The 112,733-nt window shown below is 67.2% G+C and carries 103 protein-coding genes, 1 tRNA gene and 2 pseudogenes (2 of these 106 cut by a window edge); 39 read left to right on the top strand and 67 right to left on the bottom strand.

Annotation, left to right across the window (positions count from 1 at the left end; genetic code table 11):
* Positions 1 to 299, bottom strand: partial view of a glutathione binding-like protein gene (locus tag AC5QAH_RS16315; protein WP_010482229.1) — the 5' portion only. The gene continues 391 nt to the left of window position 1, outside the view; only the first 299 of its 690 coding nucleotides appear in the window; the start codon lies at positions 297 to 299; the stop codon falls past the left edge of the window.
* A gap of 112 nt (positions 300 to 411) precedes the next feature.
* Between AC5QAH_RS16315 and AC5QAH_RS16320 the strand changes: the two genes are divergently transcribed.
* Both AC5QAH_RS16320 and AC5QAH_RS16325 read left to right on the top strand, forming a co-directional pair.
* Positions 412 to 1,032 carry a TIGR00645 family protein gene (locus tag AC5QAH_RS16320; RefSeq protein WP_197578091.1) on the top strand — a complete coding sequence of 207 codons (621 nt, stop codon included), beginning with the start codon at positions 412 to 414 and terminating at the stop codon, positions 1,030 to 1,032.
* A 200-nt stretch (positions 1,033 to 1,232) separates the two neighbouring features.
* A complete protein-coding gene (locus AC5QAH_RS16325; protein WP_010482231.1) occupies positions 1,233 to 2,234 on the top strand; it encodes an energy transducer TonB in 1,002 nt (333 codons plus the stop codon).
* 84 nt (positions 2,235 to 2,318) lie between these two features.
* On the opposite strand, the gene AC5QAH_RS16330 is transcribed toward AC5QAH_RS16325, so the two are convergent.
* Positions 2,319 to 2,573, bottom strand: coding sequence for a hypothetical protein (locus AC5QAH_RS16330; RefSeq protein ID WP_010482232.1), 255 nt, complete (start codon positions 2,571 to 2,573; stop codon positions 2,319 to 2,321).
* 77 nt (positions 2,574 to 2,650) lie between these two features.
* Between AC5QAH_RS16330 and AC5QAH_RS16335 the strand changes: the two genes are divergently transcribed.
* Positions 2,651 to 3,436: an AraC family transcriptional regulator gene (locus AC5QAH_RS16335; protein WP_125438241.1), complete on the top strand. Its 786-nt coding sequence runs from the start codon at positions 2,651 to 2,653 to the stop codon at positions 3,434 to 3,436.
* Between the two features lie 67 nt (positions 3,437 to 3,503).
* The gene (locus AC5QAH_RS16340) at positions 3,504 to 3,932 is read left to right on the top strand and encodes a DUF7832 domain-containing protein (protein WP_019336743.1); all 429 of its coding nucleotides are present in this window, start codon (positions 3,504 to 3,506) and stop codon (positions 3,930 to 3,932) included.
* Positions 3,933 to 4,004: 72 nt separating this feature from the next.
* Here AC5QAH_RS16340 and AC5QAH_RS16345 read toward each other — a convergent pair whose 3' ends face one another.
* The 4 genes from AC5QAH_RS16345 to AC5QAH_RS16360 all read right to left on the bottom strand — a co-directional run bounded on the left by AC5QAH_RS16345 (position 4,005) and on the right by AC5QAH_RS16360 (position 8,726).
* Complete coding sequence (locus AC5QAH_RS16345) at positions 4,005 to 5,189, bottom strand: ABC transporter permease (RefSeq protein ID WP_125438238.1); 1,185 nt, start codon at positions 5,187 to 5,189, stop codon at positions 4,005 to 4,007.
* Entirely contained in the window at positions 5,186 to 5,932 is a 747-nt protein-coding gene (locus AC5QAH_RS16350) for an ABC transporter ATP-binding protein (protein ID WP_057504146.1), read from the bottom strand. The genes AC5QAH_RS16345 and AC5QAH_RS16350 overlap by 4 nt, the downstream gene beginning before the upstream one ends.
* A complete protein-coding gene (locus AC5QAH_RS16355; RefSeq protein WP_143993894.1) occupies positions 5,929 to 7,455 on the bottom strand; it encodes an alpha/beta hydrolase in 1,527 nt (508 codons plus the stop codon). Before AC5QAH_RS16355 ends, AC5QAH_RS16350 begins: the two co-directional genes overlap by 4 nt.
* A gap of 68 nt (positions 7,456 to 7,523) precedes the next feature.
* Positions 7,524 to 8,726: a GGDEF domain-containing protein gene (locus AC5QAH_RS16360; protein ID WP_049454128.1), complete on the bottom strand. Its 1,203-nt coding sequence runs from the start codon at positions 8,724 to 8,726 to the stop codon at positions 7,524 to 7,526.
* A 153-nt stretch (positions 8,727 to 8,879) separates the two neighbouring features.
* On the opposite strand from AC5QAH_RS16360, the gene AC5QAH_RS16365 reads away from it, so the two are divergent.
* The 3 genes from AC5QAH_RS16365 (at position 8,880) to AC5QAH_RS16375 (ending at position 12,110) form a co-directional block, all read left to right on the top strand.
* Complete coding sequence (locus tag AC5QAH_RS16365; protein ID WP_043399484.1) at positions 8,880 to 9,365, top strand: DUF1203 domain-containing protein; 486 nt, start codon at positions 8,880 to 8,882, stop codon at positions 9,363 to 9,365.
* A gap of 233 nt (positions 9,366 to 9,598) precedes the next feature.
* Positions 9,599 to 10,768 carry a lytic polysaccharide monooxygenase auxiliary activity family 9 protein gene (locus AC5QAH_RS16370; protein ID WP_049454130.1) on the top strand — a complete coding sequence of 390 codons (1,170 nt, stop codon included), beginning with the start codon at positions 9,599 to 9,601 and terminating at the stop codon, positions 10,766 to 10,768.
* 181 nt (positions 10,769 to 10,949) lie between these two features.
* Positions 10,950 to 12,110, top strand: coding sequence for a lytic polysaccharide monooxygenase (locus AC5QAH_RS16375; RefSeq protein WP_049454132.1), 1,161 nt, complete (start codon positions 10,950 to 10,952; stop codon positions 12,108 to 12,110).
* Positions 12,111 to 12,184: 74 nt separating this feature from the next.
* On the opposite strand, the gene AC5QAH_RS16380 is transcribed toward AC5QAH_RS16375, so the two are convergent.
* Positions 12,185 to 12,934, bottom strand: a complete 750-nt coding sequence (locus AC5QAH_RS16380) for a ferredoxin--NADP reductase (protein ID WP_099559826.1) — start codon at positions 12,932 to 12,934, stop codon at positions 12,185 to 12,187.
* A gap of 84 nt (positions 12,935 to 13,018) precedes the next feature.
* Here AC5QAH_RS16380 and AC5QAH_RS16385 point away from each other — a divergent pair, with 84 nt between their 5' ends.
* The 5 genes from AC5QAH_RS16385 to AC5QAH_RS16405 all read left to right on the top strand — a co-directional run bounded on the left by AC5QAH_RS16385 (position 13,019) and on the right by AC5QAH_RS16405 (position 17,895).
* Positions 13,019 to 13,987, top strand: a complete 969-nt coding sequence (locus AC5QAH_RS16385) for an ABC transporter ATP-binding protein (RefSeq protein ID WP_019336751.1) — start codon at positions 13,019 to 13,021, stop codon at positions 13,985 to 13,987.
* A complete protein-coding gene (locus AC5QAH_RS16390; protein WP_019336752.1) occupies positions 13,984 to 14,775 on the top strand; it encodes an ABC transporter permease in 792 nt (263 codons plus the stop codon). Before AC5QAH_RS16385 ends, AC5QAH_RS16390 begins: the two co-directional genes overlap by 4 nt.
* Positions 14,776 to 15,094: 319 nt before the next feature.
* Positions 15,095 to 15,862, top strand: a complete 768-nt coding sequence (locus AC5QAH_RS16395) for a hypothetical protein (protein ID WP_049480096.1) — start codon at positions 15,095 to 15,097, stop codon at positions 15,860 to 15,862.
* Positions 15,863 to 16,033: 171 nt separating this feature from the next.
* The gene (gene panE / locus AC5QAH_RS16400; protein WP_143994901.1) at positions 16,034 to 16,972 is read left to right on the top strand and encodes a 2-dehydropantoate 2-reductase; all 939 of its coding nucleotides are present in this window, start codon (positions 16,034 to 16,036) and stop codon (positions 16,970 to 16,972) included.
* Positions 16,969 to 17,895, top strand: coding sequence for an NAD-dependent epimerase/dehydratase family protein (locus AC5QAH_RS16405; RefSeq protein WP_241874116.1), 927 nt, complete (start codon positions 16,969 to 16,971; stop codon positions 17,893 to 17,895). Before panE ends, AC5QAH_RS16405 begins: the two co-directional genes overlap by 4 nt.
* Before the next feature lie 78 nt (positions 17,896 to 17,973).
* Here the strand turns inward: AC5QAH_RS16405 and AC5QAH_RS16410 are convergent, their stop codons facing one another.
* Positions 17,974 to 18,771, bottom strand: coding sequence for a TatD family hydrolase (locus AC5QAH_RS16410; RefSeq protein ID WP_143994903.1), 798 nt, complete (start codon positions 18,769 to 18,771; stop codon positions 17,974 to 17,976).
* 67 nt (positions 18,772 to 18,838) lie between these two features.
* On the opposite strand from AC5QAH_RS16410, the gene hrpB reads away from it, so the two are divergent.
* Positions 18,839 to 21,343 carry an ATP-dependent helicase HrpB gene (hrpB, locus tag AC5QAH_RS16415; protein WP_143994904.1) on the top strand — a complete coding sequence of 835 codons (2,505 nt, stop codon included), beginning with the start codon at positions 18,839 to 18,841 and terminating at the stop codon, positions 21,341 to 21,343.
* A 145-nt stretch (positions 21,344 to 21,488) separates the two neighbouring features.
* Positions 21,489 to 21,863 carry a hypothetical protein gene (locus tag AC5QAH_RS16420; RefSeq protein ID WP_019336760.1) on the top strand — a complete coding sequence of 125 codons (375 nt, stop codon included), beginning with the start codon at positions 21,489 to 21,491 and terminating at the stop codon, positions 21,861 to 21,863.
* A gap of 60 nt (positions 21,864 to 21,923) precedes the next feature.
* Here AC5QAH_RS16420 and AC5QAH_RS16425 read toward each other — a convergent pair whose 3' ends face one another.
* The 3 genes from AC5QAH_RS16425 to AC5QAH_RS16435 all read right to left on the bottom strand — a co-directional run bounded on the left by AC5QAH_RS16425 (position 21,924) and on the right by AC5QAH_RS16435 (position 23,824).
* A complete protein-coding gene (locus AC5QAH_RS16425; RefSeq protein ID WP_143994905.1) occupies positions 21,924 to 22,463 on the bottom strand; it encodes a pseudouridine synthase in 540 nt (179 codons plus the stop codon).
* 107 nt (positions 22,464 to 22,570) lie between these two features.
* A complete protein-coding gene (locus tag AC5QAH_RS16430; RefSeq protein WP_241874117.1) occupies positions 22,571 to 22,831 on the bottom strand; it encodes a hypothetical protein in 261 nt (86 codons plus the stop codon).
* Between the two features lie 135 nt (positions 22,832 to 22,966).
* Positions 22,967 to 23,824, bottom strand: a complete 858-nt coding sequence (locus tag AC5QAH_RS16435; RefSeq protein ID WP_010482267.1) for a class I SAM-dependent methyltransferase — start codon at positions 23,822 to 23,824, stop codon at positions 22,967 to 22,969.
* 169 nt (positions 23,825 to 23,993) lie between these two features.
* On the opposite strand from AC5QAH_RS16435, the gene AC5QAH_RS16440 reads away from it, so the two are divergent.
* From AC5QAH_RS16440 to AC5QAH_RS16455, 4 genes are all read left to right on the top strand, one after another.
* Positions 23,994 to 24,950: an aldo/keto reductase gene (locus tag AC5QAH_RS16440; protein WP_057504411.1), complete on the top strand. Its 957-nt coding sequence runs from the start codon at positions 23,994 to 23,996 to the stop codon at positions 24,948 to 24,950.
* 644 nt (positions 24,951 to 25,594) lie between these two features.
* Positions 25,595 to 25,667: transfer RNA gene (locus AC5QAH_RS16445), tRNA-Gln, on the top strand.
* A 358-nt stretch (positions 25,668 to 26,025) separates the two neighbouring features.
* Positions 26,026 to 27,150, top strand: a complete 1,125-nt coding sequence (locus AC5QAH_RS16450) for a slipin family protein (protein WP_143994907.1) — start codon at positions 26,026 to 26,028, stop codon at positions 27,148 to 27,150.
* 57 nt (positions 27,151 to 27,207) lie between these two features.
* Complete coding sequence (locus tag AC5QAH_RS16455; protein ID WP_197602019.1) at positions 27,208 to 28,428, top strand: RtcB family protein; 1,221 nt, start codon at positions 27,208 to 27,210, stop codon at positions 28,426 to 28,428.
* A gap of 41 nt (positions 28,429 to 28,469) precedes the next feature.
* On the opposite strand, the gene AC5QAH_RS16460 is transcribed toward AC5QAH_RS16455, so the two are convergent.
* Together AC5QAH_RS16460 and AC5QAH_RS16465 are read right to left on the bottom strand one after the other, a co-directional pair.
* The gene (locus tag AC5QAH_RS16460; RefSeq protein ID WP_143994909.1) at positions 28,470 to 29,375 is read right to left on the bottom strand and encodes an NAD(P)/FAD-dependent oxidoreductase; all 906 of its coding nucleotides are present in this window, start codon (positions 29,373 to 29,375) and stop codon (positions 28,470 to 28,472) included.
* Positions 29,365 to 29,820, bottom strand: coding sequence for an Rrf2 family transcriptional regulator (locus AC5QAH_RS16465; protein WP_134958883.1), 456 nt, complete (start codon positions 29,818 to 29,820; stop codon positions 29,365 to 29,367). The genes AC5QAH_RS16460 and AC5QAH_RS16465 overlap by 11 nt, the downstream gene beginning before the upstream one ends.
* A 183-nt stretch (positions 29,821 to 30,003) precedes the next feature.
* Between AC5QAH_RS16465 and AC5QAH_RS16470 the strand changes: the two genes are divergently transcribed.
* Complete coding sequence (locus AC5QAH_RS16470) at positions 30,004 to 32,124, top strand: methyl-accepting chemotaxis protein (protein ID WP_143994910.1); 2,121 nt, start codon at positions 30,004 to 30,006, stop codon at positions 32,122 to 32,124.
* Positions 32,125 to 32,226: 102 nt separating this feature from the next.
* On the opposite strand, the gene AC5QAH_RS16475 is transcribed toward AC5QAH_RS16470, so the two are convergent.
* A complete protein-coding gene (locus AC5QAH_RS16475; RefSeq protein WP_495232460.1) occupies positions 32,227 to 33,129 on the bottom strand; it encodes a LysR substrate-binding domain-containing protein in 903 nt (300 codons plus the stop codon).
* A gap of 105 nt (positions 33,130 to 33,234) precedes the next feature.
* On the opposite strand from AC5QAH_RS16475, the pseudogene AC5QAH_RS16480 reads away from it, so the two are divergent.
* Together AC5QAH_RS16480 and dkgB are read left to right on the top strand one after the other, a co-directional pair.
* Positions 33,235 to 34,463: pseudogene (locus tag AC5QAH_RS16480) on the top strand (MFS transporter).
* Between the two features lie 85 nt (positions 34,464 to 34,548).
* Positions 34,549 to 35,358, top strand: a complete 810-nt coding sequence (gene dkgB, locus AC5QAH_RS16485) for a 2,5-didehydrogluconate reductase DkgB (protein ID WP_053443707.1) — start codon at positions 34,549 to 34,551, stop codon at positions 35,356 to 35,358.
* Positions 35,359 to 35,426: 68 nt separating this feature from the next.
* Here the strand turns inward: dkgB and AC5QAH_RS16490 are convergent, their stop codons facing one another.
* Together AC5QAH_RS16490 and AC5QAH_RS16495 are read right to left on the bottom strand one after the other, a co-directional pair.
* Positions 35,427 to 37,172 carry an ATP-binding response regulator gene (locus AC5QAH_RS16490; protein WP_143994912.1) on the bottom strand — a complete coding sequence of 582 codons (1,746 nt, stop codon included), beginning with the start codon at positions 37,170 to 37,172 and terminating at the stop codon, positions 35,427 to 35,429.
* A gap of 12 nt (positions 37,173 to 37,184) precedes the next feature.
* Positions 37,185 to 37,577, bottom strand: a complete 393-nt coding sequence (locus AC5QAH_RS16495) for a hypothetical protein (protein ID WP_235650977.1) — start codon at positions 37,575 to 37,577, stop codon at positions 37,185 to 37,187.
* Positions 37,578 to 37,886: 309 nt separating this feature from the next.
* Here AC5QAH_RS16495 and AC5QAH_RS16500 point away from each other — a divergent pair, with 309 nt between their 5' ends.
* On the top strand, positions 37,887 to 38,663 hold the full coding sequence (locus AC5QAH_RS16500) for a YdcF family protein (protein WP_143994914.1): 777 nt from the start codon (positions 37,887 to 37,889) through the stop codon (positions 38,661 to 38,663).
* Here AC5QAH_RS16500 and AC5QAH_RS16505 read toward each other — a convergent pair.
* From AC5QAH_RS16505 to AC5QAH_RS16525, 5 genes are all read right to left on the bottom strand, one after another.
* On the bottom strand, positions 38,626 to 39,327 hold the full coding sequence (locus tag AC5QAH_RS16505; RefSeq protein WP_143994915.1) for an alpha/beta fold hydrolase: 702 nt from the start codon (positions 39,325 to 39,327) through the stop codon (positions 38,626 to 38,628). The genes AC5QAH_RS16500 and AC5QAH_RS16505 overlap by 38 nt on opposite strands.
* Before the next feature lie 128 nt (positions 39,328 to 39,455).
* Complete coding sequence (locus AC5QAH_RS16510) at positions 39,456 to 41,594, bottom strand: peptidase domain-containing ABC transporter (RefSeq protein ID WP_495232461.1); 2,139 nt, start codon at positions 41,592 to 41,594, stop codon at positions 39,456 to 39,458.
* Positions 41,595 to 41,996: 402 nt separating this feature from the next.
* A complete protein-coding gene (locus tag AC5QAH_RS16515) occupies positions 41,997 to 42,185 on the bottom strand; it encodes a Blp family class II bacteriocin (RefSeq protein WP_099473850.1) in 189 nt (62 codons plus the stop codon).
* A 51-nt stretch (positions 42,186 to 42,236) separates the two neighbouring features.
* Positions 42,237 to 42,413, bottom strand: a complete 177-nt coding sequence (locus AC5QAH_RS16520) for a hypothetical protein (RefSeq protein WP_165931253.1) — start codon at positions 42,411 to 42,413, stop codon at positions 42,237 to 42,239.
* An 82-nt stretch (positions 42,414 to 42,495) separates the two neighbouring features.
* Entirely contained in the window at positions 42,496 to 43,743 is a 1,248-nt protein-coding gene (locus AC5QAH_RS16525) for an HlyD family secretion protein (protein ID WP_108270096.1), read from the bottom strand.
* A gap of 218 nt (positions 43,744 to 43,961) precedes the next feature.
* Here AC5QAH_RS16525 and AC5QAH_RS16530 point away from each other — a divergent pair.
* Positions 43,962 to 44,078 (top strand): annotated as a pseudogene (locus AC5QAH_RS16530) (heavy metal-binding domain-containing protein); the annotation flags it as partial.
* 42 nt (positions 44,079 to 44,120) lie between these two features.
* On the opposite strand, the gene AC5QAH_RS16535 reads toward AC5QAH_RS16530, so the two are convergent.
* Together AC5QAH_RS16535 and mgtE are read right to left on the bottom strand one after the other, a co-directional pair.
* Entirely contained in the window at positions 44,121 to 46,847 is a 2,727-nt protein-coding gene (locus AC5QAH_RS16535; RefSeq protein ID WP_143994917.1) for a bifunctional acetate--CoA ligase family protein/GNAT family N-acetyltransferase, read from the bottom strand.
* A gap of 122 nt (positions 46,848 to 46,969) precedes the next feature.
* Positions 46,970 to 48,340: a magnesium transporter gene (mgtE, locus tag AC5QAH_RS16540; protein ID WP_241874121.1), complete on the bottom strand. Its 1,371-nt coding sequence runs from the start codon at positions 48,338 to 48,340 to the stop codon at positions 46,970 to 46,972.
* Positions 48,341 to 48,686: 346 nt separating this feature from the next.
* Between mgtE and AC5QAH_RS16545 the strand changes: the two genes are divergently transcribed.
* Positions 48,687 to 50,465 (top strand): monovalent cation:proton antiporter-2 (CPA2) family protein, encoded by a 1,779-nt coding sequence (locus tag AC5QAH_RS16545; RefSeq protein ID WP_019336775.1) that lies wholly within the window; start codon positions 48,687 to 48,689, stop codon positions 50,463 to 50,465.
* Positions 50,466 to 50,540: 75 nt separating this feature from the next.
* Here the strand turns inward: AC5QAH_RS16545 and AC5QAH_RS16550 are convergent, their stop codons facing one another.
* The 28 genes from AC5QAH_RS16550 to AC5QAH_RS16685 all read right to left on the bottom strand — a co-directional run bounded on the left by AC5QAH_RS16550 (position 50,541) and on the right by AC5QAH_RS16685 (position 78,145).
* Positions 50,541 to 53,879 (bottom strand): ankyrin repeat domain-containing protein, encoded by a 3,339-nt coding sequence (locus AC5QAH_RS16550; protein WP_159360736.1) that lies wholly within the window; start codon positions 53,877 to 53,879, stop codon positions 50,541 to 50,543.
* Entirely contained in the window at positions 53,872 to 54,132 is a 261-nt protein-coding gene (locus AC5QAH_RS16555) for a YcgL domain-containing protein (protein WP_010482302.1), read from the bottom strand. The genes AC5QAH_RS16550 and AC5QAH_RS16555 overlap by 8 nt, the downstream gene beginning before the upstream one ends.
* A gap of 160 nt (positions 54,133 to 54,292) precedes the next feature.
* Positions 54,293 to 54,733 carry a hypothetical protein gene (locus AC5QAH_RS16560; protein ID WP_010482305.1) on the bottom strand — a complete coding sequence of 147 codons (441 nt, stop codon included), beginning with the start codon at positions 54,731 to 54,733 and terminating at the stop codon, positions 54,293 to 54,295.
* Positions 54,734 to 54,795: 62 nt separating this feature from the next.
* Positions 54,796 to 56,034, bottom strand: coding sequence for a beta-ketoacyl-ACP synthase (locus AC5QAH_RS16565; protein WP_049413131.1), 1,239 nt, complete (start codon positions 56,032 to 56,034; stop codon positions 54,796 to 54,798).
* The gene (locus tag AC5QAH_RS16570) at positions 56,034 to 56,765 is read right to left on the bottom strand and encodes a 3-ketoacyl-ACP reductase FabG2 (RefSeq protein ID WP_006401885.1); all 732 of its coding nucleotides are present in this window, start codon (positions 56,763 to 56,765) and stop codon (positions 56,034 to 56,036) included. The genes AC5QAH_RS16565 and AC5QAH_RS16570 overlap by 1 nt, the downstream gene beginning before the upstream one ends.
* A complete protein-coding gene (locus AC5QAH_RS16575) occupies positions 56,762 to 57,217 on the bottom strand; it encodes a hotdog family protein (RefSeq protein ID WP_010482310.1) in 456 nt (151 codons plus the stop codon). The genes AC5QAH_RS16570 and AC5QAH_RS16575 overlap by 4 nt, the downstream gene beginning before the upstream one ends.
* On the bottom strand, positions 57,214 to 58,398 hold the full coding sequence (locus tag AC5QAH_RS16580; RefSeq protein WP_019336778.1) for a beta-ketoacyl-[acyl-carrier-protein] synthase family protein: 1,185 nt from the start codon (positions 58,396 to 58,398) through the stop codon (positions 57,214 to 57,216). The genes AC5QAH_RS16575 and AC5QAH_RS16580 overlap by 4 nt, the downstream gene beginning before the upstream one ends.
* Positions 58,395 to 58,952 (bottom strand): DUF3261 domain-containing protein, encoded by a 558-nt coding sequence (locus tag AC5QAH_RS16585; RefSeq protein WP_143994605.1) that lies wholly within the window; start codon positions 58,950 to 58,952, stop codon positions 58,395 to 58,397. The genes AC5QAH_RS16580 and AC5QAH_RS16585 overlap by 4 nt, the downstream gene beginning before the upstream one ends.
* Positions 58,940 to 60,190, bottom strand: coding sequence for an NAD(P)/FAD-dependent oxidoreductase (locus tag AC5QAH_RS16590; RefSeq protein ID WP_019336780.1), 1,251 nt, complete (start codon positions 60,188 to 60,190; stop codon positions 58,940 to 58,942). The genes AC5QAH_RS16585 and AC5QAH_RS16590 overlap by 13 nt, the downstream gene beginning before the upstream one ends.
* A gap of 53 nt (positions 60,191 to 60,243) precedes the next feature.
* Positions 60,244 to 62,598 (bottom strand): MMPL family transporter, encoded by a 2,355-nt coding sequence (locus AC5QAH_RS16595; protein ID WP_329764581.1) that lies wholly within the window; start codon positions 62,596 to 62,598, stop codon positions 60,244 to 60,246.
* A complete protein-coding gene (locus AC5QAH_RS16600; protein ID WP_171954952.1) occupies positions 62,591 to 63,214 on the bottom strand; it encodes a LolA family protein in 624 nt (207 codons plus the stop codon). The genes AC5QAH_RS16595 and AC5QAH_RS16600 overlap by 8 nt, the downstream gene beginning before the upstream one ends.
* 2 nt (positions 63,215 to 63,216) lie before the next feature.
* Positions 63,217 to 63,648, bottom strand: coding sequence for an acyl-CoA thioesterase (locus AC5QAH_RS16605; RefSeq protein WP_019336783.1), 432 nt, complete (start codon positions 63,646 to 63,648; stop codon positions 63,217 to 63,219).
* Positions 63,635 to 65,185 (bottom strand): HAL/PAL/TAL family ammonia-lyase, encoded by a 1,551-nt coding sequence (locus AC5QAH_RS16610; protein WP_164136897.1) that lies wholly within the window; start codon positions 65,183 to 65,185, stop codon positions 63,635 to 63,637. The genes AC5QAH_RS16605 and AC5QAH_RS16610 overlap by 14 nt, the downstream gene beginning before the upstream one ends.
* Positions 65,175 to 66,116: a lysophospholipid acyltransferase family protein gene (locus AC5QAH_RS16615; RefSeq protein WP_010482320.1), complete on the bottom strand. Its 942-nt coding sequence runs from the start codon at positions 66,114 to 66,116 to the stop codon at positions 65,175 to 65,177. The genes AC5QAH_RS16610 and AC5QAH_RS16615 overlap by 11 nt, the downstream gene beginning before the upstream one ends.
* 1 nt (position 66,117) lies before the next feature.
* Positions 66,118 to 66,888, bottom strand: coding sequence for a glycosyltransferase family 2 protein (locus AC5QAH_RS16620; protein ID WP_043399560.1), 771 nt, complete (start codon positions 66,886 to 66,888; stop codon positions 66,118 to 66,120).
* Positions 66,878 to 68,563, bottom strand: a complete 1,686-nt coding sequence (locus tag AC5QAH_RS16625; RefSeq protein WP_043399563.1) for an ApeI family dehydratase — start codon at positions 68,561 to 68,563, stop codon at positions 66,878 to 66,880. The genes AC5QAH_RS16620 and AC5QAH_RS16625 overlap by 11 nt, the downstream gene beginning before the upstream one ends.
* A complete protein-coding gene (locus AC5QAH_RS16630) occupies positions 68,556 to 69,107 on the bottom strand; it encodes a COG4648 family protein (RefSeq protein WP_010482325.1) in 552 nt (183 codons plus the stop codon). Before AC5QAH_RS16630 ends, AC5QAH_RS16625 begins: the two co-directional genes overlap by 8 nt.
* 22 nt (positions 69,108 to 69,129) lie before the next feature.
* Positions 69,130 to 69,387, bottom strand: a complete 258-nt coding sequence (locus AC5QAH_RS16635; protein ID WP_006402206.1) for an acyl carrier protein — start codon at positions 69,385 to 69,387, stop codon at positions 69,130 to 69,132.
* Positions 69,388 to 69,404: 17 nt separating this feature from the next.
* Entirely contained in the window at positions 69,405 to 69,662 is a 258-nt protein-coding gene (locus AC5QAH_RS16640; protein ID WP_005411610.1) for a phosphopantetheine-binding protein, read from the bottom strand.
* Positions 69,649 to 70,446, bottom strand: coding sequence for a lysophospholipid acyltransferase family protein (locus AC5QAH_RS16645; protein WP_010482327.1), 798 nt, complete (start codon positions 70,444 to 70,446; stop codon positions 69,649 to 69,651). The genes AC5QAH_RS16640 and AC5QAH_RS16645 overlap by 14 nt, the downstream gene beginning before the upstream one ends.
* A complete protein-coding gene (locus tag AC5QAH_RS16650; protein WP_043399566.1) occupies positions 70,439 to 71,182 on the bottom strand; it encodes a beta-ketoacyl synthase chain length factor in 744 nt (247 codons plus the stop codon). Before AC5QAH_RS16650 ends, AC5QAH_RS16645 begins: the two co-directional genes overlap by 8 nt.
* A 217-nt stretch (positions 71,183 to 71,399) precedes the next feature.
* Entirely contained in the window at positions 71,400 to 72,413 is a 1,014-nt protein-coding gene (cydB, locus tag AC5QAH_RS16655) for a cytochrome d ubiquinol oxidase subunit II (protein WP_049454168.1), read from the bottom strand.
* 1 nt (position 72,414) lies between these two features.
* Positions 72,415 to 73,812 (bottom strand): cytochrome ubiquinol oxidase subunit I, encoded by a 1,398-nt coding sequence (locus AC5QAH_RS16660; protein WP_049454170.1) that lies wholly within the window; start codon positions 73,810 to 73,812, stop codon positions 72,415 to 72,417.
* 129 nt (positions 73,813 to 73,941) lie between these two features.
* Positions 73,942 to 75,141, bottom strand: a complete 1,200-nt coding sequence (locus tag AC5QAH_RS16665) for an ABC transporter permease (RefSeq protein WP_049454173.1) — start codon at positions 75,139 to 75,141, stop codon at positions 73,942 to 73,944.
* Position 75,142: 1 nt separating this feature from the next.
* A complete protein-coding gene (locus tag AC5QAH_RS16670; protein WP_043399574.1) occupies positions 75,143 to 76,441 on the bottom strand; it encodes an FtsX-like permease family protein in 1,299 nt (432 codons plus the stop codon).
* 471 nt (positions 76,442 to 76,912) lie between these two features.
* Complete coding sequence (locus AC5QAH_RS16675; protein ID WP_049413155.1) at positions 76,913 to 77,128, bottom strand: hypothetical protein; 216 nt, start codon at positions 77,126 to 77,128, stop codon at positions 76,913 to 76,915.
* Positions 77,125 to 77,778, bottom strand: a complete 654-nt coding sequence (locus AC5QAH_RS16680) for an RNA polymerase sigma factor (RefSeq protein ID WP_159360740.1) — start codon at positions 77,776 to 77,778, stop codon at positions 77,125 to 77,127. Before AC5QAH_RS16680 ends, AC5QAH_RS16675 begins: the two co-directional genes overlap by 4 nt.
* A 37-nt stretch (positions 77,779 to 77,815) precedes the next feature.
* Positions 77,816 to 78,145: a hypothetical protein gene (locus AC5QAH_RS16685; RefSeq protein ID WP_010482336.1), complete on the bottom strand. Its 330-nt coding sequence runs from the start codon at positions 78,143 to 78,145 to the stop codon at positions 77,816 to 77,818.
* Between the two features lie 167 nt (positions 78,146 to 78,312).
* On the opposite strand from AC5QAH_RS16685, the gene AC5QAH_RS16690 reads away from it, so the two are divergent.
* The 7 genes from AC5QAH_RS16690 to AC5QAH_RS16720 all read left to right on the top strand — a co-directional run bounded on the left by AC5QAH_RS16690 (position 78,313) and on the right by AC5QAH_RS16720 (position 87,061).
* Positions 78,313 to 80,682: a S9 family peptidase gene (locus AC5QAH_RS16690; protein ID WP_049454179.1), complete on the top strand. Its 2,370-nt coding sequence runs from the start codon at positions 78,313 to 78,315 to the stop codon at positions 80,680 to 80,682.
* Positions 80,679 to 81,098 carry an NUDIX hydrolase gene (locus AC5QAH_RS16695; RefSeq protein ID WP_049454181.1) on the top strand — a complete coding sequence of 140 codons (420 nt, stop codon included), beginning with the start codon at positions 80,679 to 80,681 and terminating at the stop codon, positions 81,096 to 81,098. Before AC5QAH_RS16690 ends, AC5QAH_RS16695 begins: the two co-directional genes overlap by 4 nt.
* Positions 81,099 to 81,128: 30 nt before the next feature.
* Positions 81,129 to 81,689 carry a hypothetical protein gene (locus tag AC5QAH_RS16700; RefSeq protein ID WP_049454183.1) on the top strand — a complete coding sequence of 187 codons (561 nt, stop codon included), beginning with the start codon at positions 81,129 to 81,131 and terminating at the stop codon, positions 81,687 to 81,689.
* A 32-nt stretch (positions 81,690 to 81,721) separates the two neighbouring features.
* Positions 81,722 to 82,840 (top strand): hypothetical protein, encoded by a 1,119-nt coding sequence (locus AC5QAH_RS16705; RefSeq protein WP_049454185.1) that lies wholly within the window; start codon positions 81,722 to 81,724, stop codon positions 82,838 to 82,840.
* A gap of 37 nt (positions 82,841 to 82,877) precedes the next feature.
* Positions 82,878 to 84,494 carry a hypothetical protein gene (locus AC5QAH_RS16710; RefSeq protein ID WP_049454186.1) on the top strand — a complete coding sequence of 539 codons (1,617 nt, stop codon included), beginning with the start codon at positions 82,878 to 82,880 and terminating at the stop codon, positions 84,492 to 84,494.
* 54 nt (positions 84,495 to 84,548) lie between these two features.
* Positions 84,549 to 85,445: an oxygen-dependent coproporphyrinogen oxidase gene (gene hemF / locus AC5QAH_RS16715; RefSeq protein ID WP_010482345.1), complete on the top strand. Its 897-nt coding sequence runs from the start codon at positions 84,549 to 84,551 to the stop codon at positions 85,443 to 85,445.
* A 95-nt stretch (positions 85,446 to 85,540) separates the two neighbouring features.
* Positions 85,541 to 87,061, top strand: coding sequence for a hypothetical protein (locus AC5QAH_RS16720; RefSeq protein ID WP_010482346.1), 1,521 nt, complete (start codon positions 85,541 to 85,543; stop codon positions 87,059 to 87,061).
* A 78-nt stretch (positions 87,062 to 87,139) separates the two neighbouring features.
* On the opposite strand, the gene AC5QAH_RS16725 is transcribed toward AC5QAH_RS16720, so the two are convergent.
* Positions 87,140 to 87,619, bottom strand: a complete 480-nt coding sequence (locus AC5QAH_RS16725; RefSeq protein ID WP_049454188.1) for a DUF421 domain-containing protein — start codon at positions 87,617 to 87,619, stop codon at positions 87,140 to 87,142.
* Positions 87,620 to 87,947: 328 nt separating this feature from the next.
* Positions 87,948 to 90,722, bottom strand: a complete 2,775-nt coding sequence (polA, locus tag AC5QAH_RS16730) for a DNA polymerase I (RefSeq protein ID WP_019337919.1) — start codon at positions 90,720 to 90,722, stop codon at positions 87,948 to 87,950.
* Between the two features lie 98 nt (positions 90,723 to 90,820).
* Here polA and AC5QAH_RS16735 point away from each other — a divergent pair, with 98 nt between their 5' ends.
* On the top strand, positions 90,821 to 91,105 hold the full coding sequence (locus tag AC5QAH_RS16735; RefSeq protein ID WP_005411628.1) for a DUF2782 domain-containing protein: 285 nt from the start codon (positions 90,821 to 90,823) through the stop codon (positions 91,103 to 91,105).
* A 132-nt stretch (positions 91,106 to 91,237) separates the two neighbouring features.
* On the opposite strand, the gene AC5QAH_RS16740 is transcribed toward AC5QAH_RS16735, so the two are convergent.
* Positions 91,238 to 91,684 (bottom strand): universal stress protein, encoded by a 447-nt coding sequence (locus AC5QAH_RS16740; RefSeq protein ID WP_005420335.1) that lies wholly within the window; start codon positions 91,682 to 91,684, stop codon positions 91,238 to 91,240.
* Positions 91,685 to 91,867: 183 nt separating this feature from the next.
* Here AC5QAH_RS16740 and AC5QAH_RS16745 point away from each other — a divergent pair, with 183 nt between their 5' ends.
* Complete coding sequence (locus tag AC5QAH_RS16745; protein ID WP_021203516.1) at positions 91,868 to 92,014, top strand: hypothetical protein; 147 nt, start codon at positions 91,868 to 91,870, stop codon at positions 92,012 to 92,014.
* 81 nt (positions 92,015 to 92,095) lie between these two features.
* On the opposite strand, the gene AC5QAH_RS16750 is transcribed toward AC5QAH_RS16745, so the two are convergent.
* From AC5QAH_RS16750 to rpmB, 7 genes are all read right to left on the bottom strand, one after another.
* Positions 92,096 to 92,650 (bottom strand): hypothetical protein, encoded by a 555-nt coding sequence (locus AC5QAH_RS16750; protein ID WP_010482356.1) that lies wholly within the window; start codon positions 92,648 to 92,650, stop codon positions 92,096 to 92,098.
* A 106-nt stretch (positions 92,651 to 92,756) separates the two neighbouring features.
* Entirely contained in the window at positions 92,757 to 93,083 is a 327-nt protein-coding gene (locus AC5QAH_RS16755; RefSeq protein WP_049454192.1) for a low molecular weight protein tyrosine phosphatase family protein, read from the bottom strand.
* 106 nt (positions 93,084 to 93,189) lie between these two features.
* Positions 93,190 to 95,382: a DNA helicase II gene (gene uvrD, locus AC5QAH_RS16760; protein ID WP_049454194.1), complete on the bottom strand. Its 2,193-nt coding sequence runs from the start codon at positions 95,380 to 95,382 to the stop codon at positions 93,190 to 93,192.
* Positions 95,383 to 95,391: 9 nt separating this feature from the next.
* Complete coding sequence (locus AC5QAH_RS16765; protein WP_049454196.1) at positions 95,392 to 96,813, bottom strand: FAD/NAD(P)-binding protein; 1,422 nt, start codon at positions 96,811 to 96,813, stop codon at positions 95,392 to 95,394.
* A 45-nt stretch (positions 96,814 to 96,858) separates the two neighbouring features.
* On the bottom strand, positions 96,859 to 98,277 hold the full coding sequence (cls, locus tag AC5QAH_RS16770; protein ID WP_049454197.1) for a cardiolipin synthase: 1,419 nt from the start codon (positions 98,275 to 98,277) through the stop codon (positions 96,859 to 96,861).
* 274 nt (positions 98,278 to 98,551) lie between these two features.
* Entirely contained in the window at positions 98,552 to 98,719 is a 168-nt protein-coding gene (rpmG, locus tag AC5QAH_RS16775) for a 50S ribosomal protein L33 (protein ID WP_169411268.1), read from the bottom strand.
* Between the two features lie 10 nt (positions 98,720 to 98,729).
* Positions 98,730 to 98,966, bottom strand: a complete 237-nt coding sequence (gene rpmB / locus AC5QAH_RS16780; protein ID WP_005411638.1) for a 50S ribosomal protein L28 — start codon at positions 98,964 to 98,966, stop codon at positions 98,730 to 98,732.
* A 287-nt stretch (positions 98,967 to 99,253) separates the two neighbouring features.
* Here rpmB and AC5QAH_RS16785 point away from each other — a divergent pair, with 287 nt between their 5' ends.
* Entirely contained in the window at positions 99,254 to 100,468 is a 1,215-nt protein-coding gene (locus tag AC5QAH_RS16785; protein WP_010482363.1) for a glycosyltransferase, read from the top strand.
* Positions 100,469 to 100,481: 13 nt separating this feature from the next.
* Here the strand turns inward: AC5QAH_RS16785 and dnaQ are convergent, their stop codons facing one another.
* Positions 100,482 to 100,991 (bottom strand): DNA polymerase III subunit epsilon, encoded by a 510-nt coding sequence (dnaQ, locus tag AC5QAH_RS16790; RefSeq protein WP_010482365.1) that lies wholly within the window; start codon positions 100,989 to 100,991, stop codon positions 100,482 to 100,484.
* A 166-nt stretch (positions 100,992 to 101,157) separates the two neighbouring features.
* Complete coding sequence (locus tag AC5QAH_RS16795) at positions 101,158 to 102,051, bottom strand: LysR family transcriptional regulator (protein ID WP_049454199.1); 894 nt, start codon at positions 102,049 to 102,051, stop codon at positions 101,158 to 101,160.
* Between the two features lie 108 nt (positions 102,052 to 102,159).
* On the opposite strand from AC5QAH_RS16795, the gene AC5QAH_RS16800 reads away from it, so the two are divergent.
* The 5 genes from AC5QAH_RS16800 (at position 102,160) to AC5QAH_RS16820 (ending at position 108,848) form a co-directional block, all read left to right on the top strand.
* On the top strand, positions 102,160 to 102,549 hold the full coding sequence (locus AC5QAH_RS16800) for a RidA family protein (RefSeq protein ID WP_049454202.1): 390 nt from the start codon (positions 102,160 to 102,162) through the stop codon (positions 102,547 to 102,549).
* A 228-nt stretch (positions 102,550 to 102,777) separates the two neighbouring features.
* Entirely contained in the window at positions 102,778 to 103,110 is a 333-nt protein-coding gene (locus tag AC5QAH_RS16805) for a hypothetical protein (RefSeq protein WP_010482368.1), read from the top strand.
* Between the two features lie 56 nt (positions 103,111 to 103,166).
* Positions 103,167 to 104,420, top strand: coding sequence for a TolC family protein (locus AC5QAH_RS16810; protein ID WP_010482369.1), 1,254 nt, complete (start codon positions 103,167 to 103,169; stop codon positions 104,418 to 104,420).
* Positions 104,417 to 105,622 carry an efflux RND transporter periplasmic adaptor subunit gene (locus AC5QAH_RS16815; RefSeq protein ID WP_049454203.1) on the top strand — a complete coding sequence of 402 codons (1,206 nt, stop codon included), beginning with the start codon at positions 104,417 to 104,419 and terminating at the stop codon, positions 105,620 to 105,622. The genes AC5QAH_RS16810 and AC5QAH_RS16815 overlap by 4 nt, the downstream gene beginning before the upstream one ends.
* Before the next feature lie 10 nt (positions 105,623 to 105,632).
* Positions 105,633 to 108,848: an efflux RND transporter permease subunit gene (locus tag AC5QAH_RS16820; RefSeq protein ID WP_272773999.1), complete on the top strand. Its 3,216-nt coding sequence runs from the start codon at positions 105,633 to 105,635 to the stop codon at positions 108,846 to 108,848.
* A gap of 125 nt (positions 108,849 to 108,973) precedes the next feature.
* Here AC5QAH_RS16820 and AC5QAH_RS16825 read toward each other — a convergent pair whose 3' ends face one another.
* The 4 genes from AC5QAH_RS16825 to AC5QAH_RS16840 all read right to left on the bottom strand — a co-directional run.
* The gene (locus AC5QAH_RS16825; RefSeq protein WP_043399629.1) at positions 108,974 to 110,746 is read right to left on the bottom strand and encodes a DUF885 domain-containing protein; all 1,773 of its coding nucleotides are present in this window, start codon (positions 110,744 to 110,746) and stop codon (positions 108,974 to 108,976) included.
* Between the two features lie 161 nt (positions 110,747 to 110,907).
* Positions 110,908 to 111,255 carry a lipid-A-disaccharide synthase N-terminal domain-containing protein gene (locus tag AC5QAH_RS16830; RefSeq protein WP_008267433.1) on the bottom strand — a complete coding sequence of 116 codons (348 nt, stop codon included), beginning with the start codon at positions 111,253 to 111,255 and terminating at the stop codon, positions 110,908 to 110,910.
* Positions 111,255 to 111,977: a glycosyltransferase family 2 protein gene (locus tag AC5QAH_RS16835; protein WP_043399632.1), complete on the bottom strand. Its 723-nt coding sequence runs from the start codon at positions 111,975 to 111,977 to the stop codon at positions 111,255 to 111,257. Before AC5QAH_RS16835 ends, AC5QAH_RS16830 begins: the two co-directional genes overlap by 1 nt.
* 89 nt (positions 111,978 to 112,066) lie before the next feature.
* Positions 112,067 to 112,733, bottom strand: partial view of an NAD-dependent epimerase/dehydratase family protein gene (locus AC5QAH_RS16840; RefSeq protein WP_005411650.1) — the 3' portion only. It continues 299 nt past the right edge of the window; 667 of the gene's 966 nt are visible here — the last part of the coding sequence; its start codon lies off the right edge, out of view — the gene reads right to left on this strand; it ends in the stop codon at positions 112,067 to 112,069.

Genomic DNA, 112,733 nt, shown 5'->3' on the forward strand with positions numbered 1-112,733 from the left:
CATTCCAGGGTGGTGACGCGGCCGCGCGGGTCGCTGGGCAGGAACTGGCCGGTCTTTTCGGCCAGGTACAGCAGGATCGCGCCGGACTCGAACACGCTCAGCGGGGCGCCGCCATCGGCCGGGGCGTGGTCGACGATGGCCGGCATCTTGTTGTTGGGCGAGATGGCGAGGAATTCCGGCTTGAACTGGTCGCCCGAACCGATGTTGACCGGGTGGATGCGGTACTCCAGGCCGGCTTCTTCCAGCAGCAGGGTCACTTTGTGGCCGTTCGGGGTGGGCCAGTAATACAGGTCGATCATGGCGGCGGCTCGGGGTGCGGAAAGGAACCTGAAGTCTAGTGCGTGAGTTGGGTTGGCACCGTCATGGCGGGCCGGTAACCTCGCCTCTCCCCCGCAACGCAGCATCCTCCGCATGAGTGCAAACCGCCCGCCGCTCTCCCCGCTGTCCACGCTGATCTTCGCCTCACGCTGGCTGCAGCTGCCGCTGTACCTGGGCCTGATCGTGGCGCAGTGCGTCTATGTGTTCCTGTTCGGCAAGGAACTGTGGCACCTGATCTCGCATTCGGCCTCGATGGGTGAACAGCAGATCATGCTGATCGTGCTGGGCCTGATCGACGTGGTGATGATCTCCAACCTGCTGGTGATGGTGATCGTCGGCGGCTACGAGACCTTCGTCTCGCGCCTGCGCCTGGAAGGCCACCCGGACCAGCCGGAATGGCTGAGCCACGTCAACGCCAGCGTGCTGAAGGTGAAGCTGGCGATGGCGATCATCGGCATCTCCTCAATCCACCTGTTGAAGACGTTCATCGCCAGCGGTGCGCTGGGCGGCATCCCGCTGTGCACGCCGGAGCAGATGAGCGTGGCCGCTGCCAACATCGGTGTCGCCCGCTGCTCGATGCTGACCCAGGACGGCGTGCTGTGGCAGACCATCATCCACTGCGTGTTCATCCTGTCGGCGATCGGCATCGCCTGGACCGACAAGCTGATGTCCAACAGCCACAGCAAGTCCCACGACAAGTCGCACGACCACTGAGGTCGTTGCCAGCAGCGGCATGACGCCGTTGCCCGTCCCGGCCACCACCCCTTGTACGCGGCGGTGGCCGGGATGCTAGATTGCACCCTCGCCGTTGCCGGCGGTGGCGTCGGGAAACGTCACCCTGCCGCGCCCGGACCCCAGGTCCCGGCCATGCGTATCAATGATTTACGTCACGTCGTCTTCTAGAGGGGAGCAGGATGTCGCACGTCTCAACGATCACCGCCGCGCGCCGGTGGCTGCCGGTTGCCCTGGCAGTGGCACTGGCCGCCTGCTCGGGCAAGGAAGAATCCGCAGCGCCTGCTGCCGCCACGGCGCCTGCCGCTGCCGCACCCGCCGCACCGGTGGTCGCTGCCAAGGTGCAGTCGATGGGTACCGAGCAGCTGCGCGAGTCGGCCAGCCAGGCGCTGCGCGAGAACCGCATGTATGCACCGGCCGGCGACAACGCCATCGAGTACTACCTCGCCCTGCGTGACAAGACGCCGGACGACGCCTCGGTGAAGAGCGCACTGACCGATCTGCTGCCCTACACCCTGATCGCCGCCGAGCAGCACCTGGGCCGCGAGGACTACACCGAGGCGCAGCGCCTGGTGGCACTGATCGAGAAGGTGGATGCCTCCGCCCCCGCACTTCCGCGCCTGAAGGAAGGCCTGGCCAAGGGCGTGGAGAACGCCGCCAAGCGCACCGAGACCGAAGCCGAGAAGGCAAAGAAGGACGCCGAGGACCGCAGCAAGCAGCAGATCGAACAGCAGCGCCTGGCCGAACAGCGCACCAAGGAAGCCGACGCGGCCAAGCAGATCGCCGCGCAGCAGGATGCCGCACGCCGCGACAACGAGCGCCAGGAGGCCGAGCGCCAGGCCGCGGCCCGTCGCGATGCCGAACAGAAGCAGCAGCAGGCCGCCGCCCAGCAGGCCAGCGCCGCGCGCCAGGCAGCCGCCGCCGCAGCTCCCACCCTGCGCCCGGTCAGTACGCCAGCGCCGCGCTATCCGGCCGAAGCCCTGCGTTCGGGAACGTCGGGGGAAGTACTGGTGGAGATCACCGTGGGCACCGACGGCTCAGTGGTCAGCGCCCGCGTGCTGCGCGCAACGTCCGGACGGACCTTCGACCGCGAAGCCCTGAACGCGGTCAAGCGCTGGCGCTTCGAGCCGGTCAACGCGCCGGTCACCACCCGCCGCACCCTGGTGTTCGCGCCGGGCGGCTGACCGCAGAAAAGGGGACGGAGGGGATCAAGTCGTTTCTGCCGCCTCCATGACGCCAAGGCCCGGTCCGTCCGGGCCTTGTCCGTTTCAGGCCGCGCCATCAATCAGGTGCTGCAGGGCAGGATCGCGCGCGACCAGCACCTGGAACAGGCCCAGCGCATGCAGGCCCGGCAGCAACGCACGCAGGTCAGCTTCGGCAGTGGCGCGGAAGGCGGGATCGCTGGACGGATCCTGCCAGTCACGAACGCTGGCCAGGAAAGCACCTACGCTGCCCTTGCGCACGGTGACGCCGTTCACCTGCACGTCGTTCTGATGGTCGGGAAGAATGTCCTGTGGCTGCATGGGGAAGCGCTCCGTTGAAGTAGGCTCCAGTGTCGGGACGCGGACGCGACGTTTCTGCCGTATAACTGCCAATTGATATGGCAGATCAGACAACCACCGGATTACTCGACCCCACGTTGGCCGATACCGCCGACGGACCGGTGGTGCTGGCGGCCGGGCTGCGCCAACGCGGTATGCGTCGCACAGCGCGCCACCGGCATGCCCGTGGGCAGCTGCTGGGTGCACACCAGGGGCTGCTGCGGATCGCCGCCGACGACCTGCACTGGCTGCTGCCCGCAGGTCACGTCGCCTGGATACCGCCCTTGCTGCCCCACGCGCTGCTGAGCGCAGACGGGTTCGATGGCTGGAGCCTGTACTTCAACGCCGAGGCCTGCCTGGGCCTGCCCGCCACACCGCGCATTTTCCAGCCCAATGCACTGCTGCGGGCGGCGACAACACGTGCGCTGCGATGGCCCCACCAGCCACTGGATGCTGCGCAGGCACGACTGGTCGGTGTGATCGCCGATGAGATCGCCGCCAGCACGCCTCTGCCGCTTGCCCTGGCACAACCGCGTGACCGGCGACTGCAGAAGATCGCCGCCGCACTGGCGCGCGCACCCGAAGACGGCCGCAGCATCGAGGACTGGGCCGCCAGCAGCGGCCTGTCCGGCCGCAGCCTTGCCCGCCGTTGGCAGGCCGAAACAGGCATGACCTTGAGCCAGTGGCGGCAGCGCCTGCGCGTGCTGCTGTCGCTGCCACGCCTGCTGGCGGGCGAACCGGTGATCAGCGTCGCGCTGTCGATGGGCTACGACACGCCCAGTGCGTTCATCGCCGTGTTCAAGCGCGAGATGGGAGTGACGCCTGCGCGGTACGGGGAGGACTGACGTATCCAGCACTCCCTCTAGCCTTCCTTGCGACCTAAGCTGCTTGCTGATTTCAGGAGCGCAACAGATGAAGTACGACGACGCCAGCTGGCATTCCGGGGGTGACTTCCCTTCGGATCTTCCTGCAGAGGCCGGTGCCACTCACATCGGTATGTACCTGGCATGGCTGCTGCTACAGGGCATGGCAAGCGAAGAGCTCGCCGAGGACGCAGAAGAAGACCTGCAGGCGCTGCTGGAACGCAGAACGACGCCAGGCCTGTTCCTGCTGGAGTGCAGCGACGGCAAATTCGTCGACGATCTGATCAGTGATGAAGCCAACACGTTCACCGCTGCGTACTACGACCTCGAGAATGGCCAGTACCTGGACGACTATGAGGGACAGCTGGGCGCCAATGTCCCGGATTTGTACCACGTCGCCGATACCTGGGAGAACTTCGATCGACTGGCACCGGTGATTGCCCAGCGTTTCGCCATTTGGCAGGCAACGCAGTCCTGAAATCAACGAGGCCCGGAATGACCGGGCCTCGTTTCAGATCCGCCGGGCATGGCCCGGCGCTACCACCCGCACTTAGCCGGAGATCGCCAGACGCTCATTGTGGTAGCGCCGCACCGCGGCGAACCACAGCAGTGCGGCCAGGCCGAGGCTGGCGCCCAGGTAGATGGCCCAGACTGCCGGCGTGATCGGCTCGTGGCGGATCACCTTCAGCAGCATCTGGTTCTGCGACAGGAACGGCACGGCGTACTGCCACAGCTCGCTCTTCAACGGATAGGCCACCAGCGCGTAACCGGGCATCATCGGCAGCAGCATCAGCCAGGTCATGTGGCTCTGCGCTTCCTTCATGCTCTTGGCCGCAGCCGACAGGAAGGTCAGCAGCGAGGTGCCGATCAGCAGCATCGGCAACATCACCAGCAGCATCTGCAGCATCGAGCCGACGTTCATGTTGAACTGGCGGCCGATGTTGCCGGGGGCGATCTGCGCGCTCACCTTGAACGCGACCAGGGTCAGCAGCAGCGACACGAAACCGACCACGCAGGCGGCGGCGATCTTGCCGCTGACGATCGCACTGCGCGAGCCCGGCGTGGCCAGCAAGGGTTCCAGTGACTGCCGCTCGCGCTCGCCGGCCGTGGCGTCCATCACCAGGTAGGCGCCACCGATGAACGAGGTCAGCGTCAGCAGTACCGGCAGCAGCATCGACAGGATCATGCCGCGCTTGGCCTCGGCACTGGCCAGGTCCTGGCGCGCCACGTCCAGCGGGCGTGCCACCTGTGCGTCGATGCCGCGTGCCATCAGGCGCAAGGCACCGACCTGGCCGTTGTAGGTGGCCAGCGCCGCCTCCAGGCGTGCACTGGGTACTTCGGCCGCGCGACGCGTGCTGTCCTTGATCACCTCCACCAGCGCTGGCTTGCCCTCGGCCCAGTCCTTGCCGAACTCATCGCTGATGCGCAGCGCCACATCGATGTCCTGGGTGCGGATGGCCTCGGCCAGGTCCTTCGGTGCCGGTGCGGTGTTCAGCCCCTGCGCGGCGAGGAAGCGCACCAGGTTCGGCGCGTTGTCCGCACCGATGGTCGGAATCTGCAGCGGTTGTTCAATCTGGGTGCGCACCCGGCTCTCGGCCAGCTTGCCCATGCCCAGCAGCAGCACCGGGTACAGCAGCGGCCCGAACAGCAGGGTCAGCAGCAGCGTGCGGCGATCACGGGAAAGGTCGCGCAGTTCCTTGCGCATCACCGTCATCAGGGTCGACATCATGCTCATGCGTGCAGGCCCTCTTCGCTGCCGATCAGTTTCACGAACGCATCTTCCAGGTTGGATTCGCCGGCCTGCGCACGCAGTTCATCGGCGCTGCCGGCAGCCATCACCGTGCCCTTGGCAATGATCACGATGTGATCGCACAGCGCGGCCACCTCCTGCATGATGTGGCTGGACAGGATCACGCAGCGGCCCTCTTCGCGCAGACCCAGCAGGAAGCGGCGCAGTGCGCGCGTGGTCATCACGTCCAGGCCATTGGTCGGCTCATCGAGAATGACGTTGCGTGGGTCGTGCACCAGCGCGCGGGCAATCGCGGTCTTGGTGCGCTGGCCCTGCGAGAAGCCATCGGTCTGGCGGTCGAGGATATCGCCCATGTCGAGTGCATGTGACAGCACCTCGATGCGCTCGCGGATGCGCTCGGCCGAGAGACCATGCAGTTCGCCGAAGTAGGCGATGTTCTCGCGCGCGGTCAAGCGCTTGTAGACACCGCGCGCGTCGGGCAGCACGCCAAGGTGGCGGCGTACGTCCACCGGATTGCGCGCAGCATCGACACCATCGACGCTGATGCTGCCCTGGTCGGGGGTCATCAGCGTGTACAGCATGCGCATGGTGGTGGTCTTGCCGGCACCATTGGGGCCGAGCAGGCCGGTGATGCGGCCATCCTCGGCGCGGAAGCCGACGTTGGAGACCGCCTGGATGCGGCCCGTGCGGGTGTCGAAAGCCTTGTGCAGGTTGTCGGCGACGATCATGGTTCCCATCCGTTGAACGAGGTGAACGCCGGCACGTAGCTCAGCGTGTCCAGGCAGCCGGCATCCAGCGCCTTGGCATCGGTCTTGTCGATGAACTGGCCGAGCAGGCGCGGCATGCAGCCGGCGGTCAGCGTGCCGTGGCCCTGGCCGCGGGCGACCAGCGCGCGACCATTGGGCAGGCCCTTGAGCACCTGCTCGGCATAGCGCGGCGGCGTTACCGGGTCCAGCTCACCGGACAGCAGCAGCGCCGGTACGTCACTGCGCAGCGGCACGGCATTGCCTGCCGGTGCCGGCCGGTGCGGCCATACCGCGCAGGCGGCGAAGAAGGCACTGGCCACGTCGTTGCCGAACAGGCGCTCGGGATCTTCGGCCGGTGCGTGGTAGCGCGGCGCATCTTCGCTGCAGATCACCGACCACTGCATGCCACGATTGATCTGGAAATCCATGCTGCGGTTCGCACCACGTGCCAGCGACGCCAGCGGTGCATAGCGGCCATGCGCGGCTTCATCGAGAACCAGCGGCAGCAGCGAGGAATACTGCGGCACATAGGAGAAGGCGAACGCCAGGCCGATCACGCTGTCCGGACTCAGTACATCCTGCCGGGTCTGGTTGGTGCCGGGGTCGCGATACTCCACCGAGACCGGCGCACGGCGCAGGGTCTCGACCACGCTGCGCAGCTGCGCGCGGGTGTCGGTCGGGAAGCGCTTGCTGCAGGCGGCATCCTTGCGGCACTGCGCCGATTGCAGGGCGATCGCATCCTCGAACGTCGTGGCGAAATCACCGCCCACCACCAGCTCATTCGGCACCACGCCATCGATGACGATGCTGCGGGTGTGCTGTGGATAGGTACCCGCATAGCGCTGGGCCACGCGGGTACCGTAGGACGCACCGATCAGATTGACCTGGTCCACGCCCAAGGCCTGGCGGACCGCGTCCAGGTCGGCAATGGCTTCGGTGGTGGTGTAGAAACGTGCGTCCGCACGTCCCTGCAGGGAAGCCGCGCATCGCTTGGCATAGTCGCGCAGCAAGGCCTCGGAGGGCGCCGCGTCCTCGTCCATCGGCAGCTCCTTTCCGTCCGCGCCGAGGCAGCTGAGCGGGTTGGAGCCACCGGTGCCGCGCTGGTCGACCAGGAAGATGTCCCGCTGCTTGCGCACCTGGCGCAGCGCGGTGTCGACAATGACGGCCACTTCGCTGGCGGCCTGGCCGGGGCCACCGGCCAGGAAGAACACCGGGTCGGGCTGGCTGGAGCCGCTGCTGCCCGATTCCAGCCAGGCGATGCGCAGGCCGATGCGTCGGCCATCAGGCTGGGCCCGGTCCTCCGGCACCTGCAGGGTGGCGCACTGCGCTTCCACGTTGGCACTGGCGCCTACCGTGGACAGCGTGCAGGGCTGGAAATCGATGCTGCCGAAGCGGCGGCTGGGTGCATCGCTGGCGCCTTCGGCGCCGGGTGACGGTGACTGGCTGCAACCGGCAAGCATCAGGCTGGCCAACGCTGCGGCCAGCGCGAGGTGGTGTCTTTGCATCGTGCTCGTTTCCCCTGGAGGACGTTCCTGGCAACCACGACGGGCTGCCGCGGAAGATGTGACTCAACTTACACGGGCACGGCGTCGTCGGCGATGGGCAGACGCGAAATCTCCGCCGGCGTGGCGCAGGCCAGGCGATCGCGGCCGGCGGCCTTGGCCCGGTACAGCGCCGCGTCTGCCGCTGCCAGCAGCGTGGACAGGTCGCCGTGGCCGTCGTCCATGGCCAGGCCGATGCTGGCGGTGACCGTCACCGGCCCGGTGGTCAGCCGCGCCGGCTTCTGCTGCAGAGCGGTACGGATCGCCGCAGCCCCCGCCATCGCTTCACCCTGCGTGCTGCCGGCCAGCACCAGCACGAACTCCTCGCCACCGTAGCGGCCCAGCAGCGTGTCGTGGCTCTGCAAACCGTGCTGCAGCAGCGCAGCGAAATGGCGCAGTACCTGGTCTCCGGCCAGATGACCCCAGCGGTCGTTGATCTGCTTGAAGTGATCGACGTCGACCAGCAACAGGGCCAGTGGCCTGCCCTGCCGACGCATCCGCTGCAACTGTGCCTGTCCATCGGCCAGCACCGCACTGCGGTTGAGCAGGCCGGTCAGCCCATCGGTGCGCGCCGCACGCCGCAGATCGACCAGCATGCGCTCGACCAGCAGCAGCACCATCGCAAAGCACCGCGCCAGTTCCAGCATCACGCCGGCAAGGTAGGTGACGAACATCGGTGTACCGGTGCGCATGATGTCCTCGCCGGCATCGGGTGCCACCGGCAGGAACAGGCGCACCGCGTACAGGGCCGCCTCGGCCAGGAACACCGCCGCCGCCAGACGGCAGCTGGTGCGCTGCTGCACGGGGGCATGCCGCAGCAGCAGCCACGCGATCCAGCCATCGACCAGCAGCGTGAACACACTGAACACCTGCAGGCGCACGCCCAGGTCCGGCCACAGCACCAGGAAGGCGAAGATGCAGGCCATGAAGGCGGCCGCCATCAACAATGGACGCCACAGCGGCAGCGGCTGTTCCAGATGCAGCGCCACGCCGCGCAGCATCAGCACCGCGCAGCCGGCCATCGCCGCATTCCCGGCCAGTATGGCCGGCGCCAACGGCAGGTAGGGTCGCAGCGCCAGCAGGGTCACACCCAGGGTCAGCAGCCACAGGCTGGCGGTCCACAGGCGCAGCACCGGTTGCCCGCGCAGCACCACCAGCAGCAATGAGAACCCCACGGCAATGCCGATGCAGAGCAGGAAGCCAAGCACGGTAATGGTCGGGAAATCCAGGGACATGCGACGCTCATCGGCCGGGGCGGCGCGCGCATCTTAGCGCCTTGTGGTGCGATCCCTCCGGCGCTTCCCGCCCCGATGGCGATGCGGGGTCTGAAAACGGCGAGCATGGCGGCCGGCGCATCCGCAGAATCGCGGAAAACCAAGGAGACGCCCATGCATGCGTGGTACCTCGGTGGCATCGACCACCGCCCGTTCCTGCACCTGTTCGAGAAGAGCGACACCGCGCTGGCTGCGCTGGGCATCCAGCGTCGCTGGGCCGGCGAAACAGGAGGACACCCCTGCCGGATCAGCCTGAGCGATCCGCCCGGTGGCAGCGAGCTGCTGCTGTTGTCCCATGTGCACCTGCCCCTGCACTCGCCCTATCACGCCTCGGGCCCGATCTTCGTGCAGCGTGGCGTCACCCGCTGCGTGCTGCCGCCGGGTGAAGTACCGCCGTACGTACAGCGCCGGATGATCTCGTTGCGCGCTTATGACCAGGCTGCATGGATGCTGGCCGCAGAGATCAGCGCGGGCACGGACGTCTCCGCTCGGCTGGACGCGCTGTTTGCCGATCCTGCCGTGGCCTTCGTGCAGCTGCACAACGCGGCCCACGGCTGCTTCTCATGCCAGGCGGATCGCGTGGGTATGACGCCGACGTAGCACGATCTCCACGACGTGATCGTTGCCACGCCGAAGACGTGATCGCCAGCGCATCCGTTCAGTCCCGCGTGAAGCCTGCGGGAAGGGCTTCACACCCACAGTCACGGATCGGCATTTCCATGGTTCCGCCCCCTGCGCTGCGACTCGATACTCGCCGTGGTGCCGCCGAAAGTCCGCCGTGCAGCGCAGCTCCTGCGGCCACCGCTCTCTTTCGACGACCACAAGGAAGCGCCATGTCATTCCGATCCACACCGCTGTTGCTGGCCACTTCACTGGCCGCCGCTGGACTGCTGCTGGCCGGCGATACATTTGCCCATGGCACCATGACCACGCCGATCAGCCGCGTCTATGCCTGCTTCCAGGGCAATCCCGAGAACCCGACCAACCCGGCCTGTGCCGCGGCCAAGGCCATCGGCGGCTCACAGGCGTTCTACGACTGGAACGGCATCAACCAGGCCAACGCCAACGGCAACCACCAGGCCGTGGTGCCCGACGGCAAGCTGTGCAGCGGCAACAACCCGACCTTCCGTGGCCTGGACGTGAACCGCAGCGACTGGCAGACCACGCCCATCCACGCCGATGCCAATGGCAAGTTCACCTTCGTGTTCAAGGCGACCGCGCCACATGCCACGCGTGACTGGCGCTTCTTCGTCACCCGCGAAGGCTGGCAGCCGGGCAGCCCGCTGGGCTGGGCCGATCTGCAGGAGTTCTGCGCCCTGGGCAATACGCCGCTGTCGGCCGATGGCACCTACAAGCTGCAGTGCACGCTGCCGCAGCGCACCGGCCAGCATGTGATCTACAACACCTGGCAGCGCTCGGATTCGACCGAAGCGTTCTACACCTGCATGGACGTGCGCTTTGAAGGCGGTGGTGGTACGACACCGGCACCGCAATGGCAGGATGCTGGCCCGGTCACCGCACGCGGCGACCTGCCGGTGGGAACGACGCTCGCACTGCGTGTGTTCAACGCCAGCGGCAACGATGTCGAACGTGTGGAAACGACCTTGGCCAGCGGCCAGACGTCTGCAACGCAGTGGCCATTGGTTCTGGCGCGCAAGGTCAATGGCAGTGCACAGCATGCGCGCGTGGGCGTGCTCGCCAATGGCGTGATCACGCCGTCGGCGTCGGCCACCGACAATCGCGTGTACCTGAAGGACGGCAACCGCTTCCAGCTCGATACCAGGGTGCCGGACCCGGGTACGCCGTCGCCGGGCGGTGATTTCGACCACGTGTACCCGGCGGGCATCGGCAGCTATGTACCGGGCCAGACCGTGGTGAAGAGCAGCGACGGCAAGCTGTATGCCTGCCGTCCGTTCCCGGAGGGTGCGTGGTGCAACGTCAATGCCGAGGCCTACCGGCCGGGTGTGGGTGCGGCCTGGCGCGATGCCTGGATCGCATACTGAGACCGGGTGCAGGGAACGGTGGCAGAGCGCCGTTCCCTGCATAGCGTGAGACGCGCCAGCGCGTGAGTGTGAAGCCGTTCCCATACGGAACCACGCGATGCTTTTTTCAAAGTAATCCGATGGATGCGGGCGGGTGGGATGCCGAGACTTCGCGGGGTTTCACCACCCACAGGAGATCTCCATGCATCTGTCACATCGGACTGTCATCGCGCTGTCTGTGATCGCAGGCATTGCCACCTCTGGCAGCGCTTTCGCCCACGGCACCATGTCCAAACCCTCCAGCCGCGTCTATTCCTGTTACCAGGGCAATCCCGAAAATCCGACCAACCCGGCCTGTGCCGCCGCCAAGGCCATTGGTGGCGCCCAGCCGTTCTACGACTGGGCCGGTGTCAATCAGGCCAACGCCAATGGCAACCATCAAGCGGTGGTTCCAGATGGCGAGTTGTGCAGCGGCGGCAACAGCAAGTACCGCGGCCTCGATCTGAACCGCAGTGACTGGCCGACCTCACCGATCCATGCCGATTCGCGCGGGCGTTACACCTTCGAGTTCAAGGCACCGGCCCCGCATGCCACCCGCGAGTGGAAGTTCTACGTCACCCGCGACGGCTGGCAGCCGGGCAGCCCATTGCGCTGGGCCGACCTGCAGGAATTCTGCACGGCGGGTAACGTGCCGGTCTCCGGCGACGTCTACAAGCTGGATTGCCCACTGCCCAAGCGCAGCGGCCAGCACATCATCTACAACACCTGGCAGCGCTCGGATTCCGGTGAAGCGTTCTATACCTGCGCGGACGTGCGCTTTGAGGGGGGCGGTGGTGTGACCCCGCCGCCGCAGTGGCAGGATGCCGGCCCGGTCACCGCCCGCGGTGCGCTGGACGTGGGCACCACCGTGACCCTGCGCGTGTTCAACGCTCAGGGCAACGATCTGGAGCGCCCGGAGATCACCCTGGCCGCAGGTCAGACCGCTGCGAACCAGTGGCCGCTGGCGCTGGCCCGCAAGGTCAACGCCAGTGCGCAGCAGGCGCGCGTAGGCGTGATGAAGAACGGCGTGATCACACCGGTCGCCTCGGCCACCGAGAACCGCGTCTACCTGAAGCCGGGCAACCTGTTCCAGATCGATACCCGTGTGCCGGGCCCGATCGATCCGCCGCCGGGCGACGACTACGACTTCGTGTATCCGGCCGGTATCGGCAGCTACAAGCCGGGCGAAACCGTGGTCAAGGGTACCGACGGCAGGCTCTACGCCTGCCGCCCGTTCCCGGAGGGCGCGTGGTGCAACATCAATGCCGATGCCTATCGCCCGGGCACGGGCTTTGCCTGGCGTGATGCCTGGATCGCGTACTGAAGCAGGGCACCGGGGGCGGCGTGATGCCGCCTCCGGTTCAGGGAATGCCGGCCAGCGGCCGGCACTACCCGGACCTATTTGCTGCTGACGTACTTCTCGCGGCGGATCTGCGGGTTGCCCAGGCCGGCGGCCTTCAGCAGCTCGGCGCAGGCATCGACCATGTCCGGGTTGCCGCACAGGTAGGCGATGTCGGTGGCCGGGTCCGGCGTGAAACCGGCCAGCGCCTGCTGCACGTAGCCGTGCTGCACGTCCGGGTGAGGATCAGCCGGCAGTTCGCGCGACAGGCACGGAACATAACGGAAGTTCCGGTGCTTTTCGGCGAAGCTGTAGAAATCTTCGCTGTACAGCAGCTCACCCGGGCTGCGCGCGCCCTGCAGCAGCACGATCTGCACGCCCCGTTCGGCCATCGCCGTTTCCAGCAGCGGCAGCATCGAGCGGTACGGGGTGACGCCGGTGCCGGTGGCGATCAGCAGGTAACGGGCATTGTGGTCGCCGGGATTCAGGCAGAACCGGCCATAGGGGCCGGACGCACTGATCTGGCCGCCCGGCTCCAGCGCCTCGAACAGGGCCGTGGCGGCGCCACCGGGCACGAAACTGACCGCGATATCCACCGCCTCGCCCGGGCCCAGCGCATGGTCGTGGATGGTCGCCAGCGAGTAGCTGCGCTTGGTTTCAGTGCCGTCGGCGTAGCTGAAATGGACCTGGATGAACTGCCCGGGCTGGAAATCCAGCGGCTGCCCATCGTCACGCACGAACTGGTAGTGGCCGACGGTCGGGGCCAGCATGCGGCAGCCGACCAGCTTGAGGGGGAATTGAACAGGCACGACTTTTCGGGACAGTGTGTAGCCGGGGCAAGCCCTCGGGGTCTTCTATAATAGCCCCTCCCCGCCCCTCTCCAGCGCCAGCCCATGGGCGCGAAGGCTTCGAGCTTGGCATCCCAGAACGATATGGCGCCCGCCCTGCGCGTGCGCGACCTGCGCAAGACCTACGACAACGGCACCCAGGCCCTGAAGGGGGTTTCCCTGGAAGTGGCCCCGGGCGATTTCTTCGCCCTGCTCGGCCCCAACGGCGCCGGCAAGTCGACCCTGATCGGCATCATCAGCTCCCTGGTCAACCTCAGCGAGGGCCAGGTGGAAGTGTTCGGCAGCGACCTGGTGCGCAACCGCAGCGCCACCATGCGCCTGATCGGGCTGGTGCCGCAGGAAATCAACTTCAACCTGTTCGAGAAGCCCTTCGACATCCTGGTGAACTACGCCGGCTTCTATGGCGTGCCGCGCGAGGAAGCGGAACAGCGCGCCGAAGAGGAGCTGAAGCGCGCGCACCTGTGGGAAAAGGCCCAGGTGATGAGCCGCACGCTGTCCGGCGGCATGAAGCGCCGGCTGATGATCGCCCGCGCGATGATGACCCGCCCGCGCCTGCTGATCCTGGACGAGCCAACCGCCGGCGTGGACATCGAGATCCGTCGCGACATGTGGCGGGTGCTGAAGGAGATCAATGCGGCCGGCACCACGATCATCCTCACCACCCATTACCTGGAAGAAGCCGAGTACCTGTGCCGCCACCTGGCGATCATCAACCATGGGCAGATCGTCGAGCAGGGCCCGATGCGCGCCCTGCTGGCCAAGCTGGACGTGGAAGGCTTCCTGCTGGACATCGACGGTGAGCTGCCGGCGCAGCTGCCGGTGATCGAAGGCGCGACGCTGACCGCGCCGGACCCGCACACGCTGGACATCGACATGCCACGCGCAATGGACCTCAACCGCGTGTTCGCCACGCTCAACGAGGCCGGCATCCGCGTGCGTTCGATGCGTACCAAGAGCAACCGCCTGGAGGAGCTGTTCGTGCGCCTCACTGGCAACCTGGAGACTTCCGCATGAGCACCACCGAGCTGACCGACGGCCAGCGCAACCGCGTCGCGCTGCTGACCATCGTGCGCCGCGAAGTCGCACGCATCATGCGCATCTGGGGCCAGACCCTGGTGCCGCCGGCGATCACCATGACCCTGTACTTCCTGATCTTCGGCAACCTGATCGGGTCGCGCGTGGGTGACATGGGTGGCTACACCTACATGCAGTTCATCGTGCCGGGCCTGGTGATGATGAGCGTGATCCAGAACAGCTACGGCAACATCAGCTCCTCGTTCTTCGGCGCCAAGTTCGGTCGCCACGTGGAAGAACTGCTGGTCAGCCCGATGCCGAACTGGGTGATCCTGTGGGGCTACGTGGCCGGCGCCGTGCTGCGCGGCCTGATGGTGGGCGTGATCGTGCTGATCATCGCGATGTTCTTCACCCCGGTGCGCATCCCGCACCCGCTGGTGATGCTGACCACGGTGATCCTGGGCGCGACGATCTTCTCGCTGGCCGGTTTCATCAATGCGGTGTATGCAAAGAAGTTCGACGACGTGGCGATCGTGCCGACCTTCATCCTGACCCCGCTGACCTACCTGGGCGGCGTGTTCTATTCGGTGAAGCTGCTGCCGGGCTGGGCCGAAGCGGCCACGCATGCGAACCCGATCTTCTACATGGTCAATGCGTTCCGCTATGGCCTGCTGGGCAGCAGCGATGTGCCGCTGCCGGTGGCTTACGGCCTGATGATCGGTTTCGTGGTGGTGCTGACGGCGCTGGCGCTGTGGCTGCTGCGCCGCGGCGTGGGCATGCGCAGCTGAGTTTTGCGTGCAGGGCCTGCGGCCCTGCACCCGCCGAATCAACGTCAACTTCTACGGCAACATCAAAAGCTGGCATTCCGTGGGTTGGCGGGGTGGGTCCGGTTGCGGGGGACGCCGTAAACCCATCCCTGGGGGCTTGGCCGCGGCATCCATGCCGCGGACACCCCCGCAATCGGACCCACCCCGCCTTGGACAGATTGCCGCTGCTGTGGGTAGGTGTCGACCTTGGTCGACACGATGGATCCACGCCATGCGTGGATGAAGCGTTCCAAGCCGATGCTCGGCGCTTTTCGTCTGGGATTGCGGCTAGGCTGTGGCGATGAAGATCACTTCCATTCCGTTGGACAAGGCCGTGTCGGACGGCCCCATCGATGCCTTCAGCCATGTGGTGCTGGGCGATTCGCCCACCCTGGATGAGGTACTGGATTGCCTGGCGTCGCTGCACGTGGCCAATCCCCGCCATCGCTATCTGTGCACGCTCGACGATGTCGGTCAGTGCCGTTACACCAGCATGCACGCGTCCGACGACGCGCGCATCGCACTGTACGAGGACGAAGACCCGGCGACCCCCGAAGATGCGTTGGCGGCACGCGAGCGGTTGCTGGCGCATGTCATCGCGCAGCTGGAGCACTCCTTCCATCGGCTGGAATGGACCACCCTGCCGGGTACCTTGCTGTGCAATGACGCAGACATCGAGACGCTGGTCACGGCCAATGCCGCACCCGACCTCATCGTCGACGAAGCGGTCTGCGTACAGCAGGTGCCGGTGGACCGCGATGACCTGCTGATCGCCGCCCTGCCCAACGGCTACTTCAGCGCGGACTGGGACATCTTCCAGAACCACGCCCTGATACGGCACCTGCAGGAGCGGTACGACTACCGCCTGTTCGGACTCGGCGCATCGTGGCTTGGCTTCCAGCGTAACCGCGCGCCACCGCCAGCAGAGGCAAACGCGTTGGTCGCTGACCTGCAGCGTGTCTACGCTGCCGGAACGCACGACACCTGGTCACAACTGGCTGCAACGCTGGCCACCCGAACCACGCTTCTATTGGGATACACCGAAGACTTCAGCCAACAGCTGTCCTGAGCAGAGCCGCCGAGCGTGGGTCATGCGGGCCGTCCTGACCGGTATCCTTCGGACCGTCGGATGCGACGTTGGCAGAGGCGCGTACTTCTTCCACCACGAGGGGCACCGCCGTTGGCCGCAATCTCCGGCACAATCGGACTCATGATTCCCCCAGAGCACGGTGAACCTGCAATGCGCATCCTGATCCTTGGCGCCGGCGGTACCGGCGGTTACTTCGGTGGTCGCCTGGCCCAGGCCGGCGTGGACGTGACCTTCCTCGTACGCCCCGCGCGCGCCGCACAGCTGGACCGCGATGGCCTGGTCATCCGCAGCCCACTCGGCGATGCCCGCTTCCCGGTGCAGCACGTCACCGCCGATGCGCTGCCCGCATTGGCCGCGCGGAAGCCGTTCGATCTGGTCATCCTCAGCTGCAAGGCCTACGACCTGGACAGCTCGATCGACGCCATTGCTCCGGCCGTGGGCGCGAACACCACCGTGCTGCCGATCCTCAACGGCCTGCACCACTACAACGCGCTGGACCTGCGCTTCGGCCGCGAGGCGGTGCTGGGCGGCCTGTGCTTCATCAGCGCCACCAAGGCCGCCGACGGCGCCGTGCTGCACCTGGGCAAGCCGGCCAAGCTCACCTTCGGCGAGCGCGATGGCGGCGCGATCTCCGCGCGCGTGCGCGCCTTGGCTGCCGCCTGCGCACAGGCCAACCTCGACCACCTGGCCAGCGAGCGCATCGGCCAGGAGCAATGGATCAAGTACACCTTCCTGACCGCGCTGGCCGCGGCCACCTGCCTGCTGCGCGCGGACATCGGCACCATCGTCGCTACCCACGATGGCGAGGCGATCGTGCGCGGCCTGTACGACGAATGCCTGGCGGTGGCCGAAGCCGCCGGTGAGCCGATTCCCGATGCCGCGCAGGACACCGCACGCGGCACTTTGACCCAGGCCGGATCTGCGCTGAAGGCGTCGATGCTGCGCGATCTGGAAGCCGGTCAGCAAGTGGAAGCCGAACAGATCGTCGGCGACATGCTGGCGCGTGCACGTAAAGCCGACCAGGAAGGCCTGCTGCTGCAGGTGGCCTACAGCAGCCTGCAGGCCTACCAGGCACTGCGCGGCGCGTGAGCCTCCCGTTGCAGGCCAGTGCGCTGCCTACGCGGGTGCTGATCCTTGGCATGGGCTGGAGTGGGTGCGTGCTGGCTGCGCAGCTGCAGGCGCGGGGCGTGCAGGTTGCGGGGACGGTGCGCGACCCCTCGTCGGCACCGGACGATGGCCGGCTGCGGCATCAGCTGCGCGCCGACGCGCCACCGTCGTCAGCCCTGCTCGATGAGATTGCACAGGCGGAGGCCGTGCTGTGCAGCGTGCCGCCAGATGCCGAGGGCGACCCGACGCTGCGCCTGCTGCTGCCGGCACTGCAGGCCAGCCCGGCACTGCGCTGGGTGGGCTATCTGTCGTCCACGTCGGTGTATGCCGACCGGGCCGGCGGTTGGGTTGACGAGCGCAGCGCAGCCGATACCACTGAAGCAGCCGGCGTGCAGCGCCTGCGTGCCGAAGTGCAATGGCGTGCACTTGCAGAAGAACGTGGTATCGCCTCGGCGGTGTTCCGCCTGCCGGGGCTGTATGGTCCAGGCCGCAATGCCCTGCTGCAGTTGGCCGAAGGCCGTGCCCGCCATGTGATTCGGCCGGGCCTGGTGTTCAATCGCCTGCACGTAGAGGATCTTGCGGCAGTGATCATCGCGGCGATGCAGCGACCGACCCACCAAGGCCTGTACCTGCCCAGCGACGACGAGCCGGCACCTCCACAGGATGTGCTGGCCCTCGCCGCGCAGCTGGGCGGGTTTGCGATGCCGCCGGCCGTGGCCTGGGACGATCCAGCGCTGAGCCCGACGCTGCAGCGCTTCTACCAGAGCAACAAGCGCATCGACAGCCGTGGCACGCGTGCGGCGCTGGGGTGGGCACCACGGTTTCCGACGTATCGGGAAGGACTGCAGGCGCTGGCCGCTTCGCTCGCCGGGCATGGCCCGGCGCTACCGGACAGCGCTTTGTAGAGCCGAGCCCATGCTCGGCTGCTCTTTGCGTCTTTCGCGCTGCGCGCGATAAGCCGAGCATGGGCTCGGCTCTACGTATCAACCCGCGTCGGGCAGCCGGAAGAACGTGCGCGTGGCCGCCGTGGCATTGGCCGCCGTCACCGCCACGTCCTCGCCACGGTCGCGCGCCAGCTCTTCCACGATGTGCGAGAGGAACATCGGCTCGTTGCGGCGATCCTTCGGCATCGGCTTCAGCGTGCGCGGCAGCAGGTACGGTGCATCGGTCTCGATCATCAGGCGGTTGGCCGGGATGTTCTTCACCAGTTCGCGCAGGTGCGCGCCACGGCGCTCGTCACACAGCCAGCCGGTGATGCCGATGTACCAGTCCTGGTCGAGGTAGTCGAACAGCTCATCGCGTTCGCCGGTGAAGCAATGCACCACCGCCGGGCCGATGCGCCCTTCGAAGTTCTTCATCTGCGCCATGAAATCGGCGTGCGCGTCGCGCTGGTGCAGGAACAGGGGCTTGCCGTTGTCTGCCGCCAGCTGCAGCTGGCGCTCGAAGGCGCGGTGCTGGGCCGGGCGCGGCGAGAAATCACGGAAGTAGTCCAACCCACACTCCCCCACCGCCACTACTTCCGGGTGGGCATGCAGCGCGCGCATCTCGGCATCGCATTCCTCGGTGTATTCCACCGCGTGATGCGGGTGCACGCCGGCCGTTGCGTACAGGAAGCCCGGATGCTGCTGGGCCAGCTGCATCGCCAACGGCGAGTGCTCGCGGCTGGCGCCGGTGATGACCATCTGCACCACGCCGGCCTGGCGCGCGCGATCCAGCACGGCATCGCGGTCACGGTCGAAGGAATCGTGGGTCAGGTTGGCGCCGATATCGATCAGGTGCATGGTCATCGTGGGGGAAAAGTGCCCGCGCATTGTACCTGCGCCCGCCGTGGCCCCTTATCCTTTGCACATGAACGCCCCGCTCTTCCCGATTTCCCCGCTGCTGCCGCAGATCCAGCAGCACCTGGCCGCGCAGCCACGGCTGGTGCTGGAAGCCCCGCCCGGCGCCGGCAAGACCACCCAGGTGCCGCTGGCGCTGCTCGATGCACCGTGGTTGCAGGGGCGGAAGATCATCCTGCTGGAACCACGCCGGGTGGCCGCACGCAGCGCTGCACTGTTCATGGCGCGGCAGCTGGGCGAGGAGGTCGGTGGCACGATCGGCTACCGCATCCGCTTCGAGAACAAGGTCTCGGCGCGCACCCGCATTGAAGTCGTCACCGAAGGCATCCTGACCCGCATGCTGCAGGACGACCCGATGCTGGAAGAGGTCGGTGCGATCCTGTTCGACGAATTCCACGAGCGCCATCTCAGCGGTGATCTCGGCCTGGCACTGGCGCTCGACGTGCAGGCACAGCTGCGCGATGACCTGCGCCTGGTGGTGATGTCGGCCACGCTGGATGGCGAGCGCCTGGCACGCTTCCTCGATGCGCCGCGGCTGAGCAGCGAGGGCCGCAGCTACCCGGTGACGGTCAGCCATTTCCCGGCGCGCCGCGATGAGGCGCTGGAGCTGCAGGTGCGCCGCGCGGTGCAGCAGGCCCTGGCCGAACACCCCGGTGACCTGCTGGTGTTCCTGCCCGGCCAGCGCGAGATCGCGCGGGTGCAGACTGGCCTGCAGGAATCACTGGATGCCGGCGTCGAAGTGCTGGCGCTGCACGGTGAACTGCCGGTGGAACAACAGGCGCGCGTGCTGCAGGCCGCCAGCGATGGTCGCCGCCGCGTGGTGCTGGCCACCAACGTGGCCGAGTCCTCGGTGACCCTGCCCGGCGTGCGCGTGGTGATCGACAGCGGCCAGGCACGCGAGCCGCGCTACGACCCCAACAGCGGCTTCACCCGGCTGGACGTGGTGGCCATCGCCCAGGCGTCGGCCGACCAGCGCGCCGGCCGCGCCGGTCGCGTGGCCGAAGGCGTGGCCTGGCGGCTGTGGCCGCAGTCGCAGCGGTTGGAGCCACAGCGTCGCGCCGAGATCGACCAGGTGGAACTGGCAGGACTGGCACTGGAACTGGCGGCCTGGGGCAGCAGCGACCTGCGCTTCCTCGACCCGCCGCCGGCCGGTCCGATGGGCGCGGCACGCGAACTGCTGCAACGGCTCGGCGCCCTGTCCAGCAGCGGTGCGATCACCGCACTTGGCCGGCGCGTGCTGGCGTTGGGCACGCATCCGCGGATGGCGGCGATGCTGCTGGCGGCGCCCGATGCACGTGCGCAGGCGCTGGCCGCTGATCTGGCCGCCCTGCTGGAGGCGCGCGACCCATTGCGCCAGGGCGGTGACGCGCTGGCGGCACGCTGGCGCGCACTGGCCGCGTTCCGCAATGGCCGCGCACCGGGTGACGCCAACCGCAGCGGTCTGGCCGCCATCGATGCGGCCGCCAAGCAGTGGCGACGTCGCCTGCGCTGTGATGCCGCGCCGCCCGCCAGCATCGAGGCCCACGAACTGGGTGACCTGCTCGCACATGCCTTCCCCGACCGGATCGGTTTCCAGCATCCCAGCGATCCATTGCGCTACCTGCTGGCCAATGGTCGCAGCGCGCGCCTGCACGAACTGAGCGACCTGCGTGGCGAACCGTGGCTGGTGGCCAGCGAGCTTCGCTTCGAGGCACGCGATGCGCTGCTGCTGCGTGCCGCACCGGTGGACGAAGGCCAGCTGCGCAAGGCGTGGCCGGAGCGCTTCGTCACCGAAGATGTGGTCCGCTGGGACAGCGAGCGCCGCGCCCTGGTGGCCCTGCGCGAGACCCGTTTCGACCGCATCGTGCTGGACAGCCGCTCGGCCGGCCGGGTCGATCCGCAGCACGCCGCGCAGGCGCTGACTGACGCGGTGGCCGAGCTCGGCCTGCAGGCGCTGCCATGGACCGAAGGTCTGCGCCAGTGGCAGGCACGGGTGGAATCACTGCGGCGCTGGATGCCGGAGTTGGATCTGCCCGACTGCAGCGACGCGGCCCTGCTGGCCAACCGTACGCAGTGGCTGCAGCCCGCGTTCGCCGGCAAGAGCCGTCTGGATGCGCTGGACGAGTCCAGCTTCGGCGAGGCGCTGAAGTCGCCGCTGGAGTGGTCGCAGCGGCAGCTGGTCGAGCGCCATGCGCCGACCCGCATCACCGTACCTTCAGGCTTGGAACGGCCGATCACCTACGCGTTGGACAGCGAAAGTGGCGAGCCGTTGCCGCCGGTGCTGGCGGTGAAGCTGCAGGAACTGTTCGGCCTGGCTGATACGCCGCGCATCGCCGATGGGCGCGTGCCGCTGACCCTGCACCTGCTGTCGCCCGGTGGCCGGCCGCTGCAGGTCACCCAGGACCTGCGCAACTTCTGGGAAAACACCTACGCCGAAGTGAAAAAGGAGATGAAGGGCCGCTACCCGCGCCATCCGTGGCCGGATGACCCGTGGACGGCCACGGCCACGCACCGGGCCAAGCCACGCGGGACCTGACCGGCCCTGCCGGCACCACCGGTTGCGGACCCTGCCTGATCCTGAATGGCTGCGGTAAAGTCACGCCACGTGCGGCCTCGACTGACATACCGTTTACGGGCAACACGCGACACTGGACTTCGACCCGAGGCAAAGGACCCCCCGCATGAGCAAGCTGACCGTAATCACCGACCGCGCTCTGGAGCGCGCCCTGGAGCTGGCCCACACCGCCGGCGATGGCCTGAAGAGCGCCGGTGGCAGCCTGCGCAATGCGGATTGGATCAAGACCGGCGCCGCCATCGGCGCAGTGAAGACCGGCGGCAAGGCCGCGACCAAGTTCGTGCGCCGCAATCCGGCAGTGGCCGTGGCCGCAGCTGCGGTCGGTGTGGGCCTGCTCGGCTATGCGCTGTACCGCAAGCAGCAGAAGAAGAAGGCCGCCAATGGCCACGTGGTGAATGGGCAGGCTCAGCGCATCAATGCACGTGACCGCCGCAATGACACCGTGGTGGATGAGCACAGCGATATCGGCAGCGACGCCTGAGATCGTCGGCCGCTGCCAGGGCCGGGGTCCTTCCGCAGGAAGGGCTCCGGCCTTTTCATTTCAACCGATCTGCCGCCACTGGCCCGGCTGCAGGTCGTCCAGCCGGTAGGGTCCCATCGACACGCGGACCAGCCGCAGCGTCGGCAGGTTCACCGCCGCGGTCATCCGCCGCACCTGGCGGTTGCGGCCCTCGCGGATCGTGATCGCCAACCAGCTGTCAGGCACGGTCTTGCGGAAACGTACCGGCGGATCCCGTGTCCACAGCGACGGCGCCGGATCGAGGCGCTCGATCTTCGCCTGCAGGGTCGGCCCGTCGTTCAGCTCAACGCCGTCGCGCAGCCGCTGCAGCTGCTCGTCGCTGGGGGTGCCTTCCACCTGCACCCAGTACGTCTTGTCGGCCTTGTGCTTCGGGTCGGTCAGCTTGTGCGCCAGCGCACCGTTGTCGGTCAGCAGCAGCAGGCCCTCGCTGTCATGGTCCAGGCGGCCGGCGGCATACACGCGCGGCGGCAGGCCAAACCCGGCCAGGGTCGGCCGCGGCGGCACGCTGCGGTCGGTGAACTGGCAGAGCACGTTGAAGGGCTTGTTGAAGGCAATCAGCATTGCGGGCACGACGGGCGGCAGGTGCAGCATTGTCCCATGCCGCGCAACCTCGGCCGAGCGCGGCCCCGGTGCTGCCGGGCATCACGCCGGCCGAGGCTGCGGCGGGATCAGCCGAAGACCTTCCACTCCAGCAGGAACGAACCCAACACCAGTGCGATGCCGCACGCCGCGATGACATTGGCCCGGCGCCGCAGGCGGACCGGTGGCGGATTCATGGCACGCGCACGTTCCTCCAGCAGCGCACCGGCGAACAGCACGGCAAACCCCACCGTCGCCACCAGGTCGTGGGCATGGCCACCGTAGAACACGAAATCAATCAGCCGCGCCAGCACCAGCACGGCAACTGCGATGTAAAAAATCTTCTTCAACTATCCATGTCCTTGCATACGATCGAATTCCGGCGCATGGCCGGCCTTGGGACCAGCCATGCGCCGCGCTACGCGCGATGAGCCGAGCATGGGCTCGGCTCTACAGAGTCAGCATGCGCCAGCCCGGCACCCCTCTTACGGCTTGATGAAGCGCAGGGTCATGCGATCGCTCTCGCCGATCGCCTGGTACTTCGCGTCGTCGGCCTTGTCGTGCTGGTTGGTCGGCGGCAGCGTCCACACGCCGTTCGGGTGGTCCTTGGTGTCCCGCGGGTTGGCGTTGACCTCGCTGCGCGCATCCAGCTTGAAACCAGCCGCCTCGGCCATCGCGATCACCTGCTGCTGGCCGACATAGCCGGTGTCATCGTCGTCGGCCACATCGGCCTTGGCGCGATGCTCGACCACGCCCAGCACGCCGCCCGGCTTGAGCACGTTGAAGAAGCCCTGGAACATGCCCTGCGCCTGGCCGGCCTTGCGCCAGTTGTGCACGTTGCGGAAGGTCAGCACCACGTCGGCTGAATTGGCCGGGCCGAACACCGGCTTGGCCGGATCGTAGGCGACCACGGCAGTCTTGCCGAACTGCGCCGGTGCGCCGGCGTACTTCTTTTCCAGGCTGTCGCGGCTGCGCTGCTGGTAATCACGGCCGCGGCCTTCGGGTACGGCCATCGGGTCGACCACGGCGGCGACGTAATGACCCTTGTCATGCAGCAGCGGCGCCAGGATCTCCGAGTACCAGCCGTTGCCGGGGGTGATCTCGATGACGGTCTTTTCCGGAGCCACCCTGAAGAACGACAGCGTCTGCGCCGGATGACGGAAGCCATCGCGCTTGACGTTGTTGGCATCGCGGGTGGGCGCCTTCACCGCCGCGTCGATGGCCGGCGAGACCTCGATCTTCGCCGGCGCGACCGTGGCCGGTGCGGCGAACGCGGGAACAGCAGCAAGCAGGGCCGAAGCAAGCAGCAGTCGGCAACCACGCAGGGACGAAGCAGGCATCATCGGGACGACTCCAACGGAAGATGCGGCGAGACTAGCAGTCACAGCGTCCCAGGTGTTCACAAAACGTTAGCTGCGTGCGCGCCGCGGAACACTGTTTTGTGGTCGTCGCCGCAGCACGGTCACACATCGCGTTCTATTCTGGAGCACTTCCCCCAAGGAGTCCGTGCCCATGACGGCAACCCGCGAACTGGGCCGTTCCGGCCTGCATGTACGTCCGCTCGCCTTCGGTGGCAACGTGTTCGGCTGGAGCGCCGATGAGAAGGCCAGCTTCGCCCTGCTCGATGCCTTCGTCGACGCCGGTTTCAATCTGGTCGACACCGCCGATGTGTACTCGGCCTGGGTGCCGGGCAACGCCGGCGGCGAATCGGAAACACTGATCGGCAAGTGGTTCGCGCGCAGCGGCAAGCGCGACAAGGTGGTGCTGGCGACCAAGGTGGCCAAGTGGGCCGAACGCCCCGGCCTGACCCCGGACAACATTACTGCGGCGGTCGAGGATTCGCTGCGCCGCCTGCAGACCGACGTGATCGATCTGTACCAGGCCCACGAGGATGACGAGTCGACGCCGCTGGAAGCGACCCTGGCTGCGTTCGGCCGCCTGATCGAAGCCGGCAAGGTACGTGCGATCGGTGCCTCCAACTACAGCGCCACGCGCCTGGCCGATGCGCTGAAGGTGTCCACCGACTACAAGCTGCCGCGTTACGAAACCCTGCAGCCGGAGTACAACCTGTATGACCGCGCCGGCTACGAAAAGGAACTGGAACCGCTGGTGCAGCGCGAGCAGATCGGCGTGATCGGCTACTACGCGCTGGCCAGTGGCTTCCTCAGCGGCAAGTACCGCACGCCGGCCGATGCAGCCAAGAGCCCGGCGCGTGGCGAGAACGTAGTGAAGCGCTATCTGAACCCGCGCGGCCTGCGCATCCTGCAGGCGCTGGATGACGTGGCCAGCAAGCACGGCGCCAGCGCCGCACAGATCGCGCTGGCGTGGCAGATCGCGCGGCCGTCGATCACTGCGCCGATCGTCAGCGCCACCACCGTCGAACAGCTGCACGATCTGCTGGCAGCGGCCAACCTGTCGTTGAGCGTGCAGGACGTCGCGCAGCTGGATGCCGCCAGCGCGGAAGCCTGAGTTGTAGTGCCGGCCGCTGGCCGGCATTGCACAACAGCGAAGAAAATAATTGAATAAAATGGTTGCGCGCGACTAAATCGTGGTTTATCGTGCGCACCTCGTTTCAACGACCACTGGAAAACTCCCTTGAACGCGCACTCCGTCGCCACCGCCAAACTACTGCCATGCCTGCGCATGGACGTGCTGGCGCGCGCGTTCGGCAAGGAAGACCAGCTGACAACGGCCTGATACCCGCCCTGCGGAGATCGGCCACCCCGATCTCCGAGGCCTGACGACGCCCTCGGAACGCAAGTCCCGGGGGCGTTTTCGTTTGCGTCGGCACAAGGACCCGCGATGCCAGAACTGCACCCCGCGCGGCAACCCGCCGCTCACTGACCCAGGTTTCTTCGCCGCACCGGAGGATTTTCTCCGCGTGCATGGCAACGCCTGGACATTATCTGCATCGCACCCAAACATTATCGCTCGCCGATAATGTCGGTGGCCTGCACCTTCGATTCTCCAACGGTCCCGTTTCCACCACGGGCTGGTGCGCGCGGCGTTGCCGTGGCGTATGCCGGAGGTCGCGGACATGCCATCGCCTGGATCGCCTGCTGGAGGCAGGCGCCGGTTCGCCGGTACGCGGTTCGATTCCGCGCGGTTCACCACTGGATAGCTCAGTAGGGTAGAGCAACGGATCCTGATTCCGTCTGTCGTGGGTTCGATTCCCACTCCAAACCACATGACCTGTCACGTCATGACTTGAAGCAACACCCGGGGCGCAAGCCCCAGCGGCCATCGTCGCCATCCACGGACATCGCCTTCGGGCAGGAACGTGGAAGGCAACGGAGCGCACGCCGGGCTCCGGCCCGCCGCCACTGCCAGCCACGTTCCGCACCGGTGCTGCCTGCCGGGAACGACGATGGCAGCACTGCCGGTGCACCGAAGGCTCCGCGCGCGGACCGTCCGCCGATGGCCGCCCTCTTCCGCCGCCTGCACGTGGTGTGCAGGCGGCCGCGCCACGGACCTGATCGACCCGGGTCATGGCGATTCATACGCAACGGGTCGAACCACCAGAGCCATACAAGGAGAGACTCCCATGTTCTGGACCATCAAGGTCGTGATCGGCGACGGCGAGCGCGGCCTGGTGTATCGCAACCGTCGTTTCCAGCAGATCCTGCTGCCGGGCGTGCACCGCCTGTCGCCGTTCGGCGGCCGCCCACACGTGGACATCCACACCGCATCGAAGGGCGCGGCCTATACCGGCAGCGACCAGGACAGCCTGATCGAAGCGCTGGGCGCACAGCTGGACATCCACTTCGTGCTGGCCAATGTTGGCGCCAGCGAGGTCGGCCTGTTGCTGCGCAATGGCCGCATCGATGAAGTGCTGCCGCCGGGCAGCCGTCGCCTGTACTGGCGCGGTTCGGTCGACACCCAGGTGCGCGTGATGGCGCTGGGTGACGAGCCGCGCATTCCGGTGGACGTGCAGCAGCGCCTGGGCCAGCTGGGCGTGCTGCCGCGTGTGGCGGTGATCAGCACCGTGCCGAGCGAGTCGGTGGGCCTGCTGTTCATCGATGGCACGCTGCGGCAGACGCTGGACGCCGGCCTGCACGCGTTCTGGAACTTCAACGGCAACGTGTCGGTGGAGCGCGTGGAGCTGCGTGCACGTTCACTGGACGTGTCCGGCCAGGAGCTGCTCAGCCGCGACAAGGTCACCCTGCGGGTGAACCTGGCCGCGACCGTGCAGGTGGTCGACCCGGTGCGTGCACACCGCACGCTGAGCAATGCCGATGAGTTCATCTATCGGCAGCTGCAGTTCGGCCTGCGCCAGGCGATCGCCGCACGCAGCCTGGACGAGCTGCTGGGCGACAAGTCCGCGCTGGACGGCGAGATTGCCGCCCACGTGCAGGGCGCGATCGAGGGCCACGGTGTACGCCTGCTCGGCGTCGGCATCAAGGACGTGATCCTGCCGGGCGAGATGAAGGAGATCCTCAACGGCGTGGTGCTTGCCGAGAAGCAGGCCCAGGCCAGCGTGATCCGCCGCCGCGAGGAGGCCAACGCCACGCGTTCGCAGCTCAACACCGCAAAGCTGATCGAGGACAACCCGGTGCTGATGCGCTTGAAGGAGCTGGAGGCGCTGGAGAAGGTCACCGAGAAGATCGACAAGCTCACCGTGTTCGGCGGCCTGGATGGCGTGCTGAAGCAGCTGGTGACGATCAGGTAGGGGGTCGCGGCGGCGCAGGGACGCGCCGCCGGCCCATCAAGGACATTCAATAAGACAATGGACACGCAACAGAACTATCAATGGCTGCACGCCGATGGCACCACGCCGATCAAGGGCTGGATCAACGGTGTGCCGCTGGAGGCACAGGCCCACGAGCAGCTGCGCAACATCGCCGCGATCCCGTTCGTCGGGCCGTGGGTGGCGGTGATGCCGGACGTGCACCTGGGCAAGGGCGCGACCGTGGGCTCAGTGATTCCGACCCGTGGCGCGATCATTCCGGCCGCGGTCGGCGTCGACATCGGCTGCGGCATGGCGGCGGTGCGTACCACGCTGCGCGCCAACGACCTGCCCGATGACCTGCGGCAACTGCGCAACAGCATCGAGCGCAGCATCCCGGTCGGCAACGGGCGCGGCGGCGAGCATCGCCGCATGCCCGACAGCATCCACACCCGGTTGGTGCAGTCCGGGCTGGCCGACGGCCTGGAGAAGATCAAGGACAAGCACCGCAGGATCCGCACCGATAAGCTGGACCGCCAGCTGGGTACGCTGGGCGGCGGCAACCACTTCATCGAACTGTGCCTGGACGAGACGGATACGGTGTGGGTGATGCTGCACAGCGGCTCGCGCGGCACCGGCAACCTGATCGGCACCTACTTCATCGAGAAGGCGCGCGAGGAGCTGGCACGGCGCGTGCTCGGCTTCCACCTGCCGGACAAGGACCTGGCGTTCTTCATGGAAGGCGAGCCGCTGTTCGATGACTACGTTGAAGCGGTGTCGTGGGCGCAGGACTACGCGCGGCAGAACCGCGAGGCGATGATGTCGCGCGTGCTGGCCGAGATGCGCCACCGCTTGCCGAAGTTCCAGCTGGCGGCGATGGCGGTGAACTGCCACCACAACTACGTGCAGAAGGAAACGCATCACGGCCAGGAGCTGCTGGTGACACGCAAGGGCGCCGTCAGTGCCCGCGAGGGTGAGCTGGGCATCATTCCCGGCAGCATGGGCACGCGCAGCTACATCGTGCGTGGCAAGGGCAACGCGGACAGCTTCCACAGCTGCAGCCACGGTGCCGGCCGGGTGATGAGCCGTGGCGCCGCGCGCCAGCAGATCACGCTGGCCCAGCACCGCGACGCCACCGCGCACGTGGAATGCCGCAAGGACAGCGGCGTGCTGGATGAGTCACCGGCCGCGTACAAGTCGATCGACGATGTGATGGCCGCGCAGCTGGACCTGGTCGAGGTGGTGCACACCCTGCGCCAGGTGCTGTGCGTGAAGGGGTAACCGAGCGGTGCCGGCCTAGGCCGGCACCCACCGGAACACGTTCAGCGCGCCACGCTGTCTTCAGTCACCAGCGCGTGGTGCACGCCGATGCCCGCACGCACGCCCTCGGCAGCAGCCAGGGTGATGTTGCCAACTGTGGTTGCATCGCCGGCGGCGTACACGTTCGGCAGCGAGGTCTGCTTCATCGCATCGACCTCGATCAGCACGCCCAGCGGGCTTTCCACCAGGGTGCAGCCCAGCTGCTGCACCAGCGGCGTCGCCATCGTCTGCGTGGCCGGCACGAACAGCGCGCGTTGCGCGATGCGGCGGCCATCAGCCAACTCCACTTCCAGCCAGGTCGGCTGGTCGCCCTGCACGCCCACCACCGGCGCGGTCTCGATCTGCACGCCGCGCTGCTGCATGGCGGCCCGCTCCTCCTCGGTGATCGGCAGGCCCTGGCTGAAGAAGGTGACATTTCCCCAATCGGCGAACAGCGGCGCCTTGCTGGCGGACATCGGGTGCCCACCAAGCAGACCGATTGCGCCACCACCCACTTCATAGCCATGGCAGTACGGGCAATGCAGCACGGTGCTGCCCCAGCGCTCGGCCAGGCCCGGCAACGCCGGCAACTGGTCGGCAATACCGCTGGCCAGCAGCAGCTTGCGCGCGGCCAGGACCTGGCCATCGGCGGTACGCACTTCCACGCCTTCGGCGCGGGCGGTGGCCTGCACGGCTTCGGCATGCACCCAACGCACTGTGGGGTAGTCCAGCAGCTGCTGTCGCGCGGTCTTCAGCAGCTCGGCGCCACTGGTGCCATCCAGCCCCAGCACGCCATGCGAATGGCTGGCGAAGCGGTTGCGCGGCAATCCGGCGTCGATGACCGTGACCGGGCGGCGGGCGCGGGCGAGGATCAGGCCGGCGGCAATGCCGGCATAGCTGCCGCCAACGATGAGCACATCAGGATTCATGATGACCTTCCAGGGAACGGTGATGGGCGAGATGGCGGGCGAAGTCGGCGCCGAGCTGGTCCAGCGTGGTGGCCTGCAGCCGCTGTTCGAGAAGGCGCTGTGCTTCGCGCGCCCCTTCGAGCAGGGCGCTGTTGACCAGCTGCTGGATCGGGCAGCCGCCGCCGGAATCGCGGGCGCCGACCTGCACCAGCGGTGGTGCGCCCACGGCCAGATAGATGTCATGCAGGGTGATCGTTGCGGCATCGCGTGCCAGCAGGCTGCCGCCGCCGTGGCCGCGGGTGCTGCGCACCAGGCCGGCCTTGTGCAGCTGTGCCAGCAGGCGACGGATCACCACCGGATGCGTCGGCAGGCACGACGCCAGCTGCTCGGACGTACGCGGGGCAGCGTGGCCCACCAGATGCGCCATCACGTGCAGGGCGTCGGAAAGCGGGTTTGCTGATTTCATGTAACAACAATAGTTACATTTAAACCACCTGTCGAGAGTCCGTATTCGTTCCATATGGACACATTTGTCCTGTGAAACATCTCCTTCACATCTCTAAACAGAACGCGAATGTGATCGTTGTCGCACTTCAGGCGCGCAGGGCACGGGTCGATACCGCATTGCCCCTTCCCGAGAGTCCCTTCCATGAAAGCGTCTGTCCGTGCTCCGCGCCTGCAGTCCAAGCTGCTCGGCGCGGTTTCCGTTGGTCTGGCCGTGGTCCTGCTCTGCGCACTGGCGGGCCTGGCCTCCGCCTGGTTGAAGCTGTCCACCGAGGTTCCACCCGAAGTCGCGCACAGCCGCGATGCAGAACGCCTGCAACGCGAGTTCCGCGGCCAGGTGCAGGAATGGAAGAACGTATTGCTGCGCGGCCGCGACGATGCGCTGCGCCAGCGCCATCTGGATGCCTTCGACAGCGAGGGCAGCCTGGTCGAGCAGCTGGCCAAGGGCCTGCTGGCCAGCCCGGACGCGCGCACGCGTGATCTGGCACAGGCCTTCATCGGCCTGCATGCGCAGCTGCAGAAGGACTATCACGCTGCCCTGCAGGCATTTGCAGAGGCCGGCTACGACCCCGCCGCCGGCGACAACCTCGTGCGCGGCAAGGATCGCCCCGTGGCGAGCGCGCTGGATGCGTTGAGCGCGCACGCCACCCAGGTGGCCGAAGCAGCGGTGGCCGCGCGTTCTCAGCAGGCACGCCAGACCCTGCTGCTGTGTGCAGCGCTGACCGTGCTGGCTGCCGTGCTGCTGTTGATGGGCCTGGCCTGGTGGCTGCGGCGCGCGGTGGTGCAGCCGGTACTGGCGGTGGAAGCCGCTGCACGTGCAGTGGCTGCCGGCGACCTGCAACACGTGGTGCAGGTGCGCAGCCGCGACGAAATTGGCCGCCTCGCGCAGGCCATGCAGGCCGTGCAGTCCACGCTGCGCGGCGTACTGGACGCACAGGCAACGATGGCGCAGGCGCATGACGCCGGCAGCATCAGCCACCGCATGGATGCCAGTGCCTTCCCCGGCGCGTTCGGCACGATGGTGGCCGACAGCAACGCGCTGGTCGATGCGCACATCCAGGTGAAGCTGCGCGCGATCGCGATCATGGGCCGCTATGCCGTCGGCGACCTCAGCCAGGACATGGAACGCCTGCCCGGCGAGAAGGCCGTGATCACCAACGCATTGGATACGGCCAAGGCCAATCTCGGTGTGATCAACGGCGAGATCCGCCGCCTGGCCGAAGCGGCGGCCGCCGGTGACTTCAGCCAGCGCGGCGACAGCGCACGTTTCGAGCATGATTTCCGCGCGATGGTCGACGGTTTGAACCGCCTGATGCAGACCACTGAACTGAACCTGGGCGAGGTCTCCAGCATGTTGCGTGCGATTGCCGATGGCCGCCTCGGCGCGCGCATGCACGGTGATTTCCAGGGTGTATTCGCGCGCATCGCCGGTGACGCCAACACCACCGCCGCGCAGCTGGCGACCATCGTCACCGACATCAAGCACGCCTCCGGCAACATCCACACCGCCGCCGCGGAGATCGCCGCCGGCAACAATGACCTGTCGCGCCGCACCGAGCAGCAGGCCGCCAACCTGGAGGAGACGGCGGCATCGATGGAGGAGCTGACCTCCACCGTGCGCCAGAACGCCGAACATGCGCGCCAGGCCAACCAGCTCGCGATCGGCGCGCACGCGGTCGCCTCGCAGGGTGGCAGCGTGGTCGGCCAGGTGGTGACGACGATGGGCGCGATCGAAACCTCGTCACGGCAGATCGCCGAGATCATCAGCGTGATCGATGGCATCGCCTTCCAGACCAACATCCTGGCATTGAACGCTGCGGTGGAAGCCGCGCGTGCCGGCGAGCAGGGCCGTGGCTTCGCGGTGGTTGCCAGCGAGGTCCGCACGCTGGCGCAGCGTTCGGCGGCGGCGGCGAAGGAGATCAAGTCGCTGATCGAAGCCTCGGTGGAACAGGTGGGGCACGGTGCACAGCGCGTGCGTGAGGCCGGTGACACCATGGCCGAGATCGTGGCCTCGGTGCAGCGCGTGACCGACATCATGGCCGAGATTTCCGCCGCCTCGCAGGAACAGAGCGCGGGCATCGAGCAGGTCAGCCAGACCGTGATCCAGATGGACGGCACCACCCAGCAGAACGCTGCGCTGGTGGAGGAAGCCAGCGCAGCGGCACGCAGCCTGGAACAACAGGCGAACCGGTTGATCGAGGCGGTGGATGTGTTCGATCTGTCGACCACGGCGGATGCGAAGGGCGGGTTGGCGCGCGCGGCCTGATTGGTCCGGTTGCCGGCCAGCGTCAGATGGGTAGCGCCCGACCGTTGGTCGGGCGATGGCAGGTGCAGTGCGGACCAACGGTCCGCACCCACCCGAATCCGATCAGCGCAGGTAACCGCTCTGCGCCATCGCTTCACCCATGTAATCCAGGAACGAGCTGATCCGCGCCGACACCGCCGTGTTGCGGTAATACACCGCGTGGATCGGCTGGTACACATCCAGCGTCTGCGCCGCCAGCACCGGCACCAGCGTGCCAGCAGCGCGGTCGCGATCGGTGACGAAGTCGGACAGGCAGGTGATGCCGACACCTTCCACCGCCAGGCGGCGCAGTGTCTCGCCACTGGACACCGCGATATCCGGATGCACCCGCAGCAGGCCATCGGAATCGCCCGGCAACGGCCAGCGGTTGAGTGACTCCGGCTCGTTGAAGCTGAGCAGCGTGTGCTGGCCCAGCGCGGCGACGCTGGCCGGTTCGCCGTGTGCAGCCAGGTAGGCCGGGCTGGCCACCAGCCGCAGCTGGCACCGCCCCAGCGGCCGCGCATGCAACGTGGAGTCGGCCAGTGGCCCGATCCGGATCGCCAGATCGGTGCGCCGCTCCAGCAGGTCGATGTAGCGGTCGGAGCTGTTCAACTCCAGCTGCACTTCCGGGTAGCGCGCACGATAGCCGCTCACCAGCGGCGCGATCACGTGCAGCACGAACGGCATCGCCGCATCCACGCGCAGGCGCCCTGCCGGGCGCTCGCGGCGTGCCGCCATCTGTTCCTCGGCCGATTCCACCGCATCGATGATCGCCCGGGCATGGCGCAGGAACGCCTCGCCCTCGGCAGTCAGGTGCAGGCGGCGGGTGGTGCGGGTCAGCAGGGTGATCCCCAGCTTGTCCTCCAGCCGCCCCAGCGCACGGCTCACGCCCGAGGGCGTCTGCCCCAGCTGCTCGGCAGCGGCACTGATCGACCCGCTGTCGATCACCGCGAGGAAGGCCTGCATTTCATCGAGAGTGGTCTTCATCCCGCCATTATTGACTGAGCGGCAATAGTGATTGGCGTGAAGACTGGTTTTTCGGCAAAGGTGCACCGCGCACACTGCGCGCCTTCCTTCCCTCCGGAGCCGGCCATGATCCGTGGCATTCCCCTCGCCCTGCTGGCGTTGACCCTCGGTGCCTTCGCCATCGGCACCACCGAGTTCGTCATCGTCGGCCTGATTCCCACCATTGCCGCCGATCTGCAGGTCAGCCTGCCCTCCGCAGGCCTGCTGGTCTCGCTGTATGCCCTCGGGGTGGCCATCGGTGCGCCGGTGCTGACCGCGCTGACCGGCCGCGTGCCGCGCAAGACCCTGCTGGTGGCGCTGATGGTGCTGTTCACGCTTGGCAACGTCATCGCCTTCCTGGCGCCGGGCTACACGTCGCTGATCGCCGCGCGCATCCTCACCGGCCTGGCCCACGGCGTGTTCTTCTCGATCGGTTCGATCATCGCCACCGCGGTGGTGCCGAAGGAGAAGGCCGCCAGTGCCATCGCCATCATGTTCACCGGCCTGACCGTGGCACTGGTGACCGGCGTGCCGCTGGGCACCTTCATCGGCCAGCACCTGGGCTGGCGCGCCACCTTCCTGGCGGTGGCCGGGCTCGGCGTGATCGCACTGCTGGGCGCGCTGCTGTTCGTGCCGCGCAGCGTACCGCAGAGCGCCCCGTCCAGCTTCCGCCAGCAGATGGCGGTGCTGGCCCAGCCGCGCCTGCTGCTCGTCTATGCGATGACCACGCTGGGTTATGGCGGCACCTTCCTGGCCTTCACCTACCTGGCGCCGATCCTGCAGGACGTCACCGGTTTCTCGGCCAACGCGGTCAGCCTGGTGCTGCTGGTGTACGGCGTGTCGGTGGCGATCGGCAACCTGTGGGGCGGCCGCATGGCCGACCGCATGGGCCCGGTGCCCGCGCTGAAGCGCATCTTCGCCCTGCTGGCGGTCGTACTGTTCGTGCTCACCTTCACCGCCTACAACATCTGGCTGATGCTGCTGACGGTGCTGGCGCTGGGCGCGGTGGCATTCGGCAACGTACCGGGCCTGCAGGTGTACGTGGTGAAGCATACGTGGTGAAGCAGGCGCAGCGCTATGCGCCGCAGGCCACTGACGTGGCCTCGGGGCTGAACATCGCCGCCTTCAACATCGGCATCGCGCTGGGCGCCTCGCTCGGCGGCCTGGTGGTGGAGAACATCGGCCTGATGCACACGCCGTGGCTGGGCGCGCTGGTGGTGGTGGGCGCGTATGCGCTGACCGTGCTCAGCGGCCGCCTGGACCGTCGTGATGGCATCGATGATCGCGCCGATGGCATCGCCATGGCCGCGCATTGATTCATGCAATGCAGCGTTGCCGGCATGCATACGGCACCTGTCCTACCCTCTTTCCTTTGCGACTCCCTCCCCCTTGGAGCTTCCCATGACCGTTCCCGCTTTTGGCCTTGGTACCTTCCGCCTGAAGGACCAGACCGTGATCGACTCGGTGCGCAATGCACTGGACGTCGGCTACCGCGCCGTTGATACCGCGCAGATCTATGGCAACGAAGCCGAAGTCGGCCAGGCCATCGCCGAGTCCGGCGTGCCGCGTGATGACCTGTACCTCACCACCAAGGTGTGGATCTCCGAGTTCAAGCATGATGCGCTGCTGGCCAGCCTGCGTACCAGCCTGGAAAAGCTGCGCACCGACCGCGTCGATCTGGCGCTGATCCATTGGCCCTCGCCGAACGACAAGGTCGACGTGCCGATGGAGGAGTACCTGACCGCACTGGCCGAGGCCAAGGCACAGGGCCTGACGAAGGAGATCGGCATCTCCAACTTCACCATCGCACAGACCCGCAAGGCGATCGAGATCCTCGGCGCCGATGCGATCGCCACCAACCAGATCGAGATCCATCCGTACCTGCAGAACCGCCTGCTGGTGAAGTTCCTGCAGGACAACGGCATCCACATCACCGCCTACATGAGCCTGGCCTATGGCGAGGTGATCAAGGACCCGGTGATCCAGGCCATTGCCGGCCGTCACCAGGCCACGCCCGCGCAGATCGCACTGGCCTGGGCACTGCAGCAGGGTTACTCGGTCATTCCGTCTTCGACCAAGCGCGAGAACCTGTCGGGCAACCTGGAAGCGGCAGCAATCCGCCTCACCGACGAAGACATGGCGCAGATCGCCAAGCTGGATCGTGGGCACCGCCTGGCCAACCCGGAAGGCATTGCGCCGGCCTGGGATTGAGGCCCTGTTGTTGTAGAGCCGAGCCCACGCTCGGCTGCCGTCTCCCTGGAGCCGAGCATGGCTCGGCTCTACAGACTGGATCCCCGAGGCGCCACCTCGTGCAGCATCCGCAGCACCTCGTGCACATCCAACGGTTTGCACAGGAAGCCGGCGGCGCCCATTGAACGCGCCCTCTCGATGACCTGCAGACGCGTGTCCGCGCTCATCACCAGGATGGGCGGACCGTCCGTTCTGGAGCCGACCGCTTCAAGTACGTCCCAACCGCTGCAACCCGGCATATGAAGGTCCAGCAGCACCACGTCCGGCGCAAGCGACGCCACCGCAGCCTGCGCATCGCGCCCGTCGTGCCGGCAACTCAGTCGATGACCTGCACATTCCATCAGCCGCTCGACCACCTGCCGGTTGGTTTCCACATCCTCGAACAGCAGGCAATGCAGGGATCGTACCGACGCCGCATGTGCCTTGAACACCGCCTCAAGCGAAGGTGATGCTGCCTCGCCGATCACGGCAGGAGCGGTGAAGCACCACTGGAACGAGGCGCCACCCCACGTGCTGCGGCCCACCTCGATCGTCGCGCCCATGGCATCGGAAATCAGTCGCACGATGTAGAGCCCAAGCCCAACCCCCTGCTCGCAACGGGCATCACCCTCGCTCACCTGGACGAAGGGGGAGAAGATCGCCTCCTGGTCGCTCTCGTCGATACCGCACCCGGAGTCGGAAACGGTCACCCGCACCTGCCATTGCTCACCGATGCGGGAGGCGTCAATGGACACGCGGGTCTCGCCCCCCACCGGGCTGAACTTGATCCCGTTGCAGACAAGATTGCTGATCACCTGTTCGACCCGGCCTGCGTCAACCAGCATCCACACTGCGGGATCGCAGTCCTCCACCGTCAGCAGTACACCTTTCTCCGCAGCAGCCGGCGCGCAGCTTTCCTGCATCGCATCGAGAGCGGACGCCAGTGAACAGGGTTGAGGACGAAGCCGCAGCGTTCCACCCTCGATGCTGGCCACATCGAGGACATCATCAATGCGATGCCGCAGCGCTCTTGCCTGCCGGGCCACCATCGCAAACGAACTGCGCTGCGCCGACGTCGCGGCATCCATGTCCAGCAACTGGATGCCATTGATGATGGCGTTCAACGGCGTCCTCAGCTCATGGCTCATCGTTCCGATGAACCGCCCCTGGGCCTCGCGCGACGCGACGGCACGGAGCGCAATATCGCGCATGGCCGCAACCATGGAGGCAACCACGGCCGGCAGCAGGATCGTCAGCGCCAGGGCATAGGCCAGGTAGGCAGGTCGCGAGATCCAATAGCCCTCCGGCGCGGCCCACAGCAGCCCCAACGCCGTTGCAGCGATGGCTGGCGCGATCGCCCTCCGCCCGTAGGCAGCCGTCGCCGCGATCACCAGGAAAGGCAGCGTCGCATTGAGCGTCATCAGAAGAATGAAGGCTGCATCGACCTGCACCGTCACCATCACCAGGCTGAGGAGCAGGCCCACCGCGTCGCGCCATGCCACACCGCGATCCTTATGGAGGTTCACCCATGCGGCCCATGCCACGGACGCAACAAGCAGCGCAATCGACGCAGGCAGCACCTTCGCCGCCTCGTTGGCCAGCACGGGTTGTGGTCCATCCATCCAGAGCCAGCACCACAGCACGGTCAGTACCTGCAATACCACTCTGGACAGGCTGGCACGCGGCTCCTGCAGCGAGGACAGCAACAGCGCAAGTCGTTTCATTTCCAGTGAGCGGGCCGCCTGAAGCAGTGCGTCGGGGCCAGCATCGAGCAGACCAGAAGGTGCATGGGGCATGGCCGGACTCCTTCACCTGTGAGAAACGATGGAACGTTGCAGAAGGCGCTGCGCCGCTACCGCCACGGCTTGGGAGCGGCGGCGTACGTGGTCTGTCGCCGCGCCCGATCGAAGGCACTCACCCAGGTCGTCGCACGCGCTGGCGATCATCCTGCTGCCCAGCGCCGACGTGATGCTCTTGAGCGCGTGCAGGCGCGCCAGTTCTGCATCCAGATCGCTGCTGGGCGTACTCGCAGACTCCGCCCTCCACCGTGCTATCGCTTCGTCCAACGCAGCAACAAAGGACGGCAGCTCGCATGGTGACACCGCGGCAATCACCTTCAGCATTGAATGCTCGCCAAGCTCAGGGCGATCGGCGCCTGCCGCCTGCGTTCCCGCCATGCCACGTCGATCGATTGCGTGCATCTGTCTCCGCCATATGTCGCATGCGACCTGTTCGTGCATATCGCTCCCGGCCAAATACGATTTCGTGCAGGGCCATTCGCGACAACGCATCTTCCCGATTCGCTACTGCATCCGCTCATGAATGAGAGCGAACAAACCCGGAAACCGCTCGGAAAACACGTATCCCAGCCCTAATCCAAGCAATACGCCGCCGAGAATGACGCCCGCTCTTGCGGAGGGTGACAGTCGCTTCAGATCCATGGCATCCAGCATCCACACAACGAAGGCCCCGCGCCATCGGAATTCATTCAAACTTTCCTGAGGTGCACTGTGCTGGCGTTTACCCTTCTTCTTCTGCTGGCATGTGCCGCACTGATCGCCACACGCCGATTCCGCACCGCGGCACTCCTGTCGATGCTGCCCCTGATGGCCTTGTCCAGCGCAACGGGCCCGATAACGCAGTGGATGCTCGACCGGGCCCAGGCCAGCGCTGCATTCACGACACCTGCAGATCGGCCGAAGACAACGATCGTGCTGCTGGGCGGTGGCATCGAGCACCATGCCGAGGGCTCCAGCCCGGGTCTGGTGGGGTACAGCCGATTGCTGGTTACGGCGCAGCGCTATCTGCTCTGCCAGCAGAAGCACGAGACCTGCAGGTTGATCGTGAGCGGAGGTGCCCCACGAAACCGTAATACCAGCGAGGCCAACGTCTACGCGCGCGAGCTGGTCCGTCTGGGTGTGCCGATGGATCGCATCGAGCAGGAGGATGCCAGCGCCAACACCTGGGAGAACGCCCGGAACAGCAGTGCGATGCTCCACCACGACCCATCGCGCGTGGTAATCGTGACCTCGGGTCTTCACCTCAGGCGAAGCCTGCTCTATTTCCAGCATTTCGGCGTGATTGCCGAAGGCCTGCCCAGCGACCGGCTACGCGCCACACCCGGATGGCTCCCCTCGGCCTTCAACCTGCTGCTGGCTGAGGTGATGTTGCACGAACGTATCGGCGTGCTTCGTTACCACGCCTACAACAGACTGGGGTGGAACGAACCGCCGATGCCACCGATCCCCTTCAATCCACAGACAGCCACCCACGCATCGCCGCACTGACCTCGTCCGGCTTTTCCATCGGGGCCAGGTGACCGCAATCGGGCACCACCACCAGCTGCGAATGCGGCACCAACGCATGCATTTCCTCGCTCACTGCCAGCGGCGTGATGCGGTCGTTGGCCCCGCAGACGATCAACAGCGGATCGCGGTAACCCGCCAGCACGTCATGGCCATCGCGACGTTCCAGCGCACTCTGGCGCAGGAACACCTCCGCCCCGAGGCGCGCTGTCATGTCGCGCACACGCTGTACCAGCACGTAGTCGTCCAGCCGCGAGGCGTCGATGTAGCTGCGCATCAGCACATCGCCGAAGCCATGGAACTTGCCAGGCAGGCGCACGCTGGCGCGCTGGCTACGGCGCTGCTCGGCGCGCTCCGGCGAGTCGGCGTGGATCGAGGTGTCAACCAGCGCCAGCTGCAATACGCGTTCCGGCGCGATACGCAGGATCTGCTGGGCCACGAAGCCACCCAGCGAGAAACCGGCCAGGGCGAAGCGCTCCGGTGCCTGTGCCAGCACGTTCTCGGCCACCGCCTGCAGGGTCTCGCCGCGGGTCTGGTCGCCTACGGCGCAATCGGCAATGTCGGCCAGGTCGGCCAGCTGTGCGCGCCACAGTTCAGCATCGTTGAGCAGGCCGGGCAGCAGCAACAGGGGGATACGGTCGGTCATGGGGGTATTGTCGCGCTGGTGCGGTGACGGCGCCATGCCAGCGACCGCGCCAAGCGCGGGGACGTGCCCACGGAGGAGCCAGGCGCGCCGGACCCGCACCCGCTTCTGGATACCCTGTGAGACGCCAGTCAGACCGGTGCCGCGGCGCATTCCTCGGCGTCGGAAGCAGACGTCGTCCATGCCTCACGCTGGGGCCGCACCTCCTGGACAATCCGCCCCTGCTCCATCACCAGGACACGGTCGGCGCTGCTTATGGTCTCCGGCCTATGGGCCACGATCACCTTAGTCAGCTTCATACGCTGCACGGCTTCGTTGACCAAGCGCTCGCGCATGACATCAAGATGGCTGGTGGCCTCATCCAGAAACAGAATCTGAGGCCGGCGGTAGAGCGCACGGGCCAGAATCACGCGCTGTTTCTGACCGCCTGAAAGCGAGTTGCCCATGTCCCCGATAAGACCGTGATAACCCATCGGCAGCCCCGCGATATCGTCGTGCACGGCTGCCATCCGAGCAGCTTCCTCGATGCGCTGTTCATCGAAGCCGCTATCGAAGCCGCTATCGAAGCCGCTGATGTTGTCGGCAATGCTTCCGGCAAACAACTGGTCATCCTGCATCACCGCTCCGACCATGGAGCGGATGCCACGTGGACCGTACTTCCGGATATCCACCCCGCCGACGCTTACGCTTCCTTCGCTCGGCTTGAGCAATCCGAGCAGCAGTTTCATCAGGGTCGACTTGCCGCAACCTGATCCGCCCACGATGGCCACTGCTTCCCCCTGTTCCACGCGGAACGAACAGTTGCGGACGATCCAAGGTTCACCTTCGGCGTAACGGAAGGAGAGATTCTCGACCTCAATGGAGGACGAAGTCGGTACCATTGTCTCGATTTGATCGAAATCCTGATCAGGTTCACTCAGAACAACATCCGCCAACCGCTCGCCATGCAGCCGAAGCATCCTGAACTCGACGGCCTTGTCGATCAGACCAGCCATTCGTAGTGCGAACTGGTCCTTGTACGCAAGATAGGCTACCAGCATGCCGACCGAGAACACGTTGTTCATGGTCAGCACCGCGCCAATCCAGATGACAGTAATCCTCTCGACTCCGAAGATCAGCTGACTGGTAACGGTGAAGCCGAGCGTCAGCTTCGAAAGCCTGACTTCCTCATTGACCGTGCCAACCATCAGGTTCTCGTAGGTTGCCCTCCGCATCGGCTCCTGGCCGGCGATCTTGATGCTCTGCATGCCTCGGATCGACTCGAGCAGATGCGATTGCTGCTTTGCACTGGCAACGAGCTGGCGCTCGGTACGATTGCGAACTGGCGCGTACGCGGTGGCGCGGACCAAGGTGTACAGCACCACCGCCGCCAGCGTCACCAACGCTAGCTTCCAGCTGTAGAGAACCATGACTCCTAGCGTGACGATCGCCATCAGGCCATCGATGAGCGCTTCGACGAAACTGGTCGTCAACGTCTTCTGGATGGATTGCACCGACGAGACCCGAGAGGTGATATCGCCCAGGTGTCGCTTCTCGAAGAAGTCCAACGGCAATCGCAGCAGATGCCCGATAACATTCCCCATCCATCTCAAGCCCAGAGTAGAGGAGAGATAGATGACAGACCAACCGCGCAACAGCCCGATAGCCACCTGCAACAGCATGGCAAGCCCGAAGCTTATTCCCAGTACCGTAAGGAGATCCCGATCTGCCGAAACCAGTGCCTGATCCACCACCCACTGGGTATAGAACGGGGCAAGGACCACGAAGATCTGGAGCGCGACCGAGAGAAGCAGGACTAACGCCAACGAGGGCCACAGGCCATTGATCTGTCCCGTCAGCTGCCGCAGTGAGATCGAAGCCGGCCGGGCCTCCTTCTGGAACTCCAACGTGGGAGCCAGCTCAAGCGCCACACCGGTGAAATGCTCGGACACCTCCTCCAGCGCAAGCACCCGCTCACCGATGGCGGGATCAAGAATCCTGACGCCGCTGCGGCCCACCTTTGCCAGCACCACATAGTGGTTCAGATCCCAATGTAGAATACAAGGCAGTTTGAGTTCGGAAAGGTGCTCCATCTCAAGCCGCAAGGGCCGCGAAGACAGTCCCAACTGATGTGCAATGTGGATGAGCTGGGCCAGCTTGGCACCCTTGAGCGATAACGGATAGCGCCGGCGGATCTCGCTTAGACCGATCTTCTTCCCATGAAAGTCGGCGATCATCGCGATCGACGCCAGCCCACATTCCGTTGCCTCCGACTGCAGTATCGCTTTCATTCCGATGACAAGCCCAAGATCCCAGTCAATCTGAAACAGACGCCTCTGGTGCAAACCTCAGTACCAATGGCCACTACCGAACACGCCGCATGATCACCTTCGGCAGCGTGAATTTTTCCCGCACAAGGGTTCAATTCGACGTATGTTCTCTCTGAATTCGCTTGCGTCTTGCATCAACGAATCTGGCGATAGCGACCACAATCGCACCAACGCACAGAAGTGACCAGATCCGGCGGTCTGAAGATGCCGCGACCACGGCCAGGCAGCACACACAGATGGCGAACGTCTTTTCGTCGATACCCGGAAACTTCATGATCTGCTCTCCTCCTGCCAACTTTTCCGGAAGCCAGTGCTTCCAAACAGATTGCGCAGGGGTGCGCCAACACCCCTGCGCCATGCCCATCACATCAGGTAGTGACCCACGATTGCACCGTGGATGCCACCGCTGACCGCGCCAGCGAATGCGCCCACCGGCCCCCCCACCAGGAACCCGACTCCCGCACCGGCGATCACGCCACCGACGAAGCCGTTCGAAGCACCTTCGCCTGCGCCGTCGACATTGGCAACTTCCGCATTATTGAGTTCACGCATGATAATTCCTCCCATATTGATATGATTGATTGAGTTTCAGAGAAGAAGGACTTACATCAGGTAAAGCGCAACGGCGATTCCCCCACCGATGAGCGCACCGGCAGCGGACCCGGCCGGGCCACCAGCGAGCGCACCTGCAAAGCCACCCGCACCTGCACCATTGATGAAGGCACCCATCGCACCTTCACCCTCAACTTCGAAAACTTCATCCATGGTCAGTTCACGCACAATCGATCTCCTGAAATTGGCACACGTCCAGTGTGCATGGGCTGGCTCGACCAGCAACACGCTGTCTCATCCAATGCTGCAGTCATTGTCCGAACACAGTTCCCTTGATTGAGTAGATCGGCTCAAGGACCCACTCAAAGAATGATCTCGTCTCACCCAGAACATCCGCATCGACGAGCATTCCGGGTTTGAGTGCCTCGGGCTTCCCGTATGCGCTTACCGTTTGCGCTGCAAGCGCGACGGTGATTCGGTACATCGGCTCTGTCGCGCTGCCATTCTGCGGGACGCCCAGTGTGCTTCGACTGATCCGCGAAACCCGCCCTTCATGATGTCCAAACTTCTGGTAGGGATATGCCTGGTATCTGAGCAGGACCTTGTCATCGGGTTCGATGAAACCCACCGCTCGGCTCGGAACCAGTAATTCCGCTTCCAGACGGCCATCCCCAGGCAGCACGCTCACGATCGGCTGACCGCTCTGCACGGCCTGGCCAGCCTTGATCTGCTGGGTGGCCACAATTCCAGAGACCGGCGCGACAATGGCCAAGCGCCCACGTGCGGTATTCTCCACGCGTTCCTGCTCAAGCAATGCCAGATCCTGCTGGAATGCCGCTTCTGCGGCCTCATTCTCTCCAGGCAGTTCATTGAGCGCCTGCGTGATCTGCTCGATCATCCTGCGCGTGGCGATGGACTGTCGCTGCAATGCCTGCATTTCGCCCTTCTGCGTGAGCGCTGCAGATTCCTGCTGCTTGATCTGGAGAACACTGACGTAACGATCATCCTCAAGGAGCCGGAGGCGTTCCAAAGTTTCCTCTGCAATTCTGATCTGATCCCGCCTTGTCAGCACTTCCGTGTCAATCTGTGCAAGCTCCCGCTGTGCGTTGGAAAGTTGGCCACTCAATCCCTCACGCTGTGCGCTCAGGCGCATCCTTTTGGCAATCTGTGCGGCCTCAAGGCCGGACGTCCTGCGCTCGAAGCGGGATTCCATCGCGGCCAGCGTATCCCCATCGGTGGTAGTGGCCCGCGGGACAGTCAAGACCGCGATCACTTCACCTGCTTCGACGTGCTCACCCTCGGAAACGCTGACTTCCGACATGAACCCATCAGCGGGCGCCATGACCTGCGCGATGCCATTAACTGGAACAAGCTGGCCACCCACATGCGAACGACGGGTATAGGTGCCAATTGAAAGCAGCAGCGCTACAGCAAGTGCGGTGACAGAAGCGGCGATCGCAAGAACCCAGAGTCTGATTGGCTGCGCGATGGAAATCGATCCCAACCAACCGGCACGTTTTCCTTGTAGAACTTCCTTGCGAAACAGATCTGTAGACACTCTTCGATAATCATTTAGCCCGCGTTCACCGAATGATAGCGACGTCTGTTCGCAGAGTTAAAGAGCGAAATGCGTCAGCGCTTATCCCATATGGTGACCTCGATTCGATAACCATTTCTTGAGAGACGCGCCAACTACTTGGTGCACTGGCATGCTCGGGCTGATCGCGCGCCGTCATGCAGGGCATAAGCCGTCGTCATAGTCCACGCTCAATCATTAGAACAACCGGCGCCAACGCGATCATCGGCATGCGCTACGACGCCACCGATGTGATGACCGGGCTGACCGAGCTGCTGTGCTATGGCACGGCGGTGATGGTGGAACCGCTGCGTTGAGGTGATCGCCGGGCATGGCCCGGCGCTACCGATGGGCGGCGATCACGCCACCGGGGGGACATCGGGCACCTCGACCTGCTGCACCGGCAGCGTCACCATCATCACCGTCGGGTCGTCCGGATCGAGTTTGGTCTTGAAGCCCAGGCTCTGGCACATCGCCAGCATGGTGCTGTTCTCGCGCAGCACCTGGCCTTCCACCACGTCCAGGCCCAGCCACTTGGCGTACTCGATCATGATCGCCATCAGCCGCCAGCCGATGCCGTGGCCCTTCAGGTCCGAGCGGATCAGGATGCCGTATTCGCCACGGTGGTAATCGGCATCGGCGTGCAGGCGCACCGCGCCAAGCATTTCGCCGCTGCGTGGCTCGATCGCCACCAGTGCGATCGAGCGCGCATAGTCCAGCTGGGTCAGGCGCGCGATGAACTCGTGGCTGAAATGCTTCACCGACTGGAAGAAGCGCAGGCGCAGGTCCTCGTCGCTGACACGGGCGAAGAATGCGCGGAACAGCGCATCGTCTTCCGGACGCACCGGACGCACGAAGGCGCGGCCGCCATCGGACAGTTCGATGGTGCGCTCCCACTCCTTCGGGTACGGGAACACCGAGAAGCGCGGATGACCGCGGCCCTTGTGCAGAATGCGCGACGGCGCCACCGCCACGCGTGCGTCGAGGGCAAGAATGCCCTTGCTGTCGACCAACAACGGATTGATGTCCAGCGTACGCACTTCGGGAATGTCCGCGGCCAGCTGTGCCAGCTTGACCAGCGCCAGCGCCAGTGCGCGCTCGTCGGCGGCGGGCACATCGCCATAGGCCTTGAGGATGCGCGAAGCCCGGGTCTGGCCAATCAGCTCGTGGGCCAGGCGCAGGTCCAGCGGCGGCAACGCCAACGCCTTGTCATTGATCACTTCAACTGCGGTACCGCCACGACCGACTACGATCACCGGGCCGAACGTCGCGTCATCGGCGATGCCGACAATCAGTTCACGCGCCTTCGGGCGAACAATGGTCGGCTGCACCAGCAGGCCATCGATGCGGGCATCCGGCCGCAGCTGGCGTGCGCGCGACAGGATCGCGTTGGCCGCGCTCTGCACCGCCGGCAACGTGGACAGGTTCAGGCGCACGCCGTCCACTTCCGACTTGTGCGGGATGTCCGGTGACAGGATCTTCAGTGCGACCGTGGCACCGCGCTCGAGCAGCGGCTGCGCCAGGTCCATCGCCTCGTGCGCATCGCGCGCATGCATCACCGGTGCGGACGGAATGCCGTAGGCCTTGAGCAGTTCATGGGTGGCCAGCGGGTCCAGCCACTGCTGGCCGTTGGCCAGCGCGGCATCGACCAGCGCGCGTGCGGCCGCTGCATCGACACTGAAGTCCTGCGGCAGGCTGGGTGGCGTTTCCATCAGGGCGTTCTGCGCTTCACGGTAACGCACCAGGTGCTGGAAGCCGCGTACTGCCTCCGCCTCGGTCGGATAGGTCGGCACCCGCGCCGCGTTGAGCGTGGCGGTGGCCTGGTCATCGTTGCCCAGCCACACCGCGAACACCGGCTTGTCGCGATGATGGCGCGGACGCAGGCCGAGCGTGCGGGTGAGCGCCTGCGCAGCGTCTGCGGACGAGGTGAATGCGGTGGGCACGTTGACCACCATCACCGCGTCGTTCTCGTTGTCGGCCAGCAGCGCTTCGATGGCCGCGGCATAGCGGTCACCATCGGCGTCGACCACGATGTCGACCGGATTGCTGCGCGACCAGCCCTGCGGCAGCACGGCGTCCAGCTTTTCGACCGTGGTGTCGGACAGGTTGGCCAGGGTGCCACGCAATGCGATCAGCTGGTCCACGGCGAGGCGACCGACGCCGCCGCCGTTGCTGAGAATCGCCAGGCGACGGCCCGGGAAGGTGCCCAACCGCCCCAGCGATTCGGCAGCAGTGAACAGTTCGTCCAGCGCGCCCACGCGCAGCAGGCCGGCACGGTTGAACGCGGCGCCGTACACGTCGTCGGCGCGGGCCAGTGCCTGCACATGGGTATCGCGGCTGCCCGGCTGCACGCGCTCGGCGCGGCCGGATTTCACCACCACCACCGGCTTGGCGCGGGCGGCGGCACGCGCAGCCGACATGAACTTGCGCGCGTCCTTGATCTGCTCGACATAGAGCAGGATGGCGCGGGTGCGGTAGTCGGTGGCGAAGTAGTCGAGCAGGTCGCCGAAGTCGACGTCCATCGTGTCGCCCAGCGAGACCACCGCGGAGAAGCCGACCGAGCGCGCTACGCCCCACTCCACCAGCGCGGCGGCGATGGCCGAGGATTCGGAGATCAACGCAAGATCACCGGCCTGCGGGAAGTGCGCGGCGATGCTGGCGTTGAGTCGCGCGTGCGGCGCGATCACGCCCAGGCAGTGCGGCCCGAGGATGCGCAGGCCATGCTTGCGCGCCACCGCCTCTACCTGTGCGGACAACGAACCCGGGCCTTCGCCCAGGTGCGCAGTGAGGATGATCGCCGCCTGCACGCCACGCTCGGCAGCGGTACGCACCACCTGCGGCACGATCGCCGCCGGTGCGGTGATCACCACCAGGTCGGGCACCCAGTCCAGGTCCTTCAGCCGCTTGATCGTGCGGATGCCATCGATCTCGGCATGCCGCGGGTTGATCCACGCCACCTTGCCGGGGAAGCCGGTGCCGCGCAGATTGCGCATCACCGCGCGGCCGGCCGAACGCTCACGCGGGCTGCCGCCGATCACCGCGACCGACTGCGGACGGAACACAGACTGCAGGTGGTAGGTACTCATGCGCCTACGGTACCCAAAAAAGGGGACGGAGGGGATTAAGTCGTTTGTGCCACAAACGACTTAATCCCCTCCGTCCCCTTTTTGTTCTGCGTGCCGACCAAGGTCGGCACGGTGGCTCCGGCTTACAACAACGTGCCGTGCAGGATCATCGCGGCGATGCTGAAATAGATCACCAGGCCGGTGACATCCACCAGGGTGGCCACGAACGGCGCCGAGGCGCTGGCCGGGTCGAAGCCGAGCCGCTTGAGGATGAAGGGCAGCATCGAGCCGGACAGCGAGCCGAAGGTGACGATGCCGACCAGGGCGGCACCGATGGTGATCGCCAGCAGGATCCAGTGCTCGCCGTAGTCATGCAGGCCGCCCAGCTGCCAGATCACGATGCGCACGATGGCCAGGCAGCCGAGGATCGCGCCCAGCACCATGCCGGTGGGCACTTCGCGCAGGGCCACCTTCCACCAGTCGCGCAGGCGCAGCTCGCGCAGCGCCAGGCTGCGGATCAGCAGCGAGGTGGCCTGCGAACCGGAGTTGCCGCCCGAACTCATGATGAGCGGAATGAACAGGGTCAGCACCACCGCGCGCGCCAGTTCGTCCTCATAGTGCTGCATCGCGCTGGCGGTCAGCATCTCGCCCAGGAACAGCACGCTCAGCCAGCCGGCGCGCTTGCGCAGCATCTCCAGGAAGCCGATCTGCATGTAGGGCTTGTCCAGTGCCTCCATGCCGCCGAACTTGTGCGCGTCCTCGGTCGATTCCTCGATCAGCGCGTCGAGCACGTCGTCCACGGTGACGATGCCGAGCATCTGCTGCTGCGCATCGACCACCGGGATCGCCAGCAAGTCGTGGCGACGGATCAGCCGTGCCACTTCTTCCTGGTCCATCAGTGCGTCCACCGTCACCGGTGGATTGACCTGAGCCACGTCCAGGATCGACTCCTCCGGCAGGCCGGTGATCAGCCGGCGCATGGTCACCACCTGCTGCAGCTGCTGGCTGGACGGCTCCAGCACGTAGATCGCGTACACCGTTTCACGGGTGCGCTCGACCTGGCGGATGTGCTGCAGGGTCTGCGCCACGGTCCAGCTGGCGGGTACCGCCACGTACTCGGTGGTCATCAGCGCACCGGCGGTGTTCGGCGGGTAGCTGAGCAGCTTCTGGATGGCCTGGCGGGCGTCGGTGCCCAGCAGCGGGATCAACCGCGCGCGTTCTTCCTCATCCAGCTCATGGACGATGTCGGTGGCACGGTCATCGGCCATCAGCCCAAGCAGGGCGGCGGCGCGGGCCGGCGGCAGCGCGGCGACCAGTTCGCCGCTGCGGTGCAGTTCCGGTGCCTCCAGCATCTTCACCGCACGCGGCAACGGCAGCGCGGCCAGCGTTTCCGCAGCGCGCACGAGTTCCAGCGTGTTGAGGAATTCCACCGCATCGGCGGTGTTGTAGTTCGCCAATGGTGCGGCCAGTGCGGCGGCATCGGCCACCGGGCGCAGCAATTGCTTCTGGTTCATCGGGTTTGCCTTGTGGGGGTGCGACCTCGCGCAACGCCAACGCAGGCAAACCGTCCCGATGTCAGGCGGTGGCCATCGCTGGCGTCGAACGAGGTCGACTTCTACTGTCGCTGGACATGGGTTGGGGACTCCGGGATGCGTGTGCCGGCGGACGCGCCGCCAGCGGCGGGCAGTCTGGACCCGTGGGCCATGCAGGTCAACCCGGCCGCTGTGCGCAGGGCGCCTGCCCGGCAGGTTGTTCTCGTGCATACACAGGCCGGCGCGCATAATGACGCGGTGGTACTCGCCACCCCTTCCCCCACCCGAATGGACGCACAGCGGGCTCCGCCGATGACCAGGTATTCCCATGCATAGCGGTGGTCTGGAACTGGCCCTGGTGCTGCTGCTGGCGGCGGTCATCGCCGTGCCGGTGTTCAAGAAGTTCGGCTTCGGCGCGGTGCTGGGCTACCTGGCCGCCGGTGTGGTGCTGGGCCCGGACGGGCTGGGCTTCGTGCAGGACGCCGACCGCATCCTCGGTGCCGCCGAGATCGGCGTGGTGATGCTGCTGTTCGTGATCGGCCTGGAGCTGTCGCCGGCACGCCTGAAGGTGATGCGGCGCTCGGTGTTCGGCGCCGGCACGGCACAGGTGGCGTTGTCCGGGCTGGTGCTGGGCGGCCTGCTGCTGCTTGACCATTTCCAATGGAAAAGCGCGCTGGTGGTGGGCGTGGCGCTGGCGTTGTCATCCACCGCGGTGGGCCTGCAGCTGCTGTCCGAGCACAAGGCGATCAACAGCGACCATGGCCGGCTCGGGTTCGCCATCCTGCTGTTCCAGGACCTGATCGCGATTCCGCTGCTGGCGGCCATCCCGCTGCTGGGCGGGGTGAAGAACGAGACCCTGCGCTGGGAAGACGCCGCCGTGGCCCTCGGTGCGCTGGCCGTGGTGATCCTGTGCGGGCGACCGGTGCTGCGCAAGGTGTTCAGCATCATCGCGCGCACCCGCAGCCCGGAAGTATTCACCGCCACGGCACTGCTGGTGGTGCTGGGCACCGCCTGGTTCATGCAGGAAGCCGGCCTCAGCCCCAGCCTGGGCGCGTTCCTGGCCGGCGTGCTGCTGTCCGATTCGGAGTTCCGGCACGAGTTGGAAGCGCAGATCGAGCCGTTCAAGGGGCTGCTGCTGGGCCTGTTCTTCATCGCGGTGGGGATGGGCATCGATCTGGACCGCATCGCCGCCGAGCCGTGGCTGATCGCTGCCGGCGTGGCGATCCTGCTGGTGGTCAAGTTCAGCCTGCTCTACGTGATCGGGCGTATCGCCAAACTCAGTTCGCGACAGTCGCTGCTGCTGGGCAGCGTGCTGTGGCTGGGCGGCGAGTTCGCCTTCGTGGTGTTCAACGAAGCGCAGCGCGCGCACCTGCTGGGCAACGCCAACCATGACCGGCTGGTGGCCATCGTCGGCCTGTCGATGGCGATCACGCCACTGCTGATGATTGCGCTGCTTAAGCTGCTCGGCCAGGAGAAGGCCGCACCGCGTCAGGCCGCCGAGGCCGACAAGGTGGCGCCGGACAATCGGCCGAAGGTGCTGATCGCCGGCATGGGCCGTTTCGGCCAGGTGATCGCGCGCCTGCTGACCGCGCAGAAGGTGCCGTTCGTCGCTCTGGAAGCGAACCCGGACACCGTGGCCGACCTGCGCCGCTTCGGCAACCAGCTCTACTACGGCGACCCGACCCGGCCGGAGATGCTGCGTGCGGCGGGCGGTGAGCACATTGATGTGTTCGTGATCACTGTGGACGACCCGGAGACCAACCTGCGCGCGGTGCGCATGGTGCGTCGGCTGTACCCGGACGCGACGGTGCTGGCGCGTGCACGCAACCGCCAGCATGCGTGGCGCCTGATGGACATGTCGGCCGAGCCGTTCCGCGAAGTGTTCGGCACCAGCCTGGAGATGAGCGGCCGCGTGCTGACCGCGCTGGGCGTGGCACCGGACGTTGCCGAACGCCATGTGCAGCGCTTCCGCGAGCACGACGAACAGCTGCTGCGCGACCAGTATCTGGTGTACGACGACGAGGCGGCGGTGATCCAGACCTCGCGCGATGCACGCAACGACCTGATGCATCTGTTCGAGGCCGACGCGGAAAGCGACGGCAAGTAGGGGGCCGACCAACGGTCGGCACCCACCACAGATTGCGGTTGCCGGCCAGCGGCCGGCACGACCCTTTTCCAGGAATCAGCCGTTGTCGCGCAGGAACCGCGCCATCGACGAAACGCCCGGCACGCGCGGTTCGAACTCACCGGCCACGTCGATGAAGCCACGCATCACCGCGATCTCGCGCGGGCTGCGGTTGAGGCTGTCGCGCACTTCCGGATCGGCACCGGCACGCAGCAGGCGCTGCACCAGCAGCGGCAGGCCATGCAGCGCGGCCAGGTGCAGCGGGCCGAAACCGCGCGGATCGCGCACGTCCAGGCTGACGTCTTCATCCAGCAGGCGCTCCACCGCCGCCATCACCACCTGCTCGTCGCAGGCGGTACCCGGCTCGGCACGCGCACCCAGCAACAGCAGCAGCGGCGTCACCGAACCGGCAGCGGCCTGGTCCGGTTCGGCACCGGCCAGCAGCAGGGTGTCGAGCAGGGCCAGCAGGCGCGAGCGGTCGCGGGCACTGAAACCGTACAGTGCGGCGCAGTGCAGCGGGCCCAGCTGTTGCGCATCACCGGCATGCACGTCGGCACCGGCAGTGAGCAGGCGCGCGACGATGTCCGGCAGGCCCAGCGCCGAGGCCAGCATCAGCACGGTCACGCCGCCCGGCAGGCGGTGTTCCAGCTTGGCGCCGGCGTCGAGCAGGGCCGAGACGATATCCACCTGGCGCATGCTGACCGCCGCCGACAGCGGCGTAGCCCCACTGGCCGCAGCGTGCTGCGGATCGGCGCCACGCGCCAGCAGCAGGTCAGTCACCGCCAGATGGCCACCACCGGCGGCGCGCAGCAGCGCGGTGCAGCCCTGTGCGTCGACCGCATCAACGGCGAAGCCCAGGTCGATCAGGCGGCGCACGGCGTCCACATCACCGGCCATCGCGGCGGCCGGCAGATCGGCCTCGCGCAGGGTACGGCGCGGCAACGGCCACACCCGCCAGTCCAGCCAGTCAGCCAGATCGCGGCGACCAATCGACAGCGCCACGCCCAGCGGCGTCTGGCCGTCGGCGGCACGGGCTTCCGGCGAGGCACCGTGCTGCACCAGCAGCTTCAGCGCGCCTTCGCGGGCCAATGCGGTGGCCAGATGCAATGCGGTCATGCCATGGCTGTCGCGCGCTTCGCGATCGACACCGGCCTTGAGCAGGGCCTGCTGCAGGCGCAGCCAGCCCAGGCGCACCGCCAGCGACAGCGGCGGATCACCGGCCGGCGAGGCGGCGAACGGATCGGCGCCACGTTCCAGCAGTTCCAGTGCCAGCTGTTCCAGGCCACGGGCGGCCTGGTCGTGCTGCGCACACGCGGCGAGGAAGCGTGCCAGGCCACCGCGTCCGGCCGGCGACAGGCCACGCTGCAGCATGACCTGCAGCGCCGGCACCGCGTCGATGCCGCGCGACAACAGCGCGAACATCGGCGTGTCGGAACAGGCGTCACGCACGTAGGGATCGGCACCGTGGGCCAGCAGCCAATCGACCGCACGCGGCTCCAGCGCCAGTTCCGGATCGAGCAGCAGGCCACCCAGTTCTTCCGGCTGGCACAGCTTGGCCAGCGCGGCCATGCCTTCGGTGTTGCCGAAGCCCAGCGCTTCACGCAGCAGGGTCAACGGCGGACGGTCCGGCAGCAGGCCACTGGCACTGGCGGCTTCGCCGCGCTCGGCCAGGCCATCACTGACCGCGGCCGGCAACGGATAGGAGGGGTCCAGCAGAGCCACGATCGCCCAGCGGCCGGCTTCGGCAGCGTAGTCCACCGCACGGCGACCGACCGGATCGGCGGCATCGGCGGCGATGCCCAGTTCGACCAGGCGCTTGATCAGCAGCGGTGAGACATCCTCGGCCATCGCCGCCAGCTGCACCGCGTTGCGGCCTTCGCCGTCCACCGCGACCAGGTCCGGCTTGTGCGGCAGCAGATGCTCGACCACGGCGGCACGACCGGCACGGGCCGCTTCCAGCCATGGCGTACGGCCCAGCGCATCGCGCGCTTCCAGATTGGCACCGGCGCCGAGCAGCACGCCGATGATCTCCACGTGGCCGGCCAGCGCCGCCTCATGCAATGCACTGCGGCGCTGACGATCGCGGGCGTCGGCGCGCGCCTTGTGCTTGAGCAGCAGCTGCACCCCGGCCGGATCGTCATCTTCGGTGGCAGCGGCGGCCAGCAGCACCGGCGTGCCCTCGGCCGGTTCGCTGCGCGCACCGCGTTCGAGCAGGAAGCGGGCCAGGCGCCAGTTGCCGACCTGGCAGGCCACCGCCAGCGGCGACCAGCCCTCGTTGTTCAACGCATCGACTTCGGCGGCGGCATCGCGCAGCAGCGCGGCCACGCCCGGGTCGGAACTGCGCGCGGCATGGTGCAGCGGGGTGTTGCCATCGCTGTCGACGGCACGCGAGTCGGCGCCGTTGGCGAGCAGGGTCATCACCGCTTCGGGGCGGCCGTGCCAGCTGTCGCGGGTGGCGGCCAGCAGCGGGGTCATGCCCCGGTGCGGCGCATTCACATCGACGCCGCGGGCGATCAGTTCGCGCAGCAGGCGCAGGTCCGGCAGCACCGCCGCCAGCACCGCCAGGCTGCGCTGGTCGCGCCAGTTCGGGTCCGGCAGCGCATACGGATCGGCACCGGCCTGCAGCAGCTGCAGGCCCCGGTCGATGCGGCCATGGCGGGCGGCTTCATACAGTGCCGGGGTCAGTTCCTGCGGTGCCATCGCCTCCAGCGGCGCGGTTTCGGCCGCGGCGGCGAACATCGGTTCGTGCTCGTTGCCGGCGGTGGCCAACGGGCTCGCGCGCAGCGACACCAGCGGCGCGGGCGCGACCCGCTGCAGCAGCAGGTGCAGCACCGGCGACAGCAGCACGACCGCCAGCGCGGCGGGCCAGCGCGCGCTTTCCGGCAGCAGGCCCGGCCAGGCCGGCAGCACCACCAGCGCGGCCAGCGCGATCACCAGCGCGGCCACGCCGAGGCCACGCCAGGCGGTCAGGTCGCGCCCAGCCAGCGCCTGCCAGTGCTGGGCCAGGCTGCCATCGAGGCGTTCGACATCGTTCCACAGCGGCCAGGTGCGCCAGGCCGCCAGCAGGCCGGCACTGACCAGCACGCTCAGGCCCAGCACCGCCGCAAGGCTGCCGCTGTCACGCAGTGCGGCCAGCGGCCAGGCCAGCAGCAGCGCCAGCAACAACGGCGCTGCCGTCCACAACGCCAGCAGCGCCGGCAGGTCCTGGCGCGCGACCACCTTCAGCGGCAGCAGCGCGCGGCTGCGCCGCCACCACGACACACCCAGCGCGAACGCCGGCTGCGCCAGTGCAGCAAGGATGGCGCCTGGAACGCCGCCCACGGCGGCGCCCAGCGCCAGCACGGCGCCCACGGCGAAGGCGATCGACAGGGCGCGCGGACGGGACGTGTCAGTCATAGTGGCGCGGCATCAGGCTGGCCACCGACGGCGGCACCTGCAGGTAGAACCCGCGCTCGCTCATTTCGCTGCGGACCTTTTCCGGATCGGCCTGGGCCAGGCGGCGCTGGGCATCCAGGGCCACGTCCAGGACGAAGGCGAGCGTCCCCAGCGAGGTGAGCAGCGGCGCAGGCAGCGCGCTGAAATCATCGCGACGGGGAACGTAGACGTAGGTGTCCGGCTTGAGTTGGCTTTTATAGACGTAGGCGTGCATGTCCGCGGGACGATAACCCGGGAAGAGCCATGATTGTGTCGGAAAGCCGACACCGGGGAAAGCCGTCATCCGACGATGACGGCGTGATCGACGGCGTTTCCCCGGCGGGGTTCAGCAATGTGGCGGCGGCGTTCAGCCACGGCCGGCACCACGCAGGCGCTTACTTGACCTTGGCGTAGGTACCCTTCAGCGCGACGCCGGCGAGGATCGCACCGGCGTAGCATTCGTAGTTGGTGCTGCTCTTGAACTCGTTCTTCTTGTAGTAGCTGACGATGTCGACCACGGCGTTGGCGCCGCGCGACTTGGCGCCGTCCTGCAACGCGCGCAGCGCCGACAGTGCGACCCAGCGGCAGGCTTCGGCATCGCTCTTGTTGGCGGCGTTGGTCTTCTTGTTGGTCACGTCTTCGCCCAGGCGCTGCTGCACGCTGACCGGCTGGCCGGCCAGGTAGAAGCGGACGCTGCCGTCGATGCCGGCGTCCTTGGCAGCCTGCGAACTGACCAGTTCCTGCAGGGACTGCTCCACGCGGGTATCGCGGGCAGAAGCGGTGGAGGCCAGGGCCAGCAGTGCGGTGGCCGTGGCGATCATCAGGGTGCGGCGCATCGGAACATCTCCTTGTCGAGGGTGCGGGTAGGTTGCGGGAACAACGGCGGTGGGGCGGTGGATCACTCGCGCCAGCGGCGGAACACCAGAGAGGTGTTGATGCCGCCGAAGGCGAAGTTGTTGCTCATCACGTACTCGGCCTGCAGTTCGCGGCCTTGGCCGGTGATGAAGTCGAGCTGGCCACAGCGCGGGTCGACCTCGGCCAGGTTCAGGGTCGGCGCAAACCAGCCAGCACGCATCATCTCGATGCTCATCCAGGCCTCGAACGCACCACAGGCGCCGAGCATGTGGCCGACATAGCTCTTCAGCGAGCTGATCGGCATGCGGCTGCCGAACACCTGCGCGGTGGCCTGGGTCTCGGCGATGTCGCCGTGATCGGTGGCGGTGCCGTGGGCGTTGACGTAGTCGATCTGCGCCGGCTCCAGGCCCGCATCCTCCAGCGCCAGGCGCATGGCCTGGGCCATGGTGTCGGCGCTGGGCTGGGTGACGTGCTGGCCGTCGCTGTTGGTGCCGTAGCCGACCACCTCGGCAAGAATGGTGGCACCGCGCGCCTGCGCGTGCTCCAGGTCTTCCAGGATCAGCGTACAGGCACCCTCGCCCAGCACCAGGCCATCACGGCCAGCATCGAACGGGCGCGGCGTGGTCTGCGGCGCATCGTTGCGCACGCTGGTGGCGAACAGGGTGTCGAATACCGCCGCAGCGGTGGCATCGAGCTGCTCGGCACCGCCGGCCACCATCACCGTCTGCTTGCCGCTGCGGATCGCTTCATAGGCCGCGCCCACGCCCTGGCTGCCCGAGGTGCAGGCGCTGGAGGTGGTGTAGACGCGCCCGGACAAACCGAAGAACACGCCGATGTTGACCGGCGCGGTGTGGCTCATCATCTTCAGGTAGGTGGTGGCACTGATGCCTTCGGTGGTGAATTCGTTGAGCATGCGCCCGAATTCGCCGGTGGCCTCATGGCTGCCCGAGGACGAGCCGTAGGCTACGCCGGTACGGCCGCTGCGCAGTACCGGATGCTCGTGCAGGCCGGCTTCGCGCAGCGCCACCTCGGTGGCGCGCACCGACATGACCGCGACCTTGCCCATCGAGCGGGTGGTCTTGCGGTTGTAGTTCGGCGGCAGCTCGAAGTCCTGCGCCGGCGCGGCCAGCTTGGTGTTCAGGCCGGCATAGACATCCCATTCGGGCATCGTGCGCACGGCATTGCGGCAGCTGCGCAGGTGCGCTTCGATGGTAGGCCAGTCGTGGCCAAGCGGACTGATGGCCGCAGCACCGGTAACCACCACGCGACGATCGGCGCCCATCAGAGCATGCCCCCGTTCACCGAGATCACCTGGCGGGTGATGTAGCCGGCCGGCTCGGACAGCAGGAACGCCACCGTCGCCGCCACTTCGTCGGGGCGGCCGACACGGCCAGCGGGAATCAGCTTGAGCGCGTGTTCGATCACTTCATCGTTGAGCATTTCGGTCTCGATCAGGCCCGGAGCCACGCAGTTGACGGTGATCTGGCGGCTGGCCAGTTCGAGCGCCAGGGCCTTGGTGGCACCGATGATGCCGGCCTTGGCGGCACTGTAGTTGACCTGGCCGCGATTGCCGGCCAGTCCGGACACCGACGACAGGGTGACGATGCGGCCGGGCTTGCGCCGCCGCACCATCGGCATGATCAGCGGATGCAGCACGTTGTAGAAGCCATCCAGATTGGTGTGGATGACCTGGTCCCAATCCTCGGCCGACAGTGCCGGGAAAGCACCATCACGGGCGATGCCGGCGTTGCAGACCACGCCGTAGTACGCGCCATGCGCCTCGACATCGGCCTCCAGCGCGGCGCGTGCGGCCTCGCGGTCAGCCACGTCGAACGCCAGCACGCGGGCCTGCTGGCCCAGTGCATGGATCTCGGCCACCACGGCCTGTGCCTCTTCCAGGCGGCTGCGGCAATGCACCACCACGTCGAAGCCATCACGCGCGATGCGCAGCGCGATGGCCCGGCCGATGCCCCGGCTGGCGCCGGTCACCAGCACGCTTCGATTCCCTGTCATGCCTGTCCACTCTCCAGATAGGCCATCGCGTCGGCCGGTTCGAACACCGACACGTTGGCTGTCGCCCATTCGTCCTCACCTGCCAGGATGCGGCAGGCGAACATCCCCAATCCATTGTCACCCAACAGCTCGCAGCGCGCCTGTACGCGCAGCCGCGAACCGGCGGGGAAGCTGCTGCGCGCGCTGCTGTAGCGGCGGCTGCCGAGCAGGAAGCCCAGCTGCGGCGGCTTGCCGGCCGCACGCGCGCGGCAGCCGGCCCAGGCCGCGATGGCCTGCGCCATGTATTCGATGCCGACCCACGCCGGCACTTCGCCGTTCTCCACGAACAGGCCGGCCTCGGGCACCACCAGTTCGGCCTCGAGGGTGTCCTGGTCCCAATGCGTGATGCGCTGCAGCAGGCACATGTCCTGGCGGTGCGGCACCACCTCTTCGATTGCATACAGCGTGTTCATCGACGCTCCAGTGCCAGCACGGCGTTGCTGCCGCCGAAAGCGAACGAATTGCTCAGCACCCGTCGCGGCGGCTGCGCCAGGCGGGTGGCCGGTGCGACCAGCGGCAACACCGGCAGCGCTGGGTCGGCCACGCCGTCCCACCAGTGCGGCGGCAGCTGCTGCTGCGGGTTCTCGGCCAGCAGGATCCAGCACAGCGCGGCCTCGATCGCGCCCGAGGCACCCAGCGTGTGCCCGGTCAGCGGCTTGGTCGAACTGGCTGGCACGCTGTTGCCCAGCACCTGCGAGACCGCCAGGCTTTCCATCGCATCGTTGTGGCCGGTGGCGGTGCCATGCAGGTTCACGTAATCCACTTCGTCGGCGCCCCAGCCTGCGCGCAGCAGCGCCTGCTGCAGCGCGTCGATGGCACCCAGCCCCTGCGGGTCGGGAGCGGACATGTGGTGCGCGTCGGCCGATTCGCCCCACCCCGCCAGGCACACCGGGCCGGGCTCGCGGGTGAGCAGGAACAGCGCGGCGCCTTCGCCGATGTTGATGCCGGCGCGGTGCTGCGAGAACGGGTTGCAGCGTGCCGCCGACACCGATTCCAGCGCGCTGAAGCCAGCCACGGTGAAGCGGCACAGCGAATCGGCGCCACCGGCGATCACCGCATCGACGATGCCGGCGCGCAGCATGCGCGCGGCTGACATCAGTGCCTTGGCACTGGACGAACACGCCGTGGACAGGGTCCACGCCGGTCCCTGTGCGCCGCTGCGCTGGCGCACGAACTGCGCAGCGGTGCCCATCTCCTGCTGGGCGTAATCGAAGCCCTGCGGCCACTGGCCCTGTTCGGCGTGGCTGCGCAGGGCCTGCTCGGATTCACCGATGCCCGAGGTGCTGGTGCCCAGCACCACCGCCACGCGCTCGGCACCATGGCGGGCAATCGCCGCGGCCACCGCCGGTGCGATCTGCGCCAGCGCCACGTCCAGCAGGGCGTTGTTGCGCCCGCGCAGGGCCACCGGCAGGTCTTCCAGCGCCGGCAGCGGCGTGCGGACCTCTCCCAGCGCCAGGGTGCGCCCCGGCAGCAGGCTATCGTTGTCGCTGAGCCCGCCCGGCACATCGGCGAACATCGCCGACGCGACCGCAGTGCGGCCATCGCCGAGCGCGCAGACCACGCCCAGGTCGTTCAGGTAGATCGGTGCACTCATCGGTCCTGTCCGGCCATATCGATCGATTCGATGCGCAGCGCATAGCCTTCGGCACGGTTGTCCAGCTGCACGCTGCCATCGTCCAGGCGCTGCAGCAGCAGCCACACCGTGCCATCGCGCGACAGGCTGCGCTGCTGGCCGTCGTCGCTGACCTCCCAGCCGGCCGGCAGCGCGGCGGCGATGGCCGCGGTCGGCCACAGCGCGAACTGCAGGTCATCCAGCACACGCTCGGCACGTACCTGCGGCGGCAGCCACGGCGCACGCTGCTGGGTCAGCTGCTGGCCGTCCCACTGCAGGCGCACGCCGGTCTGGCCCATCGCCTGCACCGCCAGCTGCACCCGCTGCGCGTCGGCCTCCAGCAGCGCGTCGAGGTCGCGCTCATGGCTGCCGAAGCGGAAATGCAGCTGCTGCTGCAGCGCCAGCGGCGCCGGCAGGCTGGCCGGCGACAGGCGCAGCGGCGGCAGTTCCACCTGTGGCTTGGGCATGCGCCCGGCACAGGCGGCCAGCAGCAGGCACAGCAGCAGGGCCGCAGTACGGAAGATCAGGCGCTGCACAATTCCTCCAGCACGCGCATGCGACGGCCGCTTTCGTCGGCCACATACGGGTTGTTGGTGTCCCAGGCGTAGCCGGCCAGGATGGAGCTGATCATGTCGCGCACTTCGGGCTGCTGCTGCGGGTGGTAGATGATCTTCTGGAAGCCGCCTTCGTACCAGCTTTCGACGAAGCGGCGGAAGGTCTTCACGCCGGCGCGCAGCGGGATCGAGAATTCAGCTTCCCAGTCGACGGTTTCACCGGCATAGCGGCGCGCCAGGCATTCGCTGGCCAGCTGCGCGGACTTGAAGGCAATGGTCACACCGGACGAGAACACCGGGTCGAGGAACTCGCCGGCGTTGCCCAGCAGGGCATAGCCGGGCCCCCACAGCGAACTGACGTTGGCCGAGTAGCCGGTGATGCGGCGCACCGGCAGCACCGCCCATTCGGCGTTGGCCAGCAGGCGGGTCAGGTTGGGGTCCTCGCCGACGATGGCCTGCAGCTTCTGCAGGTCGTCACCCTCGTAGCGCTCGAAGAACGACGGCTCGGCGACCACGCCCAGCGAGCAGCAGCCGTTGGAGAACGGGATCGTCCAGTACCAGACGTCGACGTGCTCGGGGTGGGTGGTGATCAGGATCTTGTTGCGATCGAAGTCCGCTTCGGCCGGAATGTTGTCGCGCACGTGGCAGAAGATCGCGCCGCGCACCGGGAAGTTGGATGGCGATTCCAGCTGCAGCAGGCGCGGCAGCAGGCGTGCGAAGCCGGAGGCATCGAGGATGAAGTCGGCTTCGATGCGGTATTCGCTGCCATCCGGGCGGCGCACGTTCACCGTGGGCTGTTCACCGGGTTCGACCGACAGCACTTCATCACCGAAACGCAGCGTGGTGCCCATGCGCTCGGCACCGCGTGCCAGCACGTTGTCGAAGTCGGCGCGCTGCACCTGGTAGGTGGTGCCCCAGCCTGGCGAGAACTTCTTCCGGAAGTCGAAGGCGGTACGCGCTTCGCCGTGCACGAAAGCGGCGCCGTTCTTGTACTGGAAGCCGGCCTCGACCACATCCTGCAGCAGCCCGGCGGCTTCAATGTATTCCATGCTCTGGGGCAGCAGGCTTTCGCCGATGGAGAAGCGCGGGAACTGCTGACGCTCCAGCATCAGCACCTGGCGGCCCTGCTGGCGCAGCATCGCCGCAGCCACGGAGCCGGCCGGGCCGGCACCGATGATCAGGATCTCAGTACGTTCGACAGCATCCACAGCAGTATTCATCGGTGCGTCCTTGTTGCTCGATCAGGTGGAAAGAAGGAAGTCGGAAGACAGGTTCAGGCTGGCGGCAGCTCATGCGGCGGCGGCCGGAACAACGGCGAGATCAACCAGACCAGGCCGATGCCGAACAGCAGGGTCAGGCCGAACGCGCGCAGCGCCGGGGTCTGCGACAGGCCCAGCAGACCGAACGACAGCCAGGTACTGGCCGCACCCACGCACACCGCCAGCCAGGCGCTGGCATCGCCACGGTGCTCGATCAGGAAGATGCCGTAGTCGATGCCCATGCCCAGCAGCAGCATCAACGCCAGCACGTTGAACAGCTGCAGCGGCTGGCCGAACAGGCCCAGCAGGCCCAGGGTCAGCGCGCCGGCGATCAGGGTCGGGGCGAACACGCGCCAGGCCTGGCGGCGGTAGCGCAGCCACAGCGCACCGAACACCAGTGCAATGCCGACCAGCAGCAGCCCACCCATCAGCTTGCGATAGTGGCCGAGCAGCTGCGAGAAATCGGCGGTGCGGTCGACCCAGCGCACGCCCGGCAGGCCCTCGGCCGCGCCACGCAGGGTCGTCAGTGCATCGGCGCGTGACAGGTCATCGACCATCACCACGCTGATCATCTGCCCACCCACCGCACCCACCCAAAGATGGCGGAACGGCTGCGACGCCGGCGAAGCGAGGAAGGCCTCGGCGGTAAGCGGTGCAGCCGCGAACTGCGGTCGCTGCAGCGGTTCACCCACGGCCTCGGACACGGCCGACAGCACGCCGGGTTCCACCTTCGCGGTCAGCGCGGCATCGGCTTGCTGGCGCGCCGGCGACGGCAGCCAATCGCTGATCGCGCGATAGCCACCAATGCGCTTGTCGTTGGCCAGTACACGCAGGCGCTCGGTCAGTGCTTCCTCGCGCTGCAGCAGCTGCGCGGCATCCGCGCCCTGCACCAGGTAGAACTGCGCCGGGCTGGGCATGCCCAGCAGCTGGCTCAGGCGGATCTGCTGCGCCATCAACGCTGGCGGTGATGACTGCAGGCTGCGCAGGTCGTCGTTGCTCTGCAGGCGTGCGATGCCGATTGCAGACAGTGCCAGCGTGATCACCACGAACATCGTCACCGCGCGACGGCCATGCAGGCGCGGGAAGCGCTCCAGCGTGTTGCCCAGCCACTGCGAGAAGCGGGTCTGGCGGATCTCGCCGCCATCCAGCCACGGGAACCAGAAGATCACCGTGAGGAACGCAGCGGCCAGGCCCACCACCGAGAACAGCGCCATCTGGCGCAGGCCCGGGAACGGCGCCAGGCCCAACGCGAGGTAGGCCAGCGCACTGGTCAGCAGGGCCAGCCACAGGCCCGGCAGCAGATGCCGCAGCAGCTTCCAGCGGCGATCGGCCGGTTCGGCCTGGCGCGAGGCGAACCAGTGAATGCCGTAATCCTCGGCCACACCCACCAGCGACGCACCAAATACCAGGGTCAGCACGTGTACCTTGCCGAACACCAGCACGGTCACCGCCAGCGCCACGCCACAACCGATCAGCAGCGAGGCGGCGACCAGCAGGATCGGCCGCAGCGAGCGGAATGCCAGCCACACCAGCAGCAGCACCGCCGCCAGCGAACCCCACCCGATGGTGTTGATCTCCTGGTTGGCCTGCACTGCGGCGGCCTCGGCATGCAGCGGCACGCCGGCATGCAGGATTTCCAGCTCCGGCGCTGCGGTCTTGGCCGCCTTTCCGGCCCGCTCCAGCAGGCCATCAAGATGGCGCTCGCCATCGAGCTGGAACGCCGAACCCGGCGTATCGAACTGCAGCGCCGCCCAATGCTTGCCTTCTGCTTCCAGCAGGCCATCATCGCCCAACCGCAGGCCCGAACCCTGCGCCTGCTGCTGCCACCACTGCGGCCACAGCGACAGCGGGTCCTGTCGCCAGTCGGTCAGGCGCGGCGCGCCCATCGGGCCGTACAGTGCAGCCAGCGCCTGCTCGGCCAGTACCCCGGTTTCGCTGTTCTGCAGCTGGTTGCGCTGTCTGGGAGTCAGCAGGCGATCGCGGTACGGCGCGTAGAACGCGCGCGCCTCATCGAACCAGCCTTCGATCGAACCACTGGGCACCAACAAGGCGTGGTCGGCGTCCTTGGCCATGGCCGCCGCAAAGGCCGCCTGCGCGCGCTTGGCGGCCGCGCTGTCCTTGCTGCCGAGCAGCACCACCACCTGCCGCGAACTGCCATCGGCGATGCGCCGGGTGACGTCGCTCAACAGGCGGTCATGCGCATCCTGCGGCAGCAACGCGAGGATGTCGGTGTCGATCCGCGATTGCTGGCTCCACAAATGCCACTGCTGTGCGCCCAGCGCCAGCAGCAGCACCAGCCAGGCGATGCCCAGCCAGTGCCACCAGCGCCGCAGGCGGTCCGGTGCGTTGGATGCCACGGCCTCACTCAAAGCGGCGGGCCTCATCGGCGTTGAGCGTGGCCGGCGTCTCGCTCAACGCGCTGAACTGGATCTGCGTGCGGTCCTTGTTGGCCTCGACGATCTCGACCTGGCGCACGTAGCGGTCGCCCTGCAGGGTCAGCGATTCGAAAGCCTTGGACAGCATCACCGACTTCGGCGTCAGGCGCAGCCGCCAGCCCTGTCCTTCACGGCTGGCCGCCACGTTGAACTGGCTGGACAGCGCCTGCACGTCGCCACTCATCAGCGCGAACATGATGGCGTTGACCGAACGCATCGCTGGCTGCTGCCGCGCATCGAGCTCAACGCGGGTGCTGCCATCGCGCTGGCGGCTGAGGATGCGGTCCGCGGTGACCACCACCTCGGAGGGGAACGGCTTGAGCGTGGTCCAGATCACGCCGTGCTGGCGTGCGACCACGAACCGGCCCTGCGAACGCAGCGGGTTCTTGAAGCCGCTGACCTGCTTTTCCTGGCTGAACTGGCCACGCAGCACCTCCGGCCGCGCCACCGCCTGGGTAATCGCATCGACAGCGGGGTCGGCAGCCTGCACCCGCGGTGCGGCCACCAGCAGCAGCGTGCACAGCAGCACGCTCGAAAGACGGGCAAGCATGGTCACGGCGCAGGCACTCCCAGGCGTTCCCACAGTACCGGCGGGCACTGGTACAGCATTTCCTTGCTGGTCGCGTCCACCGCGACCTGGATGGTCATCGCGCGGGTCAGCACCTGGCCGCTTTCCGCATCGAGGATCTCGTACTCGATCTTCAGCCGGTTCTCCCATTCCACGATGCGCGCGATCACGCGCAGGGCCTGGTTGAACAGCAGCGGGCGCACATATTTCACCCGTGCATCGACCACCGGCCACAGGTAGCCCGATTCGAGCATCTGCGGGTAGTCGTAGTCGTAGCGCCCGAGCAACGCGCAGCGCGCGATCTCGAAGTACTTGAAGTAGTTGCCATGCCAGACCACGTTCATCGGGTCGCAGTCATGGAAGGCGGGGGTCAACGCAATCTCGCCAACCCGTTCAATGGCCTCATTCACCGGCATACAGCTCCCAACGTTGCGCGCGGATCTCCACCAGCAGTTCCCGCAGTTCGCGATCCAGCGCGCGGTCTTCTTCAACCAGGGCGATGCGCTGCCCCAGGTCGGCGTACATGTCGGCCAGACTGCCATGCAGCTGCGCGTTCAGGCCAACCCGTTCGCGCAGCGCCAGGCCCTGGCGGGCGGCGATCAGCATCGCCGCCACCACCTGTTCGGTCAGTTCGATCACCCGCAGGCAGTCGCGCGCGGCGATGGTGCCCATGCTGACCTTGTCCTGGTTGTGGCATTCGGTGGAACGCGAGAACACGCTGGCCGGCATGGTCTGCTTCAGCGCTTCGGCGGTCCACGCCGAAACGCTGATCTGCAGCGCCTTCAGGCCATGGTTGATGGCCGCGCGCGGGCCGGTGGCCGCCGACAGGTTGGCCGGCAGGCCATGGTTGTAGCGCGCATCCACCACCAGCGCCAGCTGCCGGTCGAGCAGATCGGCAACATTGGCCACGGTGTTCTTCAGGGTGTCCATCGCCAACGCGATGTGGCCGCCGTAGAAGTGGCCGCCGTGCAGGATGCGCTCGCCATCGGCATCGATCAGCGGATTGTCGTTGGCGCTGTTCAATTCGGTTTCGATCAGCTGGCGCAGGAACGGCAGGCTGTCCTCCAGCACGCCGATCACATGCGGCGCGCAGCGCAGCGAATAGCGGTCCTGCAGGCGCTGTTCATTGCGCGGCGGACGCTCGCTGTGCAGGTCGCTGCGCAGGCGCGCGGCGATGCGGCCCTGGCCCGGGTGCGGCTTGGCCGCGAACAGGGTCTCGTCGAAGTGGTGCGCGTTGCCGTCGCTGGCCAGCACGTTGAACGCGGTCAGGCGCGTGGCCATGCGGGCCAGGTAATCGGCGCGCTGCCAGGCCAGGCAGGCCAGGCCGGTCATCACCGCGGTGCCGTTCATGATCGCCAGGCCTTCCTTCGGCCGCAGCTTCAGCGGGGTCATGCCGATCTTGGCCAGCACCGGGCCGGCCGGCTGCACCTGGCCTTCGAACAACACCTCGCGCTCGCCACACAGCACTGCCGCCACGTACGACAGCGGGGTCAGGTCACCACTGGCACCGACCGAGCCTTCGGCCGGAATCATCGGCAGCACGTCGTGCTGCAGCAGCGTGGCCAGGCCTTCCAGCAGCGGCACGCTGACACCGGACATGCCGCGCACCAGCGACGCCAGGCGCGCAGCCAACACCGCACGGGTCTCGACCGGGTCCAGGTAACGACCCAGGCCACAACCATGGTAGGTGTAGAGGTGGTGCGGCAGCTCGGCCACCAGCGCCGGCGGGATGTTCACCGTGCACGAGTCGCCATAGCCGGTGGTCACACCGTAGATCACGCCGTCCTCGCGCAGCAGGCGGTCGAGGAAGTCGGCACCACGCTGGATGTGCGCACGGAATGCCGGCGCGTCGCTCAGTGCGGCCTCGCACTGGCGCTGGGCCAGGGCAACCACGTCTTCGATGGTCAACGGTGCATCGCCAAAGCGGCACACGGGTACGGCGTCAGTCGTCATGCGGAGCCTGATCCCAGAAGGGGAAGAAATTGAACCAGTCCAACGGGGACTGGATGAGCTGGAGTTCCAGCCAGCGCGCGAAGCGCTGTGCCTGTTCGGCCAGTGCCGCATCGCGTGAGCCACGCGGCAGCACGATGCGTTCGGCGAACTGTTCAAACGCCACGCGATAGCCTTCGCCCTGGTGCAGGCAGGCCATGGTGTAGACCGGGCAGCCCAGCGCGGCGGCGAGCACGTAGGCGCCGATCGGGAACGGCGCCCGGTGGCCGAGAAAATCGGCGGTGACGCTGCGACCGCCCTGCACCGGCGTGCGGTCGCCGACGATGGCGACAAAGCCACCGGCGGCCACGCGCTCGGCCAGCATCACCGCCGTGGCCGGGCCCATCTCGGTGACCTGCACCAGTTCCACCGCCGCCAGCGGGTCCAAGCGCTGCAGCAGGCGGTTGAAGCGCTGCGCATGCGCGGTGTGCACCAGCACGGTGATGCGGAACCCCGGCACCTGTTCGGCCAGCACCTGGCACAGTTCCAGGCAGCCGATGTGCGCGGTAAGGATCAGCCCACCTTCGCGGCGCGCGATCTTCTCCAGCACCAGGTCACGATGCAGGTGGATGCGTTCGGCCGGATAGCGCCCGCCCAGGCCGAGGATCTTGTCCAGCATCGTGTCGGCGAAGGCGAAGAAATGGCGCAGGCTGTCACGCCGCGTTGGCGTGCGGCCGAGCACGCCGCTGTGCGCCTGCAGCCGCTGCAGGTACTGCATCGAGGCCTGGCGCCCTACACGGTTGCCCAGCCAGTGGCAGGCCACCACTGGCCACACGCACAGGCGGAACGGCCAGCGCCCGAACCAGCGGTGCACCCAGCACAGGAACAGCACGCCGGCCACCGACGTCGATTCGCCGATGTCGGCCCAGTGCGGGGCACCCTGCGCGGTCGCCATCTCAGTGCTGCCCCCGCAGGCGGCGCCACAGCAGGCGTGGTGCGCGCCAGAGCATGCCGAAGAACAGGCGGGTATGCATGCGGCTGATGCGCACGTTGTCGCGCCACACATCGAAGTGCGACACGCCATCGGCGGGATAGGTCACGCGCGTGGCCAGGTGCTCGACCGGCAGCTGCCGCCAGTACAGGCGCACCATCACCTCGGTATCGAAATCCATGCGGCGGCCGATGGTCTCTTCATCGATCAGGCGCAGCACCGCCGGCAGCGGATACACGCGGAAGCCGCACATGGTGTCGCGCAGGTGCAGCGAAAGCGTGTTGATCCAGACCCAGATGTGGGTCGCGTAGCGCCCGTACAGGCGCGCCTTCGGAACACTGGCGTCGTAGGCCGGAATGCCGCAGATCACCGCCTCGGGATGGGCGCGCGCCGCTTCGATGAAGCGTGGCAGGTCAGCGGTGTCGTGCTGGCCATCGGCATCGATCTGCAGCACGTGGCTGTAGCCACGTGCACCGGCTTCGGCGAAACCGGCCAGCATTGCCCCGCCCTTGCCCTGGTTGATGTCCAGGCGCAGCAGGTCGACGCCCTGGCGCTGTGCCAGCGAGCGCAGTGCATTCGCGCACGCCTCATGCGAGCCATCATCGACCAGCAGGCACGGCAGGCCGGCGGCCTGCACGCCGTCGACCACCGCCGCGATGGCGTGCTCGTGGTCGTAGACGGGGATCACCACCAGTGGCGCGAACGCGGCACTGGCAACGGCCGGATCAGTCCGCATCGGCGAAGACCACCTTGCCGCTGGCATGCACACCGTGGCTGGAGGTGTAGCGGAAGGCCAGCACGTTGCGTGCGGCATCCCAGTCCAGCTGCAGGGTCAGCTCATCGCCCGGGCGGGCCACATGCTGGAACTTCACCGCATCCATGCGCAGGAACGCTGCCGGCATCGCGAACATCTGGCGGCCAAAACGCACTGCCCAGTCCAGCTGCGCCACGCCGGGCAGGATCGCCGCCTGCGGGAAGTGGCCCTGGAACGGCCGCAGCGCCGGGTCGAGGGTCATGCGCAGGGTGGCGCTGGCGGCGTCGCGGCGGTCCCAGACCGGCACCGGCATCAGTGGCTGGAACAGCGCTGCCAGCGCCGCCTGGGTGACCTTGCCCTGTGCGTTGATCGGCAGCGTCGGCACCAGCCGCCAGCGGCGCGGCCGGGTGACCGCGTCATGTGCCTGTGCCAGGCGCGCGCCCAGGCGCTGGCCCAGCGCGCGGCGCGCGGCGTCACCGCCCTCCAGCAGCGCCAGGTCGGCCGGCACCACCACGGCCGCCAGCTGCTCGCGCTGGCCGGGCAGGACCAGCACGCGCACGTCGTCCACTTCGGCGTCTTCGCGCAGCGCGCGTTCGAGCGCATCCAGCGAAACGCGGCGCTCTTCGATCTTGACGATGCGGTCGGCACGGCCCAGCAGGCGGAAGCGGCCGTCGGCCAAGGCTTCCACGCGGTCCTGGGTGCGCCACCAGTCGAGGGTTTCCAGATGCGCCGAGGCGACGGCCAGGCAGCCATCCTCGATGCGCCACTGCACGCCCGGCAGCGGCTGCCACGGCGGCAGGTCGGCGTCCCAGCGGCGCCAGGCGATACCACCGGTCTCGCTGCTGCCATAGACCTCGGTCGGTGCCACGCCCAGCCACTGCCGTACCTGGCGTGCAGCTTCTTCCGGCAGTGGGCCACCGGAGGAGAACACCGCACGCAGGCGGCCATGCAGGCTGGCCCAGTCGAGCTGCTCGGGCAGGCGCTTGAGGTGAGCCGGGGTCGCCACCAGCACCGTGTCGGTACCGGCCAGCGCGCCCACCAGGTCTTCATGGAAGAACCGGCGTGGATGGATCAGGCGGCCGGCGGCCAGTGGCCACAGCACGCGGAACAGCAGGCCGTAGATGTGCTGGTGGGACACCGTGCCATGTACCTGCACGCCTTCCAGCTGCGCGCCGAACGCGGCCTGCAGCGCATCCACCTCGCGCGCCAGCTGGTCCATGCGCTTGCTGATCGCGCTCGGCTGGCCGGTGCTGCCGGAGGTGAACACGCACAGTTCGCAGGCGCGCTCGTCCAGCGCCTGCAGTTCGTCGTCCAGCGCGGCGTCCAGCGCCGCCAGCGGGCGGTAATCGACGGACACGTCGCCTGCGAAACCGCTCACCTGCGGCTGCAGCGCCTGCAGCGTGGCCGGCAGGTTGTCGGCGGCCAGGAACACCCGCTTGCCGGCATGCCAGGCGCCGAACAGCGCCGCAGCAAAGGCCACGGCATCGTCGAAATACAGGGCCCAGTCACGGCCTTCGGCGGCCGCAAAGGCCGCGCGCCAGGCCAGCACGCGCTGGCGGAAGCGAGCGTGGTCGATCACCTCGCCATCGCAGACGCCAACATTGCGCTGCGGCCGCGCCTCCAGCAGCAGCCGGTCCAGGGCAATCCACTCAGCCATGCGCGTGCGCCGCCTTCACCCGCCGCCGCACCAGCCACTCACCTGCGAACAACACGCCCATCATCACGTACGCCAACAATCCGTTGTAGAGCATCCAGACCCGGTCCGACGCGTACAGCGCAGTCAGCAGGGCCAGGCTGCCGTTGAGAACGAAGAAGCCACACCACACCTGGGTGACGCGGCGGGTATAGGCCACTGCGAACGCTGGCAGGTCCGGTTCCTGCAGCCGTGCCAGGCGTTCCACCAGCGGCGGGCCGAAACGCAGGCTGGTGCCAAACACCGCCAGCATCACTGCATTGACCAGCGCCGGGTACAGCTTCAGCGGCAGGGCCTGGTTGAGTACCGTGGCCAGCACCGCCAGCAGGCCGGTGCCCGCGGCCGCGGCCCACCACAGCGGCTGGCGCGTACTCAGCGCGCGCAGCAGGGCCAGGGTGAACAGCAGCAGCGACAGCCAGCGTGGCTCGAAACGGCCCATCGCCAGGTACACCAGTACCGGGTAGGCCAGCGAGATCGCAGCCACCACGACCGTGCGTGCGCGTGCCATGGTGGAGCCGTCGGCGCTGCGGTCAGGCGGCTGCCTGGTCCGGCAGCAGCCTGTGCACCACATCAACGATGTCCTGCACGGTACGCACGGCCTTGAACGCTTCCGGCTGCAGATTGCGGCCGAGCAGCGGCTTGAGCTGCACGATCAGGTCCACCGCATCGATGCTGTCGATGTCCAGGTCGTCGTACAGGCGGGCCTCGGGCGTGATCCGGGCGGTTTCGATCTCGAAGCTGTCGGTCAGGATGCTGACGATGCGTTCGAACAGTTCATTCTTGGTCATGGCAGGTCCTGGCACCGTTACGACTGGCGGGCGGCGACGAACTCGCCGAGCGCGCGCACGCTGGAGAAATGGCGACGGGTTTCTTCCGAATCGGCCGAGAGGCTCACACCGTACTTCTTCTGCAGCGCCAGGCCCAGCTCCAGCGCGTCGATCGAATCCAGGCCAAGGCCCTCGACGAACAGCGGCGCGGTCGGATCGATGTCCTCCGGCGTGATGTCCTCCAGCGAAAGGGAGGAAATGATCAATTCCTTGATCTCGTGCTCAAGTGCTTGCACGGTTCGGATCTCCAGACAGGTCGAAATAACGAGAAAGGTGCTCGGTGACGCGACGGGCTGCCAAGGCATCCCCCCTTGGCGAGTCGTCTTCGGCCAGAAATGGCGCGATCGGGATATCTTCGCCGATCTGCAGCCGAACGTGAAAGCGACGTGAGGGGACACGATACCACTTCTGCCCCTTGGTCAGCGTTGGCGGGCTGCAGGTGATCCGCACCGGGGTGATGTCCAGGCGGCCGCGCACGGCGATGTTGGCCGCGCCCCGCTGCAGCCGCGGCGGCTGTCCGGGCACGCTGCGGGTGCCCTCCGGGAAGATGACCAGGGTGCCTCCAGCGCGCACTGCGGCCACACAGTCATCGACCAGGCCGGCACCATCGTCGTTGGCGATGTAGCCGGCGGCCCGTACCGGACCGCGCATGAACGGGTTGCAGGCCACGGCCCGCTTGACCACGCAGTCGGCGTTGGGAAGCAGCGAGATCAGGCAGACCACGTCGATCAGGGTGGGGTGGTTGGCCAGCACCAGCAGGCCGTCGCGCTGCAGGCGCTCACCGCCCTCGATCTCGTAGGTCATCACCCCCAGCCCGCGCATCAGCCGCAGGTGGCTGGCGAACGCGACCTGGACCACGCGCCGGGCGCGGCGGCGGCGCGCCACTGGGTCACGCATCAGCAGCAGTACCGGCATCACCAGAACGCCGAGCAGCAGCCCGCCCAGGCCAAACGCGACGAAGCTGAGGCCGGTGCCAAACACACGCCAGGCATGGTCGAGGCGGCGCAGCAGCTCAGCCACGGCGGCTCCAGCACCAGCGCTGGCCGTGGGCCACGTGTTCCAGTGCCGGCGCGCCAGACAACAGGAACCGGTGCAGGTCCAGCGCATGCGGCAGCAGGCCGGGCGCAGTGCTGGCCTGGCCGTCGGCCGGCTGCCACTGCAGCGACAGCGTCGGCCGGCCCTCTGCCGGAGCGGTCAAACGCCAGCACCACGCAAAGAACGGATCGGGTTCGTCGGCGAACGTCGCGTATATTTCAGGAAGTGGCGACTCGTAGACCACTACCCGTACCTCGCGGGCGCCATCGGCCAGCAGGCCGACGGCCTCCAGGCAGGCCGTCTCCACCGTGGCCTGGCCCGCCGCCAGCGCCAGGTAGTTGCCGCGGTGACCGCGGGCGATCGAATACAGCGCGGCGATCGCGTTGTGCACGGACAGGCCGAATCCGGTCGGCGACAACGGCTGGTCGCCGACCAGCGCGCCCAGCAGGTCCATCGAACGGGCCACGTCGCCGTGGCGGCTGGCGAACACCAGCGGGACGTCACTGTCGGCGCCCTGCCCGTCCTCGCACCAGCACGCGGCCTGGATCGCCATACGACCCAGCCGCTCGATGCGACGGCGCTGCATCGCCGGCACTTCGGCCAGCGCCGGCGTGTCCCCGCCATGCGGCAGGTACGGCGTATCGGCCCAGCCCAGCCACTGGCTGCGCTCACTCAGGCCGGGCGCCCAGGCGGCCCAGTCGACGATGGAAAATTCGATCATTTGGCGATGGTGCTTCAACGGGAGAACGATAGGCACGAGCCATTACGGCGACGCGCGGCGGCCCCCCGTTCCTGCAGCCGTGCGTCCGTCCAGGACGTCGCCGGCTGCCCCCCTGGCCGCCGGAAAGGAGCGCACGCTAGCACGTCCCGCGCGGGGTGTGCAGGTTTCACATTCCCCAACACGGGGCCCGGCAAGCGCAGGCCCCGTCTTCAATCGATCAGTGGTAACCGGTGTCGGCGTGCACCTTGCCGCGGAATACCCGGTACGACCATGCCGTGTAGCCGAGGATGACCGGCAGCAGAATGACCAGCCCGACCAGGGTGAAGCCCAGCGAGGAGGCCGGCGCGGCGGCCTGCCACAGCGTCATCGACGGCGGCAGAAGGTAGGGCCACATGCCCAGCACCAGGCCGAGGAAGCCGAGCACGAACAGGGCCAGGCTGAGCAGGAACGGCGGCAGGTCACGGCGCGGGTGGGTGGCACTGCGCCACAGCGCGGCGGCTACCGCCAGGGTCAGCAGCGGCACCGGCGACAGCCACCAGAAGTTGCCGTCGCTGAACCAGCGATCCATCAACCGCGAATCGAGGAACGGCAGCCAGCTGCTGACCAGGCCCATCGCCGCGATCACCGCCACCACCAGCGGCCGGGTCAGCTGCCGCGCCAGCGCCTGCACGCGCCCTTCGGTCTTCAGGATCAGCCAGGTGCTGCCCAGCAGCGCGTAGCCGGCGACCAGCGCGGCGCCGGTCAGCATCGCGAACGGGCTGAACCAGGCGAACGGCCCGCCCTGATAGACACCGTCCACCAGCGGGATGCCCTGCACCAGGGTGCCGAGGATCACGCCCTGGGCGAAGGTCGCCAGCAGCGAACCGAGGCCGAACGCCACGCTCCACAGCCGGCGCGAACGATGCGCCTTGAAGCGGAACTCGAACGCCACGCCGCGGAACACCAGCGCCACCACCAGCAGCAGCACCGGCAGGTACAGCGCCGACAGCAGCACCGCATACGCCCTCGGGAACGCCGCCAGCAGGCCGGCGCCACCGAGCACCAGCCAGGTCTCGTTGCCGTCCCAGATCGGCGCGGCGGTGTTCATCATCAGGTCCAGCTGTTCCTCGTCCTCGGCGAACGGGGCGAGGATGCCGATGCCGAGCACGAAGCCGTCCAGCACCACGTACATCAGCACGCCGAAGCCGATCACCGCGAACCATGCCACCGGCAGCCAGGTCATCAGGTCCATGTCAGCGTTCCTCCAGCGGTTCGTCGGCGGCCGACAGCGGGCGTGCCGGGGTATGGCTGCCGTGGTCCAGCGACGGCCCCTCGGCGTACGGCTGCGGCCCATGGCGCAGGATCTTCACCAGGTACCAGATGCCCCAGCCAAACACGAAGGCATAGCCAACAACGTAGACGCCCAGCGACAGCGCGGTCATCCACGCGCTCTGCGGGCCCACTGCATCAGCGGTGCGCAGCACGCCATACACCACCCACGGCTGGCGCCCCATCTCGGTAACGAACCAACCCGACAGCAGCGCGATGAAGCCACTGGGCAGCATCCAGTTCCAGCCGCGCAGCAGCCACGGCGAATCCAGCAGCTTCTTCCGCCACAACTGGAAGGCCGACACCCAGGCCAGCAACAGCATCAGCGTGCCCAGCCCGACCATGATGCGGAAGGCGAAGAACACCGGCGTCACCGGAGGCCGCTCGCTGGCGGGTACCGAGGTGAGAGGATCGAAGGTGCCGTCCAGGCTGTGGGTGAGGATCACGCTGCCCAGCTTCGGGATGGTCACTTCGAAATCGTTGCGCTCTTCCTTCTCGTTCGGCAGCGCGAAGACCACCAGCGGCACGCCCTCGCCTTCCTTGGTTTCATGCCAGTGCGCTTCCATCGCCGCGATCTTCATCGGCTGATGCTTGAGCGTGTTCAGGCCATGCATGTCGCCGACGAAGATCTGCACCGGCACGGTCAGTGCTGCGAACCCCACCGCTGCGATCAGCATGCGTCGGCCCGCTTCCACGTGCGTCCCCTTTCGCAGGTACCACGCACCCACGCCACCGATCACGAAACAGGTGGTGATGAACGAGCCCAACGCCATGTGCGCCAGGCGATAGGGGAACGAGGGGTTGAACACCACTTGCCACCAATCGACTGGATGCACGATGCCGTTGACCATCTCGTAGCCGGCCGGTGTATGCAGCCAGCTGTTGGACGACAGGATCCAGAACGTGGAGAACAGCGTGCCCAGCGCGACCATGCAGGTGGACAGGAAATGCAGGCGCGGCGAGACCCGGCCCCAGCCGAACATCATCACGCCGAGGAAGCTGGCTTCCAGGAAGAACGCGGTCAGCACCTCGTAGGTCAGCAGCGGGCCGATGACCGTGCCAGCCACCTCGCTCAGCCGCGGCCAGTTGGTACCGAACTGGAAGGCCATGACGATGCCGCTGACCACGCCCATGCCGAACGACACCGCGAAGATCTTCTGCCAGAAGAAATACAGCTCGCGCCACACGGGCAACTTCGTGCGCAGCCAGCGCCATTCGATGAAGGCCAGCCAGCTAGCCGTACCGATGGTGAAGGCGGGGAACAGCACGTGGAAACTGATGACGAATCCGAACTGGATCCGGGACAACAACAACGCGTCCAAGGGACGCCTCCTGCCTGTGACCGGTGGGATACCGGACCACTTTAGGAGGATTTCGTTAAGGTGGGATGCGACCGGGTGACGCGCTGCTTCACTTTGTCGCAGGTGGAGCTGGGCTCACGGGCGAACGAATCAGAACGGCTTCAACAACGCCAATGGCTCCTCCCGCACCGTTCGCCATGCACGGGGCAGCAGGGCAGCAAGACTCGCCACCATCACCAACATGAACGCCATCAACCCTGTCAGCCACGACGATATCGAGCTTCGTTCCTCGGGCGACCAGAACAGGTACAGCGAACACGCGCCCAGCACGGCGCCAGGAATGGTGAAAATGCTGACTTCGAAGATGATCTCCGTGAAGATCACCGATGCGCGCGCACCCAACGTTCGACGGATACCGATGGAGCGCCGCCTACGCTCCAGCCATGCGCCTACCACGCCGGACACGCCGGCCATCAGCACACCCAGGACCACCGCTGCCATGAAAGCGAGCATGGCCGTCGTGAAGCGGTCTGCACGAAGGTAGGCATCGCGATATCCGGCCAACGTGTCAACGCCTGTCGGATTCACGACGCGATAGGGCTGCCGCAGCGCCTCAACGGTGCGGTCAAGCAACACGCGATCCACCTCCGCGTGGGATCCGATCAGGTAATAGCGGCTCGCACCGGTTGGAAAACCGGGAAACAGCGCCCACTGCGAGTCCCGATCGTTTCCACTTGGCGCAGGCCCGACGATGGACGAGAACACACCCACGATCACCCTGCTGCTTCCCGGCCCGAAGTACAACTGACGACCCACGGCGCTCTCCGAGCCAAACAGATGGACGGCCAATGCCTCGCTGATCAGCACGACCGGCGCGCCGTCGGTCGCCTCATGGTCTGCCGGCAAACGCCCCTTCACCACCTGTGTCCCCAGCATCGTCAACAGGCCTGGGCTGGCGGTTATCACGGGAATGCGATCACAGCCTGCCACGTCGCTGCTGCCAGCCGCCATGGCGTGTGCCATGGCTGCATCACTGGTGCATGCACCGTAATGATGGGCCCTGCCTCCGAACGGAACCGAATCGCTGGCGACCGCCTGCCGGACGCCAGGGAGCTGGATGGCGGAGAGGTCCGATCGCACCAACGAAGGCGCCACCCTCTCTTCGATATCGGAGACCCGGATGACACCGATCGCCTGTGCTCCCTCGATGCCCCGCGTGTTCAATCGTGAGAAACCATCTGCGGCAGACTGCAGGGCAAAGGCGCAGGCCAGGCTGGCCAGTGCGGCCTGTACAAACAGCAGCGACGCGCGGCCCAGGTGGTTGCGGACTTCCTGCATTGAATCCAGCATTTCACGCCGCTCCCTTTGCAAACAACCGCGACAGCGATCCGCTCCGGCAGACTTCCAGCGCGGGGATGAACGCGCACAACAGCGCTGTCGCGAACCCAACCCCGGCTGCCATCAGTACGGACGCGGGGTCCAGCGTAGTGATGGCCGACGGAAGCACCTCCCCTGTCGCCACCAGCCGCATGCCCACCGCATACGCAATGGCCGCCAATGCAGCACTGGCCAATCCCGACGATGCGCATTCCCACATGAGCTGGGCAAAAACATCCCCCCGCCGGGCACCCAGCGCGCGACGTATCGCAAGCTCGCGACGGCGCGCGCCCAGGCTGAATCCCAGCAGCGCGGCTGCATTGACGATGCAGACCACCAGCAGAAGCAGTGCCAGATGAAGCTGTTTCCGGGTGCGTTCAGGGACCAGCCCCTGTCGGTCCAGCCACGCCATCAGCGGCCAGAGCCCGACCTGATCGCTGTCCGGGTCAACCTGCAGATCCCGGGCTTGCGCGTACGCGTTCAGCATCGCGCGGTATCCAGACACGTCATCCACTGTCGGTAACCATGTCCACAGTTGCAGCCAGGACGCCTGCGGGCCAGCAAGGTCCACTCCCTCCCCACCGCCCCAGACCGCCACGCCGTCGACCACGGTCAATCCGTCCGCAATGGCAGTTTCAACCGGTAGATAGATCTGATCGGGTTCCACGAAAGGACGACGGGTCACGTCTCCCTGGAACATCGGCACCGGATGCCAGTCCTCCGCCACGCCGACAACCGTGTATGTGCGCCCGCTCAGCTCCAGCGGATGACCGATGCATCCGGCCGGGCACTCGACCGCTGCGAGTGCCCGTGACAGCACAGCGATCCGACTTCCAGCCTGCCCTTCCTCCGCCGTCCACGATCGCCCTTGCACCAGAGTGATCCCGAGCACGCCGAACACTCCTGACGTTGCGTATCTGGCACGCAGCCGGGCGCTTGATTGCCCGGGTTTCAGCAGGGTCACGGCACCACCGGCCATGGCCGCCTGATTCCAGGCATACCCTTGGTCCAGCAGGGCTTTGGCATCAGGCCAGGTCAACCCCTGCCCAGGATCAGGTGCCGCCGCGTGCTGTGCTCCCGGGCGCACGTCCAGGTGTGGACGGAAGAGCGACCCGCTGCGTCCCGGGACCGGATCGGAGGATGCCTGCAGCACAATGGACAGCATCACCATGGCGGTTCCCACTCCCGCACCGAGCATGAGAGCGACGGCAATGTGCGTCCGGAGGCGCTGCCGAAAGCGCTTAAGCGACAGAGAAACGTAATAGAAGATCACACACCCTCCATGGAGTTGACCCTGTGCCTAGACAGACGCGATCGGCATCCCACGCAGGAGCAGATCCCTGCTTCTCACTGGATCGCCAAGGGTGGCCAGATACGGGCTGAATGCACGGGCAGCACAGACTTGTCGATCTTCGACATGACTCATCTCCGTTGAAGTTGATGGAACGCGAACAGGTCCAAGCCTCCCCAGCTATGACCTGCGTCAGCGATTGCCGACGACCGAGAGTTCCCCAGGACGCACATGAACCTCAATAGCGGAATGGAACTCTGCAACTATCCTCAAGATGGTTGAGAGCTCAGAATCATTGTCGGCAACATCAGCCTACGATTGGCGGCGCGATCACGACTCGTCATGGCGCTAATCACCACATCTTGATGAAGCTCGTGAGTTTCACGAGTCCTCATTCCAGGTCATTGGTCTTGCAGACCACGCAGAATGCGTCTACCGCATCACCACGTCCTGTCAGCGCCAGAAGTACCAGACAGCCCCTGCCACCAACGCCCCCAGCAACACCACCTGCACCACCACATACCCCACGCCACTGTCGCGCGACTCAGCGGCGATGCGCTTCTGCAGCGCCTCGCTCACATCCGGTGTCTGTTCCTGCTGCGCCTGCTCACGCAACGCCTGCGCCAGCGCGCGCTCTTCCGCATCGCGAGGGTCGGTCGGTGGATTCACAGCAGTTCTCCGGCGGCGGCATGCCGCGTCAGTTCCTGCTTCAGGACCTGGCGCGCACGGTGAAGGTGGCTCTTGATGGTACCGCGCGCCAGCCCGGTCACCTGCTCGATCTCGGCCAGATCGAAATCCTCCAGGTAATGCAGGCCGACGATCAGCCGCTGCGGTGCACTCAGCCGTTCCAGCGCCGCGCCAAGATGGCGACCAGCCTGCAGCGCCTCGCTCAGTTCAGCCGGCCCCGGCCCTTCATCGCCAATACCCAGTTCCTCGGGTACTTCCACCGCCACCATCCATTGCGCCTCCAACCGTCGCCGGCGCAGGTGCTGCAACGCCGTGGTGTAAGCCACCCGTGAAACCCAAGTGCGCAAAGAGGATTCAAAGCGGAACCGGTGCAGCTGGCGGAACACGGCCAGGAAGGTTTCCTGCAGCAGGTCGGCCACCTGATCACGGTCGCCCACCATGCGCCCGATCACATGCGCGCAGGTGCGCTGGTGGGTCTCCACCAGCTTCGCGAAGGCCGCCTGCGAGCCGTCGATGATGGCCCGCACCAAGGCTTGGTCCGCATCCAGCGGTTCGATGGGTGCCGCCGTCGCCGCCGTATCGTGGCGGCGATGGCCCCGCAGTGCCGACAATGCTTCGCCGAGCAGGCTCATCTATGGAGCGCCCCCTGTGCCCATGGCATGGGCCGGCTCAGCCCTTGCGCGCGGCAGGACGGGTGAAGTGCCAGGCCAGCAGCTGGCCGAGGCCGGCACTGCCGACCATCGCGGCGGCGGCGCCGAAGGTCAGTTCGCGTGCACCGATCGCCTCCAGCAGGCCCATTGCCACGGCCAGGCTGACCAGGCTGATGCCCCAGCGCAGCGCGCCCTGGCGGCGGCGTTCTTCTTCCAGTACCGCCAGCGAGCGGATCACTTCCTCCGGCACGTGCGGAGCCACCAGCTTGCTGCGGGCGCGGGCATCGGCAATGGCATGGATCGCGTAGGCGATGCAGATGAAGAGGGTGATCGGGATCAGTTCCTGCATGGTCGGGCTCCTGTTCGGTGGATGATGCGGGTTCAGGAGAATGGATGCGCGACCACGGCAACCGGTTGCACCACTTTGCCAATCCCGCTGCCATGACCTGTGGCCCCTGCCCCGGGCCGGGGCGGCTGGTACCCTTGGCCGGTTTCCTCTTCTGGTGCCGTCCGCCCATGTCCCGAGTGCTGCCCCTGTCCCTCCTGCTGTCGGCCGTGCTGGCCGCACCGGCTGCGCATGCCGCGCCGACGCCGATCACCATCGAACAGGCCATGGCCGACCCGGACTGGATCGGTCCGCCGGTCGAGAAGGCCTGGTGGTCGTGGAACAGCCAGCAGGTGGAATACCAGCTCAAGCGTAGCGGCAGCCCGGTGCGCGATACCTTCCGCCAGCCGCTGGCCGGTGGCGTGGCCGCGCAGGTCGCCGATGACCAGCGCGGCACCCTGGACGTGGCCGAGCCGGTCTACGACCGCAGCCGCAGCCGCAGCGCCTTCGTGCGCAATGGCGACGTGTTCGTGCGCGACCTGCGCAGCGGCGCGCTGACCCAGCTGACCCGCAGTAACGAGCGCGCGGGCAACGTGAACTTCGCCGCCGACAACGGCGTGATCTGGCGCGTCGGCCAGAACTGGTTCCACTGGACCGCCGCCAGCGGCGTGCAGCAGGTGGCCAGCCTGAAGGCCGAGAAGGATCCGCGCACGGCACCGAAGGCCGACGTGCTGCGCGACCAGCAGCTGCGCACGCTGGAAACCCTGCGCCGCGACCGTGACCAGCGCGAAGCACTGAAGGACCAGGACCAGCGCTGGCGCCAGGCCGACCCGACCCGCGCGCCGGGCCCGGTGTACCTGGGCGCCGACGTGGAGATCGCCGACAGCGTGCTGTCGCCGGACCTGACCCACCTGATCGTGGTGACCAAGCCGAAGGACTTCGATGACGGCCGTGGCGGCAAGATGCCGCTGTACGTGACCGAATCGGGCTACGAGGAAACCGAAGACACCCGCACCCGCGTCGGCCGCAACGGCTTCGAACCGCATACCCTGTGGTACGTGGACGTGCGCACCGGCAAGGCCGAGAAGGTTTCGCTGGCTGGCCTGCCGGGCATCAGCACCGATCCGCTGGCCGAGCTGCGCCGCAAGGCCGGCAAGGACGCGCTGAAGGGCGAGCGCAGCCTGCAGGTGATGAGCGACTTCATGGGCGGTGGCATCCGCTGGAGCGCCGACGGCCAGCAAGCTGCGGTGATGCTGCGTGCCAACGACAACAAGGACCGCTGGATCATCAGCGTCAACGCTGCCGACGGCCGCGTGCAGAACCGCCACCGCCTGACCGACAACGCCTGGATCAACTGGGGCTTCAACGATTTCGGCTGGATGGCCGATGGCCGCACGCTGTGGCTGCTGTCGGAGGAATCGGGCTTCTCGCACCTGTACACCCAGGCCGGTACCGCAAAGCCGCAGGCGCTGACCAGCGGCAAGTGGGAAACCTCGGCGCCGGTGCCGTCGGCCGATGGCAAGGGCTTCTACTTCCTGTGCAACCAGCAGGCGCCACATGACTACGAAGTCTGCGCGGTCGACACCGGCAGCCGCCAGGTGCGCGAGCTGACCAGCCTCAACGGCGTGGAAGACTTCTCGCTTTCGCCGGACGGCCAGCAGCTGCTGGTGCGCTACTCCGGCGCCTACCTGCCGCCGCAGCTGGCCGTGCTGCCCAGTGCCGGTGGCCAGACACGCGTGCTGACCGACACCCGCACCGCCGACTACAAGGCGCGCCAGTGGATCCAGCCGAAGCTGGTGGCAGTGCCGTCCAAGCATGGTGCCGGCGTGGTCTGGGCCAAGTACTACGAACCGGAAAACAAGGAACCGGGGAAGAAGTACCCGATCGTGATGTTCGTGCACGGCGCCGGCTACCTGCAGAACGTGCACCAGCGCTACCCGGCCTACTTCCGCGAGCAGATGTTCCACAACCTGCTGGTGCAGAAGGGCTACATCGTGCTGGACATGGATTACCGCGGCAGCGAGGGCTACGGCCGCGACTGGCGCACGGCGATCTACCGCAACATGGGCCACCCGGAACTGGAAGACTACAAGGACGGCCTGGACTGGCTGGTCGACACCCAGCAGGGTGACCGCGACCACGCCGGCATCTACGGTGGTTCCTATGGCGGCTTCATGACCTTCATGGCGCTGTTCCGCTCGCCGGGCACCTTCAAGGCCGGCGCCGCGCTGCGCCCGGTGGTGGACTGGCACCAGTACAACCACGGCTACACCAGCAACATCCTCAACACCCCGGACATCGATCCGGAGGCGTACCGCGTGTCCTCGCCGATCGAGTACGCGCAGAACCTGCAGGACAACCTGCTGATCGCCCACGGCATGATGGATGACAACGTGTTCTTCCAGGACTCGGTGAACCTGACCCAGCGCCTGATCGAACTGCACAAGGACAACTGGTCGATCGCACCGTACCCGCTGGAACGCCACGGCTACACCCGTGCCGATTCCTGGCTGGACCAGTACAAGCGCATCCTCAAGCTGTTCGAGCAGAACCTGAAGTGAGCAACGCCGCGGCCACGATCCACATCGTGGCCGCGGTCATCCTGGATGACCGCGGCCAGGCGCTGGTGGTGCGCAAGCAGGGCGCCAGCCGCTTCATCCAGCCGGGCGGCAAGCCCGAACCCGGCGAGGCGCCTCTGCAGGCGCTGGCCCGCGAGCTGGACGAGGAGCTGGGCGTGCAGTTGCGTACGGCTTCAGCGGCTGCGCTGGGCACGTTCGAGGACTGGGCGGTGAATGAGCCTGGCCACCGCGTACAGGCACAGGCCTGGTGGGTGCAGGTGCACGGCACGCCACAGGCGCGCGCCGAGATCGCCGAACTGGCCTGGGTGCCGCTGCAACCACCGCATGGCCTGCCCTTGGCACCCTTGAGCGAACACCATATCCTGCCGGCGGTCGCCACCCGGGTGACGGCCCGCTGACCGCGCGGGCACCGATTGCAAGGACACCGGATGTCAATGTCGATCCCGCCGATTCCTTCGCTGGTCCAGCCGGCCTATCACGCCTGGGTGCGCCCGATCGCACAGGCCTCGTTCTGGCTGTCACTGCTGCTCACGGTCTACTTCGTGATGCAGGGACTGCTGCTGTGGCCGCTGCACAACCTTCCGATCTGGCATCTGGTTGAGAGGGAAGTGCAAGACCAGCACCTGCACAGCCTGATCTGGCTTTTGGCGCATCCGGTGGCCGCGTCGTTGATCGTCGCGCTGCTGTGCCTGGCCTCGACCCTGGCCAGCTGGGGCCTGCTGCGCGAGCGCAGCTGGGGCCTGTGGAGCTTTGTGGTGATCCTGCTGCTGAGCGCATTGACCAACTTTGCGATCGCCGGCTGGTTGGACGTGTTCATGCGTGACGTCATCCCGTTTCTCTCCGACGACGCCCTCCTGCAGCAGGAACTCCATCTGAAACGCTGGTTGATCACGCTGACCGTGGTGGCCATGTCATTTGTGTTCCTCGGCCTGCAGGGCTGGCTGGCCTGGCGCCTGCTGCGGCCGGACATCCGCTCACGTTTCCACTGAGTCCCCCTTTTCCGCACGACAAGGACCGTCGCATGCGCTTGCAGGCTCTTCTCCCCGCACTGCTGCTGTTCGCCGCGCTGCCAGCCGGCGCCGACGCGTTGCAGTGTGGCGAATACCGCAGCGCCGATGGCGGCATGGCGCTGGTGTTCACCACCCCCAGCAGCGGCTACCACCACGATGACGGCAGCGAGCCGCAGCCGCTGTGGGTTGATCGCAGTGCGGCGCAGACGCGCCTGGTCATGCTCGACGATGGCGTGGCGGAGCCGATCCGGATCAGTGCCGGTGGCCAGCGCATCGAGGACGACGGGGTGGTGACCTACACCCTGCGCCAGTCCCGTGCCTGCACCGTCGAGCCCAGCACGATGGACGGCAGCTGTCGCGCCGCCGGCAGCCACTGCATTGCGCAGCTGCCCACGGCCTCTCCCGGCCAGGCCCAGCGCGCGTGCGGCGAAGGCGTTGGCGCGGGCTGCTCGGCGCTGTTGCGACAACTGCGCGATGGCAACGCCGCAGCCGCTGGTGACACCGGCGCCGCCCTCTTCGAGCGCCCGTCCGCCTGCCGCGAACACACGCCCGAGCATGACCCGCAGGCCTGCGAGGCGCTGACCGGTGATGCGCTGGCCACCGCGATGCAGCGGGTGGGTGAACGCCTGCAACAGGAAGACGAAGACGCACTGGATTCACCGCTTCCGGCCGCTGCACGCGATCGTCTGCAGCAGCTGTGCCTGCAGCACCGCAGTGGTCGCTTCTGCGTCGAAGTGGCCGAACAGCAGTTGATCGCGCTGGAACCCGCGTTGGCGGTGCAGGCCCTGCAGGTGGTCTGCGATGCAGGCCGCATCAGTGCCTGCGAACGCATCGCACCGCTGCGCGATCTCGGCGCGGACCTGCGCCTCGTCCCGGCCCAGCGGGTGCCGTGCGGCCGCTATCAGGCCGACGGTGGCGTGATCGACAGGCTCGACTTCGGTGATGGCGCGCGTGGCCGTCTGCATGACGGCGCGATCCACCTGCAGCAGAACGGCGAAGCCCTTTTGCTGCGTCAGCTCGGCAATGGCGACCTGCTTGGTATGGATGCGCAGACGGGATATCAGCGTTACCAGCCGGTGCCCGGCACGGCACAATGCACGCCCCCGCGCGAGGGCCGTGGTTCGCCGTAGCGCCTGGAGTTTTCCGTTCGATCGTCAAGGAGACGACATGCATTCACCCGCACCGCGCCGCCGCTGGCTGGCCTGGGCGCTGCTGCTGGCCGCGCCGATGGCCGCCGCACAGTCACCGCAATGCGGCATGTTCAAGGCCGACGAAGGCAGCGGTACGCTGCGCATCAGCTCGCCAAACCGCGGCGAGCAGAAACACTTCGGCAGTGCGCCCTCTCCGGTCGCGTTCCAGCAGATCGACGGAAAGCTGCAACTGGTGAACCTGGAGTACGGCCTGCCCAGCGCGCTGCAGGTGCGCGATCGTGGCCGGACGGTCGAGGTGGATGGCACGGTCTACATCCTGCAGGCCCCTGCACAGTGCGCCGCAGCCGCCGCGCCGGCTGAAGGCAGCTGCCTGGCCGATGCGGCGGCGTGCCTGGACAACCGTCGCGAAGCCACCCCGGCCGCGCTGGAATCAGGGTGCCGGGAAGGCGTGCCCGGCATGTGCCTGCAACTGGCTGATCGTTGGCACGAGGAGGCCAAACCTACGGTCGAGGCCGATCCCGCTTTGGCAAAGGCAGCGCTGGACGCCGCCCTGTCCGGCATCAAACTCCCCGCCGCCTGTGACGACGGTGGCTTCGAGCAGGGAACCGCGGCGTGTGCCGCCGCACTCGAGGCCGCCCCCGCAGTGCAGGAGCAGCTGGTCAAGGCGGCGATGACGGCAGCCATGACCGAAGCCGTGGTGACGATGGCAGCGCCGACCGCGCCGGTGATCATTCCGGCCGAGCGGCGCCAGCAGCTGTTGCAGCTGTGCCGCGAGGTATCCCATGGCGGCTTCTGCACCCGCGTGGCTGAACTGTCCTGGGAGGCAGGAGACCACTTGCAGGCGGTGCAGGCCCTGGCTGCGGCCTGCACACCCGGCAACGACACCGCCAGCTGCGAACGCCTGCCTGCGCTGCAGGCGGTGGGTGCATCGTTGCGACCGCAGCCGGCAACGGCCCTGCCCTGTGGCAGTTACCGGTCCGACGGCGGCCTGATGGACACGCTGGATTTCGGCGATGCCGGCCTGGTCGGTGTGGGCTGGAGCAGCCATCTTCGCGCGCGCGTCGAAGCGGGCGACATCCGCATCCACCACGACCGGGACGGCGACTTCGTGCTGCGCCCGCTGCCCGGCGGGCAGCTGCTGGGCCTGGATAACTGGACCCGCTTCCAGGTGTTCGTCCCCACCGGGGAGGGCCCGACCCGGTGCAGTGCGCCGAAGCAGTTCAGGGTGCTGCCACTGCCACAGGATTGCCCGCTGGCACTGACCAACGAGGACGGTGCCGACGCCTGCTGCGCGCAGGGCAAGCTGCAGGGCTGCAACATTCTCGGCAACCGTCTTGCGCTGTCCGGGCACTGGCTGCAGGCCGTCGAGCACTACACAACGGTCTGCCGTGCCGGTGTCCGCGAGGGTTGCGAGAATCTGGTCACCGCACAAGGCAACGGTGCGGAGGTGGACGCGCGTCGAATCCTGGAACAGCTGTGCAAGGCCGACCGCAGCGGCCTGCATGTGGCCTGCGACGTGCTCGAAACCCAGAACTGGGAGCTGATCACGCTGGGCGGTGCCCTGCAGAAGGCGGGTGACGAGGCGGCGGTGGACGACCTTCCGGTACCGCGCAACCCCAACCGCAAGCGCTGAGCCGGTCAGGGCCTGTCCGCAGCTTCGGGCGGGCCCTGCGGTAAAGTACGCGCCATGAACGAATTCGAGCGCGTGCGCGCCTACCTCACCGACCTGCAGGACCGCATCTGTGCGGCGATCGAGGCCGTCGATGGCCAGGCCCGCTTCCAGGAAGACCTGTGGCAGCGGGCCGAGGGCGGTGGCGGGCGTACCCGCGTGCTGCGTGACGGTGCGGTGTTCGAGCAGGCCGGCATCGGCTTCTCCGACGTGGCCGGCAGCCGCCTGCCGCCGTCGGCCTCGGCCAACCGCCCGGAACTGGCCGGCGCCTCCTGGCGCGCCACCGGCGTGTCGCTGGTGTTCCACCCGCTCAACCCCTACGTGCCGACCACCCACGCGAATGTGCGCTTCTTCCAGGCGCAGCGCGACGGTGAAGTGGTGGCCAGCTGGTTCGGCGGCGGCTTCGACCTGACGCCGTTCTATCCGTTCGACGAAGACGTGCAGCACTGGCACCGGGTCGCACGCGACTTGTGTGCGCCGTTCGGCGAGGAACGCTATGCCGCGCACAAGCGCTGGTGCGACGAGTATTTCTTCCTGCGCCACCGCAATGAAACGCGTGGCGTTGGCGGCCTGTTCTTCGACGACCTGCACGGCGACTTCGAGCGCGATTTCGATTACCTGCGTGCGGTCGGCGATGGCTTCCTTCAGGCCTACCTGCCGATCGTGCAGCAGCGCAAGGACACCGCGCATGGCGAACGCGAGCGCGAGTTCCAGCTGTACCGTCGCGGCCGCTATGTGGAATTCAACCTGGTCTATGACCGCGGCACGCTGTTCGGTCTGCAGAGCGGTGGCCGCAGCGAGAGCATCCTGATGAGCCTGCCGCCGCGGGTGCGCTGGGAATACGGCTTCAGCCCGGAGGCCGGCAGCGCCGAGGCGCGCCTGGCCGACTACCTGGTGCCGCGCGACTGGCTCTGATCTTCCGGCGCCACGCCTGACGCGTGGTGCCTTCCCCGCCTGCGGTGCGCCCCGCACCGGACAGGCCCTGCCCCACTTCTTTCAAGGATGACCCCATGCCTGCTGCTGTTTCCCTTCGCCCCCGCGCTGCGGGCTGGCGCTCCCTGCTGTTGCTTGCATTGGCCTCGGCCAGCCTGCCGGCCGCTGCGCAGTCGATGGCCTGCGGCACCTACAAGGACAGCAGCGGCAACACCACGCTGACCCTCGAGAGCGAAGGCCACGGCTTCCTGTCCGGCCCCTACCAGGCGACAGAGGAGCTGCGCATCGCCCGCCAGGAGGACGTGCTGGGTACCGGCAACCTGTCCACGGGCCAGCTGGAAAATTGGTACTTCTCGGACAACGACCGCACGATCAGCACGCCCTATCGCGAGTTCACCCGTGAGCACGCCGCCGCCTGCAAGACGATGCCGGAGCCCATCGAAGACGGTTGCGTGATGAACACCTCCGAGTGCCTGGAGGCGCTGCCGGAGGCCGCACCCGTGAAACTGCACGCCTGGTGTGCCGAGGGCGTGGGCGCAGCCTGCATGCGGTTGCTGGAGACCTACCAGCAGCGGGCCAAGGACGCAGTCCCCGCGCCTGCACGAGCCGAGCCGCCGAAACCGGAGATCTGCAAGGAGGATTCCGCATCCTTCAACGCCGAGGGCTGCCGGGCGATCGCCGAGGTGATCGGGCTGGAGATGATCGGCAAGTCCCTGCTCGGGCTGCAGCATGCGGTCGACCCTGCGTTGCCGTCGGCGCAGCTCGATGAGCTGGCCGCATTGTGCCGGCAGCAGCACGGCGAGACCTTCTGCGCCGACGTTGCCGAGGTGCTGTGGAGTGGTGGACGCCTTTCACAGGCCCACGAAGCACTGCAGCTGTCGTGCGCGCAGCGCGCGGACGGCGTGGCCTGCGGCCGCGCCAAGGCACTTGCCAGCCTGGCCACCGCACCGGCCGCTGCACTGGCCCCGGTGCCGGCCACCGCACTGCCCTGTGGCAGCTTTGAAGCCGAATACGGCGTGCTCTCGCAGCTGCGCTTCCTTGATGGCGGCCTGGTTGAGGCCGAGGGTCGCGACCAGCGCATGCGCGCGCGCCTGCAGGACGGCCGTATCTTCATCCGTCGCGATGTCGGCAGCGACTTCGTTCTGCAGCTGCTGCAGAACGGCAACCTGGCCAGCATCGATAGCGGCGACCGTTTTGCCTATTACGAGCGCAAGCCGACCACAGGCAGCGCCAGCTGCAAGCCGCCTGTGGCCTTCGTGGAAATTCCGCTGCCGCTGGATTGCCCGACCCTGGCACGCAAGGACGGCGCAAAGGCCTGCTGCACCGATGGCAAGCTGCTCGGCTGCAAGGTGGCCGGCGAAGCGCTGTTCGAGTCCGAAAAATGGGCCGCGTCGCTGCCCTACTTCGAGACGCTGTGCGGCGCGGGCGTGCGCGAAGGGTGCCTGGCATTGGCAGCGGTGTATTCGCACACCGCAGACCCGAAGATCCCGCAAGCCATGGCTGCGATCTGCGCGAAGGATGGCAAAGGCACGCACGTGGCCTGTGATGTGGACGCCACCCGCAACTGGCCGGCGCTTAAGGCCGAAGCCGCGCCCTGAGGCTCATGCACCTGTAGAGCCGAGCCCATGCTCGGCTCCGGACGCAAGGCAGCCGAGCATGGGCCCGGCTCTACAAGGTCAGGTGCTCTTCCTCGGAATGATGGTGATGTGCCCGTTGATCTCCAGCAGGGCCAGCTCGACATCCTCCACGCCCAGGCCGCCCTGCTGGCGCATAGCGGCCTCGAAATCCGCACGCGTGACCTGCTCGCGACGCAGAACGGCGTCGAACAGGCGCCCATCACGCGCGATCACCACGGGTTCTCCTTCAACCAGGCGCTCGATCCGCCGGCTGCGGGTACTCACCCAGCCTACCCCATAGTTGAGCAGGATCAGGGTTGCGGCCAGCAGCAGGCCACCGCCCAGCGAGGTATCGGTGCCCAGCAGCGCGTTCTGCACCGCATTGCCCAGCAGCACCACCAGCAGCACGTCGAACGGGGTGATCTGCCCCAGCGGGCGCTTGCCGCTGAGCCGGACCATGCCCAGCACCACGACATAGACCACCACCGCGCGCAGGATGAACTCCCACCACGGCATTGCCAGTGCGAACAGGTCGGGCATGGTCTTCCCCTGCGGAGCGGTGGCCCAGCGTGGCGCAGGCCATGGCGTCTGGCAACGGCGCAAATAAAAAGCCCCGCTGACCAGGGGGAGGTCAACGGGGCCGGGGAACGGGCACTTGGGGAGGAGTCCCCGTTCCGAGATCTGCTCCAGGGGATGGGAGAGATCCACAACAGGCGTTGCGCCTGTCGAGAGTTATAGAAGCACTCCGAACACTAACGGTTCGTGAAGGGGCCCAATTTAATGAACCTCGATCAGGGCAACATTCATGATCGAGTCAGAAACCTCTGACGAATGAACGAATTCACGTCGTTTTCGGCCTGAAACACCCTCAGTGTGCTTCGTCCCAGTTCTTGCCGATGCCGGTATCGACCACCAGCGGCACGCGCAGTTTGGCCGCTTGCGACATGCGCTCCACCACCTGCAAACGCAAGTCTTCAACGAAACTGCTTTCGGTTTCGAACACCAGTTCATCATGCACCTGCAGGATCATCCGTGCCGGTGCGCCGCTGTCGCGCAGCCACTGGTCCACGTCCACCATCGCGCGCTTGATGATGTCGGCGGCGGTGCCCTGCATCGGCGCGTTGATCGCAGCACGCTCGGCGCCGGCGCGCAGGCCCTGGTTACGTGCATGAATGTCGTTCAGGTACAGGCGGCGGCCGAACAGGGTCTCTACATAGCCCTGGTCGCGGGCCTGCTGGCGCATCCGCTCCATGAAGTCGCGCACGCCCGGGTAGCGGCTGAAGTACAGCGCCACGTAGTCCTGCGCCTGGCCGCGGTCGATGCCCAGGTTGCGGGCCAGGCCGAAGGCGCTCATGCCGTACATCAAGCCGAAGTTGATCGCCTTGGCAGCGCGGCGCTCGTTCGGGGTCACCTCTTCCAGCGTACGCCCGAACACCTCGGCGGCGGTGGCACGGTGCACGTCGGCGCCCTGCTCGAAGGCACGCACCAGGCCCGGGTCCTCGGACAGGTGGGCCATGATCCGCAGCTCGATCTGCGAGTAGTCGGCGGCCAGCAGCTGGAAGCCCTCCGGGGCGATGAACGCGCGGCGGATGCGGCGGCCATCTTCGGTGCGGATCGGGATGTTCTGCAGGTTGGGGTCCGACGAGGACAGGCGGCCGGTGGCGGCGCCGGACTGGTGGTAGCTGGTATGCACGCGGCCGGTGTCCGGGTTGACCATCTCCGGCAGCTTGTCGGTGTAGGTGCTGCGCAGCTTGGCCAGCCCGCGGTACTCCAGGATCACGCGCGGCAGCTCGTGCTGGTCGGCAATCGCCTCCAGTGCCTCTTCATTGGTGCTGGGCTGGCCCTTCGGGGTCTTCACCACCGCCGGCAGCTTCAGCTCGTCGAACAGCACCGCCTGCAGCTGCTTGGGCGAATCCAGGTTGAAGCTGCGCCCAGCCAGTTCGGTGGCCTTCTGCTGCGCCGCCAGCATGCGCGAGGACAGGTCCTGGCTCTGCCGGCGCAGTTCGTCGGTGTCGACCCGCACGCCGTTGGCTTCGATGCTGGTCAGCACCGGCACCAGCGGCATCTCGATGTCGCGGTACACGCTGTCCAGTGCCGGTTCGGCCAGCAGCTGCGGCTGCAGCGCGCGGTGCAGGCGCAAGGTGATGTCGGCGTCCTCGGCCGCATAGCGGCTGGCTTCGTCGATGCCCACCTGCGAGAACGGAATCTGCTTGGCGCCCTTGCCGGCTACGTCCTCGAACTTGATGGTGCTGTAGCCCAGGTAACGCAGGGCCAGCGAATCCATGTCGTGGCGGGTGGCGGTGGAGTTGAGCACGAAGCTCTCGAGCATGGTGTCGTCGTGGTAGCCCTGCACGTCCACGCCGTGACGGCGCAGCACGTGCAGGTCGTACTTGCCGTGCTGGCCCAGCTTCTTCTTCGCCGGGTCCTGCAGCATCGGGCGCAGCGCATCCAGCACCTGCTGCATCGGCAGCTGGGCCGGCGCACCCGGGTAATCGTGGCCGACCGGAATGTAGGCGGCCTTGCCCGGCTCGACCGCCAGACTGACGCCGACCAGGCGCGCACGCATCGCGTCCAGCGCATCGGTTTCGGTATCGAAGCTGATCAGGTCCGCCTGCTGCAGGCGCTCGACCCAGGCCTGCAGCTGCTCGGCGGTCAGCACGGTCTCGTATTCACCTGGCGCGGCCAGCGCCGGATCCAGCGTGCCCGCTGCCGGTGCCTCGGCGCTGCCGCGGGCAAAGCCTGCTGCCGTACCGCGCAGGCTTGGCGTTGCTTCGCTGGCGGCCGTCGGCGCCGGCAGCGGTGCACCCAGCTCCTTCAGCGCCTGGGTGAAGCCGTAGCGCGCATACAGCTCGGTCAACTCCGGCACGTCCTGCTCGCGCAGGGCCAGCATGGTCGGGCTGGCGTCCAGCTCCACGTCGGTGCGGATGGTCACCAGCTCGCGGTTCAGCGGCAGCCGCTCCAGCGCCGCCCGCAGGTTCTCGCCGATCTTGCCCTTCATGGTCGGCGCGGCCGCCATCACCCCATCCAGGTGCTGATACTCGGCCAGCCACTTGGCGGCGGTCTTCGGCCCGCACTTCTCTACGCCCGGCACGTTGTCGACGGTATCGCCCATCAGCGCCAGTAGGTCGATGATCTGGTCGGCGCGCACGCCGAACTTCTCCATCACCGCCGCGTCCGAATCCATGCGGCTGCCGGTCATGGTGTTGACCAGCTCGATGCCCGGGCGCACCAGCTGGGCAAAGTCCTTGTCGCCGGTGGAGATGGTCACCTTCAGGTCCTGCGCCACGCCCTGCAGGGCCAGCGTGCCGATCACATCGTCGGCTTCCACGCCGGGAATGCGCAGGATGCTGATGCCCAGCGCTTCGACGATGCGGCACATCGGCTCGACCTGGCTGCGCAGCTCATCGGGCATCGGCGGGCGGTTGGCCTTGTACTGGTCGTAGAGGTCATCGCGGAAGGTCTTGCCGGGCGCATCGACCACGAACGCCACGTAGGCCGGGCGTTCCTTCAGCGTCGAGCGCAGCATGTTGACCACGCCGAACAGCGCGCCGGTGGGTTCACCCTGTGCATTGGACAGGGGCGGCAGCGCGTGGAACGCGCGGTACAGGTAACTGGACCCGTCGATCAGGACTAATCTGCTCATGGGTCGATTCTACGCGCCCGTGCCTGCATCGCGGCGACACGGCAGGCGCCCGGCGATGGGGCATAATCAAGGCTCTTTCCAGGCAAAGGCCCCCGCCGATGAAGACCCTGATGCTGGCTTCCCTGCTCCTGCTCGCTGGCTGCGCCAGCATGGGTGGTGCGGGCGCTCCCCCGGTGGACGTCAAGGGCGCGGATGTATCCAAGCGCACCATGGACAACGGCGATGTCATCGAGGAATACCGCGTGTCCGGCCAGCTGCGCATGGTCAAGGTGACCCCGTCGCGCGGTGCCCCGTTCTACATGTACGACAAGAACGGCGACGGCCGTTTCGACAACGACAAGGATGGCGTGTCGCCGGTGTACTGGAAGCTGTACAGCTGGTGATCTGACCGGGGTCGGATCCCTGCGATCCAGTAGATCCACGCCATGCGTGGATTCACCCCCGGCCCCCACAAAAAACAACGCCGGCGCGCATCCTGCGGCCGGCGTCGGGTCCCCTCCCCGGGAACGCTTGAATCAGCGGATGACCAGCACCGGCAACGTGCTGCGTGCCAGCACCTCAGCGGTCTGGCTGCCCAGCAGCACGCGGGTCACGCCCCGGCGGCCGTGCGAGGTCATCACGATCAGGTCGCTGTTGCGCTCGGCCGCCGTCTCGATGATGCCGTCGGCCGCGTAACGGTCCAGCACATGCACCGGGTTGGCGGTAATGCCCTGCTCGGCGGCCTTGGCCAGCGCCGGCTGCAGCACTTTCTGCGCGCCTTCCTCGCGGTCGGCCTTGTACTCCGGGCTGTTCATGTAGCCCACGCTCCAGCCCATGGCGTCGTACATGCCGACGGCCCACGGCTCGGACACAGTCACGATATCGACCTCGGCATTGAGGTCCTTGGCCAGCTCCAGGCCCTTGGCCAGGCCCTTGTCGGCCAGCTCGGACCCGTCGGTGGCAATCAGGATGCGCTTGTACATGGTGGGGCTCCGTGGCGATCTGCCAGATGGGAACGACACCATTACACACCGGATGTGCAGGCTGCGCCTTGAGCAGGATCAATCCGGCGCCGCGCAGCGGCGTGTGCGCACCGCCGGCTTGCGTACCCACTGACCGCGGCGCATGCTGACCAAGCGGTATCGGGCCGCCCTGGGAGAACCCGCATGCAGGACAGCAAGCCGACATCACAAAGCACCCTCAGGATCATCCTGTGGAGCCTCAGCGCCGCCTTCGTGCTGTTCTGCGGCGGCTATTACCTGGGCAAGGATCTTGCCCAGCGCGACAACGCCCGGCAGTCAGCCGGCCGATAACCTGCTCCTGTAGAGCCGAGCCCATGCTCGGCTGCGGACGAAGCAGCCGAGCATGGGCTCGGCTCTACATCAGGCCCACCCTCAGGCGATCTGCACCACGCGTGCGTTCTGGCACAGCGGATAGCTGGCCACGAATTCGGCAATCGCATCACGCATCGCCTCGAACGATTCGCCATACATGTACAGCGCGGTTTCGGTCGGGCCCTGCCACCAGCTGCAGATCTCGCCCAGGCCGTCGATGTTCTCCGACAGTTGTTCGAATACGTGGTTGGAATCGCACTGTTCGTAGACTTCGTCCGGCAGATTCAGGCCATCCAGATAGATGCCCAGGCCCTCGGTCACGCCGAAGCTGCGGTCGGCCTCGCCCGCGCCGTGGATCTTCGAGCCCTTCGGTGCACCCAACTGCTCCAGCAGGTCGATCAGCTTCGGCACGCCACTCGCATCGACCAGCGCCACTTCGATGTCGCCGTATTCGACCTCACCCAGATCCGACATCGCGGTGCCGCCGCCGGTGAGCTCGCCCACCTGGGCCGCCTGCAGCAGCGCGTCGAGCGGATCTTCGAACAGCTCGTGGCGATGCTCCGGCTGCAGCCGGGCGTTCAACTTCACGGTGACGTGCAGCGTAGGTTCGGTCATGGGGGCGTTCCTGGAAGATGTGGAGCCTATTGTAGAGCCAGGCCCATGCTCGGCTGCTTTTCGCGCCAGAAGCAGCCGAGCATGGGCTCGGCTCTACAACAGCCTGTCAACGCAGGAACGGCGTCACCTTGCGCTTCAGCAACTCCACCAGCACCGGGTCCATGTACTCGTAGTCATCAGGGATATCCAGGCAGATCACTCGCTTGCCGTTCAACCACGCCTTGTAGCGGCTGGACAGCCGGTTGCGGTGGGCGCGTTCCATCACGAACACCAGGTCGGCCCACTGCAGCAGCTCGGGGCTGAGCACTTCCTCGGCGTCGGCCAGCAGCCCGGCCGAGGCGGTCTCGATGCCCGGCCAATCGGCGAATACCTGCTCGGCCGTCGGGCTGCGCAGGCGGTTCTGGCTGCAGAGGAAGAGCACGTTGCGGGTCATGCGTACTCACCTTGGTAGAGCCGAGCGATGCTCGGCTGGTTTTCTCCGCCAAAAGCAGCCGAGCATGGGCTCGGCTCTACAGGAATTCCTGCCCCCCCGACGGTGATCAGATCACCGTCAGGTTGGCGTAGGCCATCACCAGCCACTTGCTGCCGGCGTCGGCGAACTCGACCTGCACGCGGGCGTGGGCGCCGCTGCCTTCGTAGTCGGTCACCATGCCTTCGCCGAACTTGGGATGGGTGACCAGCGCGCCGAGCTTGATCGGCGGTGCTTCGATCGAGGCATGGCCCATCACCCGGCTGGCGCCCATCGAGGCCGGCCGCGAGACCTGCACCTTCGGGCGCACTTCGTGCAGCAGCTCGCGCGGAATCTCGCGCAGGAAGCGCGAGGGCAGGCTGTAGTTGTCCTGGCCGTGGATGCGACGCGATTCGGCATAGCTCAGCACCAGCTTCTGGCGCGCGCGGGTGATGCCGACGTAGGCCAGGCGGCGCTCTTCCTCCAGCCGCCCGCTTTCTTCCAGCGAACGTGCGCTGGGGAACAGGCCGTCTTCCATGCCCGCCAGGAACACCAGCGGGAATTCCAGGCCCTTGGCCGAATGCAGGGTCATCAACTGCACACCGTCCTCGCCGGCCTGCGCCTGGCCTTCACCGGCCTCCAGCGCGGCATAGGCCAGGAACGCGACCAGCTCGTCCATGTCCTCGCCCACTTCCTCGACGTCGTCGGCGCGGCGCACGAAGCGCGACGCCACCGAGACCAGTTCGTCGAGGTTGTCGGTACGCGATTCCGAATCCAGCGAATTGCGGCTTTCCTTGCTCCAGTGCTCGCGCAGCTGCGAGCGGGCCAGCACGTGTTCCACGCGCTCGGCCAGGGTCATGTGCACGGTCTGGGCCTGCAGCTCGTTGACCAGCCCCAGGAAGCCGGCCAGCGCATTGCGCGCGCGTGCGGCCAGCGCGTTGCCCTGGGTGACCAGCATGGTCGCTTCCCACAACGAGATGCCCTGTGAGCGCGCCTCGCGGCGCACTTCGTCGAGCGTGCGGTCGCCGATGCCCCGGGTGGGCGTGTTGACCGCGCGCTCGAAGGCGGCGTCATCGTTGCGGTTGGACAGCAGGCGCAGGTAAGCCAGCGCATCCTTGATTTCGGCACGCTCGAAGAAGCGCATGCCGCCATACACCCGGTACGGCACCTGTTCGCTCAGCAGCGCTTCTTCCAGCGCGCGCGACTGCGCGTTGCTGCGGTAGAGCACGGCCACTTCGGTGTAACTGCCACCGTCGCGCACCCATTGGCGGGCACGCTCAACGATGTAGCGCGCCTCGTCCATCTCGTTGTACGCCGCGTACAGATCGATCGGCTCGCCGTCACCGCTGTCGGTCCACAGCTGCTTGCCGATGCGGTCGGGATTGTGCGCGATCACCGCGTTGGCGGCACCGAGGATGTTGGCGGTGGAGCGGTAGTTCTGCTCCAGGCGGATGGTCTGCGCACCCGGGAAGTCGCGCAGGAAGCCCTGCACGTTCTCGACCTTGGCACCGCGCCAGCCATAGATGGCCTGGTCATCGTCGCCGACCACGAACACGTGGCCGGAATCGCCGGCCAGCACGCGCACGAAGGCGTACTGGATGGCGTTGGTGTCCTGGAACTCGTCCACCAGGATCTCGCGGAAGCGGGCGCGGTAATGCGACAGCAGCGCCGGGTTGTCGCGCAGCAGTTCGTGCGCGCGCAGCAGCAGCTCGGCGAAGTCGACCAGGCCGGCGCGGTCGCAGCGCGCCTGGTACTCGATGTAGGCCTGGCGCATGGTTTCCAGCCACGCATCGTGCGGCTCGGGCTGGATGTGCTGCGGGCGACGGCCCTCGTCCTTCTGTGCGTTGATCCACCACGCGATCTGCTTGGCCGGGTACTTGCCGTCGTCCAGTTCCAGCGCCTGCACCACGCGCTTGACCAGCCGCAGCTGGTCGTCCGAATCCATCACCTGGAAGCCTTCGGGCAGCTTCGCGTCCTGCCAGTGCAGGCGCAGCAGGCGGTTGGCCAGGCCGTGGAAGGTGCCGATCCACATGCCGCGGCTGCCATGGGGCAGCTGGGCGTCGATGCGGTGGCGCATCTCGCCGGCCGCCTTGTTGGTGAAAGTCACCGCGAAAATGCCGTGGGTCGGCACGCCATTGACTTCATGCAGCCAGGCGATGCGGTGGGTGAGTACGCGGGTCTTGCCGGAACCGGCACCGGCCAGCACCAGGTGGTGGCCGGGGGGAGCGGAGACGGCTTCGCGCTGGGCCGGGTTCAGGCCATCAAGCAGGTGGGAGACATCCATGCCCCCATTTTACGGCATCGCCGTCGCGGCTCCTGCGATCACTTCGGTGGCGAGCGCCTGCGCCTGCTGACGCAGTTCAGGCACCGCCAGGCTTTCCCACAGGCTGCCGATGCGCAGGCTGCCGAGCACGCCCAGCCGCGCCTGCGGCTGGCCACCGGCGGCGCGCAGGCGGCCGCCCGGCACCGTGCTGTCCAGGCCCAGCCCATGCGGGCCGGGGCGGGCCAGCCCATCGGCCTGCAGCTGCTGCAGCAACGGATTGCGCAGCGCACTGGCGCGGGTTTCGACGCCGGTGGCGTTGATCACACCGCTGATCGTCCACTGCTGTTCATTGCCGGAGGCATCGCGGCCCGACAACTGCAGCGCATCGCCGTCGCGCCAGACGCGCTGCAGGCGGGACCGGTGGATACGCAGTTGGCCGCTGTCCTGCAGGGCCTGCAGCTGCGCGTCCACCTCTTCGGCGATGCGGTGGCGATGCACGTCCCAGTAGCGCACCACATGGCGCAGGAAACGACGCTGGTCGGCCTCATCGAGGCTGCACCACAGCGCCTGCCCGTGCGGACGGATACGGTCCATCACGCTCTGCCATGGCAAGCCGTCGGCCTGCGCCTGACGCGCGAACCCACGTAGCGCGCGCAGGCGCTGGCGCAGGTTCATCGGCAGCAGCATCGCCGGATCGAAGCTGGGCAGGCCGCCGTGCGCGTGTGGCAGCGGCAGCAGGCCATGACGCGAGATCACATGCAGCGGCCCGGTGTGACCGGCGGCGACCAGCGCCAGCACGGTGTCGGCCATGCTCAAGCCGGAGCCGACAATGGCCACGGCCTGTTCGCCGGCCAAGGTACGCACACCGTCGTAGTCCCAGGCCTCGATCACGTCGTCGGCGGGCAGTGCCTCGGCACCGGCCACCGGCAGCGGCCGCATGCTGTTGCCGGTGGCGAGCACCGCCTGCGCGGCGTGCAGCGTGCCGCCATCGCCGAGTGCCAGCTGGTAGCCGTGGTCATCCGGTTGCAGGCCCAGCACCGGTTGCGCGATCACCTGCAGCTGCGCCGGGCTGGCGGCCACGGTGTCCTGCAGGCGCTGCTGCAGGTAGGCGGCAAAGAAGTGGCGGCACACGTAGCGCTCGCCCAGCACCTCGCGCGCCTCGCCCGGGTAGGCGTTGGCGGCCATCAGGTAATCGAGGAAATCGCCGGGATGGTCGGCAAACGCGCTCATCTTGGCCGCCGGCACGTTCAGCAGATGCTCCGGCCACGGCGTGGCATAGGCGATGCCCTGGGCCAGCTGCGAGGCGGGTTCGAAGATGGCCAGCGCCAGCGGCGCGTGGGCCTGGCGCAGTACCTGGATCGCCACCAGCACCCCCGCCGCACCACCACCGATGATCGCCAGGTCCAGTTCGCCATTACGCGGTGAATCAGTCATGCACCGATTGTAGGCCATCGGCGATGACAGGCCGGATTGCCGAAGCGGGCGGTTACCGCCGCCTCACATCAACGCATCGGCCAAGCGTGCGATGCCCTCGCGGCTGCGCCGCCAGGCAGGACGCTTGCGCCATTGCTGCAGATCCAGCTGCCGCGATTCACGCAGGTAGCCATCCTCGATCCCGCACAGCTGCTTCACCAGCGCATGGTCGTAGCAGATCAGGCCGATTTCGGCATTCAGCGCGAACGAACGGATATCCATGTTGATCGAGCCGAGCACGGCGATGTCCTCGTCCACGCTCATGTGCTTGGCGTGCAGGAACTGCGGTTCGTACAGGGCGATGCGCACGCCACAGCGCAGCAGCTCGTCGTAGTAGGCCTCCTGCGCCCACGAGGTCAGCCGCTGGTTGTTGCTGGCCGAGAGGATCAGCTGCACCTGCACGCCGGACAATGCGGCGATACGCAGCGCGCTCAATGTGGCCTCGTCGGGCACGAAGTACGGGGTCACCATCACCAGCCGGCGCCGCGCCAGATGAATCAGCGCCGCAACCGCATCGCGTGCGTTGCTGTACGGGTAGGCCGGGCCGCTGGGCAGCAGCTGGGTGGCGATGTCGTCGCCGCATTCGGGAACATCGGTGATCACATCCAGGCGCTGGCCGGTTTCCATGTACCAGTCGCTGGCGAACACCGCTTCCAGATGCGCCACCGCCGGGCCGCGCACGCGCGCCACCAGCTCGCGGTTCGGGTGGCCAGGCACGAACTGCGGGCCGGCCAGGTTCTGCGAACCGACATAGGCCACTTCGTTGTCGATCACCGCGATCTTGCGGTGGTTGCGCAGGTCCATGCGGCCGCTGCGGCGCCAGCGCAGGCCACCGGGCAGCATCGCACGCACTTCGATGTCGCGCGCCTGCAGGCGCTTGCGATAGGCACGCAGGCCGCGCTTGGCGCCCACCGCGTCGAGCAGCACGCGACACTGCACGCCCCGTGCAGCCGCACGCTGCAGGGCCTCGACGATAGCCTCGCCCACCGCGTCGTCGAACATCAGGTAGTACAGCAGGTGCACCCGGTCTTCGGCCTGATCGATGTCGGCGATCAGCGTGTGCAGCGATTCGTCGTAGTCGGTCAGCAGATCGACGGCGTTGCCGTGCACCGGCATGAAATCGCCCTGGCGCTGCACCAGCGGCACGATCTCGGCGCTTGCGGTATCCGGCTGCGGGGTCCAGCGCAGGCGGTGCTGCAGCGCCTGTTCCTCGCGGATGACCTGCGAGGCCTCGGCCTGGCGGCGGATGCGTTCGCGTGACAGCCACGGGTGGCCAAACAGCAGATACAGCGGCAGGCCCAGCAGCGGCACGAAGCCGACCAGCAGCAGCCAGCTGCGCGCCGCACCCGGCGTGGTGCGGGTGGGAATCCAGCACAGCGCAACCAGCCGGATCAGCCAGTCGATCAGCAGCAGATACGAACCCAGCAACCACTCGAACAGCATCGCGTCGCCCGTCGGGAGGTGATGGGCCATTCTGCCCAGCAGGGTGTGTAGAGTCGAGCCGCGCTCGACTGCTTTGAACCAGCGTGTTGACCAAGGTCGACACCTACCAGGCGCGGGGACAGTGCGCCGGCCAAGGTTGGCGGCCGCCGGGTATGGGAACAGCGTGCCTACCAACGGTCGGCACCCACCATGGGAACACCGGGCGTGGATACCGGGCATGAAAAAACCCGCCACAAGGGCGGGTTTCTTCGCGGGGATCAGCAATCCTTGCGGATTACTTGATCTTGCCTTCCTTGTACAGGACGTGCTTGCGCACGACCGGATCGTACTTCAGGAATTCCATCTTCCCCGGGGTGTTCTTCTTGTTCTTGTCGGTCGTGTAGAAGTGGCCGGTACCGGCCGAGGAAATCATACGGACCTTATCGCGCTTGCCTGCCATGATGCTTTACTCCTCAGACCTTTTCGCCGCGCGCACGCAGCTCAGCCAGAACGGAATCAATGCCGTTCTTGTCGATGGTGCGCAGTGCATGCGCGGAAACACGAAGCTTGACCCAGCGGTTCTCGCTGGCCACCCAGAAACGGCGCTCGTGCAGATTCGGCAGGAAACGACGACGGGTCTTGTTGTTGGCGTGCGAGACGTTGTTACCCGTCTGCACTCGCTTGCCGGAAACCTGGCATACGCGGGACATTGCGCACCTCGATAGTAGTAGTTGTCAGCCCGTAGCCCGGGAGACGGCGGCCTCGATGGTTGCCCACCACACGTCAAGAGAATCAAAGGGTTACGCTGGCGTTGGGCGGCCGGGGACGTGCTCCCGGGGGCGCCGCCCGGTAGAAAACCGGACACAGCGAGCCGCGCATTATGCACGGGTTCAAGCACTTGCGCAAGTTACCCACAGGCGAGGCGACTGAACGTGGCACGCCTCGTTCATGGCAGGGCTGGCCATACTGACGGCCCCTTCCGTGGCGCCGCCCCCCGATGCGACTGCTGGCCCTGACCTATGGAACCGAAGGCGACACCCGGCCGCTGGTGATGCTGTGCCATGGGCTGCGCCAGGCCGGCCACGAGGTGCTGCTGCTGGCCGAACAGGGAACGTTGGGCAGCGCGCGCGCGCTGGGGGTGCCGCACGCGGCGCTGGAAGGCGACATCCACGACGAAGTGGTGGCCCTTGTGGCACGCGGCAACAACCTGGCCGCCGCGTCGCGCGGCCTGGCGCGGATGGCCGGTCGCCATGTGCCGACCTGGATGACGCAGGCCGATGCGGCCGCCGCCGGCTGCGATGCCGTGCTGACCGGCGGCCTGGCCGCGCTTGTCGGCCTCAGCGTGGCTGAGCGGCACGGCCTGCCGGGCATCGGCACCGGCATGATTCCGCTGACGCCGACGCGCGACTTCGCATCGCCCTTTCTGCCGCCGATGCCGCTGCCGGGCGTCCTGCGCCGGGCCAGTTACGGGCTGGTCAACCAGGCGGTGTGGCGCACCTTCCGCGGGCCGATCAACGCCGCGCGCGCCGCACTGGGGCAACCGCCGCGCCGCACGCTGTGGACCGGCCTGCCGATGCTGTACGGCATTTCCCCGCAGCTGCTGCCGCCGCCTGCCGACTGGCCGACCGATCATGTGGTGTGCGGGCAATGGCGGATGCCGGAACAACCTTGGTCGCCGCCCGCCGACCTGCAGGCCTTCCTCGATGCCGGGCCCGAGCCGGTCTATCTCGGCTTCGGCAGCATGACCGGCTTCGACCGCGAGCGCGTGCTGTCGGCCCTGCTGCAGGCGTTGGCGCCACGCCGCGTGCTGCTGTTTCCGGGCTGGGCCGGACTACCGTCGGGTGCTTTGCCAGCGAACGTGTTCGTGGTCGGCCCGACCCCGCATGAAGCACTGTTGCCACGCTGCGCGCTGGCCATCCACCATGGCGGCAGCGGCACCACGCATTCGGCCTGCCGCGCCGGCATTCCCTCGCTGGTGATGCCGTTCGCCGCCGATCAGTTCTTCTGGGCGCGGCGCCTGCAGACGCTGGGGGTGGCGACTGCGCCGTTGTCACCCAAGCGGTTGGATGCGGGAGTCCTGGCGGCGGCCATCAGGTTCGCCGAGGACGGCGCGACGCGTGCGCGTGCGGTTGCACTGGGCGTAGCAATGGCGAGCGAGGATGGCGTGGCCACGGGCGTGGCGATGATCGAGCGCTGGCTGCAGCCGGCGTAACCCCGCGCGGCCATCAACGCAGATGCGGGATCACCTGGGCCAGCAGATGGGCATCCTTCAGCGCGCCGTGCAGGCCGCGATTGCCGGGAATGCGCAGGCGCTGCAGCACATCGTCCAGCTTGTTTCCCTGCCCGGGCCAGCGCCCGCGCGCCAGCTTCAGGCTGCAGGTGATGCGGCAGTGCTGGGCCAGCGTGGCGGGAATGCCGGCCAGGCGCAGCTCGTTGTCGAGGAAACCCACATCGAAGGTGGCGTTGTGCGCGACCATCTCGCTGCCGCGCAGGAAGTCCAGCAGTTCGGCGGCCTTGCTGGAGAACAGCGGCTTTCCCACCAGCATTGCATCGCTGATGCCGTGCACGCGCTGCGCGCCCCAATCGACCCTGCGCTGCGGTTGCAGGTAGGTGTGGAACTGGCGCCCGGTGAGCTGGCCTTCGATCAGTTCGACGGCACCGATCTCGATCACGCGATGACCCAGGCGGTGGGAGATGCCGGTGGTTTCGGTGTCCAGTGCGACGATGCGATTCATGCGTGGCGATGGTTCCTGTTGCGTGCCGCGATGATTTTCGCATGTCTGCAGCAGGAAGGTCCCACTGGAGAGCCGAGCCCGTGCTCGGCTCACGCGCTAAGCGCGGGCCTTGGGCGCTGGTGCCAGACGCAGCCGAGCGTGGGCTCGGCTCTACAGGCGCGCGCGATCAACCCGACGCTTCCACCACCCAATCGATGAACACCCGCAGCCGCTGGCTCATGTGCCGATTGGGCGGGAACATCACATGCATCGGCATCGGCGGCAGCTGCCAGTCCTCCAGTACCGGCAGCAGTTCGCCACGTGCGACATGCGATTCGGCCATGTAGCTGGGCAGCGCGACCACGCCGAGACCTGCCAGCGCCGCCGCCAGATAGGCGTTGCCGTCGTCGAAGCCGACCGTGTAGCGGCCCTGCACCTCGATGCGCTCATCGCCGCGCTGTGCAGTGAACACGCGGGCACGGCCACTGCGCGGGCTGAGGAAACCGACCATGTGGTGGTCCGGCCCCTCCAGCGCGCGCGGGTCGGCCGGCATACCGAAACGCTGCACATAGCCCGGGCTGGCATGGAAGCCGATCGGCAGTGCAGCCAACGGCCGCGCCACCAGCGCCGGGTCGGCCGGCGTGCCACCACGGATCACGCAGTCGACGTTGTCGGCAATGACATCGACTTCGCGGTCACTGACGCCGATATCCAGCTGGATCTCCGGGTAGCGCGCCTGGAACTCCGGCAGCGCCGGTACCAGCCGCAGCCGTGCGTAGGGCCCAGGCACATCCACGCGCAGGCGCCCGCGCGGCTGGGTAGCCGCGTCGCCCAGCCCGCCTTCGACCTCGTCCAGTTCGGCCAGCAGGCGGGCGATGCGCGGGTAATAGGCCGCGCCGTCGGCGGTGACGCTGACCCGCCGGGTGGTGCGGTTGAGCAGGCGCAGCCTTAGGTGCGCCTCCAGCTGCTGCACCAGCTGGGTAACCGTGGTGCGGCTGATCTGCAGGGTGTGCGCGGCGCGGGTGAAGCTGCCGGTTTCCACTACCCGGGCAAAGGCCCGCATCGCCTCGAAACGGTCCATGGCCGGCCGTGATTATTTGGGATTGGCAATCAATCTAGGCCGATCATCGCGGTTTATCCAGACAGCGCTCGCGAGGAGGATGGCGTTCTCTCCCACGGGATCTTCCCCATGTCACAGCGTGATGTCGTTTTCCCCGCCGGGCGCCAGGCCCTGTACGAGCGTAACCGCTACTCGCCGGCGATCCGGTCCGATGGCTTCCTGTTCGTTTCCGGCCAGGTCGGCAGCCGCGAGGACGGTTCGCCCGAGCCGGACTTCGAGGCACAGGTGCGCCGCGCCTTCGAGAATCTCAATGCGGTGTTGGCCGCCGCGGGCTGCACGTTCGATGACGTGATCGACGTGACCGTGTTCCTGGTCGACCCGGAAACCAACTTCGAGAAGGCCTGGGCGATCGTGCCCGAGTACTGGGGCGAGGCGCCGCACCCGACCCTGACCGGTATCGGCGTGACCTGGCTGTACGGGTTCCAGTTCGAGATCAAGGTGATCGCGAAGCTGCCGTGACCGAGCCCATGCTCGGCTGGTCGTGCGAAAGCAGCCGAGCGTAGGCTCGGCTCTACAGACGCGCAGCCCGGTGTCCGACCCCACGGGCCGAAAAGCGTGTCGACCAAGGTCGGCACACACCAGGGCAGGTTGCCCCCGGGCCGTCCAGCTGAACGGGAGATTCCGACGTATTCCCGAAGCGGCCATTGATATTGTATCCGGCGAAAACCGCTTGCTAGCCTCCCCTTCATGCGCTGGATCACCCGCCACCTCCGTTCGACCCTGCTGATGCTGCTGATGGCGGCATTCGTGGTCGTGCCGGTGGCCGACGCCCTGGCGTGCACGGTGGAACCGCATGCCAGCACGGTGCATGTGGAATCCGCACCGGATGCCGATGGCGATACCGACGGCAAGCATGTCGGTGCCTGTGGCCACAACCACTGCCACCACTCCAACCTGAGCCTGCCGGCGCACACGATCGCCGCCTTCGGGGCGCCACTGCCGGCGCGCTGGATGAGTGCGGGCGATGCGGCGGCCTATACGGTCGCCCAGGATGAATTGACGCGTCCACCCCGGGCGTGAGTTGAGCGCGTCCCGCGATTGCGGGCTCCCGTTTCACTCACAACCGGAATCCCCCTATGTCGATCCTGACACCTCGGTCGCCGCGTGCGGCCGGGCTGGTCGTCGCCGTGTTGCTGGGCCTGGCCCCGGCGGCATCGGTGATGGCGCAAGCCGCCCCCTCCTACGACACCCTGCTTGAACGCCTGGACCAGCTGCCCGGCACTCGTGTGGGCACGGCACTGGCCGAGGCCGCCGATGCGCGCGCCGACCAGGCCCGTGCGCTACCCAATCCCTCCCTTTCCTGGTCGGCCGAAAACGCCTGGGGCTCCGGCACCTACCGCGGCATGGGCAAGGCCGACACCGTACTCACCCTGTCCCAGCCGCTGGAGGTCTGGGGCCAGCGTGGCGCGCGCGTTCGTGCCGCCCGTGCCGAGGCCCAGGCGGCCAACCTGCGTGGCGCGCAGAGTCGCAGCGACGTGGCCAGCCAGCTGGCGGTGGTCTATGCACAGGCGGAAAGTGCACTGCGCCGCTACACCCTGGCCGAGGAAGCACTGTCACTGACCCGCGATGACGCCAACGCCGTCAACGCCATGGTCAAGCAGGGCCGCGAACCACAGCTGCGCGCGGTGCAAGCGCAGAGCGAAGTAGCCAATGCCATGGCGTCGCTGGATGAAGCACAGGCGTTCCGCGATGCCGCGCTGGCCCGCCTGGCCGGCACCGCGCTGCTGGATGCGCCGGTGCAGTCGATCGACAACAGCCTGCTCGACCGCGCACCGCCGCTGCCGCGCGGTGCCACCGATACCGCACTGGCAGTGCGCATTGCCGAAGCCGAAGCCGATGCGGCGGGCAAGCTGGTCGACGTGGAGCGCAAGCGCGCCCTGCCCGACCTCAGCGTCACCGCCGCACAGACCCGCTTCCGCGAAGGCGGCGAGCGTGCCTACAACCTCGGGCTCAGCCTCAGCATCCCGCTGTTCGACCGTAACCGCGGTGGCATCCGCGCCGCCAATGCCGACCAGCGCGCGGCCGAGGCACGCCTGGACCAGCAGCGCCGCGACAGCGAGGCCGCACGCCTGTCCGCCGTGGCCGGGCTGAAGGCGGCCGGCAGCCGCACCCGTGCCGCCGATGAAAGCGTGGTCGCCGCCGAAGAGGCCTACCGCCTTGCACGCATCGGCTTCGACGCCGGACGCATCTCGCAGCTGGAACTGCGCAGCACGCGCAGCGCCCTCATCGCCGCCCGCGGCGCCGCCGTGGATGCGCGCCTGTCGCGCGTCGGCGCGGAAATCGATCTTGCCCGCCTTGAAGGGCGAGCACCTTTTGTGGAGGCACCATGACTCTCTCCCGTACCTTCCCGCTGATCGGCGGCGTGCTGCTGACCGTGCTGCTGGCCGGCTGCGCTGGCAACGCGCAGACACCTGCAAATGAAGACCCCGCCGCGGCCAAGGCGGGCACCGACGATGGCCATGGCCACGCGACCGACAGCAAGGAAGCCAAGGCGGAAGCCGCCAAGGCGCCGGCTGACGCCGATGAAGGCGTGGTGCCGCTGACCCCGGAGCAGATCAAGGCGTCCGGTATCGAGGTGGTCGCCATCGGCCGCGGTGGCGGTGGCTCGACGCGCCTGTCCGGCCGCGTCGAGCCGTCGGTGGGCGCACGTGCCTCGGTGGCGTCGACCGTGACCGGCCGCGTCGAACGCGTGCTGGTCGCACCGGGCACCGCAGTGAAGCAGAACCAGGCCTTGGCCATCGTGGTCAGTGGCGAAGCGGCGGTGTTCCGCGCCAATGCGCTGGCCGCCTCGGCCGAAGCCGAGGCTGCGCGCCTGGCCTATGGCCGCGACAAGGCGCTGGTCGACCAGGGCGTGGTCGCGCGCCAGGAAATGGAAGCCTCGCGCGCACGCTCGCTCGCGGCACAGGCCCAGGCCGCCGCCGCGCAGGCCCAGGCCGCCGCCAACGGTGCGCCCGATGCCAGTGGCCGCGTGCGCATCACCAGCCCGGTGGCCGGCATCGTCGGCAACGTGCAGGTCACCCCGGGTGGTGTGGTCGCTGCCGGCAGCGCAGTCGCCGATGTCGCCGACCCGTCGATGAACGAGCTGGTGTTCACCGCACCGCCGGCGCTGGCCGCGCAGGTCACGCCGGGCATGAAGCTGGAAGTGAGTGTGCCGGGGGGCAGCTTCACCGCCACCGTCACCGGCTCGGCCGCCGATGTCCGCCAGCAGGGCGGCGTCGCGGTGATCCGCGCCACGCCGGTGGATGCGTCGCTGCCGCCGGCCGGTTCGCCGGTGTCGGCCGTGGTGGTCACCGAAGGTCAGGACGGCTCGCTCAGCGTGCCCGCCGATGCGGTGCAGAACGTCGATGGCAGCAGTGTGGTGTTCGTCGCCGTCGAAGGCGGCTTCAAGGCGCAGCCGGTACTGGCCGGGCGTCGCGCCGGCGACCGTATCGAGATCCTCGGTGGGCTGACCGGCAACGAGCGCATCGTCGGTGCCAACGCCTTCCTGCTCAAGGCCGAACTGGCCAAGGGCGAAGCCGAGCACGGCCACTGAGGAGGCGACCATGTTCAAGCTGATCATTGAAACAGCGGTGCGCCACCGCTGGCTGGTGGTGTTCATGGCCGCGCTGATCGCCGCCGTGGGCCTGTTCCAGCTCGGCAAGTTGCCGATCGACGCGGTGCCGGACATCACCAACCGCCAGGTACAGATCAACACGGTGGCGCCAGCACTGACCCCGGAGCAGATCGAGCGGCAGGTGACCTATCCGCTGGAAACCGCGCTGGCCGGCATTCCCGGCCTGACCACCACGCGTTCGCTGTCGCGCAATGGCTTCTCGCAGGTCACCGCGATCTTCACCGATGCCACCGACATCTACTTCGCCCGCCAGCAGGTGGCCGAACGCATGCGAGAGGCATCGGAAGACCTGCCCGATGGTGCGTCGCCGATGCTGTCGCCGGTCACCACCGGCCTCGGCGAGGTGTTGATGTGGACGGTGGATTTCACCGCGTTCGACCCTGCCAAGCTGGCCAAGCCCGGTGAAGCCGGCTGGAAGGCCGGTGAGGTCTACCGCACACCGGAAGGCAACCTGCTGCGCACGCCGGAGGAACGCGCGACCTACCTGCGCACCGTGCAGGACTGGATCATCGCGCCGCAGATGCGTTCCAGTCCGGGGCTGGCCGGCGTCGATACGGTTGGCGGCTACGTCAAGGAGTACGGCGTGCATCCGGACAGCGCCAAACTGGCTGCGCATGGCCTCGGCCTGGCCGACCTGGTCACTGCCCTGCAGCGTTCCAACGTGCAGGCCGGTGCCGGTTTCGTGCAGCGTGCCGGCGAGGGCCTGGTGGTACGTGCCGACGGCCTGGCGCTGACCACCGACGACCTGGCGCAGGCGCCGGTGGCCACCCGCAATGGCGTGGTGGTGCGCGTGGCCGATGTGGCCGACGTCGACCTGAGCCGCGCGCCGCGCCTGGGTGCGGCCAGCCGCAATGGCCATGAAGCCGTGCTGGGTACCGCGCTGATGATCGCCGGTGGCAACAGCCGCACCGTGGCGCAGGCAGCTGCGGCGCGCCTGGAACAGGTGAACAAATCGCTGCCGGCCGACATCGTGGCGGCACCGGTGCTGGACCGCAGCGTGCTGGTCAATTCCACCATCAAGACCGTGGCCAGGAACCTCACCGAGGGCGCACTGCTGGTGGTGGTGGTGCTGTTCCTGCTGCTGGGCAACCTGCGTGCGGCGACGATCACCGCGCTGGTGATCCCGCTGTCGTTCCTGTTCGCAGTGATCGGCATGAACCGCTTCGGCATCAGCGGCAACCTGATGAGCCTGGGTGCGCTGGACTTCGGCATCCTGGTGGACGGTGCGGTGATCGTGGTCGAGTCGACCCTGCTGATGCTGGGCCAGCGCCGCGCCGAACTGGGCCGTGCGCTGACCGCGATGGAACGCCTGCGCGTGGCCGCCGATTCGGCGCTGAGGATGGCGCGCCCGGCGGCGTTCGGCCAGCTGATCATCCTGCTGGTGTTCGCGCCGATCCTCACCCTGGAAGGCGTGGAGGGCAAGACGTTCCACCCGATGGCGGCGACCTTCATGCTGGCCCTGGTCGGTGCCTTCCTCTTCTCTTTCACCTTCGTGCCGGCGATGGCCGCACTGCTGGTGCGCGAGCCGAAGCTGAAGGACGGCGAGGCACACAGCGATGATGGCGAGCACGAAACCAGGCTGATCCGTGTACTGCGTGCGCGCATCGAGCCGGTGATCCGCAAGGCCGTGGCGCATCCGCGCACGGTGGTGGCCGGTGCGGTGATGATGGTGGTGGTGGGCATCGGCTCGTTCTCGCTGCTGGGCCGTGAGTTCATGCCGACGCTGGACGAAGGCAACGTGGCGATGCAGGCCCTGCGCGTGCCATCGACGTCGCTGGAGCAGTCACTGGCCATGCAACTGGCGTTGGAGAAGGTGATTGCCAAGCAGCCGGAAGTGGAGACGGTGTTCTCGCGTACCGGTACCGCCGAGGCGGCGATCGATCCGATGCCGACCAATATCTCCGACAGCGTGATCGTGCTGAAGCCGCGCAAGGACTGGCCCGATCCGAAGCTGGACAAGGAAGCCCTGGTGGCACGCTTCGAGAAACTGGCCGGGCAGCAGCTGGGCAACAGCTTCGAGTTCAGCCAGCCGATCGAGCTGCGCTTCAACGAGCTGATCTCCGGCGTGCGTACCGACCTGGCGGTGATGATCTTCGGCGATGACTTCAGCCAGCTGCAGAAGGTGGCCGACCAGGTGGCGCTGAAGCTGCGTGCGGTGAACGGCGCGGCCGACGTGCGGGTGGAACAGATCTCCGGCCTGCCTACGCTCAACGTAGCGATCGACCACGTGGCGGCGGCGCAGTACGAGCTGACCGCCGCGGACGTGAGTGATGCGCTGTCCACCGGCATTGGCGGTACTGCGGCCGGCAAGATCTTCGAAGGTGATCGCCGCTTCAACGTGGTGGTGCGCCTGGACGATGCCTCGCGCAACGATCCGGACCAGCTCGCGTCACTGCCGATCGCCACGCCGTCAGGGCTGGTGATTCCGCTGTCGTCGGTCGCGCGCATCACGGTCAGCGAAGGGCCGAACCAGATCAGCCGCAACAATGGCAGCCGCCGCGTGGTGGTGCAGGCCAATGTGCGTGGCCGCGACCTCGGTGGCTTCGTCGGCGAGGCACAGGCAGCGGTGGCCGACGTGGCACTGCCGCCGGGTGCCTACCTGACCTGGGGCGGTCAGTTCGAGAACCTGCAGCGCGCGGAGAAGCGGCTGGCGACGGTGGTACCGGTGGTGTTCCTGCTGATCGGCAGTCTGCTGTTCATGGCGCTGCGCAGCGGCAAGGAAGCCATTCTGGTGTTCAGCTGCGTGCCGTTGGCGCTGGTCGGCGGCATCCTCGCCCTGCTGCTGCGTGGCATGCCGTTCTCGGTATCGGCGGCGGTCGGCTTCATCGCCGTCTCCGGCGTGGCCACGTTGAACGGCCTGGTGTTGATGCAGGCGATCCGCGAACGCCTGGATGCCGGCGACCTGCCGCTGCAGGCGGCGATCAACGGTGCCTCCAGCCGCATCCGCGCGGTGCTGACCACGGCGCTGGTGGCGATCGTCGGCTTCATTCCGATGGCGATTGCCAGCGGTTCCGGCGCGGAGGTGCAGAAGCCGCTGGCGACGGTGGTGATCGGTGGCCTGATCACCGCCACCGTGCTGACCCTGCTGGTGCTGCCGACGTTTGCCGCGCGCGTGGCCAAGCCGCGGGCGGTGGGGGTGAGGTGAGAGGGGGTCGGAGCCCCGCCCTTCGGGCGGGGCTCTGACCCGATCGCATCACGCTCGCCGGGCATGGCCCGGCGCTACCACCGCGCATTCTGGTAGCGCCGGGCCATGCCCGGCGACGCGTCGGGTCAGGCCTTCTTGCGTTCGGCGATGTAGGCCTGGATCTGCTGTTCCAGCACCGGCAGCGGCACCGAGCCCTGCTTGAGCAGGGTGTCGTGGAAACCCTTGATGTCGAACTTGTCGCCCAGCTCCTTCTCGGCCTGCGCACGCAGGCGCACGATGGCGATCTCGCCCAACTTGTAGCTCAGCGCCTGGCCCGGCCAGGAAATGTAGCGGTCCACTTCGGTGGTCACTTCATGCTCGCTCAGCGCGGTGTGGTCACGCAGGTAGGCCAACGCCTGCTCCCGGGTCCAGCCCTTGCTGTGCACGCCGGTGTCGATCACCAGGCGCGCAGCACGCCACATCTCGTAGGTCAGACGGCCGAAATCCTCGTACGGGGTTTCATAGATGCCCATTTCCACGCCCAGCTTCTCGCAGTACAGCGCCCAGCCTTCGCCATAGGCGGAGATGTAGGCATTGCGGCGGAACTCGGGCAGGTTCTTCTGCTCGGCGGCGATGGCGCCCTGCAACGCGTGGCCCGGATCGGACTCATGCAGGGTCAGTGCCGGCAGGTTGTACAGCGGGCGCGACGGCAGGTTGTAGGTGTTGAGCCAGTAGGTGCCCATGCCACCGCGGCCGGCGGTCCAGAACGGCGCAATGTCCGGCGGCACCGGCACGATGGTGAAGCGGGCGCGCGGCAGCGTCATGTACTTGCCAAGCTGGCCATCGGCGCGCTTGGAGATCCACGCGGCACGCGACAGCAGCTCTTCCGGCGTCTTGGCGTAGAACCGCGGGTCGGTACGCAGGAAGGTCAGGAATTCGGCGAAGCTGCCCTTGAACTTCACCTGCTTGATGATGTCGTTCATTTCCTTCTGGATGCGTGCGACTTCATCCAGGCCGATGCGGTGGATCTCGTCCGGCGACAGGTCCAGCGTGGTGTATTCGTGGATCTGCTGCTTGTAGTACGCCTTGCCGTCGGGCATCGCTTCGGCGGCCAGGGTGGTGCGCGCCTGCGGCACGTACTCGTTGACGAAGAAGGTGCGCAGCTGCTGGAACGCGGGCACCACCTTGCCACTGATCGCTTCACGCGCCTGCGCCTGCAGCCTGGCCTGTTCGGCCGCCGGAACGGTGTTGGGCAGCTTCTTGAACGGCGCGTACAGCGGCGATTCGGTCGGGTCCTTCAATTCGGCGACGGTGGCGATGGAGACCTCGCGGCCATCGAGCACGGCACGCGGCACGCTGAAGCCGCGCTTCAGGCCGGCGCGCATGTTGTCGGTCTGCTGGCCGAAGTAGCGCGGCACATCGTTCAGCCGTGCGATGTAGTTCTGGTAGTCCTGCACGGTCTTCATCTCGCGCCGGGCCATGAAGGACAGGTTGGACCAGAACGAGGAGTCGGCGTTGAACGGCATCTCGTAGCCACGCAGGCGCGTCTCTTCGGCCAGGTTGAACACCTGGTCGTGGTAGATCGCGTAGTTGACCTGGTTGTCGGGCGACAGGGTCTTCGGATCGATCTTCTTCAGCGCGGCGAGGGTCTCGTCCCACACCTTCAGGCGCGCCTGCTGCGCGGCCGGGCCGACATCGGGCATGCGGGTGGCGTTGGCCGGAGCGTCTTCGTCCTCGCTGGCCTCGCCGCCGCCATCCTGGCGCCACTTCCATTCCTTCTCGTACAGCGCGCGGAAGGCAGCATCGGCGGGCGATTCGGTGGCCACGCTGGCCGGTGCGGCGGTGGCGGGCGGCGCGGCCAGGGCCACGGCAGGGGCGGACAGGGCGATCAGCAGGGCAACGGCAAGACGGGTTTTCACGAGCACAGGTTCCCGGGAAGGCAGACCCCGATCATGGCACCGCTCACCGTCCGTGGCATGGGACGAAGGTCCTGCCTGCGCCGCAGAACGGGGCCCGGTAGCGGCCAACCTTGGTTGGCCCCAAAACCCGGCGCCGACCAAGGTCGGCATCTACCGGAGACCTAGTGGCTGGCCCTGTCCCGCTTCCAGCCCCGGTGCTTGATGTCCAGCTGCAGGCTGTACAGCGCGGTGAACGCCGGGAACAGGTTCTGCAGCACGCCCACCGAGTCCTGCTTGGCCGAGAACAGGAAGTAGCTCAGCGTCATCAGGCTGCCGACCACGCTCATGTACCAGAACAGCCGCGGGATCACCGGCTTGCCCGCACGCTTGGACGCGATGAACTGGACCAGCCAGCGGCCACCGAACATCAGCGCGCCGGTATAGCCGATCAGCTTCCAGCCGGTCACATGCAGGCCGGTCCAGTACAGCCAGGTCAGCGGCTGGTCGAGCCAGTGAAGTTCCAGCCCCATCACCGCTCTTCCACCGCAGTGCGCTTGCTGCGGGTGATCAGCCAGGCCACGCCGCGCAGATCACGAATGCCGACCAGCGCGCGGCCCAGATTGTTGTACTTGGACACGCCGGCGGTACGGTGGCGGTGGTTGACCGGCACGCTGGTGGTCTTCCAGCCGGCACGCTGCATCAGCGCCGGCAGGTAGCGGTGCATGTGGTCGAAGTACGGCAGGTCGAGGAACGCGCTGCGCTCGAACAGCTTGATGCCGCAGCCGGTATCGGGCGTATCGTCGCGCAGCATGCGTGCACGGATGGCGTTGGCCCACTTGCTGGCCCAGCGCTTGCTGCCGCTGTCCTGGCGGTTGACACGCCAGCCGGCGAACAGCTTCACCTGCGTCTCGGCGGCATCGCGCGCGGCCAGCAGTTTGGGAATATCGGCCGGATCGTTCTGGCCGTCACCATCGAGGGTGGCGATCCAGGGCGCCCGTGCGTGCTTGACGCCGGTGCGCACGGCGGTGCTCTGCCCGCTCTGGTTCACGTGGTGCAGCACCCGCAGTTCCGGCGTGGTCGCCTTCAGGCCCTGCAGCACCGACAGGGTGTCATCGCGCGAGTGATCGTCGATGTAGACGATCTCGAACGGCAGCCGCCCGCGCAGTGCAGCGGTGATTTCGGCAACCAGCGGGGCGACATTGTCGCGCTCGTTGAATACCGGGACGACAACGGAAAGCTCGGGTTGGCTCATAAGGCACTCGGCCAAAGGGGGACAAAGACCGCGCATTCTCCGAAGCCGAGGTTATCCGAAGATGAATCCGGCTGTGTGAGGATCCCTCCTCAGGCGCGATCACCAAAGTACTCGCGGCACCACTGCACGACGGGGGGCAACCCTTCTTCGATCGGGGTCACCGCATCGAAGCCGAATGCGTCATGGGCGCGCCGGGTGTCGGCCATCGTGCGTACCATGTCGCCGGGCTGCATGGGCTTGTAGACCTTCTGCGCGGGGCGGCCGGCCGCCTGCTCGATCACGCTGATGAAGCGCTCCAGCTCGACCGGCGTATGGTTGCCGAGGTTGAACACCCGGTGCGGTACCGGACCATCGGCCGGATGCGCGAGCGCGCCGAGAATACCCGACACGATGTCGGAGACATGTGTGAAATCGCGCTGCATGCGGCCTTCGTTGAACACGTCGATCGGCCGCCCCGCCAGCACCGCGCGCGAGAACAGCAGCGGCGCCATGTCCGGCCGGCCCCACGGGCCATACACGGTGAAGAAGCGCAGGCCGGTGGCATGCAGGCCGTAAAGCTGCGCGTAGGTGTAGGCCATCAGCTCGTTGGCCGCCTTGGTCGCCGCGTACAGCGAGCGCGGCTGGTCCACGCGCTGGTCCTCGGAGAACGGCGGCGTGGCCGAATCGCCGTAGACCGAACTGCTGGAGGCATAGACCAGGTGTTGCACGCCACGGTGGCGACACAGCTCGAGCATGTTGACGAAGCCGACCAGGTTG

It is taken from the genome of Stenotrophomonas sp. YJH_SMC_43 (assembly GCF_059372535.1).

Coding starts and splice junctions, on each gene's coding strand:
- uvrD (WP_049454194.1), bottom strand. CDS start 95,382: ATGGATGTCTCCCACCTGCTTGATGGCCTGAACCCGGCCCAGCGCGAA.
- dkgB (WP_053443707.1), top strand. CDS start 34,549: ATGACCGTTCCCGCTTTTGGCCTTGGTACCTTCCGCCTGAAGGACCAG.
- AC5QAH_RS16720 (WP_010482346.1), top strand. CDS start 85,541: ATGCCTGCTGCTGTTTCCCTTCGCCCCCGCGCTGCGGGCTGGCGCTCC.
- AC5QAH_RS16555 (WP_010482302.1), bottom strand. CDS start 54,132: ATGCACGCCTACGTCTATAAAAGCCAACTCAAGCCGGACACCTACGTC.
- mgtE (WP_241874121.1), bottom strand. CDS start 48,340: ATGAACCAGAAGCAATTGCTGCGCCCGGTGGCCGATGCCGCCGCACTG.
- AC5QAH_RS16800 (WP_049454202.1), top strand. CDS start 102,160: ATGTCACAGCGTGATGTCGTTTTCCCCGCCGGGCGCCAGGCCCTGTAC.
- AC5QAH_RS16605 (WP_019336783.1), bottom strand. CDS start 63,648: ATGCCGGTGAATGAGGCCATTGAACGGGTTGGCGAGATTGCGTTGACC.
- AC5QAH_RS16710 (WP_049454186.1), top strand. CDS start 82,878: ATGCATTCACCCGCACCGCGCCGCCGCTGGCTGGCCTGGGCGCTGCTG.
- AC5QAH_RS16330 (WP_010482232.1), bottom strand. CDS start 2,573: ATGCAGCCACAGGACATTCTTCCCGACCATCAGAACGACGTGCAGGTG.
- AC5QAH_RS16345 (WP_125438238.1), bottom strand. CDS start 5,189: ATGAGCATGATGTCGACCCTGATGACGGTGATGCGCAAGGAACTGCGC.
- AC5QAH_RS16785 (WP_010482363.1), top strand. CDS start 99,254: ATGCGACTGCTGGCCCTGACCTATGGAACCGAAGGCGACACCCGGCCG.
- AC5QAH_RS16425 (WP_143994905.1), bottom strand. CDS start 22,463: ATGCTGATTGCCTTCAACAAGCCCTTCAACGTGCTCTGCCAGTTCACC.
- AC5QAH_RS16725 (WP_049454188.1), bottom strand. CDS start 87,619: ATGCCCGACCTGTTCGCACTGGCAATGCCGTGGTGGGAGTTCATCCTG.
- AC5QAH_RS16755 (WP_049454192.1), bottom strand. CDS start 93,083: ATGACCCGCAACGTGCTCTTCCTCTGCAGCCAGAACCGCCTGCGCAGC.
- AC5QAH_RS16385 (WP_019336751.1), top strand. CDS start 13,019: ATGGGCGCGAAGGCTTCGAGCTTGGCATCCCAGAACGATATGGCGCCC.
- AC5QAH_RS16835 (WP_043399632.1), bottom strand. CDS start 111,977: ATGAGCCAACCCGAGCTTTCCGTTGTCGTCCCGGTATTCAACGAGCGC.
- panE (WP_143994901.1), top strand. CDS start 16,034: ATGCGCATCCTGATCCTTGGCGCCGGCGGTACCGGCGGTTACTTCGGT.
- AC5QAH_RS16495 (WP_235650977.1), bottom strand. CDS start 37,577: ATGCACGCAATCGATCGACGTGGCATGGCGGGAACGCAGGCGGCAGGC.
- AC5QAH_RS16615 (WP_010482320.1), bottom strand. CDS start 66,116: ATGGCGACCGCGCAGGGTGCCCCGCACTGGGCCGACATCGGCGAATCG.
- AC5QAH_RS16685 (WP_010482336.1), bottom strand. CDS start 78,145: ATGCAGGAACTGATCCCGATCACCCTCTTCATCTGCATCGCCTACGCG.
- AC5QAH_RS16545 (WP_019336775.1), top strand. CDS start 48,687: ATGCATAGCGGTGGTCTGGAACTGGCCCTGGTGCTGCTGCTGGCGGCG.
- AC5QAH_RS16370 (WP_049454130.1), top strand. CDS start 9,599: ATGTCATTCCGATCCACACCGCTGTTGCTGGCCACTTCACTGGCCGCC.
- AC5QAH_RS16395 (WP_049480096.1), top strand. CDS start 15,095: ATGAAGATCACTTCCATTCCGTTGGACAAGGCCGTGTCGGACGGCCCC.
- AC5QAH_RS16750 (WP_010482356.1), bottom strand. CDS start 92,650: ATGACCGAACCTACGCTGCACGTCACCGTGAAGTTGAACGCCCGGCTG.
- AC5QAH_RS16705 (WP_049454185.1), top strand. CDS start 81,722: ATGCGCTTGCAGGCTCTTCTCCCCGCACTGCTGCTGTTCGCCGCGCTG.
- AC5QAH_RS16795 (WP_049454199.1), bottom strand. CDS start 102,051: ATGGACCGTTTCGAGGCGATGCGGGCCTTTGCCCGGGTAGTGGAAACC.
- AC5QAH_RS16735 (WP_005411628.1), top strand. CDS start 90,821: ATGAAGACCCTGATGCTGGCTTCCCTGCTCCTGCTCGCTGGCTGCGCC.
- AC5QAH_RS16700 (WP_049454183.1), top strand. CDS start 81,129: ATGTCAATGTCGATCCCGCCGATTCCTTCGCTGGTCCAGCCGGCCTAT.
- AC5QAH_RS16830 (WP_008267433.1), bottom strand. CDS start 111,255: ATGGGGCTGGAACTTCACTGGCTCGACCAGCCGCTGACCTGGCTGTAC.
- AC5QAH_RS16550 (WP_159360736.1), bottom strand. CDS start 53,879: ATGACTGACACGTCCCGTCCGCGCGCCCTGTCGATCGCCTTCGCCGTG.
- AC5QAH_RS16410 (WP_143994903.1), bottom strand. CDS start 18,771: ATGCACCTGATCGATATCGGCGCCAACCTGACCCACGATTCCTTCGAC.
- AC5QAH_RS16620 (WP_043399560.1), bottom strand. CDS start 66,888: ATGCGGACTGATCCGGCCGTTGCCAGTGCCGCGTTCGCGCCACTGGTG.
- rpmB (WP_005411638.1), bottom strand. CDS start 98,966: ATGTCCCGCGTATGCCAGGTTTCCGGCAAGCGAGTGCAGACGGGTAAC.
- AC5QAH_RS16325 (WP_010482231.1), top strand. CDS start 1,233: ATGTCGCACGTCTCAACGATCACCGCCGCGCGCCGGTGGCTGCCGGTT.
- AC5QAH_RS16390 (WP_019336752.1), top strand. CDS start 13,984: ATGAGCACCACCGAGCTGACCGACGGCCAGCGCAACCGCGTCGCGCTG.
- AC5QAH_RS16335 (WP_125438241.1), top strand. CDS start 2,651: ATGGCAGATCAGACAACCACCGGATTACTCGACCCCACGTTGGCCGAT.
- AC5QAH_RS16600 (WP_171954952.1), bottom strand. CDS start 63,214: ATGCTTGCCCGTCTTTCGAGCGTGCTGCTGTGCACGCTGCTGCTGGTG.
- AC5QAH_RS16420 (WP_019336760.1), top strand. CDS start 21,489: ATGAGCAAGCTGACCGTAATCACCGACCGCGCTCTGGAGCGCGCCCTG.
- AC5QAH_RS16740 (WP_005420335.1), bottom strand. CDS start 91,684: ATGTACAAGCGCATCCTGATTGCCACCGACGGGTCCGAGCTGGCCGAC.
- AC5QAH_RS16810 (WP_010482369.1), top strand. CDS start 103,167: ATGTCGATCCTGACACCTCGGTCGCCGCGTGCGGCCGGGCTGGTCGTC.
- AC5QAH_RS16590 (WP_019336780.1), bottom strand. CDS start 60,190: ATGAATACTGCTGTGGATGCTGTCGAACGTACTGAGATCCTGATCATC.
- AC5QAH_RS16560 (WP_010482305.1), bottom strand. CDS start 54,733: ATGCGCCGCACCCTGATGATCGCCACGGCCACCGCACTGCTGGCCCTG.
- AC5QAH_RS16465 (WP_134958883.1), bottom strand. CDS start 29,820: ATGAAATCAGCAAACCCGCTTTCCGACGCCCTGCACGTGATGGCGCAT.
- AC5QAH_RS16690 (WP_049454179.1), top strand. CDS start 78,313: ATGTCCCGAGTGCTGCCCCTGTCCCTCCTGCTGTCGGCCGTGCTGGCC.
- AC5QAH_RS16490 (WP_143994912.1), bottom strand. CDS start 37,172: ATGCCCCATGCACCTTCTGGTCTGCTCGATGCTGGCCCCGACGCACTG.
- AC5QAH_RS16570 (WP_006401885.1), bottom strand. CDS start 56,765: ATGACAGGGAATCGAAGCGTGCTGGTGACCGGCGCCAGCCGGGGCATC.
- AC5QAH_RS16805 (WP_010482368.1), top strand. CDS start 102,778: ATGCGCTGGATCACCCGCCACCTCCGTTCGACCCTGCTGATGCTGCTG.
- AC5QAH_RS16630 (WP_010482325.1), bottom strand. CDS start 69,107: ATGGCACGCGCACGCACGGTCGTGGTGGCTGCGATCTCGCTGGCCTAC.
- AC5QAH_RS16575 (WP_010482310.1), bottom strand. CDS start 57,217: ATGAACACGCTGTATGCAATCGAAGAGGTGGTGCCGCACCGCCAGGAC.
- cls (WP_049454197.1), bottom strand. CDS start 98,277: ATGCTGTTCGAGTGGTTGCTGGGTTCGTATCTGCTGCTGATCGACTGG.
- AC5QAH_RS16625 (WP_043399563.1), bottom strand. CDS start 68,563: ATGGCTGAGTGGATTGCCCTGGACCGGCTGCTGCTGGAGGCGCGGCCG.
- AC5QAH_RS16535 (WP_143994917.1), bottom strand. CDS start 46,847: ATGAGTACCTACCACCTGCAGTCTGTGTTCCGTCCGCAGTCGGTCGCG.
- AC5QAH_RS16510 (WP_495232461.1), bottom strand. CDS start 41,594: ATGAAAGCGATACTGCAGTCGGAGGCAACGGAATGTGGGCTGGCGTCG.
- AC5QAH_RS16435 (WP_010482267.1), bottom strand. CDS start 23,824: ATGATGCCTGCTTCGTCCCTGCGTGGTTGCCGACTGCTGCTTGCTTCG.
- AC5QAH_RS16635 (WP_006402206.1), bottom strand. CDS start 69,387: ATGACCAAGAATGAACTGTTCGAACGCATCGTCAGCATCCTGACCGAC.
- AC5QAH_RS16320 (WP_197578091.1), top strand. CDS start 412: ATGAGTGCAAACCGCCCGCCGCTCTCCCCGCTGTCCACGCTGATCTTC.
- AC5QAH_RS16360 (WP_049454128.1), bottom strand. CDS start 8,726: ATGTCCCTGGATTTCCCGACCATTACCGTGCTTGGCTTCCTGCTCTGC.
- AC5QAH_RS16455 (WP_197602019.1), top strand. CDS start 27,208: ATGGACACGCAACAGAACTATCAATGGCTGCACGCCGATGGCACCACG.
- AC5QAH_RS16440 (WP_057504411.1), top strand. CDS start 23,994: ATGACGGCAACCCGCGAACTGGGCCGTTCCGGCCTGCATGTACGTCCG.
- AC5QAH_RS16365 (WP_043399484.1), top strand. CDS start 8,880: ATGCATGCGTGGTACCTCGGTGGCATCGACCACCGCCCGTTCCTGCAC.
- AC5QAH_RS16610 (WP_164136897.1), bottom strand. CDS start 65,185: ATGACGACTGACGCCGTACCCGTGTGCCGCTTTGGCGATGCACCGTTG.
- AC5QAH_RS16820 (WP_272773999.1), top strand. CDS start 105,633: ATGTTCAAGCTGATCATTGAAACAGCGGTGCGCCACCGCTGGCTGGTG.
- AC5QAH_RS16460 (WP_143994909.1), bottom strand. CDS start 29,375: ATGAATCCTGATGTGCTCATCGTTGGCGGCAGCTATGCCGGCATTGCC.
- hemF (WP_010482345.1), top strand. CDS start 84,549: ATGAACGAATTCGAGCGCGTGCGCGCCTACCTCACCGACCTGCAGGAC.
- polA (WP_019337919.1), bottom strand. CDS start 90,722: ATGAGCAGATTAGTCCTGATCGACGGGTCCAGTTACCTGTACCGCGCG.
- AC5QAH_RS16340 (WP_019336743.1), top strand. CDS start 3,504: ATGAAGTACGACGACGCCAGCTGGCATTCCGGGGGTGACTTCCCTTCG.
- AC5QAH_RS16355 (WP_143993894.1), bottom strand. CDS start 7,455: ATGCAAAGACACCACCTCGCGCTGGCCGCAGCGTTGGCCAGCCTGATG.
- AC5QAH_RS16665 (WP_049454173.1), bottom strand. CDS start 75,141: ATGCTGGATTCAATGCAGGAAGTCCGCAACCACCTGGGCCGCGCGTCG.
- AC5QAH_RS16680 (WP_159360740.1), bottom strand. CDS start 77,778: ATGAGCCTGCTCGGCGAAGCATTGTCGGCACTGCGGGGCCATCGCCGC.
- hrpB (WP_143994904.1), top strand. CDS start 18,839: ATGAACGCCCCGCTCTTCCCGATTTCCCCGCTGCTGCCGCAGATCCAG.
- AC5QAH_RS16470 (WP_143994910.1), top strand. CDS start 30,004: ATGAAAGCGTCTGTCCGTGCTCCGCGCCTGCAGTCCAAGCTGCTCGGC.
- AC5QAH_RS16565 (WP_049413131.1), bottom strand. CDS start 56,034: ATGGGCGCCGATCGTCGCGTGGTGGTTACCGGTGCTGCGGCCATCAGT.
- AC5QAH_RS16505 (WP_143994915.1), bottom strand. CDS start 39,327: ATGACCGACCGTATCCCCCTGTTGCTGCTGCCCGGCCTGCTCAACGAT.
- dnaQ (WP_010482365.1), bottom strand. CDS start 100,991: ATGAATCGCATCGTCGCACTGGACACCGAAACCACCGGCATCTCCCAC.
- AC5QAH_RS16580 (WP_019336778.1), bottom strand. CDS start 58,398: ATGAGTGCACCGATCTACCTGAACGACCTGGGCGTGGTCTGCGCGCTC.
- AC5QAH_RS16815 (WP_049454203.1), top strand. CDS start 104,417: ATGACTCTCTCCCGTACCTTCCCGCTGATCGGCGGCGTGCTGCTGACC.
- AC5QAH_RS16765 (WP_049454196.1), bottom strand. CDS start 96,813: ATGGCCTACAATCGGTGCATGACTGATTCACCGCGTAATGGCGAACTG.
- cydB (WP_049454168.1), bottom strand. CDS start 72,413: ATGGACCTGATGACCTGGCTGCCGGTGGCATGGTTCGCGGTGATCGGC.
- AC5QAH_RS16745 (WP_021203516.1), top strand. CDS start 91,868: ATGCAGGACAGCAAGCCGACATCACAAAGCACCCTCAGGATCATCCTG.
- AC5QAH_RS16650 (WP_043399566.1), bottom strand. CDS start 71,182: ATGATCGAATTTTCCATCGTCGACTGGGCCGCCTGGGCGCCCGGCCTG.
- AC5QAH_RS16350 (WP_057504146.1), bottom strand. CDS start 5,932: ATGATCGTCGCCGACAACCTGCACAAGGCTTTCGACACCCGCACGGGC.
- AC5QAH_RS16450 (WP_143994907.1), top strand. CDS start 26,026: ATGTTCTGGACCATCAAGGTCGTGATCGGCGACGGCGAGCGCGGCCTG.
- AC5QAH_RS16475 (WP_495232460.1), bottom strand. CDS start 33,129: ATGAAGACCACTCTCGATGAAATGCAGGCCTTCCTCGCGGTGATCGAC.
- AC5QAH_RS16375 (WP_049454132.1), top strand. CDS start 10,950: ATGCATCTGTCACATCGGACTGTCATCGCGCTGTCTGTGATCGCAGGC.
- AC5QAH_RS16515 (WP_099473850.1), bottom strand. CDS start 42,185: ATGCGTGAACTCAATAATGCGGAAGTTGCCAATGTCGACGGCGCAGGC.